The following is a 115,343-nucleotide window of genomic DNA, read 5'->3' as shown; positions in this document are numbered from 1 at the left end:
ATGCCGGGTAAAAACTTTGCCCGCAGCACGCCGAACTCCTGGGCACCGATGTCTTACGATCCGGCGATGAACACCGTGTTTATCCCGATGGGCAGCTCCTCGGTGGACCTGTGGGGCGCGGACCGTACCCCGCTCGATCATAAATACGGCGCGTCGGTGCTGGCGCTGGATGCGACGACCGGTAAAGAGAAGTGGGTCTATCAGACCGTGCATAACGATCTGTGGGACTTTGACCTGCCGATGCAGCCAAGCCTGGTGGACTTCCCGATGGAAGATGGCACCAGTAAACCGGCGGTCGTGATCGGCGGCAAAACCGGGATGATCTTTGTGCTCGACCGGATGACCGGTAAGCCGCTGACCAAAGTGGAAGAGCAGGAAATTCCGCTGGGTAATATCCCGAACGAGCAGTACACCCGCACCCAGCCGCGTTCCGTCGGGATGCCGCAGATTGGCAACCAGACCCTGACCGAATCGGACATGTGGGGCGCGACGCCGTTCGACCAGCTGATGTGCCGCATTAGCTTTAAATCCATGCGCTACGACGGCCTGTTTACCGTACCGGGTACCGATCTCTCCCTGAGCTTCCCTGGCTCTCTGGGCGGTCTGAACTGGGGCGGTATGTCCGTTGACCCGAACAATCGCTATCTGTTCGTCAACGATATGCGTCTGGGCCTGTGGGTGCAGATGATCCCGGCTGATACCAAAAAAGCGGAGGCCAGCAACGGCGGCGAAGCGGTCAACACCGGTATGGGCGCGGTACCGCTGAAAGGCACGCCGTATGCGGTGAACAAAAACCGCTTTATGTCGCCGCTGGGCATTCCGTGCCAGGCGCCGCCGTTCGGCAGCCTGTCCGCCATCGATATGAAAACCCGTCAGATTGTCTGGCAGGTACCGGTCGGTACCGTGCAGGACACCGGTCCGTTCGGGATCAAGATGCGTGCACAGATGCCGGTCGGTATGCCGACGCTGGGCGGCACGCTGGCGACCCAGGGTGGCCTGGTGTTTATCGCCGGTACGCAGGACTACTACCTGCGTGCGTTTGACTCCGCAACCGGGAAAGAGGTGTGGAAAGCACGTCTGCCGGTGGGCAGTCAGGGCGGTCCAATCAGCTATGTGTCACCGAAAACCGGCAAGCAGTACATCCTGATCTCCGCCGGTGGCGGCCGTCAGTCGCCGGATCGCGGTGATTACGTGATTGCGTATGCGCTGCCGGAAGGCAAATAACTAAAAAGGCCGACGAAAGTCGGCCTTAACGAACAAGAGAGCCGCGGCCAGAAGGTCGCGGCTTTTTTTTAGCCGCGTAAATGGGCGGCGTGGAATCGCAGGTGGTCTTCGATAAAGGTGGCGATAAAGTAGTAGCTGTGATCGTAGCCAGGCTGGATACGCAGCGTCATCGGCCAGGCTTTCTGCCGCGCCGCTTCTGCCAGACGGGCTGGCTGGAGCTGATCGGCGAGGAACTGATCGTTATCACCCTGATCGATAAGCGTCGGGATCGCATCCTTCACGTCGCTTGCCATCATTAATGCGCAGCTGTCCCAGGCCAGCCAGTCGGCCTTATTCTCCCCGAGATAGTGGCTGAACGCTTTCTGTCCCCAGGGCACTTCCGCCGGGTTAACGATGGGTGCAAAGGCTGAGACGCTGGTGTAGCGGCCCGGATTTTTCAGCGCCAGAGTCAGCGCGCCGTGGCCGCCCATCGAGTGGCCCGTGATGGCGCAGCGATCGCTGACGTTAAAGCGCTCACGAATCAGCGCCGGCAGTTCGTCGGTCAGGTAGTCGTACATCCGGTAGTGCGCGGCCCAGGGTTCACGGGTGGCATTCAGATAGAAGCCTGCGCCTTTGCCCAGATCGTAGCCGTCATCATCGGCAACGTTATCGCCGCGCGGGCTGGTATCCGGCATTACCAGCACAATCCCCAGCTCGGCGGCAATACGCTGTGCCCCGGCTTTGGTAGTGAAGTTCTCGTCGTTGCAGGTCAGTCCCGACAGCCAGTAAAGCACCGGTGGCGGGGCGGTATCGTGCGTCGGCGGCAAAAAGATGCTGAAGGTCATGGTGCAGTTCAGCGCGGTGGAGTCGTGCCGCCAGCGTTGCTGCCAGCCTTCGAAACAGCGGTGCTCTTCGAGCATTTCCATGCAGGGCTCCTTTAACAGAATGTTGCGCAGTGCGCGTAATGAATGACCCATAATACAGGGATTTCATGGTCCTGTGAGCAACTTTCACTTCCCGATTACCCTCGCCTGGTCCATCATGTACGTAACTTTACATTAACATTTGGGATGGCTATGGCGCTGCGGGTTGCTCTGAGCGGCTTTATTGTACTGGTCGTAGCGATGGGGATTGGCCGCTTCGCCTTTACGCCACAGGTTCCTCTGATGATCCGCGACGGGGAGCTGACGCTGACCAGCGCCGGGCTGGTGGCGGCGGTCAATTATCTTGGCTATCTGCTGGGCGCCTGGGATGCGATGCGCGCTTCACGACACGTTGAAATCCGCCTTTATACGGGGATTGTTGGCGCGGTTGTGCTGACTTTACTTTCATCCCTGGCGGATAACGCCTGGCTACACGGTGGCTTAAGGCTGGTGCTCGGTGCAATGAGCGGCTGGGCGATGGTATTAACCGCGGCCTGGATCAACGAGCGGTTGGCGCATGCCGGACGCCCGGGGCTGAATGCGGCGGTGTTTGCCGGGCCGGGGGCGGGCATCGCACTCAGCGGCCTGCTGGCGGTGGCGATTCAGGCCAAAGGGTTAAGCGCTTCGGCGGGCTGGCAGCTTTACGGCGTGCTGGCGCTGGTCCTGGTGATATTGATTGCCCGCTATCTTCCGCGTCCCGGCGATTTGCATCGCAGCGGAGAAAAACCGCAACCCCTCGCGATGACGTCAGATATTCGTCGCCTGGTACTGAGTTATTCCCTGGCCGGGTTTGGCTATATATTGCCTGCCACCTTCCTGTCGCAGATGGCGGCAGCGCGTTTTCCCGGTAGCCTGTTCGCCCAGTTTGTCTGGCCGGTTTTCGGCGGCGCGGCGGTGGTGGGGATTGCTCTGAGTATTGCGCTGCGTCACCTCGGGCATAGCCATCAGCGGCTGGCTATCGTGCTCTGGTTACAGGGGCTTGGCGTGCTGGCAGCCTGGCTGTGGCCGGGCATGAGCGGGCTGGTTATCGGCGCGCTGCTGGTGGGCGGCGGCTTCCTCTGTGCGGTTCAGCTTTCTCTGCTGTATGGCCGTGAACTGGCTCCGCAGCACGCCCGCTATATGGCCGGGCTGATCACCACCGGCTACGCCATTGGGCAACTGATCGGCCCGATGACCTCGGCGCTGTCGAGCGCGCTGACCGGGAAGCTGGAACCTGCGCTAAGTCTGGCGGCGATCGCGCTGTTTGCGGCGGGCGCGCTGGTCTGGCGTCGTCACGATCAAAGGCTGTAGCAATTGCAATAATTATGCGGGTGCGCACTGGATTATGTGCGCCACCTCACGCACAATAAGTGAAACTTTGCCCCATGAAGGACAAAGATAGTCCCGCCTGCAGGAGAACTCGACATGTCATCACTCAGTAAAGAAGCCGCTCTGGTTCATGAAGCGCTGGTTGCCCGCGGCCTGGAAACGCCGCTGCGCCCGCCGGTTGATCTGGATAATGAAACCCGCAAACGCCTGATCGCCGGGCATATGACCGAAATTATGCAGCTTCTTAATCTCGATCTGAGCGACGACAGCCTGACGGAAACCCCGCACCGCATCGCCAAAATGTACGTCGATGAGATCTTCTCCGGGCTGGATTATGCCAATTTCCCGAAAATCACGGTGATTGAGAATAAAATGAAGGTCGATGAAATGGTGACGGTGCGCGACATTACGCTGACCAGCACCTGCGAACATCATTTCGTCACCATCGACGGTAAAGCGACCGTGGCCTATATCCCGAAAGAGTCGGTGATCGGCCTGTCCAAAATCAACCGCATCGTCCAGTTCTTCGCCCAGCGTCCGCAGGTGCAGGAGCGACTGACTCAGCAGATCCTCACCGCGCTGCAGACGCTGCTGGGTACCAACAACGTGGCCGTTTCTATCGATGCGGTGCACTACTGCGTCAAGGCGCGCGGTATTCGTGACGCGACCAGCGCCACCACCACCACTTCGCTGGGCGGACTGTTTAAATCCAGCCAGAATACGCGCCAGGAGTTCCTCCGCGCCGTTCGTCACCTCGGCTAAGGCGGTACAGGGATGGAGAGAAACGTCACCCTCGATTTTGTTCGGGGCGTCGCTATTCTTGGCATCCTGCTGCTCAATATCGTCGCTTTCGGTCAGCCGAAAGCGGCCTATCTGAATCCCGCCTGGTACGGGGAAATCACCTCCCGCGATGCCTGGACCTGGGCTACGCTCGATCTCTTCGCCCAGGCGAAATTCCTCACCCTGTTTGCCCTGCTGTTTGGGGCCGGGTTACAGATGCTGCTCTCAAGGGGTAAGCGTTGGATCCAGACCCGCTTAACGCTGCTGGCACTCGTTGGTTTTCTCCACTGCCTGCTGTTCTGGGAAGGGGATATCCTGCTGGCCTACGCGCTGGTAGGGCTGGTCTGCTGGCGAATGGTGCGCGATGCGGGCAGCGTTAAAACGCAGCTGACGACCGGCGTCGTGCTTTATCTTATCGGTGTGGGCGTTTTGCTTCTGCTGGGGATTATCTCCGGCGATTCGGTGAATCGTGCCTGGGTGCCGGATCTCTCTGCGCTGCAGTATGAGCATTTCTGGCGCACCCGGGGCGGGGGAGAAGCCATCAGCAACCGGCTCGACATGCTCTCCAGCAACCTGCTGGCGATTGGCGCTCAGTATGGCTGGCAGCTGGCGGGAATGATGCTGATCGGCGCGGCTCTGATGCGCAGCGGCTGGCTGAAAGGGCAATTCAGCCTGGCGCATTATCGCCGCACCGGCCTGGTACTGGTGGCGCTGGGGATGCTTATCAACCTGATGGGCATTGTCGCCCAGTGGCAGTCTGGCTGGTCTTATCGCTGGAGCGCGTTTCTTCTACAGGCCCCGCGTGAGCTGAGTGCGCCGCTGCAAAGTATCGGCTATGCCGCCTTAATCTGGGGCTTCTGGCCGCAGATCGCTCGCCTGCGATGGCTGGCGGGCCCGGTGGCCTGCGTCGGCCGCATGGCGCTCAGCAACTACCTGCTGCAGACGGTCATCTGCACCACGCTTTTCTGGAAGCTCGGTCTGTTTATGCACTATAACCGCCTCCAGCTTCTGGCCTTTGTGCCGCCGGTCTGGCTGGCAAATCTGCTCTTCTCCGTGTTCTGGCTGCGCTATTTCCGCCAGGGGCCGGTGGAATGGCTGTGGCGCAGACTGACGTTACACTTCGCCGGAACACCCATCTCCAGTACATCCAGATAACGATCTGGATCACAATCGTTAACAAAACGGATGTAACCGTTTCCATTGCTGTGACCTCTCTCACGTAGTGCCGTCCTGCTCGCTGCCAGAATACTCTCCTTGCTGAACACAGGAGGTGGTCGTGCGTTGCTGCAATCAACAACAGGGCGGTACCTATGCTAACCATTCGTGACGTCGCCCGGCTGGCGGGCGTCTCCGTCGCCACCGTTTCCCGGGTGCTGAACAACAGCACTCAGGTCAGTCCCGATACCCGCGATAGCGTCATGAAAGCCGTGGCGCAGCTGGGCTATCGCCCCAATGCCAATGCCCAGGCGCTGGCAACTCAGGTCAGTGACACCATTGGCGTGGTGGTGATGGATGTCTCCGATGCCTTCTTTGGCGCGCTGGTCAAAGCCGTGGATATGGTGGCCCAGCAGCATCAAAAAAATGTGCTGATTGGCAACAGCTATCACGAGGCGGAAAAAGAGCGAAATGCCATTGAAGTGCTGATCCGTCAGCGCTGTAACGCCCTGATTGTGCACTCAAAAGCCCTGAGCGATGAAGAGCTGGCGGCCTTTATGGAGCAGGTTCCCGGCATGGTGTTAATTAACCGCACCGTGCCCGGCTATCTGCACCGCTGCGTCGGGCTGGACAATATTAGCGGTGCGGTGATGGCGACCCGGATGCTGCTCAATAACGGCCATCAGCGTATTGGCTATCTGGCCTCCAGCCACCGTATCGAAGATAACGATCTACGCTATGAGGGTTGGCAGCGTGCGCTGCAGGAGCGCGGCATTGTCCCGCTCGACAGCTGGCTGGCCTCCGGTTCGCCGGATATGCAGGGCGGAGAGGCGGCGATGGTTGAGCTGCTGGGCCGCAATCCCGGTCTGACCGCCGTTTTTGCCTATAACGACAGCATGGCCGCCGGTGCTCTGACGGCGCTGAAAGATAACGGCGTTGCGGTGCCGCAGCAGTTTTCCCTGATTGGTTTTGATGATATTCCCATTGCCCGCTATACGGATCCGCAGCTGACGACCGTCCGTTATCCGGTGGCGTCGATGGCAAAACTGGCGACCGAGCTGGCGTTACAGGGGGCCGCAGGCAAGCTGGATATCAGCGCTACCCACTGCTTTATGCCGACTCTGGTGCGGCGTCATTCAGTAACCCCGAAACAAAATGTGGCGACGATCACTAACGCGTGATGTGCGGCGATGTAACCGTTTCCAATCTGTGAGTAAATTCACAGTATCTTAACAATGCGCTGGCTATGATGGCGGCGTTGGATGGGCTGAAACACAATGTAACGGAGACCCGTCAGACTACAAGCAGCATTCCTGGAGCGTTACCGACTACGGAAGATTGGTTTTTATAAAGTAAACTTCGGCGATCAGTAACGTTTTCTTAACCTGCTGTCCTGCCGAGCGTTTTTCACCAGTACTACCCTGCATAATAAAACTGGAGATACCATGAATAAGAAGGTGTTGACCCTGTCTGCTTTGATGGCCAGCATGTTTTTTGGCGCGACTGCACAGGCTGCGGATACCCGCGTTGGCGTAACCATTTATAAATACGACGATAACTTTATGTCGCTCGTGCGCAAAGCTATCGAAAAAGACAGCAAAGCGGCGCCAGATGTTCAGCTGCTGATGAACGACTCCCAGAACGACCAGTCCAAACAGAATGACCAGATCGACGTGCTGCTGGCGAAAGGCGTTAAATCGCTGGCCATCAACCTCGTTGACCCGGCGGCGGCAGGAACGGTTATCGAGAAAGCGCGTGGCCAGAATGTGCCTATCGTGTTCTTCAACAAAGAACCTTCCCGTAAAGCGCTTGATAGCTATGACAAAGCCTACTACGTGGGTACCGACTCCAAAGAATCCGGCATTATTCAGGGCGATCTGATCGCTAAGCACTGGGCGGCGAACCAGGGCTGGGATCTGAACAAAGACGGTAAAATCCAGTTCGTGCTGCTGAAAGGCGAGCCGGGTCACCCGGATGCTGAAGCCCGTACCAGCTACGTGATCAAAGAGCTGAACGAAAAAGGCATCCAGACCGAACAGCTGCAGCTGGATACCGCCATGTGGGATACCGCAATGGCGAAAGACAAAATGGACGCCTGGCTCTCCGGTCCTAACGCTAACAAAATCGAAGTGGTTATTGCCAACAACGATGGCATGGCGATGGGTGCGGTCGAAGCGCTGAAAGCACACAACAAATCCAGCATTCCGGTCTTCGGCGTTGACGCCCTGCCTGAAGCGCTGGCGCTGGTGAAATCCGGTGCAATGGCCGGTACCGTGCTGAACGATGCTAACAACCAGGCGAAAGCCACCTTCGATCTGGCGAAAAACCTCGCCGAAGGTAAAGGCGCGACCGACGGCACCAACTGGAAACTCGAAAACAAAGTGGTTCGCGTTCCATACGTTGGCGTTGATAAAGAAAACCTCGCCGAGTTTGTTGGCAAATAAGTGCACTAACTTATTTTGGGCGTACAAAAGTACGCCCACTTATTATCGTAATTAAAAGACTTAGCAGCCAGGTATAACTATGGTCAGCAATAATAGCGAGTCGTCCGGCGAATTCTTGCTGGAAATGAGTAGCGTCAATAAGTCATTTCCCGGCGTTAAGGCACTCGATAATGTGAATTTAAAAGTGCGTCCTCACTCTATCCATGCGTTGATGGGGGAGAACGGTGCCGGTAAATCAACATTATTGAAATGTCTTTTTGGGATCTACCAGAAAGATTCCGGCAGCATTATTTTTCAGGGAAAAGAGATTGATTTCCATTCGGCGAAAGAAGCCCTTGAGAATGGGATTTCAATGGTGCACCAGGAGCTAAACCTGGTCCTGCAGCGGTCGGTGATGGACAACATGTGGCTCGGGCGTTATCCGACCAAAGGCATGTTTGTCGATCAGGACAAAATGTACCGCGACACCAAAGCCATTTTTGACGAGCTGGATATTGATATCGACCCGCGTGCGCGCGTCGGTACGCTGTCCGTCTCGCAAATGCAGATGATTGAAATTGCCAAGGCGTTTTCCTACGACGCCAAAATCGTCATTATGGATGAGCCGACCTCATCCCTGACGGAAAAAGAGGTCAATCACCTGTTCAAGATTATCCGCAAGCTGAAAGAGCGCGGCTGCGGCATCGTCTATATCTCCCACAAAATGGAAGAGATCTTCCAGCTGTGCGATGAAATTACCATTCTGCGCGACGGCCAGTGGATTGCGACCCAGCCGCTGGAAGGGCTGGATATGGATAAGATCATCGCCATGATGGTGGGGCGCTCCCTCAACCAGCGCTTCCCGGACCGTGAGAATAAACCCGGCGAAACGATCCTTGAGGTGCGTAACCTGACCTCCCTGCGTCAGCCGTCGATCCGCGATGTCTCCTTCGATCTGCACAAGGGCGAGATTCTGGGGATTGCGGGTCTTGTCGGGGCAAAACGAACCGATATCGTTGAAACCCTGTTTGGTATTCGCGAGAAATCCGGCGGGACGATTACGCTGCACGGTAAGACCATTAATAACGCCAGCGCCAACGAAGCCATTAACCGCGGCTTTGCGCTGGTGACGGAAGAGCGGCGCTCAACCGGGATTTATGCCTACCTGGATATCGGGTTTAACTCGTTAATTTCCAATATTCAGAATTACAAAAACAAGATTGGCCTGCTGGATAACAGCCGGATGAAGAGCGATACCCAGTGGGTTATCGACGCCATGCGGGTAAAAACGCCGGGTCATCACACCCAGATCGGCTCCCTGTCGGGCGGTAATCAGCAGAAGGTTATTATCGGCCGCTGGCTGCTGACCCAGCCGGAAATTCTGATGCTGGATGAACCCACTCGTGGGATTGACGTTGGGGCGAAATTCGAAATTTATCAATTGATTGCCGAGCTGGCGAAGAAAGGCAAAGGGATCATTATTATCTCTTCCGAAATGCCTGAGCTGTTAGGCATTACCGACCGCATTCTGGTGATGAGCAACGGGCTCGTTTCCGGAATTGTTGATACCAAAACAACAACGCAAAACGAAATTTTACGTCTTGCGTCTTTGCACCTTTAAGATCAGGGGCTCCTCATGAGTGCATTAAATAAGAAAAGTTTTCTTACTTACCTGAAAGACGGCGGAATTTACGTTGTTCTTTTAGTTTTGCTGGCCATTATCATTTTCCAGGACCCTACGTTCTTAAGCCTGCTGAACCTGAGTAACATTCTGACCCAGTCCTCGGTACGTATTATTATCGCACTGGGCGTGGCGGGGCTTATCGTCACCCAGGGCACCGACCTTTCTGCCGGTCGTCAGGTGGGGCTGGCGGCGGTTATTGCCGCAACGCTGCTGCAGTCCGTTGAGAACGCCAATAAGGTGTTCCCGGAATTGGCCACCATGCCGATCTTTGTGGTGGTACTGATTGTCTGCGCTATCGGTGCCATCATCGGTCTGATCAACGGCATTATCATTGCTTACCTGAACGTGACGCCGTTTATCACCACCCTGGGTACGATGATTATCGTTTACGGTATCAACTCCCTGTACTACGACTTTGTGGGCGCTTCGCCGGTTTCCGGCTTCGACAGCGGCTTCTCGACCTTTGCCCAGGGCTTTGTGGCGCTCGGCAGCTTCCGACTCTCGTATATTACCTTCTATGCCCTGATCGCCGTGGCCTTCGTCTGGGTGCTGTGGAACAAAACCCGCTTCGGTAAAAACATCTTCGCTATCGGCGGTAACCCGGAAGCGGCGAAAGTCTCCGGCGTTAATGTGGCCCTGAATCTGCTGATGATTTACGCCCTGTCCGGCGTGTTCTATGCCTTCGGTGGCCTGCTGGAAGCCGGTCGTATCGGCTCGGCAACCAACAACCTCGGCTTTATGTACGAACTGGATGCGATTGCGGCCTGCGTGGTGGGCGGCGTCTCCTTCAGCGGCGGGGTGGGTACCGTCTTCGGCGTGGTGACCGGTGTCATTATCTTTACGGTTATCAACTACGGTCTGACCTACATCGGCGTGAACCCTTACTGGCAGTACATCATTAAGGGCGGCATTATTATCTTCGCCGTGGCGCTGGACTCCCTGAAATACGCGCGTAAGAAATAACGTATTACCGGAAATAAAAAACCCGCTGCAAAGGCGGGTTTTTTTATGTCTGGCTATCCGAAGAGGTAATACAGCAGCGAGGGCAGGGTAATGATCGCTGCGATATAGCCGATGATATGCAGCCAGTAGCTGACGGGGTTTTTGTCCCGGTAGGCATACACCGGCACGCTGGACCCTTTGACCAGGGTATCGACTGCGCCGGTGCGCAGGCCCTGCCAGGTTATCCAGATCATAAACAGCGTGCAGGCCGATAGCGCGACCTGCAGGACCATGGCCTCAATATCCATCTCTATTTCTTCTGCAGTTTCAGGAGCTGCTCAGGCGTGACGGCCGGGTAGTTCTGCGCATCTTCCGGGATCTCATGCACGGCGGGGATCGGCACAAGCGGACCCAGGAAGCGCGGCTCCCGCTTAAAGAGGTAGAGGTCGATCAGCGCCCCGAAGCGGGCACCGAATTCACGTACGCGTACGCTGAACATATCTTTCGGGGAAGGCACCGCGTAACACTGGGCCTGAATCCCCATATGCAGGGCAATAAACAGGGCGCGCTCGCAGTGGAAACGCTGGGTGATAATAAGGAAGTCGTTAGTGTCGAAAACCTTGCGGGTGCGCACGATAGAATCCAGGGTACGGAACCCGGCGTAGTCCAGGACGATATCCGCCGGGCTTACGCCTGCGGCAATCAGATCCCTGCGCATGGTCATCGGCTCGTTATAACTTTGCTGTGCGTTATCGCCGCTCAGCAGCAGATAATTCACCTTACCGCTGTTATAGGCATTAATCGCGCCCTGAATACGGTAGCGGTAGTACTGATTAATCACGCCGCTGCGATAGTATTTTGCCGTGCCCAGCACCACGCCGACCTGGCGATAGGGCAGGTCCTGCAGTTCTTCATAGATATAGGGTGCGGTTTTCCAGCTAATCCATCGGTCAAGACCAAGCACCGTCAACAGCAGCAGGCCGATAAGGACTAACAGACTGTTTAACAGGCGTTTTAACATGAGCGTATTCTATCCCTGGTAATATTTAGCTCGGGCTACTTTACCCGTCTGGCTAGCGGCAGTGCAAGAAACACGCGCCTGTTTGCAGGGTTTTTCATCAATGCGGGCCGTCCGGCCCGCATTCGGGCGATCAGGCCAGCAGAACCCGATCGATGTGCGGACAGCCGAGGGCCTTCAGCGTGGCAGCGGTGGCATCCCACTGGACCAGAGAGGCATTCGGCAATTCAGCGAGAATAGCGCGCTGAATATCGGCATAGTCATAACCACTCAGGCTCAGCAGATTCAGGGCACCCTGCAGTGGCGGCAGCGTCGGGTTAAAGGCGGCGTTTTCCGCATAGCTGCCGGTGAAAATCGTGCCGTCACGGCACTCAATCGCCACGCCGGATGGCGCATGGCTGTAAGGACTGTGGCTGATATTGGCGGCCTTAACGGCGGCCTGGGCCAGCGCGTCGCCATCGGCGCTCAGGCCGTGATCCCGGTCGTCCATCAGCAGGGTTTCAATCTGCAAATCCTTCGGCCCGAAGGCGTCGGGCAGATAGTCGCCCAGCGTATGCGTGTCGCGGCCCGGAAGATGAATGCGCAGCTCCAGCCCGCTATTCAGCTCGTTCATAAACTGACGGCAGTGGCCGCAGGGCGTGTAGTTAACGGTGATTGCCGCGAGCGCTTTCTCGCCGCGCAGCCAGGCGTGGCTGATGGCGCTCTGCTCCGCATGCACGGTTTGCTGCATGGTGGTACCGGCAAACTCCATATTGGCACCGAAGTACCAGTTTCCGCTGACGCCGCGGGCGATGGCCCCGACGTTAAAATTCGACAGGCCGGCGCGTGCGCAGGCGGCAGCTAACGGCAGCAGGGCGAAAGAGAGGGCGTCATCATCCAGCCCCGTAGCGCTTTTCAGCGCGGTAACCTGCTCTGCGCTGAGCTGCGCGGAGAACTGCTCGTCGGCCAGAATCGGGGCGAGCGCTGATTGCACATTTTCCGCTAGCTGTGAAAACGCGGAGTGAAAACGTGATTGCATGGCGTTGCCTCATTGCAATGTAATGGAAGCGTAGTTTACGGACCTGTTAATACTTTATATGTGATTCCGATCACGCTGTACATGCAACAAATGAAACGCAGGTTAAAAATGCGTGATGTCTCGCAAATTTTAGCCCAGAACCGCCAGAATCACCGGGAATAAAAAGGGGGCAACCAGCGAGGTGATAATCCCGCAGATCACCAGCGCCAGCGAGCTGAACGCGCCTTCCTGATAGTCCAGCTCGGCACAGCGAGCCGTGCCGAGGGCGTGCGAGGCCGTGCCCATCGCCAGGCCGCGGGCCGCTTTGGTGCGGATACGCATCAGATTCAGCAGCGTGTGACCGAATACCGCCCCGAGGATGCCGACAAAAATCACGCACACGGCGCTAATCGCCGGGATGCCGCCAATACTGCCGCCAACGGCCATCGCGATAGGCGTGGTGACGGATTTAGGCAATACCGAGGCGGCGATTTCCGGCGTTGCGCCCATCAGCAGAGCCACAGAGGTACCGGTCACCATCGCGACAATACTGCCGATAAAGCAGATGGTGATGATCGACTTCCAGCGGGCGCGGATTTGATGCAGCTGCTCATAAAGTGGATAGGCGAGGGCCACGACGGCGGGCTGCAGCAGGTCATTCAGCACCTTACTGCCCTGAAAATAGTGATCGTAGGGAATACCGGTCAGCAGCAGGAACGGAATAATCACCACCATCGCCACCAGAAGCGGGTTGAGCAACGGCATCTTAAAGCGTGCAGCGAGTTTACGCGCCGCGAAGAAAACGGCCAGCGTGAGCGGCAGTGACCACCAGATATACGCCATCATTTCTGCGCCCCTTTTTTCCCGATGACCTTACGCTCCCCGTGCACCAGATGCGAGCTCCAGCTCACGACCAGGAAGACAATAAGGGTGCTGGTCGCACAGGAGATCACCACCGGACCAAACTGCGCCTGCAGCAGGGTAAAATACTGCATCACGCCCACGCCAATCGGCACAAACAGCAGCGCCATATAGCGGATAAGGACATAGCAGCCGGGGTTCACCCAGCGTGCGGGCAGGATCTGCAGCGCCAGCAGAACAAAGAGGATCAGCATGCCGATAATGCTGCCGGGGATCGTGATAGGCAGCAGCGATGCGACAAAAATCCCCGCGTACAGACAGGCATAAATCAGTACGAAAGCACGCAGATACTGCCAGAGGGTATTCAGTATTTTACTCATGGTGATGGTCCTTGACGAAACGCATTCATCATACAATTAAAGCTAAATATGTGCTACTGATCACATCATGAATTCTGAGCATACCAAACATTCCCGCAGGGAACGTCAGGCATTTCGCCAGAATTGCGGGCAAACTCGATAAGAAACAGTGTAGTAACTCCGCCGTTGCAAGGGGCTTTCAACCCCACACAAAGGACGCTACCATAGCGCCTCTTTTTTTGACGGGTAACGATATGCGTGTCTTACTGGCGCCGATGGAAGGCGTGCTCGATTCGCTGGTGCGCGAGCTACTGACCGGGGTAAATGATTACGATCTCTGCATCACCGAATTTTTGCGGGTGGTCGATCAGCTGCTGCCGGTAAAGTCCTTCCTGCGACTCTGCCCGGAACTCCAACATCAAAGCCGCACGCCGTCCGGTACCCTGGTGCGCATTCAGCTCCTGGGCCAGCATCCTGAGTGGCTGGCGGAAAACGCCGCCCGCGCGGTTGAGCTGGGCTCATACGGCGTTGACCTGAACTGCGGCTGTCCGTCAAAGCTGGTGAACGGCAGCGGCGGCGGGGCGACGCTGCTAAAAGATCCCGAGCTGATTTATCGCGGCGCAAAAGCGATGCGCGCTGCGGTGCCCGCCCATTTGCCGGTGACGGTAAAAATACGCCTCGGCTGGGACAGCGATGCGCGACGCTTTGAAATTGCCGATGCGGTGCAGCAGGCGGGGGCGACCGAGCTTGCGGTACATGGTCGTACTAAAGAAGACGGCTACAAAGCGGAACGAATTAACTGGCAGGCGATTAGCGAAATTCGTCAGCGGCTGACTATTCCGGTGATTGCTAACGGTGAAATCTGGGACTGGCAGAGCGCTCAGGATTGCATGGCGACCAGCGGCTGTGATGCGGTAATGATCGGCCGTGGGGCGCTGAACGTGCCCAACCTGAGCCGGGTCGTGAAGTACAATGAAGCGCCGATGCCCTGGCCGGAGGTGGTTAAACTCCTGCAAAAATACAGCCAGCTGGAAAAGCAGGGCGATACCGGCCTCTATCACGTGGCGCGGATCAAGCAGTGGCTGGGCTATTTGCGTAAAGAGTACGACGAAGCCGATGGGCTATTTACGCTGGTTCGCACCCTGAAAACCTCGGCGCAGATTGCGGATGTGATTTCTCGCTGTTAAAGGTTCAGGCAAAATAACCGGCAGATTAAGTATGAAATTCGCGATGTATATTCTTTTTGTCGCGATCCCTGTCACGTTTTATCATGCTTCGTATTGTCTGTTATAGCAGAATACGTAAAGTGAACCCCGGATTGTCACTGCATTACGCAGGCGAAACCTGAGCACTTCCGCCATTATTGGCTGAGAAGCGTTCAGGTTTTTTTTTGCCTGTCATCCAGGGAGGATAAAATGAGAATCTGAACGCGAAAAGGATATCACTATTTTATCTCTGCGGTTTAATGACCGCCGGAAGATTATTTTATGCAAAAACGATCGGGTTAATAATCTATTAACCTGCGGCGGCATATACCCTTTTACTCAATCATCATGGCTGCAACTTATGCAATTTAAAAAAAGAAATAACGTTCTGTGGGGCGCGCTGCTGTTGGCGCTGGCACCTGCGGCAATGGCGGAAACGTCCGCATGGAACGGCACCGCACTGGGTTTTGAAGCCCCTCAGCGGGGGCTGCTGGGCGATATGCTGGGTATTCGCCCGATTATTGAAGATCACGGCTTTCATTATAACCTCGGTTATCTGAATCAGATAGGTTATAACGCGGGAGGCGGCTACGACCACGATCGGCATATTGCCATGATCGACCAGTTTGCCCTGACGTTTAACCAGGATCTGGAGCGCTGGACCGGTATTCCCGATGCCCGAATTGAGGGGAATATTGTGAATCGTAATCATAACGATAGCCTCACCACAAAGCGCCTCCAGGATCCCCGGGTGAGTTTTAACGATATTTCCCAGGAGAGCTGGGGCGGTCAGTCCATTACGCGTCTTGGCTGGCTAACCTTTGCCCGCAGCTTTGACGACCGCCGGTTAACCTGGCGTATCGGGATGATGAATAAGGTTCAGACCTTCGACCAAATTATTCCCTGCGATTTTCAGCTGCTGAGCCAGTGCGGCGGGAAATCGGCGAATTCACTGACCTGGAATAACTGGAACGTGCACAGCTGGGGAACCACGCTGGCGTATAAACTCACGCCGGAAGTGACCCTCAAAGGCGGCGTGATGGAGCAAAACCCGCAGGCGTCCAGCCGCAGTCACGCCTGGAGCTGGTCAACCAAAGGCAGCCGCGGAATACTGCTGCCGGTCGAAATTGAAGCTCGCCAGCACATCAACGGCCTGCCCGGCGCGTATAACCTCGGGGTGCTGTATACCAACGCGAACCAAGCCGACCTGTATAAGGGGAAATCCGGTGGCACCGGGGCCAGCGATCCTGACGGCTACGCGGAGCACAGCAACACCTGGTTCCTCTATGCCGGTATGAACCAGCAGATCACCCGCCATAGTGACGACCCTCTGCGTGGGATGAGCGTGTCGCTGAGCGCCAGCCGCGCCGACGCGCGCAGCAACACGATGCAGACCGTTGCCGCCGCTTCCCTACGTTATCGCGGCCTGTTTGATGCCCGTCCGGAAGACTGGATCGGTATGGGGGTGACCTGGGTTGATATGAGCAATGATTACGCCCGTAACCAGCGCGCGCTCAACCAGCTCAGCGGCGTGACGGCGTATAGCGACCCGAGTTATCGCCCGGTTCCCGGCCACTCGGTGAATGCCGAACTCTATTATCGCCTGCGTCCGGCCTCCTGGCTTGAAGTGCAGCCCGCAGTGCAGTACTGGCACCGTCCGGGCGGTCTTGCCGAAACACAGGATGCCTGGGTGATGGCGCTTAAAACCGTTGTGACATTCTGATCCGATCGGTATCACGTTTTTTCGCCCTTCCCGTTGAGGCGGGAACGGAAACCTGCCAGAGTGCTGCGATTACTATGGATTGTCACTGCGTTATGCAGGCAAAACCTGATTCTCTGGCTTCTGTCAGGCATCAGGTTTTTTTGTTTCCGGGGTCAGGATGAAAATCGCCAAGATACTCAATAACAATGTGGTGGTTGTGCTCGACGAGGGGCTGCGGGAACAGGTGGTAATGGGCCGCGGCCTGGGCTTTCAGAAGCAGCCCGGCGATGCGCTGGACGAGAGCAAAATTGATAAAGTCTTCGCCCTGCAGAGCGACGAGCTGGTGGCGCGCTTAAGCGAGCTGCTGAACCAGATCCCGCTGGAGGTGATGACCACCTGCGACAGGATTATCGATCTGGCGCGCCAGCGTCTCGGCAAGCTGCAGGACAGCCTCTATATCACCCTTACGGATCACTGCCATTTTGCGATTGAGCGGCAGAAGCGCGGCGTGGCGATCCGTAACGTGCTGCTGTGGGAAACTCGCCGTCTCTATCCGAAAGAGTTTCAAATCGGACAGGAGGCGCTGGAGACCATCGACAAGCGTCTGGGCGTGCGGCTGGCGGAGGACGAAGCCGGGTTTATTGCCCTGCATCTGGTTACCGCGCAGCTGAACAGCGAAATGCCGGAGGTGATGCATATCACCCGGGTGATGCAGGAGATCCTGCAGATCGTCAAATACCAGTACCAGCTGGACTACGACGAAGAGTCGTTGAGCTACCAGCGCTTTGTGACCCACCTGAAGTTTTTCGCCCGCCGGATGCTGAGCCGTGACCTGGTGCCCGACGATGACGAAACGTTGCATACCGCCGTGAAGGAGAACTACGCCAGCGCCTGGCGCTGCGCGGAGAAGATAAGCCTTCATCTGCAGCAGCACTACCAGCGTGCGCTGTCGACGGAAGAGATTATGTTCCTGGCCATTCATATCGAGCGGGTCAGAAAAGAGAGCGGGCAGCGGGCAGGTTAATTCCGACCGCAGCACAATAAAAAAAAGGATTGTCACTGCACTATGCAGGCAAAACCTGAGCGGGGCCAGAAATGGCCACGCCCGGGTTTTTTTTTACTCAGTCACCGCTGCCGGAGCAGCGGGTATAAGGATCAGAAAGATGCAATATCAGGAGCTTGCGCAGGAGATTCTTGCGCGCGTTGGGGGCCGAGACAACATTGCCAGCCTTGTTCACTGCGCCACCCGACTGCGTTTTAAACTGAAAAATAACGCCCTCGCCGATGCAGAAGGCCTGAAGGCGAACCCGGGCATCATTATGGTGGTGGAGAGCGGCGGCCAGTTTCAGGTGGTGGTCGGCAACCAGGTCCCGGAAGTGTACCAGGCCGTGCGTGCGGAGGCGGGGTTGAGCGATGACGCGCCCGTCGCCGCAGCGGCGGACGGCGAGAAGTCCTCCGTGCTTGGGCGACTGATCGACGTCGTTTCGGCTATCTTTACGCCGTTCCTCGGCGTGATGGCGGCCTCGGGGATCCTCAAAGGACTGCTGTCGCTTGCCGTGGTGTGCGGCTGGCTGACGACCACGGACGGCACGTACCAGCTCTGGTTTGCCGCCAGCGATGCGCTGTTCTACTTCTTCCCGCTGGTGCTGGGTTATACCGCCGGTAAAAAGTTTGGCGGTAATCCGTTTATCACGATGGCAATCGGCGGGGCGCTGACCCATCCACTGATGACCCAGGCCTTCGAATCCGGTGCTACGGAGTATTTTCTCGGTATTCCGATCACCTTTATTAACTATAGCTCCTCGGTTATCCCGATCATCTTCTCAGCCTGGGTGAGCTGCCGGATCGAAAACCTGAGCAATCGGCTACTGCCGTCGGCGGTGAAGAACTTCTTTTCACCGCTCTTCTGCCTGGCGATTGTCGTTCCGCTGACCTTCCTGCTGATTGGCCCGGCGGCGACCTGGCTTAGCCAGATGCTGGCGCACGGCTATCAGTTTATCTATACGGTGGCTCCGTGGCTGGCCGGCGGCGTGATGGGTGCCATCTGGCAGGTCTGCGTGATCTTCGGCCTGCACTGGGGACTGGTGCCGCTGATGATGAACAACATGGCCGTGCTGGGTAGCGATACCCTGACGCCGCTGCTGCTCCCGGCGGTAATGGGCCAGGTCGGGGCCGCGCTGGGCGTCTTCCTGCGCACCCGTGACGCCAAAATGAAAACCCTGGCCGGTTCTGCGGTCACGGCGGGTATCTTTGGTATTACCGAACCGGCAGTGTATGGCGTGACCTTACCGTTCCGTCGTCCCTTTATTTTTGGCTGCGTGGCCGGGGCGATTGGCGGGGCGATCGTTGGCCTCAGCAATACCCATGTCTACTCTTTCGGGCTTGTCAGCGTCTTTACTCTGGCACAAACCATCCCGCTCGGCGGGCTGGATACCACCGTCTGGGGCGCAATTATCGGCACCGTAACGGCGAGCGTCCTGGCCTGCATCATGACCATAGTCGCCGGGATGCCGCGTAGCGCCAGCGCTCCGCAGGCCGTTCCGGCCATCGTGGGTGAGGACGATATCCTGTCGCCCATGAGCGGTACGGTTCTGGCGCTGGATCAGGTGCCGGATACCACCTTCGCCAGCGGCCTGCTGGGCAGCGGCGTGGCCATCATCCCGGCAATCGGTGAAGTTCGTGCCCCCTTTGCCGGCGAGGTTGCCTCGCTGTTTGCCACGAAACATGCCATTGGCCTACTGAGCGACAGCGGTATTGAGCTGTTGATCCACGTCGGTGTCGATACGGTCAAGCTCAACGGCGCGCACTTTACGAGTTACGTCCAGCCCGGGGACAAAGTCCAGCCCGGCGATCTGCTGCTGGTGTTTGACCGCCAGGCCATCCTTGATGCCGGTTACAGCCTGGCCACGCCGGTTATTGTCAGCAATAGCGATACTTACAGTGCGGTGGAGACCATTGCGCCCACCGCAGTTACTTCCGGCCAGCCGCTGCTGGCGATTGGCCGCTAAACGTAAAGGAGTCAGATATGAAACAGTTTCCGGAAACATTTCTGTGGGGCGGGGCGGTAGCCGCAAACCAGGTTGAGGGTGCCTGGCAGGAAGATGGCAAAGGCGTCTCCACCTCCGATGTTCAGCCCAACGGAGTGTTTGGCGAGGTGGTCGAGCGCGTACCGGGCGACAGCGGGATTAAAGATATCGCCATCGACTTCTACCACCGTTATCCAGAGGACGTGGCGCTGTTTGCCGAAATGGGCTTTAGCTGCCTGCGTGTCTCCATTGCCTGGACCCGTATTTTCCCCAACGGCGACGAGACGCAGCCTAACGAAGCGGGGCTGGCCTGGTACGATAAGCTGTTCGACGAGCTGGCTGCGCATAATATTCAGCCCGTCGTGACGCTCTCCCACTATGAAATGCCCTGGGGCCTGGTCAAAGAGTACGGCGGCTGGGGCGATCGGCGGGTTATCGACTGCTTCGTGCGCTACGCCCGCACGGTCTTTACCCGCTACCAGGCGAAGGTGAAGCTGTGGCTAACCTTCAATGAGATCAATATGTCCCTGCATGCGCCGATGACCGGCGTGGGGTTACCGGCAGACAGCAGCAAGGCGGCGATCTACCAGGCCATCCACCACCAACTGGTCGCCAGCGCGCAGGCGGTCAGCGCCTGCCGGGAGATTATCCCCGACGCTCGCATCGGCAATATGCTGCTCGGCGGCCTGATGTATCCGCTCAGCTGCAAGCCGGACGACGTCTTCGAAACTCTGCAGCAAAACCGCAGCTGGCTCTTCTTCGGTGACGTCCAGTGTCGCGGGGCGTATCCGGGCTATATGCTGCGCTACTTCCGCGATAACGGCATTACGCTTGACATCACCGATGCCGATCGCGAGGCGCTGAAGTCCACCGTCGACTTTATCTCGTTCAGCTACTATATGACCGGCTGCGTCACCGCCGACGAAGAGCTGAACCAGAAGGCACGCGGCAATATTCTGAGCATGGTGCCGAACCCGCACCTGCCGAGCTCGGAGTGGGGCTGGCAGATTGACCCGCTGGGGCTGCGTACCCTGCTGAATATTCTGTGGGACAGATACCAGAAACCGCTGTTTATCGTGGAAAATGGCCTCGGTGCGAAGGACAAGCTGGAGGCGGACGGCACCGTTCAGGATGATTACCGTATCAGCTATCTGAACGATCACCTGGTGCAGGTACGTGAAGCCATTGAGGACGGCGTGTCGGTGATGGGCTATACCAGCTGGGGGCCGATTGACCTGGTCAGCGCCTCGAAGGCGGAACTCTCCAAGCGCTACGGCTATATCTACGTTGACCGTGACGACAGCGGCAACGGCACCCTTGAGCGCCGTCGTAAGCAGAGTTTTTACTGGTATCGCGACGTGATTGCCAGCCGGGGAGAAAGCCTGAAGGCTTAGTTCACCAGGTGCTGAATAAAGTCCTTCAGCCACATGACTGCCGGGTCGCTGCTGTGGCGCTGGTGCCAGAGCAGCGCCACTTCGAAAGGCTCCACGTCCAGCGGAAGGGGGCTGGATTCCAGTCCCCACAGGCGCTGCCAGTCTGCTGCCAGACCCGCCGGAACGGTCGAGAGCGCGGGCAGGGTGCTGAGCAGTCCGGCAATGGCGGCAAAATGCGGCGTGGTATAGCACAGGCTGCGCTGGTGCCCGGCTTTGGCCAGCAGGGTATCGAGATGGCTGCTGGTGGCTTCGCGATAGCTGACCATCAGATGTCGCTGGGCGGCGAAAGTTTCCACATCGAGCGGGGCGGTAAGCTTCAGCTGCTGAGGGTGCCAGAGCGTCGTTAACGGCATGGTGGTCAGCACCTCACGCTCCAGCCAGCGCGGCCCCGCCGTGGCCACGCTAACGGCCAGGTCCATCTCGCCGTCTTCCAGGCGACGGGCATCGCTAAAGGGATCGCTGGCGATAGTGTTCAGACGTAGCCCCGGAGCCGCGTCGGCAAGCGCCGGTATCAGCTTCGGCATCAGCCACATTTCTACCCAGTCGGTCATGCCAAGCGTCAGCGTCGCGCTGGCCTGCCGTGGGTCGAATTCCGCCTGCTGAAACAGGGTGGTCTGCAGCTGCTCCAGCAGCGGGAGCAGTTCGCGATGCAGCTCTTCCGCCCGGGCGGTCGGCTGCATTTTATGGCCGCTGCGAATAAACAGCGGATCGTCAAAAATGGTCCGCAGTCGGGACAGCACGCCACTGACCGCAGGCTGACCCAGATGCAGCTTATCGGCGGCCAGAGAGACGCTCTGCTCGCGGAACAGTACCGTAAAGGCGATCAGCAAATTGAGATCGATTTTGCGGAAATCATTTTCTTTGATAGTCATTATTTCTCCAATCAATTGGAGCGATAGTATCGGCGACGGGATACTGATGCAACCCCCCTAAACTGGAGAGCATTATGAAAATCCCATTCCTGACTCTGGCACTACTTTCGTTCAGCGCCGGTGCGATGAGCGCGCAACTTCCCACTACCCAGCCGCAGGCACCGGGCTACTACCGGATGGCCCTCGGCGACTGGCAGGTGACCGCCGTGTCCGATGGCACCGTGACGGTGCCTTTCGATACGCTGCTGACCGGCATCACACCGGACGTGTTACGCCAGCGAATGGCCGACGCCAGCCTCCCCGTTAAAGCGGAAACCTCGATTAACACCTTTGTGATCAATACCGGCAGCCAGCTGATCCTGGTGGATACCGGGGCGGGAGCCCTGCTCGGTGAGGCCGGTGGTCATCTGCCGGATAACCTGCGCGCGGCGGGGATAGACCCACAGGATATCGATCTGGTCCTGCTGACCCATATTCACGGGGATCACTCCGGCGGCGTTCAGCATAACGCCAGCCCGGTATTCCCCCGCGCCGAGGTCCGGGTGGATCAGAAAGATGTCGATTTCTGGCTTAACCCGGCGAACGATAAACAGGTAGAAGAGAGCCAGCGCCCTACCTTTGCCGAGTCTGAACGCTCCCTGCGCCCGGTGATCGCGGCGGGAAAACTGAAAACCTTCCACGCGCCGACACAGATTATCCCGGGCATCGAAGCGATCCCGGCACCGGGCCATACGCCGGGCAGCGTGGTGTATCGCGTGACCCATGGTGGCAAGACCCTGATGCTGTGGGGCGACATTATTCATGCTGAACCGGTCCAGATGCAGCAGCCGAAGGTGGCGATCCATTTTGATGTTAATCAGCAGCAGGCCATTGCGACGCGGGAAAAAGTCCTTGCACAGGTGGCGAAAGAAGGGGACTGGGTGGCGGCAGCGCATATCGCCTTCCCGGGGATCGGCAAGGTGATGAAAAATGGGGAAGGCTACCGCTGGGTGCCGCTGAACTACAGCGCCAGCGGCAACTAATCCTCGCGGTGCCGCCGCTTTAGCCACCAGCGCAGGGCAAGCACGACCACAACGGCCAGCGCCAGCCAGATAAGATGCTTAAGGTGGTGGTCGAGGTGATGAAGGAGAGGACCGATCACCTCGCCGCCCAGATAGCCGAGGCTGGTAAAAATCAGCGCCCACAGCAGCGCGCCGAGGATATTCAGCGGCAGAAATACCGCAGGCGGCAGACGACTGGCGCCGATCAGCACCGGCCCGAGCAGACGGAAGCCGTACATAAAGCGGGAGCCAATAACAAACAGCCACGGACGGCGCTGAATAAGCTTTGAGGCGCGGCGAATTTTACTCCGATGGCGGCCAAAGCGGCGAAGCAACCGGTAGCCGAAACGGCGGCCAAGAAAGTACAGGAGCTGATCGCCGATAATCCCGCCAAGCGCAACGGCCAGCACCACCAGCGGGAACTTCAGCAGTCCCTGATGCGCCGCCACGCCGCCTAACAGGGTGATGGTTTCCCCCTCTGCAAGGCTGCCAATCAGCAGCGCAAGATAACCATATTGTGCAATCAGCGAATTCATATCCACAGCAAACACCTCCTTCCCTGAGCGATCATACACCCTAAACTGCAACGCTGCGGCAACACCCATTATTATTTGGCTCTGTACAAAAAATAATCCGCAGGGTGAATTATACTTGAGAGACCACAACGGGAAGCCACGACGAGGGGGCTTTATGAACCATGTCTGGGGACTTTTTTCTCATCCCGACCGGGAACTGCATATCATCCGGGGTGAAAACGAAAGCGTTTCGCATCACTACACTCATCACGTACTGCTGATGGCGGCGATCCCGGTGATCTGCGCCTTTATCGGTACCACGCAGTTTGGCTGGAGTTTTGGCGAAGGAGGTAGCGTACCGATATCCATCGGGACCGGATTAGCGCTGGCCGTTGTTTTTTATGCCCTGATGCTGGCCGGCGTGGCGGTAATGGGGCGGGTGATCTGGTGGATGGCGCGTAGCTATCCAAATCGCCCATCCCTGGCGCGCTGCATGGTCTTTGCAGGCTACGTCGCCACGCCGCTGTTTCTTAGCGGGCTGGTTGCGCTCTGGCCGCTGGTCTGGCTCTGCGCGCTGGTCGGGACGGTCGCGCTGTTTTACACCGGCTATCTGCTCTATCTCGGGGTGCCAACCTTCCTCAATATCAACAAAGAAGAGGGGCTGAGTTTCTCCAGCTCAACCCTGGCCATCGGCGTGCTGGTGCTGGAAGTTCTGCTGGCGCTGACCGTAATACTCTGGGGCTACGGCTACCGTCTGTTCTGATAATGTGCGGCGCGGGTTGAAAAACCGGCGCCGCAGCATTCGTTCACGATTCTTCTCTGGCGACGGACAGTTGCCCCCGCTATGATGCCTTGCCAGCTTCGTTATTGATGAACTAAACGAAAGCGGTGTGCGTCATCACGTGCATGAATAATTACCTGACTACTCACCATGCTGAAATTTCGAGTTTCCCTGATTAGCCTGGCGTTGCTGATGGCGACGCCTTTTGCCGCACCGCTGGCGGTTGCCAAAACGGCCCCCGTTGCAGCCGCTGCCACGCAGCCGGAGATCGCCTCCGGCAGCGCGATGATTGTTGACCTGAAAACCAATAAAGTCATCTATTCCAGCCACCCCAATCTGGTACGGCCTATCGCCTCCATCACCAAAGTGATGACGGCGATGGTGGTGCTCGATGCCGGTCTGCCGCTGGATGAAATGCTGACGGTGGATATCAGCCAGACTCCGGAGATGAAAGGAATCTACTCCCGCGTCCGTCTGAACAGCCAGATCAGCCGTGAGAATATGCTGCTGCTGGCGCTGATGTCCTCGGAGAACCGCGCTGCGGCGAGCCTGGCGCACCATTATCCGGGCGGCTACCAGGCGTTTATCCGGGCGATGAACGCCAAGGCGAAGGCGCTGGGCATGAAAAATACCCGCTTTGTCGAGCCGACCGGCCTGTCGATTCATAACGTCTCGACCGCGGAAGATCTCACCCGACTGCTGATTGCCAGCCAGCAATATCCGCTGCTGGGCAAACTCAGCACCACCCGGGAAGAGATGGCGACCTTCTCCAGCCCGGCCTATACGCTGCCGTTCCGCAATACGAACCATCTGGTATACCGGGAAAACTGGGATATTCAGCTGACCAAAACCGGCTTTACCAACGCCGCAGGCCACTGTCTGGTGATGCGCACCGTGATCAATCATCGCCCGGTGGCGCTGGTGGTGATGGATGCCTTTGGCAAGGCGACCCACTTCGCGGATGCCAGCCGTCTGCGGACCTGGATTGAAACCGGTAAAGTGATGCCGGTTCCGGCCTCCGCGCTGAGCTATAAAAAGCAGAAGGCGGCGCAGATGGCCGAAAGCCAGACCGCGCAGAACGATTAAATAAATCAGGCCACGTCAGTGGCCTGTTTCTTTTCGTGTTTCAACAGCTATTCCGGTAACGTCCAGTCCCCGTCGCCCAGGGCGCGCTGCATAATCAGCGTATCCCGCCAGTCTCCCATCTTATAGCCCACGCTGCGCAGCTGACCAGCGACTTCAAAGCCGTGTTTTTTATGCACGTTCAGCGATCCTTTGTTGTTGTTCCCGTCGCCGATAATCGCCAGCATTTGTCGCCAGGGGCCGCCTTCGCAGCGGGCGATCACGGCGCTCAGCAGGCTGCTGCCGATACCGTGACCGGCCATACTGCTGTCTACATAAATGGACTCTTCAACGGTGAAACGGTAGGCCGGGCGAGGGCGGTAGGGCGTGGCATAGCAGTAGCCCGCCACCACGCCGCGATAAAGCGCCACCAGCCAGGGCAGGCCCAGGTCGGTGACTTTCTTCATGCGCTGGCGCATCTCATCCACCGACGGCGGGACTTCTTCAAAAGAGGCGCGACCGTTCAGCACGTGCCAGGCATACAGGGACGCGATGGCGTGAACATCCTCGGGCAGCGCGTCGCGGATCTCAACGTCAGCGCTACAGATAACTTCAACAGCAGACACGATGTGCAGACTCCTCGTAACAAAGGCCGGGACCGCTTGTCTCCGGCCGGATAACGCTACTCTATTACGAAGTGCGGGCACAATACAGCGTCCTTATGATGCCGGTGGCGTCTCCTCGCCCCAGTTCTTCAGCTTGCTGGTCTTGCCGATGCCCGGGTTCATGCTGTTGGTAGGATCGTTCTGGCGATAGAACTGCTGCAGGCTGTCGGCAGCCTCGTACAGATGGCCGACGTTATGCTCGGCCGGATACTGCGCGCCGCGCTCGCGCAGCAGGGCCAGCATCTCGTCTTTCAGCCGGTGCGAATCGATGCCTTTTTTGACGATGTAATCCTGATGGAAAACATGACACATAAAGTGGCCGTAGTAGAGCTTATGCACCAGCTGGGCGTCGATATCCGGCGGCAGCTCTTCGAACCACTCCGTATCGTTACGGCGCAGGGCGATGTCCAGGGCCAGAATATCTTCGACCTCGTCCGCATGCACCGCCTGATAGCGAATCGCCGCACCCGCCGCCGCGAAGCGATGCAGAAACGCCTTGCTGCCCTCGGTCGCGGTGCAGGCGAAGAAGTCACCCTCGGCATCGGCAAAGAACTCGCGCAGCCAGGTCTGGGCCTCTTCAATTCCGTCACCGGCCATTTTCAGCAGCAGATGGTGCTGGTATTTATCGCGCCACAGCTTCATACGCGGCGGCAGATGGCCGGGAAACAGGTGGCCAAGCTTCTGCATCGCCCGGTCGGTAAAGTGCGGTTTAAACAGGGAGACTTTTTCCAGCGCGGCGTCGGTGCGGCCCTTCAGGCTAAAGAAGAACGGCATCTTGTCGGTGCCGAGCTTATCGATCATCAGGAAGGTGTCTTTGCCGTAGCGCTCGGCGATATCGTAAATATCCCGGTGCATATACTCGCCCGCCACCGGCAGGCTGGTGAAGTTGGCCAGAATATGGCGGCGGATCTCCGTCAGCACCTCCGGCTTGTTGGTGCCGATATAGAACACCTGCTGGCGTTTTTCCGCCACAAAGGTATCGAGGCGCACGGCAAAGACCGCCAGTTTGCCCGCGCAGCCGGAGGATTCAAACAGACGATCCGGATCGGCGTTATAGCGGGCGGGCGTATCGGCGTCCACGTCGCGCACCCGGCTGACGTAGTCGTGATCGTGGGCGTGGCGGCCATCGTGACGGACGTCGGCGTCGGTCAGGCGCTCGTCGTCCAGCTTGCTGAGGATCTGCTCCGGCGTCTGGCCCAGGTCGATCCCCAGATGATTCACCAGCTGCAATTTGCCCTGTTCATCGATGCGGGCAAACAGGGACATCTCCGTGTAGGCCGGGCCGCGCTGCACCAGCGCGCCGCCGGAGTTATTACAGATCCCGCCGATCACCGAGGCCCCGATACAGGAGGAGCCGATCACTGAGTGGGGCTCGCGGCCCAGCGGCTTCAGCGCTTTTTCCAGCGAGTAGAGCGTGGTGCCGGGGAAGGCCAGTACCTGCTCGCCTTTATCCAGCAGCTGCAGCTTATCGAGCCGCAGCGTGCTGATAATGACGATATCGCGGTCATAGTCGTTGCCGTTTGGCGTCGAGCCTTCGGTCAGACCGGTATTAGCGGCCTGCATCAGGATAATTTTATCGGCGCTGACGCAGGCGGCCAGCACCCGCCACAGCTCCAGCAGCGAGCCGGGGAACACCACGGCGATGGCATCGCCCTGGCCGGAGCGGAACCCCTTGCGGTAGCGGGCGGTTTTCGCCGGGTCGGTCAGCAGATGGGCGTGGCCCACCAGCCGTTTAAACTCGTTAATTAGCGCACTGTTGTCGTTTATGGTGGTTCTGGACATCGTCCACTCCTTGTGGCGAGGCAAATTATCGCCCTTAAGCATAGCGCGATTGCCGCCGCGTGCTCCGTGAAAGCGCCAGAAAAATCAGAGAATAACCTAAGCAATCTGCTGCAATGACGGTTACCCTTATGGCACACTGCGTTTTTTCCATGGACCGGCCGCGTCCTCTGCGGCAGAGAAAAGAGAGTAACGACATGAAATGGCTTTGTTCTGTAGGTGTCGCAGTCAGTCTGGCATTACACCCCGCTCTGGCAGAGGAGCTGTCTGGTAATCATCCCCTGACGCCGGAAGCGCGGGACGCCTTCGTCAGCGACCTGCTGACCAAAATGACCGTCGATGAAAAAATCGGCCAGCTGCGCTTAATCAGCGTCGGGCCGGATAACCCGAAAGAAGCCATTCGCGACATGATTAAAGAGAGCCAGGTTGGCGCTATCTTTAACACCGTGACGCGCAAGGATATCCGCGCCATGCAGGATCAGGCGATGGAGCTCAGCCGCCTGAAAATTCCTCTCTTCTTTGCCTATGACGTGCTGCACGGCCAGCGCACCGTTTTCCCGATAAGCCTGGGCCTCGCCTCCAGCTTTAATTTAGACGCGGTGAAGACCGTCGGTCGGGTATCCGCGTATGAAGCGGCGGATGACGGCCTGAATATGACCTGGGCTCCGATGGTTGACGTCTCTCGCGATCCGCGCTGGGGCCGCGCCTCGGAAGGTTTCGGGGAAGATACGTATCTGACCGCCACGATGGGCAGAACTATGGTTGAAGCGATGCAGGGTAAAAGCCCGGCGGACCGCTACTCGGTGATGACCAGCGTGAAGCACTTCGCCGCCTACGGCGCGGTAGAGGGCGGGAAAGAGTACAACAGCGTTGATATGAGCTCTCAGCGCCTGTTTAACGACTATATGCCACCGTACAAAGCCGCGCTGGACGCGGGCAGCGGCGGGGTGATGGTCGCCCTGAATTCCCTCAACGGTACGCCGGCGTCTTCCGACTCCTGGCTGCTAAAAGACCTGCTCCGCGACGAGTGGGGCTTTAAGGGGATCACCATCTCCGATCACGGCGCCATCAAAGAGTTGATCAAACACGGCACCGCCGCCGATCCGGAAGATGCGGTGCGCGTCGCGCTGAAGTCCGGCATCAATATGAGTATGAGCGACGAGTACTACAGCAAATATCTGCCGGGGCTGGTGAAATCCGGCAAGGTAACGATGGCGGAGCTGGACGATGCGGCGCGTCACGTACTGAACGTGAAATACGATATGGGTCTGTTTAACGATCCGTACAGCCACCTGGGCCCGAAAGGCTCTGACCCGGTAGATACCAACGCCGAAAGCCGTCTGCACCGCAAAGAGGCACGTGAAGTGGCCCGCGAAAGCCTGGTGCTGCTGAAAAACCGTCTGGACACCCTGCCGCTGAAAAAATCCGGCACCGTGGCCGTGGCCGGGCCGCTGGCGGACAGCAAGCGTGACTCCATGGGCAGCTGGTCCGCAGCCGGCGTGGCCGACCAGTCGGTTACCGTCCTGACGGGCATTCGTAACGCGCTGGCCGGAAAAGGCGAAGTGGTTTACGCCAAAGGCTCAAACATCACCAATGACAAAGGGATCGTCGACTTCCTGAACCTCTATGAAGAGGCGGTTAAGGTGGACACACGCACGCCGCAGGCGATGATTGACGAAGCGGTGGCGGCAGCGAAAAAATCTGACGTGGTGGTTGCCGTGGTGGGTGAAGCCCAGGGGATGGCGCATGAGGCCTCCAGCCGCACCGATATCACCATCCCGCAGAGCCAGCGCGATCTGATTACCGCCCTGAAAGCCACCGGCAAGCCGCTGGTACTGGTGCTGATGAACGGCCGTCCGCTGGCGCTGGTGAAAGAAGATCAGCAGGCGGATGCCATTCTGGAAACCTGGTTCGCCGGGACGGAGGGCGGTAACGCGATTGCCGACGTGCTCTTTGGCGATTACAACCCGTCCGGCAAGCTGCCGATGTCCTTCCCGCGCTCCGTCGGACAGATCCCGGTGTACTACAGCCACCTGAACACCGGCCGTCCGTACAATGCGGATAAACCGAATAAGTACACCTCCCGCTACTTCGATGAAGCGAACGGCCCGCTCTATCCGTTCGGTTACGGCCTGAGCTACACCACCTTTAGCGTTTCCGACGTGAAGCTCTCCGCGCCGACCATGACCCGCAGCGGCAAAGTGACCGCCAGCGTTGAGGTCACCAACACCGGTAAGCGCGAAGGGGCAACGGCGATCCAGATGTATCTGCAGGATGTCACCGCCTCCATGAGCCGCCCGGTTAAACAGCTGCGCGGTTTTGAGAAAGTGTCGCTGAAGCCGGGTGAAACGCAGACGGTCAGCTTCCCGATTGACGTTGAGGCGCTGAAATTCTGGAACCAGCGGATGAAATACGACGCTGAGCCGGGCAAATTTAACGTCTTTATCGGCGTAGACTCCGCCCGCGTAAAACAGGGTGAGTTTGAACTGCGTTAAGCCTTAATCTCCTGCCGCTTCGGCGGCAGGAATTCTCCCGTCTTTCCCCGCCTGCCGTTTTTTCGACTACGCTTTCCTCTTAAGCCGCTGATACTGGCGACAAAATAATGAGGACGCAGTGATGCCATTTACCAAACGAATTCTGGGTTTAACCGCGCTGCTGGCGGCTTTTAGCCTGCCACTTCATGCGGCGGAGCCGATCAAGGTTGGGTCCAAAATCGACACCGAAGGCGCGCTGCTCGGCAATATCATTCTCCAGGTGCTGGAGAATCACGGCGTGAAAACCGTCAATAAAGTCCAGCTGGGTACCACGCCAGTCGTGCGCGGGGCCATTACCTCCGGCGAGCTGGATATCTACCCAGAATACACCGGCAACGGGGCGTTCTTCTTTAAAGAGGAGAACGACCCGGCGTGGAAGAACGCGCAGCAGGGCTATGAGAAAGTGAAAAAGCTCGATGCCGAAAAGAACCAGCTGGTCTGGCTGACGCCGGCCCCGGCCAATAACACCTGGACCATCGCCGTGCGTCAGGATCTGGCGCAGAAAAACAAACTGACCTCGCTGGACGATCTGGGCCGCTATCTGAAAGAGGGCGGGGAATTTAAGCTTGCCGCCTCGGCGGAGTTTATCGAACGGACCGATGCGCTCCCGGCGTTTGAAAAAGCCTACGGCTTTAAGCTCGAACAGGATCAGCTTCTCTCCCTGGCCGGGGGCGATACGGCGGTCACCATCAAAGCGGCGGCGCAGCAAACTTCCGGCGTGAATGCGGCGATGGCCTACGGCACCGACGGCCCTGTAGCGGCCCTGGGCCTGCAAACCCTGAGCGATCCGAAAGGCGTTCAGCCAATTTATGCCCCGACGCCGGTGGTGCGTGAAGCTGTACTGAAAGCGTATCCGGAGCTGGATAGCTGGCTGAAGCCGGTCTTCGCCAGCCTCGATGAGAAAACCCTGCAAAAACTGAACGCCAGCATCGCCGTTGACGGCCTGGACGCGAAGAAAGTCGCGGCGGACTACCTGAAAGAGAAAGGGCTGGTGAAATAACCCCGACAATGGACCTGTCCCTGCGCTGTCATAATCGCGTGCTGTTGCTGCTGGTGGCCCTGGGGCTGCTGGCGGCTTTTCTGCCGTTTATCAATTTCGCGCCTAATCGTCTGGTCTCCGGCGAGGGCCGCGCCCTGTGGCAGCTCTTTCCGGCTGTCTGGCTGCTGGCGCCTTTTCTGCTGCTGGCCCTCTGTTTTGTGCCGGGACGTGGTGCCCAGGTCGCGACGCTGTTGTTGGCCGAAGCCCTGGTATGCCTGCTGATCTGGAGTGCGGGTCGGGCGGCGACGGATCTTGCCGTCGAGGGCAGCACGGTGGCGCGTACCTCACCGGGCAGCGGCCTGTGGCTCTGGCTGGGGCTGGCCTTGCTGGCCTGCAGCGACGCGATCCGCCGTTTTGCTGTTCATCCGCTCTGGCGCTGGCTGCTGCATATGCAAATCGCCTGTCTGCCGCTGTATCTGCTGCTCAGCGGGGCGCTGGACAATCTCTCTCTGCTACGGGAATACGCCAACCGCCAGGATGTGTTTAATGATGCCCTGGTCCAGCATCTGACGCTGCTGTTCGGTACGCTGCTGCCCGCCCTGGCGATCGGTTTTGCCATCGGCCTGTGGTGCTATCGCCATCCCGCCAGACAGGGACCGGTCTTTGCCGTGCTGAATATTATCCAGACCGTTCCCTCCGTGGCTCTGTTCGGGCTGCTGATTGCCCCGCTGGCCGGGCTGGTGCAGCAGTTTCCGTGGCTTGCACAGTTGGGGATTGCCGGAACTGGCATGACGCCTGCCTTCATCGCCCTGATCCTCTATGCGCTACTGCCGCTGGTGCGCGGCGTGGTTGCCGGGCTTAATTTCGTCTCGCCCGACGTGCTGGAGAGCGCCAGCGCGATGGGTATGAGCACGCGCCAGCGCTTCTGGCAGGTCCGCGTCCCGCTGGCGCTGCCGGTACTGCTGCGCAGCCTGCGGGTGGTGGCGGTGCAGACGGTGGGGATGGCGGTGATTGCCGCGCTGATTGGCGCAGGCGGATTTGGCGCGCTGGTCTTCCAGGGGCTGCTGAGCAGCGCCCTCGATCTGGTTCTGTTAGGGGTGATCCCGGTGATTGCGCTGGCGGTAATGGTCGATGCGTTGTTTGGGTTAGGGATCGCGCTGCTTGAGGTAAAACAGCCATGATTGAATTTAAAAACGTCAGCAAAACCTTTGACGGCGTGCGGGCGGTCAGCGACCTGGATTTGCATTTTAAAACCGGGGCCTTTTCGGTGCTGGTGGGCACGTCCGGTTCCGGGAAATCGACCACCCTGAAGATGATTAACCGGCTGGTGGAGCACGATGAGGGTACCATTACCTTTGCCGGGGAAGATATCCACCAGCAGCCTTTGCTGGCCCTGCGGCGTCGGATGGGTTACGCCATCCAGTCCATCGGCCTGTTTCCGCACTGGTCGGTGGCGCGCAATATTGCCACCGTCCCGGAGCTGCAAAAGTGGTCCCGGGCGAAACGTGAGGCGAGGGTGGATGAGCTGATGACCCTGCTGGGGCTGGATCTCGCCCTGCGGGATCGTTATCCCCACCAGCTTTCCGGCGGGCAGCAGCAGCGTGTCGGCGTGGCTCGCGCGCTGGCCGCCGACCCGGAGGTGCTGTTAATGGATGAACCCTTTGGCGCGCTGGATCCGGTCACGCGCGGGGCGCTCCAGCAGGAGATGGTGCGTATTCATAAGCTGCTTGGGCGCACGATCGTGCTGGTCACTCACGATGTCGATGAGGCGCTGCGGCTGGCGGATCATCTGGTGCTGATGGACGGCGGCAAGGTTGTCCAGCAGGGGACGCCGCTGGAGATCCTGACCCGGCCGCGCAACGACTTTGTTCGCGAGTTCTTTGGTCGCAGCGAGCTGGGCGTGCGTTTGCTCTCTCTGCAGCAGGTCAGCGACTATCTGCGGCACGACCAGAAAGTTCCCGGTGAACCGCTGCGGGCGGAGATGACATTGCGCGAGGCGCTGTCGGCCTTTGTCACCCACCGCTGTGAGGTTCTGCCGGTGGTGGATGCCGGAGGGAATTACTGCGGAACCCTGCATTTTCAGGATCTGCTGCACGTGGAGGCCGACGGTGAGCCTGCTGCGTGATCCGCTTCTCTGGCTGATGGCGCTGTTTATCGGCCTGCTGTACGGGATGCCGCACAGCGCGGCACTGTTCGGTCCGCTCTTTCCGCAGCTGCCGCGCCCGGTCTATCTTCAGGAGAGTTTTGCGGCGCTGGCCGCCGCCCATTTCTGGCTGGTGGCGGTGTCAGGCGTAATTGCGATTGTCATCGGTGTCGGCACCGGTGTGGCGGTGACGCGCCCGGCGGGCCGCGAGTTTCAGCCGCTGGCGGAGACCATTGCCGCCGTCGGGCAGACCTTTCCGCCGGTGGCGGTACTGGCGATTGCGGTCCCGGTCATGGGCTTTGGCGCGACGCCCGCGATTATCGCTCTGGTTCTCTACGGTGTGTTGCCGATCCTGCAGGGGACACTCGCCGGGCTCGCCGCCGTTCCGGCAAGTGCCAGCAGCGTGGCACAGGGCATGGGGATGAGTGGCTGGCAAAGGCTGTGGAAGATTGAACTGCCGCTGGCGGCACCGGTGATCCTGGCGGGCGTGCGGACATCGGTGATTATCAATATCGGCACGGCAACCATCGCCTCAACGGTGGGGGCAAAAACGCTGGGCACGCCGATTATTATCGGTCTGAGCGGTTTTAACACCGCCTATGTACTGCAGGGGGCCATTCTGGTGGCGCTGGCGGCGATTATCGTCGACCGCGTCTTTGAACGGCTGGTGCGCAGACTTAACCGGCATGCACGATAAACGAATATCCCGCCAGCATAACGCCGCCGATACCGCCGAGGGACAGCAGAGCAAAGAGCGTAATAATACCAATTTTCGTGATGTTCATCGGATGCACCTTTTCCCGGAATGATTGTTAACGCCGTTATTATACGGTGAAGCAAAGGTGTTAATGAACCTTTAATTCCCGATGCCCGCCCGCAGAGGCCAGAACCGCACGGTCTGGCCTTTTTTTGGCCGATTGATTGCCTGATGAACGGTTACTATTGCTTCAGAGAGTGATCCGACTCACGAATTTCTATTTTTTTGCGGTGCGTAAGACAAACTCAGGCGAGAGCAGAGTATGTTACGCGGTTTCTTGTGCGATGTGGCTGGCGGGTATGTACGATTTTAATCTGGTGTTACTGCTTTTACAGCAGATGTGCGTGTTCCTGGTCATCGCCTGGCTGATGAGTAAAACGCGCCTGTTTATCCCGCTGATGCAGGTGACCGTCCGACCGCCGCACAAATTCCTCTGCTTCGTCGTTTTCTCTATTTTCTGCGTGCTGGGCACCTGGTTTGGCCTGCATATCGACGGTTCCATTGCCAACACCCGCGCTATCGGGGCGGTGATGGGCGGCCTGCTTGGCGGACCGCTGGTCGGAGGTATGGTCGGCCTGGTCGGCGGCCTGCACCGCTACTCGCTGGGTGGGATGACCGCGCTCAGCTGTATGATCTCCACCATGGTGGAAGGGCTGCTCGGCGGCCTGGTCCACAGGGTACTGGTCAAGCGAGGACGTCCCGATCTGGTTCTCAACCCGCTCACCGCCGGGGCGGTCACCCTGGTGGCGGAGCTGGTGCAGATGGCGATTATCCTGCTGCTGGCGCGGCCGTACGATGAAGCCCTCCATCTGGTGCACAGCATCGTGGCCCCGATGACGGTCACCAACACCGTCGGCGCGGCGCTGTTTATGCGCATCCTGCTCGATAAGCGGGCGATGTTTGAGAAGTACACCTCGGCCTTTTCCGCCACCGCGCTGAAGGTTGCGGCCCAGACCGAAGGGATCCTGCGCCAGGGCTTTAACGAAGAGAACAGCATGAAGGTGGCCCAGGTTCTTTATAAGGAGCTGGATATCGGCGCCGTTGCCATTACCGACCGTGAGCGACTGCTGGCCTTTACCGGCACGGGCGATGACCACCATCTGCCCGGCAGGCCCATTGCCTCGGGCTGGACCATGCGGGCGATTGAAAGCGGGGAAGTGGTCTATGCCGACGGGAACGAAGTGCCGTACCGCTGCTCGCTGCACGATAACTGCAAGCTTGGTTCGACCCTGGTGATCCCGCTACGCGGTGAGAACCAGCGGGTTATCGGCACCATTAAGCTCTATGAAGCTAAAAACCGCCTGTTCAGCTCCATCAACCGCACCTTAGGGGAGGGGATCGCTCAGCTGCTGTCGGCCCAGATCCTCGCCGGACAGTACGAGCGCCAGAAGGCCCTGCTGACCCAGTCTGAGATCAAACTGCTCCACGCCCAGGTTAACCCGCATTTCCTGTTTAACGCTCTGAATACGCTGATGGCGGTGATTCGTCGCGACAGTGACCAGGCCGGACAGCTGGTGCAGTATCTGTCGACCTTCTTCCGTAAAAACCTCAAACGCCCGTCGGAGATTGTCACTCTTGCCGACGAACTGGAGCACGTTAACGCCTATCTGCAAATCGAGAAGGCCCGCTTCCAGTCCCGCCTGCAGGTGCACCTGCAAGTGCCCGAATCACTGGCCCATCACCATCTTCCGGCCTTCAGCCTGCAGCCGATAGTCGAGAACGCCATTAAGCACGGCACCTCTCAGCATCTTGGCACCGGAGAGATTACGATTAAGGCCAGCCAGCAGGAGCACTACCTGCTGCTGGATATTGAAGATAATGCCGGGCTCTATGCGCCAGAACCTGCCAGCGGCGGCGGACTGGGCATGAGCCTGGTGGATAAACGACTGCGCGCCCGTTTCGGCGACGACTGCGGGATCACCGTCACCTGCGAGCCGGAGTGCTTTACCCGAATAACCCTGCGACTGCCGCTGGAGGAACACGTATGCTAAAAGTGCTGATTGTTGATGACGAGCCGCTGGCACGCGAGAACCTGCGCTATCTGTTACAGGACCAGAGCGATATCGAGATCCTCGGGGAATGTTCTAACGCCGTGGAAGCCATCGGCGAGGTGCACCGCCTGCGCCCCGACGTGCTGTTTCTCGATATCCAGATGCCGCGCATCAGCGGCCTGGAGATGGTCGGGATGCTCGATCCGGCCCATCGTCCCTATATTGTTTTTCTGACGGCTTTTGACGAATACGCGGTTAAAGCGTTCGAAGAGCACGCTTTTGACTATCTGCTTAAGCCCATCGAGGCCGCCCGGCTGGAGAAAACCCTTGCTCGTCTGCGCCAGGAGCGCGTTCAGCAGGATATCTCTCTGCTGGAAGAGAACCAGCAGGCGCTGAAATTTATTCCCTGCACCGGCCACAGCCGGATCTGGCTCCTGCAAATGGAAGACGTGGCCTTTGTCAGCAGCCGCATGAGCGGGGTGTACGTCACCAGCGCCGACGGCAAAGAGGGTTTTACCGAGCTGACTTTGCGTACCCTGGAGAGCCGCACGCCGCTGCTGCGTTGCCATCGCCAGTACCTGGTCAATATGGCCCATCTCCAGGAAATCCGCCTTGAAGACAACGGCCAGGCCGAACTGCTGCTGCGCGACGGGCAGACCGTACCGGTCAGCCGCCGCTACCTGAAATCCCTGAAAGAGGCGCTGGGGCTGTAAAATATCGGGAAAGTGGTAGAATGCGCCCCTCGCATCAATGACGGCCAGAGGCACTATGCTTAACAACGATATTTTACGTAGCCTGCGCTACATCCTGCAGACCAATAATCAGGAGCTGATCCGCCTCCTTAAGCTGGCCGAAGCTGACGCGAGCCCGGAACAGATGGTGGCATGGCTGCATAAAGAGGAAGAAGAGGGCTATCAGCGCTGCCCGGACATTATTCTCTCCTGTATGCTCAATGGCCTGATCTACGACAAACGCGGCAAAGATGACGCCGCGCCGCCGCTGGCCGTCGAACGCCGCGTCAACAATAACGTCGTACTCAAGAAGCTGCGTATCGCCTTCTCCCTGAAAACCGATGATATCCTCGCCATCGTGACAGAACAGCAATTCCGCATCTCGATGCCGGAAATCACCGCCATGATGCGTGCGCCGGAGCATAAAAACTTCCGCGAATGCGGCGACCAGTTTATGCGTTACTTCCTGCGCGGCCTGGCCGCACGACTGCACGCCAAAAAATAATTCGCACTTCACGGAGGATAAAATGGAACGTCTGTTTGTCTACGGTACGCTACAGCCGGGCAAGTCCAATGCCCATATCCTCGACAATATCGGCGGCCAGTGGCTGCCGGGCCACGTCACCGGCACTTACCACAACAGCGGCTGGGGCGCGGCGCAGGGCTTTCCGGGCCTGGTGCTGAGTGCTCAGGGTGAAAAGGTGCCGGGGTTTATTTTTACCTCCGACGCGCTTGCCGAGCACTGGGCCATGCTCGATGAATTCGAGGATGGCTATGACCGCGTTGAGGTCGATGTGGTGACGGACGACGGGATGATCAGGGCGTGGGTGTATCAGCTGCAGCCAGAGTAGGGCGTACTCATGACATACCCGCAGGCATTGCAGAGATTACTTCTTACTGACCCGCTGCGAATGCAGGCGCTGACCGCCGTGCGTGAGCTACAGCTCCCCGACGCCTGGATCGGCGCCGGGTTTGTCCGGGACGCCGTCTGGGACCATCTGCACGGCTACGGCCAGCAGCCCGTTTCAGGCGATGTCGATGTTGTCTGGTTTGACGCACAACGCTGCGATCCGGCTCTGGATAGTCAGCTCCAGCACCAACTCAGCCAACTCTCCCCGGGCTTCGACTGGTCGGTAAAAAACCAGGCCAGAATGCACCTGCGCAACGGTGATGCGCCGTACCTCTCAACAGAAAATGCCCTTAGCTACTGGCCTGAAACGGCGACGGCCGTGGCTGTCAGGCTAACTGATGCTGGCCATATCGAGGTTATTGCTCCGTTTGGCCTGGATGACCTGTTTGAACTCCGTCTGCGGCCCGGGCCGGGGTTTGAGGGGGAGAAGAGGGGGATTTTCAGGGAAAGGGTGGTGGGGAAGCGATGGGGGGAGAGGTATCCGTTGCTGGAGACTGTGCTGGCTGATAAGTAAGGACAGGGGGAGTGTGTTTGATATAGAAGGGCCGCGTTGAGCGAACATGGTAAATCTGATGGCACTTAATTAACTATTGTTGAATGTGGTCTTTATTTGGCAATAAAGTGAGAAACGCAAGCAGACTGCCTGTGAAAGTTACTAATTGCATGCCATCCATGAAACATAAAAAACCCGCTCAGGGCGGGTTTTTTATCACGTTCACTTATCTGCTCAGGCCAGTGCCGTCATCGCTGTCGTAAGCGTCTGCGTCGTTATCGGCAATTAAAGCGCGACTACGTTTGCGGCAGCCGGACCTTTGGCACCATTCTCAATTGAGAACTCAACCTTCTGGCCTTCGTCGAGCGTTTTATAATCGTTGCTCTGAATGGCAGAGAAATGAACAAAAACATCTTTGCTGCCGTCAGCTGGCGTAATGAAGCCGAAACCTTTGTCAGAGTTAAACCATTTTACTAAACCAGTCATTTTATTAGACATAGATACTTCCTTTAATTTTCTTGAGCCACATGGTGTGGCGAACATGGCCTGCTTGCATATGAGGACTTATTGGGCACTTAGGAGGAGGCTCATGCAGAAGAGTATCTGAAGATAACGCTTGAAATGAGGACTGCTTTACTAAAACTGCTTACATAAGGTCTGTATGCCAAACCGGTAACGCATAGTGGACTCATATGAGTTGATAAGCAAGATTAGTTTTGTCAGTAATCTGTGGGGGAAATTTACAATTCAGAGCGGTGAGTAATCTTAAAAGCCCTGACCATTGCAGCCAGGGCTTTTAAGGTACTACAGACTTCAGACTTAACATTAATGGACTTCATAAAGTGATACAGCTATTTATACTGCTTTCAAAATGTACCCGTTCACTACGGATAATATTGGGCACTTATACTAAAAAGCCTCCCTCTATTTATCTCGTTATACACCGCCTGCGCTTCCAAAACCTAAGCGTGGCAACTTAAACAAGCACATCACCCATCGCGACATATACTCTTTAATGCGTTGCCCGTTGCTGATACGGTTACCATCAAAAAAAACGAAACCGTCAGCATCAACTAAAAAACAAGGCCTTACATCGTCGCGCTAACACTACCATTTTGCGAACCAGCACAATCACTACGAGGCCTGAAAGCGAACTACATCCCAAACAACAAACTTCGTGGCCTGTAAAGCAAAATGGCTTAACCCAAAACTTCTTTCTATTCACTAACTTACTAACCACTTTCATTGTGCTGCTGAGTACTAATCTACTTGTTTGAGATTTGAGATCAATACTGTTTTTTAAAACATGTTTTTATCAACAGCTAAAACGGCTGTTAACCCTTTACAACCCACTCAACCCTAAAATTAGTAGATACCCATACACCCTGAACCGCTGTATAGATAATCAGTGTTATTAACTATCAGGTATCAGCACATGAGTCGGGACAGATATAACCTTTCTATAGCCGTCTTCACATTACTTCTTCGGGGGGACGAGGTCTGTATGCTGCGACGAGAGAGCTGGCGGAGGAAACGGGTGTTCAGGCATCTCCCTCTGATATGACACTGGCTCATACCATGCATGTCTGGACTGAAAACCGTTCATGGATAGGGCAGTATTTTATATGTCGACAGTGGAAGGGTACTGCTTTTCTCGCCGAGCCAGAAAAACATGCTGAACTTAGATGGGAAAATATAGCCAGGCTGCCTGAAGATACCATCCCTTATGTCCAGCAGGCGATCGAAGCCATAACTCGCGGCCAGGTTTATTCAGAGCTCGGCTGGGAAAGTATCTGTTGAGCAATGAGACTATTAAGGTTCTTGGTTCAGGGTTGTCCCTGCATATCCCATCTCGCAGAGCCCATAACGTCATAAACATGCTGGTCAGTAAATGCCGGGAATTTGGCTACTTTGGCTGCCTGAGCAAGAGCATCGCAATAATCCTTGTCCCCGCCTTTTATGATGAAGTGCTGGATAACGCCATCAATGTTGAAATCCAGATGCACATTACATCTTTTTCCGTCCCAGGCATGGGGTTCCATCAGTGCGGAATCCAGGGCTTTTTTAATACCCGATGCTTGCTTACCAAAGATATCATTATCAGACGTCTTACCTGACTGATTGTAAGTGCATGAATCAAGTGCCCTGACTTTCTGACATCCTTTGGGAGTAAGAGGCGCACAGCCGGTTACAGTTGCTGCTACGAGGATCAGTACCGATATTTTATTCATATAAAATCCATTTTATGATGATTGCCAACGGGTTGCGGTTATTGTCGATTAGACATTATCTATTTGACAGGTAGTAATCTGTCCAGTGTTAATTGACACATTTGTGATGCAGGAGTATTAACTGCAAGCGTAACTGGTTCAACTCTTTATTATCTGCCTTCACCACATCTACTTCGCTGTTATTATGGGGGGAAGGACTGGCCATCAATTAAAAACTATGACTAATAAAAGGTTCACAGGCATCACAATTAAAGTGGTTTAGAACCAGGAGGGAAGGAAAATGTCTTACGAACGCAAAAATTCTACGGACAGGCTTGCGCGCTATCGTGCTCGCGTGATTGAGCACACGGAGGCGATGATTCGTGCTATCGAAGAAGGCAGGACGAGAGTGATTTCATCCGATGCATCCCAGGAACAATCTGGCAGCGATAGCCGTCGTCATAAAGGGTATAGCGGTGGTCAACAGTAAAGCGTCGTCCAGGACGACGCTTTCACCAGCTACTGCAACTTACTTAGTCTCAGTAAATCCCTGCGCAAACAGCACCGCTTCGGAGTTCTTCATACTCACCCAGTTGCTGTCGTTCATATTAAATGTCGATCCCGGCATCTGGCTCAGTTTCTTAATATCGGCCTTCGCGTAGTCCACTTCCAGGGTCTCAATCGCGTGGTCGTCTTTAAACTCTACCTGCTCCTTGAGTCCTTCAATGTTCTGGTACTGCTTGCTCAGCGGCTCAAGCATCTGCTGGGCGGCTTCTTTATTTGGTGCGCCGATAGCCGAGTAGGGGAGCTTATTGACCGCGGTCTGGCGCAGGACGGTGTCATCTTTGTAGTGATAGGTGAAGCTCATTTCGATGCCGTTTTGCGTCTTGCCAAAGGTTTTGGTTTGCTCTTTTTCACCGCAGCCCACGAGTGTGACTGCCAGCACCAGAGCTACCAGTACTGAAGTAAATTTGCTGAAAATTTTCACAGAGGTTCCTTATTGATTGGTGAGTCCTAAAAGAAAAACACCGGCCGTAGCCGGTGCGTTAAAAGTGTAGCTTATTTTACCTGTTGACCAGGCTGCGCACCGCTGTCCGGGCTGAGCAGGAAGATATCTTTTCCGCCAGGGCCTGCGGCCATGACCATTCCTTCGGAGATGCCGAAGCGCATTTTACGCGGGGCCAGGTTGGCAACCATCATCGTCAGTTTGCCGATCAGCGCCTGCGGGTCCGGGTAAGCGCTGCGGATGCCGGAGAAGACGTTGCGCTTCTCGCCGCCGAGATCCAGGGTGAGGCGCAGCAGCTTGTCGGAGCCGTCAACGAACTCGGCGTTCTCAATCAGCGCAATACGCATATCCACTTTGGCGAAGTCGTCAAAGCTGATGGTTTCCTGAATCGGGTCGTCGGCCAGCGGGCCGCTTACCGGGGCGCTCGCGGCTTTGACTTCCTCTTTCGAGGCGTCAACCAGGGCTTCAACCTGTTTCATCTCGATGCGGTTGTACAGCGCCTTAAAGGTATTCACCTTATGGCTCAGCAGCGGCTGCTGGATGCCGTCCCAGGTCAGTTCCGTATTCAGGAATGCTTCGGTACGTTCGACCAGCTCCGGCAGAACCGGCTTCAGCCAGGTCATCAGGACGCGGAACAGGTTGATCCCCATGGAGCAGATAGCCTGCAGGTCGGCGTCGCGGCCTTCCTGTTTTGCCACCACCCACGGAGCCTGTTCGTCAACGTAGCGGTTAGCCACGTCCGCCAGCGCCATGATTTCACGCACGGCTTTACCGAACTCGCGGCTTTCCCAGGCGTCGCCGATGGTCGCTGCTGCGTCAACGAAGGTCTGGTACAGCGCCGGATCGGCCAGCTCTGCGGCCAGCTGGCCGTCAAAGCGTTTGGCAATAAAGCCCGCGTTACGGGAGGCCAGGTTAACCACTTTGTTCACGATATCGGCGTTGACGCGCTGGATAAAATCTTCCAGGTTGAGGTCGATATCATCGATACGCGAGGAGAGCTTGGCGGCGTAGTAGTAGCGCAGGCTGTCCGCGTCAAAGTGGTTCAGCCAGGTGCTGGCTTTGATAAAGGTGCCGCGGGACTTCGACATCTTCGCACCGTTAACCGTCACATAGCCGTGAACAAACAGGTTGGTCGGTTTACGGAAGCCGCTGCCTTCCAGCATTGCAGGCCAGAACAGGCTGTGGAAGTAGACGATATCCTTGCCGATAAAGTGATACAGCTCGGCGTCGGAGTCTTTTTTCCACCAGTCGTCGAAGTTAAGATCGCCGCGCTTGTCGCACAGGTTCTTAAAGGAACCCATATAGCCGATAGGCGCATCCAGCCAGACGTAGAAGTATTTGCCCGGCGCGTCAGGGATTTCAAAGCCGAAGTAGGGCGCATCGCGGGAGATATCCCACTGCTGCAGGCCGGATTCAAACCACTCCTGCATTTTGTTCGCCACCTGCTCCTGCAGCGCGCCGCTGCGGGTCCACGCCTGCAGCATTTCGCTGAAGGACGGCAGATCGAAGAAGAAGTGCTCAGAATCACGCATTTCCGGCGTTGCGCCAGACACCACGGATTTCGGCTCGATAAGCTCGGTCGGACTGTAGGTCGCGCCGCACACTTCGCAGTTATCGCCGTACTGGTCCGCTGCCTTACATTTCGGGCAGGTGCCTTTCACAAAACGGTCCGGCAGGAACATGCCTTTTTCCGGATCGTACAGCTGAGAAATGGTGCGTTTTTTAATAAAACCATTCTCGTTCAGACGGGTGTAAATCAGCTCCGACAGCGCGCGGTTCTCGTCGCTGTGGGTGGAGTGATAGTTGTCATAGCTGATATTAAAGCCGGCAAAATCGGTCTGATGCTCCTGACTCATTTCAGCAATCATCTGCTCAGGGGTGATCCCAAGCTGCTGAGCTTTCAGCATAATTGGCGTGCCGTGGGCGTCGTCTGCGCAGATGAAGTTAACCTGATGGCCGCGCATTCGCTGGTAACGGACCCAGACATCAGCCTGGATATGCTCCAGCATGTGGCCGAGGTGGATGGAGCCGTTGGCGTACGGCAGCGCGCACGTTACCAGAATTTTCTTCGCGACTTGAGTCATAGTGGGAAATACATCTTCTGTTGTAAAAAGGGGTAATAATATTACCTGAAAGGTAATAATTGCGCCATAACAGCGGGACGCGGAAAGGCATGATTGAGAAATGAATAATTGGTGACACTGAAGTACACTTAGCCGGATCGCAAAATTTAAAACAACAACTCAAGGAGTCGGGATGAACTCGCAATCCCAGGCCGTATCCCCTGAAAAACTGAGAGCAATGGTTGCCGGGACGCTGTCTAATTTTCAGCACCCCACCCTGAAACACAACCTGACGACGCTGAAGGCGCTGCATCATGTCGCCCTGCTGGATAACACCCTTCACATTGAACTGCTGATGCCGTTTGCCTGGCAGAGCGCGTTTGACGAGCTGAAAGATCAGGTCAGCGCCGATCTGCTGCGCATCACCGGCGCGCAGGCGATTGACTGGAAGCTGTCGCATACCATTGCCACCCTGAAACGGGTGAAAAATCAGCCGGGCGTTAACGGCGTGAAGAATATTATTGCCGTCAGCTCCGGCAAAGGAGGCGTCGGTAAATCCTCAACAACGGTAAACCTGGCCCTGGCCCTGGCTGCCGAAGGTGCGAAAGTGGGTATCCTCGATGCGGATATCTATGGCCCGTCGATCCCGGCCATGCTGGGCACGGAAAATCAGCGTCCGACCTCGCCGGACGGCACCCATATGGCACCGATTATGGTCCACGGTCTGGCGACCAACTCCATCGGCTATCTGGTGACCGACGATAACGCGATGGTCTGGCGCGGCCCGATGGCCAGCAAAGCGCTGCTTCAGATGCTGCAGGAATCGCTCTGGCCGGATCTCGACTATCTGGTGCTGGATATGCCGCCGGGTACCGGTGATATTCAGCTGACCCTGGCCCAGAACATTCCGGTTACCGGCGCCGTGGTTGTCACCACGCCGCAGGATATCGCGCTGATTGACGCCAAAAAAGGCATCGTCATGTTCGAGAAAGTGGACGTCCCGGTGCTGGGCATCGTGGAGAATATGAGTATGCACGTGTGCAGCAACTGTGGTCATCAGGAGCCGATCTTCGGTACCGGTGGGGCAGAGAAGCTGGCCACGCAGTACCATACGGCGCTGCTGGGTCAGCTGCCGCTGCATATTACCCTGCGTGAAGATCTCGATAACGGTACGCCGACCGTGATTCAACGTCCGGACAGCGAATTTACCGCGCTCTACCGCCAGCTGGCGGGCCGCGTGGCGGCACAGCTTTACTGGCAGGGGGAAGTAATCCCCTCTGAGATCGCCTTCCGCGCGGTTTAACGCGCTCTGCGCCAGTGCAGTAGCCAGTAGTCGCCGTCGGGCGCGCTGCCCTGGGCTTCAATATACCAGCCGTGACGCTGGTAGAAGCGCAGGGCAGATTCATTCTGCTGCAGACACTTCAGCGCGCCGGTGCGGGTAAAGGTTGAGTGAACCTTCTCCAGTAGCGCGCTGCCCACTCCCTGACCCTGCCAGTCCGGGTCGACAAACAGGCTGTGCAGGAAGTGGTCGTTAGTCAGCACTGACGCAAAGCCCGCCCGTTTACCCTCACACTCCGCCACCCAGATCTGCTCGCCCAGCGTTACCGAATCGAAATCCTCCAGCCGCCAGTTTTCCCCGGAAAGCCAGGTCCAGCTCGCTTTACGGGCGCGCAGAAACAGCGTGCGCAAAAAGGGACGGTCGCTCTCGTCCCAGAGCCGTACCGTCACGGCCGGATGCTTAGTGGTGATAGAAGATCTCTCCGTCATAGGCCTTGATAATTTTGCCGTCGGCATCGCCGATCAGTACATAGTTCTCGCCCATATAGGTCCAGTGGGTGCCTGCGTCGGGCGCGGGCAGATTACGCAGTTTCCACTGCTTAATATTGTATTCGTCGGTGAGATAGAGCGCCGGGACAGTGTCGCCAATGCGGAAGCGCGTAAAGTCGGCGATAAATTCCTGAATCTCATACTCCTGAATGCCGGTTTTCGCGGTGGCTTCCGGGGCCGGTGCCTGGACAGGGGCGGCAAAGGCGGAACCCGCGCAGGCCAGCAGCGCGGCGGCCAGCATCACTTTAGCTTTACTCATAGATACTCCATCCTGTTGTCGGTCTTTATTTGTTTTATCGCCCGTATCCTTGATGAGGCGCTACGGGCTGGCAAGTTCTGCATTGTGAGAAAACGCTGCCATCGGTAAAAGTGTATGTGAGCGTGGCAAAAAGCCTATGGGGAAATGGCTGATTTACGGCTTCATTATAGTAAACAGTTCATCAGGTTAATGGCATGATAGCCCCCTGAACGTGGTATCGGGGAGTAAAAATGCTAAGGCTTGAAGATCTGACCTTGTTTGTCCGTGCGGCGGCGCTGAACAGTTTTAGCGAGGCGGCGCGTGAGGCCGGGCTGCAGCCGGGGCAGGTCAGCTCGGCGATTAAGCGGCTGGAGACGGCGCTGAATATTCGTCTGTTTGCCCGCTCGACCCGCAGCCTGCGTCTTACCCCGGAAGGGGAGGCGTGGCTGCCGTTTGCGCAGCAGATGCTCGATACCCTGCAAAAGGGGCTGGATAAAATCCGCACGCCCGACGATGAAGTGCAGGGCACTCTGCAAATCTCGGTTCCGTCAGATCTGGGGCGTAATCTGCTGCTGTCGGTCTTTCAGGAATTTCGCCGTCGTCATCCGGCTCTGCGCCTGCGGCTGCTGTTTTCCGATCGGCCGGCCGACGTGTTTAAAGATCCGGTCGACGTGGCCTTTCGCTACGGCAGCAATGACGATGCGTCCTTTATCTCTCTTCCGGTCGCGCCGGAGAACCGCCGGGTGCTGGTGGCTTCCCCGCAGTGGATTGCCGACAACGGCGGGCCAAAGACGCCTGAGGATCTGGTCCAGTACAATGCCCTGACCTACGTTCTGCGCGGTCGCCTGTTCGACCGCTGGACGCTCAGCGCTAACGGCGTGGTCCACGATATTAACGTCCGCAGTACCTTTATGAGCGACGACGCGGAGGTGATCCGCCGTCTGGCGATTGCCGGAGAGGGCATCGCCTTTAAATCCTGGCTGGACGTCAGCGAAGATGTCCGGGCCGGTCGATTGAGCGTACTCCTTCCTGAGTATCTTGGCGATAATGTGCCGCTGAATATGATTTGTCCCCACCGGAAACAGCTTTCCACCGCCGTACGTCTTCTGCACGAGGCCGTGAAAGCTCGCTGCGAACCGCTGCTGGTGCCTTTGCTGTCTAATTAATAACCTTTATCTCAATGTGGTTGCCTTTTTATCACGCTGTACCCCATAAATGTTAGCAATAACCACAAAAGGATAATGGTCTAAACAATTCAATAACCTTATAATCCATGTCCCTTTTCTTGTCTTAAGTTTAAGCTGGAGGCTTCATGGAGCTCAGCCGTAGGCAGTTCTTTCGGATCTGCGCGGGCGGTATGGCAGGTACAACTGTTGCATCCCTCGGATTTCTCTCTTCTTTTTCCGCCAATGCGGAAACGCGTCAATACAAACTGTTAAAAGCAAAAGAGACGCGCAATAACTGCACCTACTGCTCTGTGGGCTGTGGCATGCTGATGTATAGCCTGGGCGATGAGGCTAAGAACGTTACCCAAAGTATCTACCACGTAGAGGGCGATCCGGATCATCCGGTTAGCAGGGGTTCGCTTTGTCCTAAAGGGGCAGGCGTGGTCGACTATATCAATGCCGAAACCCGTCTGCGCTTCCCGGAATACCGTGCGCCGGGCAGCGACAAGTGGCAGCGTATTAGCTGGGAAGACGCCTATACCCGCATTGCGCGCCTGATGAAAGATGACCGTGATGCCAACTTTGTTGCCACCAATGCGGACGGCGTGACCGTTAACCGCTGGGCAACAACCAGTATGCTCTGCTCCTCGGCCGCCAGTAATGAAACCGGCGTGATTGATAACAAATTTGCCCGCGGCCTGGGTATGGTGGCGGTCGAAAACCAGGCGCGTCTGTGCCACGGCCCAACCGTATCGGCGCTCGCGCCGAGTTTCGGACGCGGGGCGATGACCAATAACTGGATCGATATCCGCAACGCCGATGTGATCCTGATTATGGGCGGCAACGCGGCGGAAGCGCACCCGGTCGGCTTTAAATGGGTTATCGAAGCCAAGAAAAACAACGACGCGAAGCTGATGGTAGTTGACCCACGCTTTAACCGCTCCGCGTCCGTTGCCGACCACTATGCCCCGATCCGTCCGGGCAGCGACGTGGCCTTCCTCTCCGGTATCGTCAATTACCTGCTGGAGAACGACAAAATCCAGCATCAGTATGTCAGCCACTTTACCAACGCCAGCCTGATCGTCCGCGAAGACTACCACTTCGACGATGGGCTATTCAGCGGCTTTGATGAAGCGACCGGCCAGTACGATCGCAGCAGCTGGGCCTACGAGCTGGATGCAGAAGGGCAGATCAAACGCGACGATACCCTGAGCCATCCGCGCTGCGTCATCAACCTGCTGAAAAAACACGTTAGCCGCTACACCGTCGAGATGGTGGAAACCGTCTGCGGTACGCCAAAAGCGGACTTCCTTGAGGTGGCAAAAACCCTCGCGGAAACGGCGGCAACCAATAAAACCGCCTCTATTCTTTACGCGCTGGGCTGGACGCACCATACCAACGGCGCCCAGATTATCCGTACTGCGGCTATTATCCAGCTGCTGCTGGGCAATATCGGCATGATGGGCGGCGGGATCAACGCCCTGCGCGGCCACTCCAACGTTCAGGGTTATACCGACCTCGGCCTGCTGGATGCGTCCCTGCCGGGCTATCTGCCGCTGCCGGGTGAAAAACAGACCACCCTGAAAGGCTTCCTTGAAGAGATTACGCCGAAATCCGTGATGCCGGGCCAGGTCAACTACTGGCAGAACACGCCGGCGTTTATGGTCAGCCTGCTGAAGGGCTTCTACGGCGATGCCGCGACGCCGGAAAACCAGTTTGGTTACGACTTCCTGCCGAAATGGGATAAGAAATACGACGTTATCAGCCAGGTCAATATGATGGTTGATGGCAAGTTCAACGGTCTGCTGGTTCAGGGCTTTAACGCGCTGGCCTCCTTCCCGAATAAAAACAAAGCGGTTGAGGCCTTCTCGAAGCTGAAATTTATGGTGGTCATGGATCCGCTGGCAACCGAAACGGCGACCTTCTGGCAGAACCACGACGAGATGAACGACGTCGACAGCAGCAAGATCATGACCGAAGTGTTCCGCCTGCCGACCGCCTGCTTCGCGGAAGAAAACGGTTCGGTCGCCAACTCTTCGCGCTGGCTGCAGTGGCACTACTCTGCCGCAACCCCGCCGGGTGAAGCGCTGCACGATACCAAAATTCTGGCGCATATCTTCCTGCGTCTGCGCGAGATGTACCGCACCGAAGGTGGCGCGGCGTCCGATGCGCTGATGGCTATCGACTGGAACTACGACAACCCGCACGATCCGATGCCGGAAGAGCTGGCCCGCGAAAGTAACGGCCGCGCCTGGAAAGACGTTTACGACAAAGACGGCAAGCTGCTGGCGAAAGCCGGTGAACAGCTTAGCTCCTTTGCCCATATGAAAGATGACGGCTCCACCAGCAGCATGTGCTGGATCTACGCCGGTAGCTGGACCGAACAGGGTAACCAGATGGCTAACCGCGATAACGCGGATCCGTCCGGTCTTGGCGCGGTAAACAACTGGTCATGGGCATGGCCAATGAACCGTCGCATTCTTTATAACCGTGCTTCGGCGGATGCACAGGGGAAAGCCTGGGATCCGGCGCGTCCGCTGATCCAGTGGAACGGCAAAAAGTGGCAGGGCAATGACGTCCCGGACTTCCCGGTGACCTCTGCGCCGGAAGAGAACGTCGGGCCGTTTATTATGCTGCCGGACGGCCTTGGTCATCTGTTTGCCCTGAATAAACTGGCTGACGGTCCGTTCCCGGAGCACTACGAGCCGATGGAAAGCCCGATTGGCACCAACCCGCTGCACCCGAACGTGGTGCACAGCCCGGTAGTGCGTCTGTATGAGAGCGATAAAAAGACGCTCGGCACCGCCAAAGATTTCCCGTATGTGGCCACGACCTACTCCATTACGGAGCTGTTCCGTCACTGGACCAAACATGCGCTGCTGAACGCTATCGCTCAGCCGGAACAGTTTGTCGAGCTCGGCGAACAGCTGGCGGAAGAGCGGGGCATTAAGGCGGGTGACTGGGTGAAAGTTTCTTCCCAGCGCGGCTTTATTAAAGCCAAAGCGGTGGTAACCCCGCGTCTGCACACCTTAAACGTGGCGGGCAAAAAGGTATCCACCGTGGGTATCCCGTGCCACTGGGGCTTTGAAGGCGCGGCCCGTAAAGGGTTCCTCGCCAATACGCTGACGCCATCCGTCGGCGACGCTAACTCACAAACGCCTGAGTATAAAGCGTTTTTAGTCAATATTGAGAAGGCGTAAGGAGCGAAGCGATGGCCATGCAATCACAAGATATTATTAAACGTTCGGCGACTAACGGCATCACGCCGCCGCCGCAGGCCCGGAACTACAAAGCCGAGGTTGCCAAGCTAATTGACGTCTCCACCTGTATCGGCTGTAAGGGCTGTCAGGTGGCCTGCGCCGAGTGGAACGATATTCGCGATGAGGTGGGCGAGTGCGTCGGGGTTTACGATAACCCGACCGATCTGAGCGCCAAGTCCTGGACGGTAATGCGCTTTAGCGAAACCAGCCAGAACGGCAAGCTGGAGTGGCTGATCCGCAAAGATGGCTGTATGCACTGCGCGGATCCTGGCTGTCTGAAGGCCTGTCCTTCCGCCGGGGCGATTATTCAGTACGCCAACGGGATCGTCGATTTCCAGTCCGAGCACTGCATCGGCTGCGGCTACTGCATCGCCGGCTGTCCGTTTAACGTGCCGCGTCTGAATCCGGACGATAACCGTGTCTACAAATGCACCCTCTGCGTCGACCGCGTCAGCGTCGGCCAGGAGCCTGCCTGCGTGAAGACCTGTCCGACCGGCGCGATTCACTTTGGTACCAAAGAAGAGATGCGTGCCCTCGGCGAGACGCGCGTGATGCAGCTGAAAAAACGCGGCTACGAGAAGGCCGGTCTGTACGATCCTTCCGGCGTAGGCGGTACTCACGTGATGTACGTTTTGCATCATGCGGATCAGCCCGGGCTGTATCACGGCCTGCCGGAAGATCCGAAAATCGACGTACCGGTCAATCTGTGGAAGGGCGTACTGAAGCCGCTGTCGGCGGCCGGGTTTATCGCCACCTTTGCCGGGCTGATTTATCACTACGTGGGCGTGGGTCCGAACAAGGAAACCCATGACGACGAGGAAGAGGAGAACGAACATGAGCAGTAAGGGCAAAATGATACTGCGCACGAAGTTTATTGACCGTGCCTGTCACTGGACCGTGGTGATCTGCTTTTTCCTGGTCTCACTTTCCGGGATTGCGCTCTTCTTCCCGACGCTGCAGTGGCTGACGGAGACGTTCGGTACGCCGCAGATGGGGCGCATTCTGCACCCGTTCTTCGGGCTGATTATCTTTGCCGCACTGACGTTTATGTTCTTCCGCTTCGTGCGCCATAACATCCCGGAAAAAGAAGATATTCCGTGGGTGAAAGGCATTGTCGAAGTCCTGAAGGGCAACGAACATAAAGTGGCCCGCGTCGGAAAATATAACGCCGGGCAGAAAATGATGTTCTGGTCGATTATGAGCCTGACGCTGGTGCTGTTGGCGACCGGGCTGATTATCTGGCGGCCTTACTTCGCCCACTTCTTCCCGATTGTCGTGGTGCGCTGGAGCCTGCTGATCCACGCCACCGTAGCGATTGTGCTGATCCACGCCATTCTGATTCATATGTATATGGCGTTCTGGGTCAAAGGCTCCATCAAGGGCATGATCGAAGGCAAAGTCAGCGAGCGCTGGGCCAAAAAGCACCACCCGCGCTGGTTTGAAAAGCTGCAACGCGAGAAGAAATAGTCCTGCCAGCATCCCTGCCCGTCCGGGCAGGGATGTTAACTCCCTCACCGTATTAGAAAAGTTTTTCTTCATTGCGCCGTCCGGCGACCATACTCTAAATAAGACGATGCAGCAGATACGCGCGATAATTGATTACGAGGAGTGGCTATGCGGGTCAGTAAAACGATTTCCGGGGCGCTGGCGCTAAACTCGTCCCTGGGACGGAGCCTGGCATTTTTTATCGGCATTTTACTGCTGGCCAGCGTGGTCACCAGCATATGGACCCTGACCCGTTCGTGGGAGCGTACCGTCCATGAGGCGGAGCGCAGCGCCATTAACCTCTCGGTTTCCCAGGCCCGGCAGGCGGAAGATACCTTCCTGCAGGCGGAGCTGGCGATTATGGATATTCGTCGTACGGCCAGTACCATGGATTTGACCCACCTTAAGCAGCCCGCGACCAACCGCTATCTGAAAGAAATCCAGGACAGGCTGCCGCAGCTGCACGGGCTGCTGCTTTATGATGCCCAGGGCAATATGCAGGCGACCTCCTTTAATAAGATGCCGGCCATTACCAATAACAGTGACCGGGAATACTTTATCTACCACCGCCAGAACGGCCATGCCGGGGTGCATATCAGCGACGTGATCCGCAGTCGTTCCACCGGGGAACTCGTGATACCGGTATCGGTGCGTATCAACGATCCCGGCGGCGGGTTTGCCGGTGTGGCGCTGGCGACCATCAAAATCGATTACTTCCGTCATTTCTATAACTACTTTGAAATGGGCGATCGCGATACGCTCTCCCTGTTAAAAACCGACGGCACCGCGCTCTATATTCGTCCTTTCCCGGAAGAGGTAATCAACCGCAACTTCTCCGCCAGCCCGCTGTTTACCCAGGCGTTGATGACCCAGGATCGCGGCTATGCCACCTGGGTTTCCGTGGCCGATAAAGTCGAACGCATTTTCGGTTTTGCCCGCCTTGAGCGCTACCCGCTGGTGGTCGCGGCGGGCTATGACAAATCTGAGCTGTGGGCAAACTGGGTGCGCGACAGCCTGCCGGATATGATCCTTAACGCGATGCTGCTGCTGGGTATTTTGCTGATGGGGGCGATTGTTTTCCGTCAGGTCCGCATGAACGTGCGCAATCAGACGGAACTCACCGTCCTGCGTGATGAGCTGACCAGCATCAACCATACGCTGCAGCTGATGGCGCTGGCTGACGGCCTGACCGGCCTGGCTAACCGGCGTCAGTTTGACCTGTTCCTTGAAAACAGCCTCAGGTCCTCACGTGCCAGCGGCAAGCCGGTGGCGCTGATTATGATCGATGTCGACCACTTCAAGCGCTACAACGACTTTTACGGTCATGTCGCGGGCGATAACTGTCTGCGACAGGTTGGGGCGCTGCTGCACAGGCTGACACTGAATACCGACGCGCTGGCGGCCCGCTACGGCGGAGAGGAGTTTGCTCTTATCCTTCCTGAAGCGGACAAGAATGAGGCCTTTATGTTCGCCCAGAGTGCGGTACAGCTGGTTCGTGATGCGAAAATCCCCCACGTTGAGTCCGGCCTGGAAAAACCGACCCTGACCATCAGCGCGGGCTGTTTTTGCCTGACAAGCGATGGCAGCCGGGATGATGTGATGCAGATTAAAGAGGGCGCTGACCGGGCGCTGTACCTGGCGAAACAGCAGGGGCGCGATCGGGCGGTAAGCGAACAGGCTTAACTCGCTCACCCATTCAGTCAACAGCGCCGGGGCGTAACACAATGCCCCGGCGTTTTTTTGTCTTTTTTATGTTCGTTCTGAATGCAATTTCAGCGGAAAAGAAAAATAGACATAACCTAAATTTACGCCGATTAAAAACCTGTGTTAAAGTACGGACACTACACAGGAAATACGGAGTGTTCTCTCCGTCCGCCAGACATGGAACCCAAAAAATGTTAATTTTTATCGTTAGTATTGCGCTCTTGCTGACGTTCGCTGCTTTCTGTTTTACTAAGCATTACAAGGTGGTAAGCAAAAGAACGTTATTCTCTATGCACAGAAAAGGTGCAATTAAGAAGACATTATGGATATAATTTATTTATTATTCCCCCCGTTAATCAATACGGCTTAATTTAGCCGTATTGGTTATTCTATTTTGTCTGTTGATTTATCCGGGAATATCATTCATTCAAAAAATAGTGTTTCTGGCCTCTATTTTTATAACCGGGAATATAAAGGCGTTATGCCATTAGCTGGCGTATAAAAGCGATATTCTTTGCCTTTTCCAGTGTCACCATCTGCTGATAAATCCCTCCGGCGTTGTCTGTTCCCCTGCAGCAGTCGATAAATTTCGCCTGACGCTCGGCGGCGCTAAAGGGCTCTTTAAGCGTGCCTCTGGCCTGCAGACGCGAATGGCTCAGCGTGCTGCCATCTTTAAGCGTCACCGTCACCCTGTGGGGCAAGTCCGTATTTTCCGCCTCCTGCTCCGGGCTCCATGCCGTCATGCTAATCCGCGCCAGCCTGTGCTTGTTGGCCTGAGCCGCTACGGCGGACGGGGTAAAATCCTCCACGCTCAGTTCGCCTTTTTCCAGCATCACCGCCACGCAGTAAGGCATGGAAAAGCGGGCCTGCATCTCATCCGTAGGCAGCGGATACGCGAGATTGCGCCAGTTGGCGATACCCACCTGACAGTGAACCTGCTCGATATCGTCGTCTCTGAGATCGTACTGCGTCTGAAGATCGGCTATCGCATCCAGAATGCGATGCGTGGAGCCACAGCAGGGGTATTTTTTCGGCATCAGTCCGACGGATTCAATCACGTGCTGAGGATCCTGAAGCCGCGTCGGGCGGGTCAGTGTCCCGGCGTAGAGTTCGGCAAAGCCCTGCGCGCATTCGAGAATATCGAGCCGCCCGTGCAGGCCGGTGCGGGCCAGCAGCGCGGCTTCGACCGCATTGCGCGCCGCCATCCCCGCATGAAAGGGTTTCAGCGGCGTGCCGAACTGGCCTTTCACGCCGCTGGCCAGGCTAACGGCGATGCTCAGGGTCCGGGCGATGGCGGCGGCATCCAGCCCCATCAGAGCCGCAACGCCCGCCGCGCTGCCGATACAGCCAATGGTCGAGGTGCCGTGCCAGCCCGCGGTGTAGTGACCGTAGCCGACGACATCCCCGATAAAGGCCTGGGCCTGCAGGCCGACCAGATAGGCGGCGATCAGCTCTGCACCGCAGCTTTTCTGCGCCAGCGCCACCGGCAGCAGCGCCGGAAGCAGTACCGCCGAGGCGTGGCTCATGCCCGGCGCGAAATTATCGTCATAGTCGATAGCGTGGGCGGCAGTGGCGTTGAGCAGCGCTGACTGCGCCAGCCCGTGCGGTTCGTCACCCAGCATCTGTTGAACGGCACGGGTGGAAAAATCGTCCCGTCCGGCGGCCAGGCAGGCGAGGGTATCGGTAATGGCTTCGCGGGCGAGTTGTCGCGCCTGCGGACTGAACGGCGGTGGCGCAGCACACCACTGTGCCAGGGTTTCAATCAGGGTCATGGTCTGGCTCCTTGGGATCAGGCAACGCTGGCGGCAAGAAATTCGCGGGTGTAGCTTTCATCGGCTTCACCGCGTCGCAGGCGTTCGGCGCTGAGCTCTTCCAGCAATTTGCCGTGATGCATAATGCCCACCCGTTCGCACAGATGGGTGACGACGGCCAGGTCGTGAGTGACCAGTAAATAGGTCAGGTTGCGCTGCTGGCGCATCCGGCTAAGCAGGTTGAGAATTTCCGCCTGCACGGAGACATCCAGCGCCGAGGTCGGTTCATCCAGTAGCAGCACAGAAGGTTCGAGGATCAGCGCCCGGGCAATGGCGACGCGCTGACGCTGACCGCCGGAGAGCTGGTGCGGATAGCGATAGCGAAACGCATCCGATAGCCCGACCGCGTGCAGCACCTCGCTAATCCGCGCCTCGTGCCGGTCCATGCCGTGCAGCTTTAGCGGCTCGCGCAGGCTGGCCCAGACCATTTTGCGTGGATGCAGGGACGCATACGGATCCTGAAATACCATCTGCACCTGACGATAAAAGGGCTTATCGCGCAGGGGCTGCTGTTCGCGGTTATTAAACAGAATATGGCCGCGATAGTCATGATTCAGCCCGGCCAGCGCCCGCAGCAGGGTGGATTTCCCGCAGCCAGATTCGCCAATCAGCCCGTAGCTTTCACCGCGTGCCAGGGTCATATTGACCTGGTCCACCACCTGGCGGCGCTGGTTACCCCGGCCAAAGGCGATGGCTAAATCGACCATTTCAATACTGCGTTCGTTACCTGGGATCGGGTTCATAGCATCTCTCCGTTACGGTAGCAGGGGCCATTCAGCCAGGCCGGATCGCGGGTCGGCACCCGCAGGGTGTCCACCGGTTCGCGCAGCCTTGGCTGGCTGGCGAGCAGCGCCTGGGTGTAGGGGTGACGAGCCTGGTCAAGCTGGTCGGCGCGGAGCTCCTCAACAATACGTCCGGCATACATCACCAGCACCCTGTCGCAGAAGCGGGAAACCAGATTCAGGTCGTGGGTGATAAACAGCAGCCCGGTTTGTCGGCGTGCCAGCTGCTCGTCGAGAATAGCCAGGACCTGACGGCGGACGGTGACGTCCAGCGCTGAAGTGGGTTCATCGGCGATAATCAGGTCCGGTTCCGGGATCAGCATCATGGCAATCATCACCCGCTGACCCATCCCACCGGAGATCTCATGCGGGTAGAGGCGCGCCACTTTCTCAACCTCACGAATATGTACCGAGGCGAGCATCTCGTGCGCCCGCTCGCGGGCTTCGGCCTTGCTGACCCGACGGTGCAGACGCCAGGCTTCCGCCACCTGATCCCCGATACGCATCAGGGGATTGAGGGAGAAACGCGGGTCCTGGAGGATCATCGAAATCCGGTTGCCGCGAATGGCCCGCATCTGCCGTTCGCTGCTGCCCAGTAAGTCGATCTCGCCAAAACGCATTTTAGTGGCGCTGATACGGCCGATTTTCGGCGTCAGCTTGAGCAGGGCGCGGCAGGTCTGCGATTTTCCGGAGCCGGATTCGCCGACAATCGCCACCTTTTCCCGTCCGACCTGAAAACTGACGTCGCGTACCGCCAGGTGATCCTCATGGGCACCTTTAAACAGGATGCTCAGGTTTTCGACCTCTAACAGCGGAGTATTATTCATGGCGGAGATCCATCACGTCGCGCAGGCCATCACCGAGCAGGTTGAAGGCGAGGCTGGTAAACAGAATGGCTAAACCGGGAATGGCCGCAATCCAGCCATTGGTCAGCATAAATTCGCGGCCGGAGGCCAGCATTGCGCCCCATTCCGGACTGGGTGCCTGAGCACCGAGGCCGAGAAAGCCCAGCCCGGCGGCGGTCAGAATAATCGCCGCCATATTGAGGGTGACGCGCACCACCACCGACGGCAGGCACATGGGCATAATATGGCGCAGGATAATGTGCCATGACGACGCACCCTGCAGCCGGACCGCGGCGATATAGTCCATTTTGCGGATCGCCAGGGTTTCTGCCCTGGCCAGACGCGCAATCGGCGGCCAGGCGGAAAGCGAAATGGCAATAATGGCGTTTTCAATCCCCGGACCGAGCGCGGCCACAAAGGCGAGGGCCAGGATCAGGCTCGGGAAGGCGAGGAAAATATCCACCAGCCGCATCAGAACCGTATCCACCCGTCCACCGAGATAGCCCGCGCTGGCTCCGATCAGCATCCCCAGCGGGGTGATGATCAGCGCCGTCAGCCCGGCGATATAGAGGGTGATACGCGCCCCGTACAGCAGGCGGCTGTAAATATCGCGCCCCAGCTCGTCGGTACCCAGCCAGTGCTCCGCACCCGGCGGCTGCAGGCGCTGGGCCAGGTTCTGGGCGTAGATATCCTGATTGGCCAGCCAGGGTGCGAACAGCGCGGCAGCCACGATAACCAGCAGTACCAGCAGGCCAAACAGGGCCGAATGGTTAGCGCAGAAGCGCCGCCACTGGATCCACCCCAGCTGGACGTGTGCCTGCCAGGGCGTTCGCGGGGCCGGATCGCTGAGCCAGGCGCGCAGACTCTGGCGCTGTGGCTGAGATTTGCTTACGGAATCGGTCATGGGTCCTCCTGGCGCGTGCGGGGATCGAACAGACGATAGAGCAGGTCGCAGAGCAGGTTCAGGGCAACGAAGATCGCGCCGGTCAGCAGCGTACAGCCGACCACGGCGTTCATATCGCCCGCCAGCAGCGCGTTAGTCAGATAGCGGCCAAAGCCCGGCCAGGCGAAGACGGTTTCGGTGAGTACCGCGCCTTCCAGCAGCCACGCCCAGGAGAGTGCCACCACCGTCAGTACCGGCACCGCGATATTGCGAAAAGCGTGAACCCAGATGCAGCGCGCCCACGACAGCCCCTTCACCCTGGCGGTAATGATGTACTCCTGCGAAAGCTGCTCGATCATAAAACTGCGGGTCATCCGGCTGATATAGGCCAGCGCGCTCAGGCCGAGAATCGACGCGGGCAAAATGATATGGCTAAAGACGTTTTTAAAGACCGCCCAGTTGCCGCCGATCGCGCTGTCGATGAGCCAGAAACCGGTGCGCGGCTGCAGTTCGAACTCGTAGATAAAGTCGATCCGCCCCGGCCCGCCGATCCAGCCGAGAGTGGCGTAGAACAGTAGCAGCCCCATCAGCCCCAGCCAGAAGTGCGGGGTCGAGTAGCTCAGCAGGCCGACGAAGCGGATCAGATGATCAAACCACGAGTTGCGGTACATGGCGGCAAAGACACCGGCCGGAATACCGAAGCCGACGCCGATGATGGCCGCCACGGTCGCCAGCTCCAGCGTTGCCGGAAAGACGCGGGCGATATCCTGCGCAACCGGCTGGCTGGTGGTCAGAGCGGTGCCGAAATCGAGATGCAGAAGCTGCCAGACATAATCAATAAACTGCCGCCAGAGGGGCTGATCGAGTCCGAGCTGTTGATACATCTTGTCATAGGCGTCCTGGCTGGCGTTATCCCCGATAATCGCCACAACGGGGTCGATAGGCAGCAGGCGACCGATAAAAAAGGTCAGCGCCGCCAGGCCCAGCAGCGTACAGCTGATGGATATCAGCCCGTAACTGAAGCGCCTGAACTGGCGCCACAGCGGGGACGGTTGGGTATCCCCTGGTGCGGGGGCGATCGTCTGAGACATCTGCAACCTCCGTTATTTACCTGCTGCGCCGTACCAGACGCGAAAACCGTTCCAGGTCCAGTTTTTCACCGTCGGGCTGACGCCTGCGCTGTTGTACATCTGGAACATAATCGCCATCGGGCCTTTCTCCATGACGTCCCGCTGCAGCTCGCCGTACATCTCGCTGCGCTTCGCGTCGTCCGGCTCAAGCAGGGCGGCATCTACTTTCTGGTTCATTGCCGGGTCGTAGTAAGCCGCACGCCAGCTGGGATACTGCGTCGCACGGGCCTCTTTGCGGTTGTCCGGGTTAAAGACCAGACGGGAAGCGTTGCCGTAGGCGTCGGGGACCGAGGTCTGCCAGGCCATCATCGCGCTCTGGAACTCGCGTCCGCGGGCCCGGCTAAACAGCTGGGCGTTGGCCATACGTTCAAGGTTGAGTTTGACGCCGATTTTGGCCGCGTTCTGCTGGATGCTCTGGGCGATAGGTGCCGAGTGCGGCAGGGTGCCGAAGATCACCGAGGCGGTAAAACCGTTCGGGTAGCCCGCTTCACTCAGCAGCTGTTTTGCTTTCTCCGTATCCAGTTTGAACGGCTGACCGGCTTTCTCGTCCAGCGCACCGAATGCGCCAATCTGCACAAAGCTGGCGCGGGGTACGCCGAGATACGGCATCACGTTTTTGGCCAGCCCGTCGTAGTCGATCAGGTAGCGCATGGCGAGACGCACTTTCTCATTTTTGAAAATCGGATCTTCGTTATTAAAGCTCCAGAAGAAGAGCTGCGGCTTGAGGACTTTTTCCACCGCAATCTTGCCGCCCTCATCGAGCGCTTTCAGATCGTCCGCCGACAGATCGCGGGCGATATCCACGTCTCCCTGGGTCAACAGCAGCCGCTGGGTGCCGGTCTCCGCCACGTGGCGGATCAGCACCCGTTTCAGCACCGGCGCTTTGCCCCAGTAGCCCGGCGTGGCCTGCAGCATTACGCCTTCCCCGGCGTTCCAGCGGGCGAGCTGATAAGGCCCGACGCAGGCGGTGTGGGTGGTGAGGTACTTATGGCCGAGGTCGCCGTCGACGGCCTCTTTTTCCACCACCTTGCGGTTAATCAGCGATGAGACATTGTTGGCGGCGATGGCCTGCAGTACCAGGTTGGTGGGATAGGGCTTGTCGAGCGTCATCACCAGGGTTTTGTCATCGGGCGCGGTAATACGGCTATCAACATTCTCTTTCGTAAAGCCGTACTCGGTTACCTGCGCGGCGTTGCCGTAGCCGAGCTTAACCACCCGCTGCATGGACCAGGCCAGATCGCCCGCGCTGGCCGGGGTGCCGTCGGCAAACTTCAGGTTATCCTGCAGATGGAAGGTCAGGGTTTTGCGATCCTCTGAGACATCCCAGCTTTTTGCCAGCGCCGGGGCGAGCTGCGTTTCATCCTTCACGTCAAAATCCACCAGGGAATCGCAGGTATTAGCGTAGATTTCGCTGGTCACCACTTCACCAATTTGCGCCGGGTCCCAGGTGCTGATGGCGTCGATATTCCAGGCCATCACCAGCGAGTCGGGCGGCGTGGCGGCCTGTGTCATACTGCAAAACGTGCCGCTCAGGGCAAGTGCGGCGGCAATCGGGGTTAGTTTCATCTTCTTCTCCTGGGCGAGTTACAGATTGTCGGGACGCGGCTGCAGCGGCGGAGTGACCTCTGCGGGGATCGGGCAGTGGTAGGGCTTTTCGCTGACCTGTTCAAAATGGGCCTTTTTCACCTGCGCCAGCAGAACCTTGTCGGTCAGGGCGTCGATGGCGGTGGCGGCCATGACCTTCGCCACGTGGGCCAGCCCTTTATGCGCGGCGGGCATTTTGCCCTGGGCGGTCAGCTGCCAGGAGTGGCCCGGCGTGCCAATCGCCATCGTCGGGATATGGGCCTGAACGGTCGGGATCACCCAGCTCACGTCACCCACGTCGGTGGAGCCGATCATCACCTCGCCGTGGGTATCCAGCGGGATGATGTAATCGCTAAGCGGCAGGGGCTTCGTCGGTTTGATCCCGGTTTTGCGGTAGCAGCTGTCGATCTCCTCTGTGGAGAGGGTGCCCTGGATCTCAGCGGCAAAGGCCAGATCGGCGGCGTCGAACGGAACCGGCCCCAGCGCCTCAAGGTTGCGCTGCATCGCTTCCTCCAGCGGACGGTTGCCGAGCAGGTTGGAGACGGCGCTCATAATGCTGATATCGACTTTGGTGTCGGTCATCATCGCCGCGCCCTGGGCCACGCGCTTAACCCGCTCGTTAAGGTCAAACATGGCGTGGACCTCGCGGGCGCGGATGGCGTAGCGCACCGCCGCTTTGGCCTGCACCACATTGGGGGCGATACCGCCCGAGTCGAGCATCGCATAGTGAATGCGCGAATCCTGCGGCACGTGCTCGCGCAGAAATTGCACCCCGACGCTCATCAGTTCGACGGCATCCAGCGCGCTGCGGCCCAGATGCGGCGAGGCGGCGGCGTGGGAGGAGCGCCCGGTAAAGAAGAAGTCCATCCGGGTATTCGCCAGCGACAGAGGCTTAGCCACTTCGTGGTGGGCGCTCGGATGCCAGGTGATGGCGACGTCCACGCCGTCAAAGGCACCGGCGCGAGCCATAAAGGATTTCGCCGCGCCGCCTTCTTCCGCCGGGCAGCCGTAGTAGCGAACCCGGCCCGGCGTGCCGCTCTCCTCAAGCCAGGCTTTCAGCGCCGTGGCGGCCAGCATCGCGCCGGAGCCGAGCAGATTATGCCCGCAGCCGTGACCGTTACCGTTGCCCGGCAGGGGAGAGTAATGCGCCACGCCGGAGGCCTGGCTCAGGCCGGGCAGGGCATCATACTCGCCGAGGAACGCAATAATCGGCCCGCCTTCGCCTGCTTCGCCCATCACCGCCGTGGGAATACCGGCCACGTTCTCCGTGACGCGAAATCCTTGCTGCTTAAGCATCGCCGTATGCTCTGCGACCGAACGGTATTCGGTATAGCAAATCTCTGGTGCTCCCCAGACGCGGTCGCTCAGATCGCTGAAGGCTTGCTGATGCGTATCCACCCATTTCCAGACTCGCTCTTTGTTGTCCATGGCACTCCCCGGTTTAGTTGGTCAGGATAATGTCGACGCGGCTGCGTCGCCGTACCCTCAGCATGCGGGTAAAAAACGGCGGAAGGCCAATGAGCAATTCACACCGCCTATTCCGTTTTTGCATAGGTTGCCGCCATCAGGCGGCGTGGGCGGTTTCGCACTGCTGAATACGCTGCCAGAGCTGTTCCGCCTCGGGATTGCGCAGCACCGGCTGGCGATAGAGGCGGATCGCCAGTTTGATCTCCCAGTCATCGCTCCCGGCCCGGACCAGCGCGCCGCTGGACAACTCCTCGTGCACCAGGCTGAGCGGTAGCCAGGCCACGCCGCCGCCTGCCAGCACCATCGCCTTGAGGTTGACCGACATGCCGTTTTCATACACCGGCTCCAGGGGCAGGGGATGTTCACTCAGCATCTGGGCCAGGGCATGGGCAAAAAAGGAGTGGCTGCCGTAGCTCAGCCAGGGGATAGGCTTGCCTTTATTATCAATCGGGTAGAGTGGCTGGCCGCTGCTGTCCGGGCGGCAGACCGGGATCGCCCACTCGCGCCCCAGTTGCAGCATCGGGTAGGGATCCAGCTGATGGATCAGCGACACCGCGTCGTGGGCGTAGGTCAGCAAGAAATCCGACTCGCCGCTGTGCAGCGTGGCGATATGCTCCATAAAGCTCGGCTTGGAGTTGCACATGCGGATATACCCCAGCTGCTGGTGCAAATTCAGCCGCTGGATCCAATCGGGGAAAAAGGTCAGCGAGAGCGTATTGAGCATGGCAAAACGCAGCACGGCGGTGCGCGAGTGAAAGCGCTGGTGCAGATCGTTGCGCAGCTGGTTCATTGAGAACACCGTATCGTGGGCGGTGGCGAGAAAGGTTTGCCCCTCCGGCGTCAGGGTGATGGGCCAGGTCTTACGGTCAAACAGCGGCACGCCCAGCCACTCCTCAAGCTGGCGGATGCGGCGGCTCAGGGCGGACTGGGTGATATGCCGCTCGTCGGCGGCGCGGGTAAAGTTCAGACTGCGGGCAACGCTGAGAAAATCCTCGAACCATTTCAATTCCATAGCGAAAACCTTTTGCATGAATGAATGGGAGAAAGTGATACGCAAGAAACGCGCCAGACTCGCAGGCGGCGGAATACGGCGGCGGTAAGAGCAAAATGGTCGGGACGCCCCCAGAAGTGCGCAGAAAATGCACCGCTGAGGTGCAGCTCTATGTGACAGACATCACAATTGAAATTCTGGCCGATGGCTAACCTCGTGAAGCCGTTGACGGAGACCAGGGCAGGTGGTAATTTCATTCAGTCAATTTGAGCTTGTTACCGCGAAGCGGGCAAAACGTAAATACAGACTGAGTGCACTGCACCGGCTGTTTTTTTGTTTTGCCCGTTTTTCATTCCGGAGTTTGAGATGCGTATCCGACAAATTCTCAATAACAATGTAGTCAGCGTCGTTGATGCCTCCGGTAGCGAGTTTATTCTGACCGGGCGGGGACTCGGCTTTAATGCCCGGGTCGGGGATGACGTGGCGCAGGACAAGGTCGAAAAGACCTTTACCCTCGACGATGCCACCCATTCGCGCTTTAAGGTGCTGATTGATGAGATCCCGCTGGAAGTTATTCAGCTCACCGACGATATTGTCAGGCTGGCGGCGTCGACGCTGGGCTATAAGCTGAGCGACGGGCTGTATGTGTCGCTGGCCGATCACCTGCACTACGCCCTGGAGCGGCAGAAGAACAACCAGGAAATTATCAACCCGCTGCAGTGGGAAGTGCGCCATTTTTATCAGAAAGAGTATCTGGTTGCGCACCAGTCGCTGGCGCTGATCGCCTCGCGAACCGGCGTCTTATTGCCGGATTCGGAAGCCTGCAGCATCGCGCTGCATATTGTGAATGCTGGCGGCCACAATACGACCGGGCAGATTGTCGACGTTACCAAACTCATCTTTCAGATCCAGAATATTGTGAAGTACTGGTTCGGTGTGGCAATTGATGAGCAGGGCCACAACTACCAGCGATTTATTACTCACGTAAAATTTTTCGCCCAGCGGGTCGTTAACGGCATGGTACTGGATAACGATGACGAAGAGCTGTTTAGTGAAATTCATAAAAAGCATGAAAAGACGGTTGGCTGCGTCAATGCGATTAGTGAATTTATTATCAAGAATTACCGTCATACGATGAGTAAGTCGGAAAAACTGTATTTGACCGTGCATATTTATAATCTGATGCATCGTCACTAATTTCCATACAGGATTGTTACTGTTTTACCCTAAATAATTCGAGTTGCATCAAGGCGGCAAGAGAGTGAATCCCCGGGAGCTTACATCAGTAAGTGACTGGGGTGAGCGAGTGCAGCCAACGCAGAAGCAGCTTGAAGTATGACGGGTATTAATCAGGCAAACCCCAGAGGAAACATAACGTCGGTTAATACCGGCTATTGTTGACGGGATTTCGATCCCATTCTGGAGTCGTATTTATGGACTATCAAAAAACTGCCCGCGAGATTATTTCGCTGCTCGGCGGTGAAACTAATATTGTTTCGCTCTTTCACTGTATTACCCGTCTGCGTCTGAGCCTGCGCGATCTGGAAAAGGTTGATCGCAAGGCACTACAGGATCTGGATGGCGTGATGGGGATTAATCTCTCCGGCGATCAGTTCCAGATTATTATCGGCAGTAAAGTGTCGCAGGTCTGTCAGGCGATGCAGGCTGAAATTCCGCGCCTGGCAACAACGGCGGAAAAAACCGAGGCCCCACAGGAAAAGAGGCGCAGCCTGGTATCGGCGGCGCTGGAAACCATTTCCGGGATCTTCTCACCGATTATTCCGGCGATTGCCGGGGCCGGTATTTTAAAAGGGCTATTATCCCTTTGCCTTTCATTCGGCTGGGTTGCCAGCACTAATCAGACCTTTCAAATTCTTACCGCTATAAGCGACGGGGTATTCTATTTTATCCCGCTGGTGCTGGCCTTTAGCGCGGGGAATAAATTTGGCGCCAGTCCTTATTTATCGGTGGCGCTGGCCGCCATATTGTTCCATCCGGCGCTGGTGACGTTGCTGAAATCAAACGAGCCGGTTGCCTTCCTCGGCCTGCCCGTGGCACCGGTCTCGTATGCGTCATCGGTGATCCCCATTGTGCTGTCGGTCTGGCTGCTGAGCTACGTTGAGCGCTTCTTCAACCGACTGGTGCCGAACGCGCTTAAAACCATGTTTGTGCCGCTGCTGAGCCTGATTATCGTCGCGCCGATCATGCTGATTGTCATTGGCCCGGCGGGAATTTCCGTGGGTAATGCACTCTCCGGCGGGATTATCTGGCTGGTGGAAAATATGGGGCCGCTGGCGGGGATCATTATTGGCGGCACGCTGTCGCTGATGATTATCACCGGGATGCACTATGTGCTGGTGCCGATCATTATCAACAATATCAGCCGTCTCGGTTACGACCCCTTCAAAATCATTATGTACGTTGCCAACTTTGGCCAGGCCGGGGCCGCCTTTGGCGTCTTCCTGCGCTCGAAAAGCAAAAAGACCAAATCTCTGGCGCTCTCCACCTCCTTTACCGCGCTGATGGGGGTCTCTGAACCGGCGATGTACGGGGTGAATATTCGCTTTAAGCGGCCGTTTGCCGCCGCACTGATTGGCGGCGCGTGCGGGGGCGGTTTTGGCCTGACGCTGGGCGTTAAAACCTATGCCTACGCCTTAAGCGGCCTGCCGGGCCTGCCCGCGCTGGTGGGGCCAACTTTCGGCTGGGCGCTGGTCAGTATGGCGATTGCCTTCGGCGTTGCCACTCTGGTCACGCTGCTGCTGGGCTTTGAAGAAGAGGCGCAGACGCCGCCGGTGAAAGAGAAAGAGGCCGAGCCCGTTGTTGAAGCACCCGTTTCTCTTGCCAGCGAGCAGGTCTGGGCTCCGGTAAAAGGGTCGCTGGCCCCGCTCGGGCAGCTGAGTGACCCGGTATTCGCCGATGAAATCTTTGGTAAGGGTATGGCTATCGTCCCGGAAACCGGCCTGCTGGTCTCGCCGGTAAAGGGCTCCGTCGGCTCGGTCTTTGCCACCAATCACGCCATTACTCTGGAGAGCGAAAGCGGGGCCGAGGTGCTGATCCATATCGGTATCGACACGGTGAAGCTTAACGGACGGCACTTTACCCGCCTTGTTGAGGACGGCCAGACGGTGAATATCGGCGACCCGCTGATCGCCTTTGACCTTGATGCCCTGCGCCAGGAAGCCATCGACCCCAGCGTTATCGTTGTTGTCACCAACAGCGATCGCTACAGCGAGATCCGCGAAACCGCGGCCGAAAGCGTTGAAACACGCGACGCATTTTTAAAACTCACAGCGTTAGCTGTTTAAGGAGAATCATCATGTCAGTGAACAAACATTTTCCAGAAAACTTTCTGTGGGGCGGCGCGACCGCGGCAAACCAGCTGGAAGGCGCCTACGATGCCGATGGCAAAGGGCTTTCCGCATCTGACGTCTTTATCTTTGACAGCGAGGCTCCGAAAGAGCGCTGGCTCGATCAGTGGGCGGGAATGACCCACGCCCAGGTCGCCGAGGCGCAGGATCCGCAGAGCAAAAAGTACTATCCCAAACGCCGCGGGAATGACTTCTATCATCACTATCAGGACGATATCGCCCTGTTTGCGGAAATGGGCTTCAAATGCTTCCGTATGTCGATTGCCTGGACGCGCCTTTTCCCGCGTGGGGATGAAACGCAGCCGAACGAAGCCGGTCTGGCGTTCTACGACCGTGTTTTTGACTGCCTGCGCAGCCACGGTATTGAGCCGATTGTTTCGCTCTCCCACTATGAGATGCCCCTGACGCTGGTTACCGAATACGGCGGCTGGCCGAACCGTAAGATCGTCGATTTCTACGTGCGCTTTGCAACCACCGTGTTCGAGCGCTATCGCAAGAAAGTGAAGTACTGGATGACCTTTAACGAGATCAACTGCGTTAAGCATCACCCGTACGTCAGCGTTGGCGTTATCGAAGAGAATCATCCCAACCTCGAGCAGGCCAAATATCAGGGCGCGCATCATCAGTTTGTTGCCAGCGCCCTGGCGACCAAAGCCTGCCACGCGATTATTCCAGGCTCTCAGGTCGGGTGTATGATCAGCTACCAGATCCTTTATCCGCATACCTGCCATCCGGACGATCTGCAGGCTTGCGAAGAGGCTCAGCGCGTCTCCCTGTTCTTCAGCGACGTGCAGGCCCGTGGCGCCTATCCGGCGTGGACCGACAGGATGTTTGCCGCTAAAGGCGTGGTGCTGGAAAAAGCCGTCGGTGATGATGAGATCCTGCGCCAGCATCCGGTCGATTTCGTCTCGTTCAGCTACTACATGTCGAGCACCGTCAGCGCCCATCCGGAAAAACTGGAAGGCGTGCAGGGCAACCTGATCACCGGCGGTATCCGCAACCCGCATCTGCCCGAGAGCGACTGGGGCTGGCAGATTGACCCGCAGGGCCTGCGTCTGGCGCTGAACCAGCTGTATGACCGTTACCAGAAGCCGGTCTTTATTGCCGAAAACGGTCTGGGCGCGGTGGATAAAGTCGTGCCGGGCGGTGAAATTCAGGATGACTACCGCATCGACTATCTGCGCCTGCATATCGAGCAGATGAAAGAGGCGATTGCCGACGGCGTGGATCTGTTTGGCTACACCTGGTGGGGACCTATCGATATGGTTAGCGCCAGCACCTCACAGATGTCCAAGCGCTACGGTTTTATCCATGTCGATCAGGATGATATGGGTAACGGCACCCTGAAACGCTCGCGTAAAAAGAGCTTCCACTGGTACAAAAAAGTGATTGCCAGCAACGGCGAAGACCTTCTCAGCTAATTCCCTATAAAACAGGCTCGGGCATCCGGGCCTGCTATTTTGAGCAGTAGCCCCGCATCGCCCGTCTGAATATACTAAACCCTCTAATTTATTACGGAATAGAACTGCTATGGAACAGGCTAGCTGGGATGACTTTGCGCTCTATTTTGCGCAGGAAGGGAGTAAACAGGCGAGCGCGAAACGCCGGGCTTTTTTACGCTCGCAGGGTGAAGAGGCCGACGACCTTGATGATGAGATGGATGCTTATCGAATGGCGTTTTTGTCGGCCTACAATATTATGATCGACTGGCGGGAAGGGGTGTTTACCCTGCTTGAGTCGCTTGATGAGCAACTGGATGATTCGCTGTTTTCCGTTGAGTTTGACTATGACAGTGAGATCGAAACGGCCACCGTTACGCTGATGGGAACTTCGCACGTCTTTCAACATGCGGCATTAGGCGAGGATGGCTTTGAGCAGACGATGGCCCAACTTGAACCGCTGCTGTTGCAGATTGGCTACAGCCTGCGTATTCACGTAGAGAGCCTTAGCGATACCCTGACGCTGCTATTGCTGCCCGACACCTTCTGGCAGCGTGCGGATAACCTCTTTGGTCCTGCCGTTGTGAAAGAACACTTTGTTCGCACTGGCCAGACGCCTCTGGAAACGACGACAGCCCCGCGCACAAAAATCCAGTGGTGGGTATTGATCCCGGTGGTGGTCATCGTCGGCGGGATACTCTATTCACAACTCTGATTGGCCTGTGCAAAAGGAGCATTCTATGCAAGATAATCTCTCTCCTCAGAACGACTCAGTCCCGTACGCCCTGATGGCGGAACACTCTGCCCGGCGGCAGACTCTGCAACAAAAATTACTCAAGGGTCTGGAGCCGCACCTTGCCCACGCCGTGGCAGGCACATTACGCAGCAGCGTCGATTTCTATCACGCCGAAAAGGAAACGTACGCCGGGACGGGAAATATGCGCCTGGGTGGAATGGCGGATCTGCCGGAGGATATCCCCTGGCCCACCGTTGCGATTACCGAAGAGGCGTTGCTGGAGTGTGACGATTTATGGGAGGAGGATGAATCGGGACAGGAGACGGCTGTTTTTCCATGGGATGACGCAGCCCAGGTTTATCACTACCCGATGGAGTTTATTGCGCAAATTGATTGCCATGCTCTTAGCGGGTTGCAGGACTATTTGCCGCGCGACGGCATGCTGTTCTTTTTTCTGGACTGCGGCAGTTCGATGCTGGCCTCGCGCGGCAGGGTGATCTATGTGGCAGACAAAACGACTCTGCGCAGCGGAAAGCGCTTCGCCGGGATACGGTTTAATGATATCAGCACCCTGGGCGAGAAACTCTCCTTCAGCCTTGAGGCAAAGGCCAGCGTTACGGCACCCAGTTTTTACGCCCTCGGACAAAATCCGCATCTTGAAGCGGCCCTGGGGCGTCGGCTGGATGAGGCACAAAGGACCGCGCTTGACGATGGCTGCTACGACGACCCGCTTTCGGCGCTCTTTTTCCCTGAATACTATGCCTGGCAACTGAGGGAGATGGATGACACTGATTTCCTGCCGGACTATCAGGGCATTGCCAGAATTAACGGCTGCGGTTTTAGCCAGCATGAACTGCCCGAATTGCAGGCGGCGAGCGCGCTGGGCGGTGATGCTGAGGATTATCTGGTGCTTTTTAAGGTCGATCTTTCTGGGCAGTTTCAGTGGGGATATGAATGGTTAAATATCATTATCCACCGGAACGATCTGGCCGCACTTCGCTTCGACCGTATTTATATGGTGTGTGATTATTGATGACCAGGCGCTTTAAAAACCTCGCTAAACCGCAGAATACCCGGCTGGCAAAACAGTTCTCCTGGGTGCAAAAGGCAACCGAAGACTGTACGCCATCGGAGTGCTGCTGGGTGGGCGTGACGATTTTCCCCCACTGGCTGCATGAGGACCGCTCATACTGGCGCATTAGTGAAGCCACCGATGCGCAAAAGCGCGACTGGGATCGGCGCATCGCCGAGTTTCTGCGCGGGCTGGCCGCGCTCGATACGCCCGTGCACTTCCGCTATCGCGGACGTCCCAGGGGCGTCACCCAGCGCCTGCAGTTTGCCCGCTTTACCGGCAGCGAGCCGGTCGATACGTATCTCCAGCGTCGGTATGACGAGGCTTACAACCCTCAGGTGGTGCTGCCTGAACTCGGTATTAATCTCCGTTTTGGCGATGACTGGACGCTCTATCTGGTTTATCACAGCCAGGACCGCCTGCTGCCCGTTTGCGAACTGGCGGCGCGACTGGCGCTTTACCTGCTGCCGATATTCTCGGTAAGGGAGCTAAATCAGTATGGGGCGCTTGCTGAGGCGCTGAAAGAGAAGGGGCTGGATGCGGTTCTTTATCGGCCTGCGAAGGAGGAAGCCTGATGCGTTATAGTGACTCTTTTGATGAAGATATCCATTTTCTGATTAAAAACATCACGACGATGTAGCAAACCGCTGCAACCAACAGAGAAAAACTGATGTCTGCATAGAACCATAAGTCATCAAAATTTTCCTGACTTGAAAAACCATATAACCACTCAGAGAAATTAGAAGATGTCTCATAACTAATAAATTTTGAGGCATCCGTTAGCGTTGCAGCCAGAGAAAAAAAAGAGATGAACAGAACGGTTCTCCCTGAAAAATGCACTAATCCTTGTTTGATCATCTGTGACTCAGTATCCCCGAAGCTCGTGGTATAGCTTTTGATATCCTAATTAAGGTTCGAGAAATGTGTAGATGAAATCGTTGGAAGTGTTATCCCGGATGCGATATTAATTTGGTGAATATTTGGCGAGTGATTGATAGTCGACATTTGATTACGTGATTCACCGGTTATCCAGGCCTCCCTGCCCGGATAACCGCACCACTCAACGATTAAAACATATCGACACGAACGTCCATTCCCACGGTTCGGCCCTGGTTGACCTGCGCCCAGGCATCGTTGCCGCTGGCGTAGGCATAGGTGCGATAGCGGCGGTCGAGCAGGTTATCAACATACATTGCCACGTTGAGGCGTTCAGTGGCCTGCCAGCCCAGACGGAAGTCCATGGTGGCGTAGGTGCCCTGGCGCAGCGTGTTATCACCGTCGAAGTAGTGCGCGCCGGTCAGGTTAGCGGCGAGACGCGGCGACAGCGGGCCAAAACGGGTGTCGATAGTGCCGCTGATGCCGGTACCCGCGCTATATTGCGGTACAAAGGGGACTTTGTTGTTCTGGTACAGCAGGCTGTCTGAGCTGAATTCCGAACGCACCACGCCGCCGTTAATATCCCATGCCCAGCCCGGCGTAAATTGCCATTTAGCGCTCAGTTCCAGTCCGCTGGCGTTGGCGCTGCCCGCGTTGCTCAGGCTCTGCATGCCTGGCGCACCGGAGTAAAGCTGCATATCCCGGGTGTGGGTGTAAAACAGGGCTCCCTCAAGCGCCAGGGCGTCTTTTTCATAGCGCGAACCGATTTCATAGTTAATCGATTTTTCGGCTTCATAAGGCGTGGCCGGGGTATTGGCCGCCGGAAGCAGGTTAAAGCTGGCCGGTTTATAACCCTGGGCGATGCGGGTGTAGACGCGCCAGTTGTCGGTCAGCAGATAACCGGCAGAGACCTGGCCGAGCACCTGATTATCTTCGTGGGTATTCTCATCGCCAAAGGGCGAACCCAGCTGCTGCCCGTGATAGCGGGTTTTCGACCTGTCGTGAGAGAAACGGACGCCGCCGCCAAGATCGACACGATCGGTGATATGCCAGGTCAGATCGGTGTAGGCCGCGAGGGTTTCCTGGGCGGTGGCGGAGTGGGTCTGCATATAGTTCATCGTCGGCATATCATAGGCCAGATCGATCTTCTGCCGGGTATTCTGCCGGTACAGCCCGAAGACCATATCCAGTTCACGCCCTTTGCCGTAGGTCGCCGCACGCAGCTCCTGGACGTCCTGATTCCAGCGCTCCGGCATATCGGCAACCAGGGTGCCGTTGGGGAAGGTCCGGGCATAGTTCTGCTGCTGCCAGGCGCCGACAAGGCTGAAAATCCAGTTATCCGTGCTGTAGCGGCTGGTTAAAGACTGGCTGTGGGTGCAGCGGCGAAGGCTGGGATCGGGCGCGCCGTCGGCGATGCCCAGGGTCCGGCCCTTAATATTATTAAACGGCAGGTAAGTATCCTGCGAGGCGCGGGTACAGTCCTCGGTCAGCGACACGCTGGCCTCCCAGGGCGCCTCATCCGGCGCCAGTCGCAGGCGAACATTGCCCGCCCGGGTCCGGGTGCTGCCCAGATCGTCATGGCCCGTTGCCGGGTTGATCAGATCCCCACCGTATTTTTGTTGCTGTAGCGTCACGCTGCCGTAGAGCAGGCCATCCTGAATGGGGCCGCTAAGATTGAGTTTGCTCCGATAGCCGTCCCGGCTGCTGATCCCGCCTTCAATATAGCCCCGGGGCGTGCTGTCCGGCTGTCGGGTGATGATATTAACAATCCCACCCTGGGCGCTTCTGCCGTACAGCGTTCCCTGCGGACCTTTCAGCATCTGGACGCGTTCAACATCGGTCAGGGTCTGCCAGGTGTTGGTCGCCAGCTGCGGAACATCGTCCACATACAGCGCCAGAGACGGGTTGTAAAAATCCTGCGCCGAAGAGACGCCGCGCAGTGAAATGATCGGGTACAGCAGGTTGCCGCTGTTCTCCATCTTCAGGCCGGGAAGCACCCGGTTAAGCTGCTGGGTGTTGGTCACGTTGGCATCGGTCAGTTCGACGGCGCTGACCTCCGTTGAGGCCACGTTTTGCGCCGAGGCGGAGAAAGGGGACTGTTTACCGGTGGTGACAACCAGCGTCTCCTCCTGAACCGGAGCGGCTTGTGCCAGCAGACAGGGGGAGAACAGCATCCCGGAAAGGGCGAGCGGATATAAGCGTGCGATGTGCATAGGGCGATCTCTGAAGTGGTCCAAATGCAGTAATGATAATTATTTGCATATTCGCAGCTACCCGGATGCGGATTATTTCCACCCGATTCGGGTAGCCTGGCAGGAGGCGGCTAAAAGCGGCGCTTAAAGGAGGAGGGATTGACCCCGAACTGCTTATAAAAGGCGGCGGTAAAGTGGCTGGCGTTGGTATAGCCCAGATCTATCGCCACCCGCATAACCGGCATGCTGCCCGCCATCAGGCGGCGTCGGGCCTCATGCATGCGTTCAGCCTGAAACAAACCGTAGACGCTGTGATTGAATAACAGACGAAAACCGCGCTTGATTTTTAACACGCTCAGGCCGGTTTCCCGCGACAGAGCGGCGAAGGTCGGGGCCTGGGTTAAATCACTGAGCAGGAGATCTTTCGCCCGCAACAGTTTCTGACGGTCGGCCTGGCTGAGCTGGGCCGCAGGCAGAATGCGCTCCTGATGCGCCTCCAGGACCAGACTGAGAAACACCATACTCTGCCCCTGTAACCACAGGGATGACGGTGCCGTGCCGTCTGTACAGCTACGCGTCAGCGCCTCGCCCAGTATCCGCGCCGTGGAGTGCATTTCTGCGCTACAGGGACGCTGAAGAATGCAGCGCTGACCGCCCATCTTCTGCTGGAGATCGGGGGCCATTTCAGGCACCCAGCGCCTGAGTGCCTCGGGCTGAAATGAGACGGTCAGGCTCTCATATTTTCCCTGATAGGACGACACGGCGCGACAGTCCGGGGTGTGGGTAATACAGTTCTGACCCTGCTGAAGCATTAACTCCGGCGCATTGGCCATTTGCAGGCTCGATTTTCCCTGCAGCGTGCAGGAAAAGTTGATATGCCCCATATCATCATGCAGCTGCAGCGCCACCCGGCGCGAAAAATCACCGCGCCAGAGAATAAGGTCGATCCCCTCCTGTAAGGGGTAACGCAGCAGGCTGCATTCGGCGGTGGTGGTGAGCTGCGGCACGCCGAGGTCGTCCATCAGGTTACGGACGGATACCGTTGTCGTCAGGGCGGGGGTGATGGGCGAGTCGCTCATGATGCTATTTCCAGAAAAGGGTTCCATTCAGCGCTGGGCGGTTGTTCCGTACGGGGTGGAAAACGAACCGAATCGGGTAGATATGGAAATGAGAGTAATTATTATTAACATCTTTAAACAGTAGCGTCGAGACTCTTTTTTGCTGGTCGGCGCAGAGAGAAAGATGGGGCAGGCTGAGGAGCATGGCGCACAATACTAATCCGGCACTGGCGGGGATCGCCGCCTCCGGTCTGTGGCAGGTCACGGGTCCCGTGCGTTTACAGATCGCCGGGGCGATGACGCTCTCGGTACTGGCTGGCTTTTCGGGGATGGCGGCGCTGCTCTGCCTGGCATTAAGTCTCGATGGCCTGCTCGCTTCCCCCGGAACCTGGCCGCTGTGGCCACTGGTGGGAACGATAGCGGCGGCGACCTGCGGGTATCTCCTGCGCCTGATCTCCTTTAATCAGTCCCACTATGCAGCGTTCAGGCTGGAGAAAATTCTGCGCCACGCCCTGGTGGATACCTTAACCCGGGCTGCGCTGGGCGACGTTCAGCAACTGGGCTCGGGCGCGCTGGCGAAGATTATTCAGGATGACGTTAAATCCCTCCATATTTTTGTCGCCGACAGCACTCCGCTGTGTGCCAGAGCGCTGGCGATCCCGCTGCTGACGCTTGTCCTGATGCTATATATCGAGTGGCGACTTGCCCTCTCCGCCGCGCTGGTCCTGATGGTCGGGACCGTCGTGCTGATGCTGGCCCGACGCAACGCCACAGAGATGCACCAGCGCTATAACCAGACGCGGGAGCAGGTCAGCGCGGCGGTGGTTGAGTTTGTGCAGGCCATGCCGGTCGTGCGTAATTTCGATAGCGGCTCAACCTCCTTCGGGCGCTACCAGCGGGCGCTGCTCGCCTGGCGCGAGGTCCTGACCGAGTGGTATCGGCTGGCCGGGTTCCCGGCGCGCTTCTCTTTTGCGGTGCTCAACGCGCTGCCCACGCTGATGGTGATGCTGGGAACGGCGTGGTTCCTGATGCGTGGCGAAGGGCTCGATTTTGCCCATCTGACGGCGGCTCTTCTGCTGGCGGGCGGCATGGCGGAAGCGGTGATGCCGATGATGATGCTCAGCCAACTGGTGAATCAGACCCGAATGAGCCTGCAGCGTATCGACACGGTTCTGCAACTGCCTGCACAGCCCGTGCCGCATGAGGGGCGCGTACCGGCGGATGCGTCGGTGACCTTTGAGCAGGTCTGCTTTAACTATGGTGGACGTGCCGAACATCCCGCGCTTCGGGATATCAGTTTTACCCTTGCCGCCGGTTCGACGGTGGCGCTTGTCGGGCCATCAGGGGCAGGCAAAACGACGATTGCCCGGCTGATCCCGCGTTTTCATGACGTGAGCGGCGGCCGCATTCTGATTGGCGGCGTTGACGTGCGGGAGATGCGCAGCGAGACGTTGATGCAGCAGGTCGCTTTTGTCTTTCAGGAGAACTTTCTCTTTAATGATTCGGTGCTGGAAAATATCCGCCTGGGACAGCCGGGAGCCGATCGCGCTGCGGTCATTGCTGCGGCAAAGGCCGCGCAGGCGCACGACTTTATTGGCGAACTTCCTCTGGGATATGACACACCGGTCGGCGAGCGGGGCACATCCCTGTCCGGCGGCCAGCGCCAGCGTATTGCCATCGCCCGGGCGCTGTTACAGGCGCGGCCCATTCTGGTCCTCGACGAGGCGACCGCCTATGCCGACCCTGAAACGGAGGCATCGCTTATCCAGGCCCTGTCGGTGCTTAAGCAGGGAAGAACGGTGATTATGGTGGTTCACCGGCTGTCGCTGGCACGCGATGCCGACCAGATCCTGGTGTTTGAGCAGGGAAGGCTGGTGGAGAGCGGGCAGCATGCGGAACTGCTTGCCCGGACGGGGTGTTATGCCCGTCTCTGGCAGGAGTATAAGCAGACGCAGGCGTGGCCCTTCACCGCTGACGAGGCGCAACCATGAGCCGCATAAACGCCTTCTTACGCGCTCGCACAGGCTGGCAGCGACTGATGGCCAGCGTCGGGGAGCAGGCCCCGGCCCTCAGGCGCAGCCTTTTCTGTCTGTTGACGGCGGCGGTCGTGCAGGGGCTGGCCCTGAGCTGCCTCTACCCGCTGTTGCAGGCGATGCTCCACGGCGGCAATGTCTTAACCTGGCTGGCGACGTTCAGCGTACTGAGCCTCGTTACCCTGTGCCTTCGCTGGTGCGGCCAGGGATTTGAATATAACGGACAGCTGACGATGGCCACCTGGTCCCTGCGGATGCGGCTGGGCCAGCAGCTTCGGCGCATTCCGCTGGAACAGCTGGCGCGTACCGGTGCCGGAGAGCTGAATGCGCTACTGCTGGGGCGGGTGGATGAAAGCTTTAGCTATCTGATTGCGATAACCAATATCCTGTTTCTGGCGCTGGTCACGCCGCTGGTCACGGTGCTGACCACCCTCCTGCTGATTGACGTGCGGCTGGGGCTGGTGATGCTGCTGCTCTTCCCGCTGCTCTTTGGCCTGTGGTACTGGCGGCGGCCGATGATGCAGCGGAATATGGCCTCCCTTGGCGAGGCTCATCAGCGCCTGTCGGGCCAGGCGGTGGAGTTTGTTCAGGGCCTGGCGGTGCTGCGATCCTGCGGCGTGGATACCGGAACATCCCGGACGCTGCACGCGCAAATTGATGCACTGGCGGAGCACCAGACCCGGACCCATCGACGTAACGCGACCGGCAACCTGGCGATTGCCAGTATTGTCGAGCTGGGTATCCAGCTGGTGTTTATCGCGGGCACAGTCTGGGTGGTGAAGGGAACGCTGGATCCGGCCCTGCTGGCGGCCGCGATGATTCTGATGACGCGTTTTGCCGAGCCGCTGGCCACGTTTGTCAGCTATACCGCCGTACTGGCGCTGATGGGTGCCGCGCTGGAGCGTATTGACGCGCTGTTACGTATCCCGTCGTTGCCGGAACCGGCGCAGGAGAAGCATCCTGACGACGTCGATATTACGTTTAACGGCGTCAGTTTTCACTATCAGCAGAACCCGGATAATGCGTTAAGCGCGGTGTCGTTCCGGCTGCCGTCACGCGGTATGACCGCGCTGGTCGGTTCATCGGGATCGGGGAAAAGTACGCTGACACGGCTGCTGATGCGCCATGCCGATCCTCAGGAGGGGACCATTCTGATTGGCGGGGTGGATATCCGGCAGATGAGTACCGAAGGTCTTAACCGCCTGATCGCGGTGGTCTTTCAGGATGTTTATCTCTTCGACGATACTCTGCTCGAAAATATCCGTATTGCCAGGCCCCAGGCCACGCAGCAGGAGATCGAAACCGCCGCAGCTGACGCCCAGTGCCTGGAGTTTATTCAGCGCCTGCCCGATGGCTGGCAAACGCCGATGGGCGAAATGGGCGCGATGCTCTCCGGCGGCGAACGTCAGCGCGTTTCGATTGCCCGTGCGCTGCTGAAAAATGCGCCGATTGTGATCCTTGATGAACCGACCGCGTCGCTGGACAGCGGCAGCGAGCGGGCTGTGCAGCGCGCCATCGACAATCTGATGAGGGATCGGGTGGTGATCGTCATTGCCCACCGGCTCTCCACTATTGTCGGGGCCGATCGCATTCTGGTTATGGAGGCGGGAAAAGTGGTGGAGCAGGGGACCTATGCTCAGCTCCAGGCAAAAAACGGGCGCTGGCGTGCGCTGTGGCAAGCACAGCAGCAGGCCAGAATAGGGCAGACAGAGGCAAAGCGAGAACCATGAACGATCAACACCTTTTCGCGTCGGTACCGGTACGAATAACCCTGGGGCGCGTTCTCTTTGCGGTTACCGGGATTTATATTACCCAGACGATGATCTCCACCCTCGCTATGCAGTCTGTGCCTGCTCTGGTGCGGGCAGCGGGCGGTTCTCTGGCGCTGATCGGCGCGACAACGCTGTTTATGCTGCCCTGGGCGCTGAAGATTCTCTGGGCGCCCACCATTGAGCGCTGGCGGTTACCTGCCGGATCGCAAAAACGACGCTCCCGACCGCTGATCCTCGGCGGCCAGATGGCGCTGGCCGGGCTGCTCCTGCTGGCGGCGCTGACGGGCTACCTCAACCGGGCGCATCCGTTCCAGTCCGATGAACTGTTCTGGCTCTTCGGTTTATTGATGGCGGCCGGACTGGTTGCGGCCACTCTGGATATTGCCTGCGATGGCTTCTGCGTTGATCAACTGAGCGACGGCGGCTACGGCTGGGGCAACGTGGCGCAGGTGGGCGGCAGCTATCTGGGGATGATGCTCGGTGGCGGGGCCTTTTTACTGCTGGCCGCCCGTTACGGCTGGCCTTTCGCCGCTGCGGGACTGGCGGTGATGATTGTGGTCTTCAGCCTGCCGATGTGGCGCACCGCCGAACCCGCCAGAAGTCAGCCTGTCGCCCATCGTCCCTCTCTGGGTAATGCGCTTTCCCGGCGCTCGACCTGGTTTGGTTTGCTGCTGATCGTGGGGCTGAATGCGGGCGTTCGGGTGGTGATGCCGCTCTCTGCGCCGGTTCTGCTCGATCACGGTCTGGATATGGCTTCGCTGGGCTGGCTGTTGGGCGGAGGAAGTATTGCCGCCGGGCTGGTCGGCACCCTGGGCGGCGGGCTGCTGATCCACTCTCTGGGCCAGTGGCGGGCGCTGTACTGTGCTTTTGTACTGCAGGCTATCATCTTGCTTACCATCGCCCTGTGCCTGTGGCTCCTTCCGGCGGGAAGTGCGCTGCCGGTCCTGATGGGGTTAACCGTCGCCCAGTTTATTGTGACCGCCTGCTCTATGGTCTGCGTCTATGCGGTGCTGATGGGGCTATCTTCCCCGCTGCAGGCGGGCGTTGATTTTACGCTGTTCCAGTGCGCCGATGCCGGTATTGCCATTCTTGGCGGCACCGTCGGCGGCGTGCTTGCCCAGTATTCTGGCTACAGCGGCAGCTTCTTCTGCGCGGCGGGATTAACGGTGATGGCGCTGGTGGGGCTACGCATTGCGCATTCAATCCACAAAGGGAGGGCTTGCAAAGACCGGACTGCCTCCTTATGCTAATCAGCTAGTTGTAAATGACTCGGGGTGCCCTTCTTCGTGAAGGCTGAGAAATACCCGTAATACCTGATCTGGATAATGCCAGCGTATTTTTGTATTAGTAATGGGGAAGCAAGAGGTTATGATCTTTTAACCACAAAAAGGAAGGTAAGTAGGGAAATAATCAACTTTTCATTAGAGTACGTGTTATTTTCGGTAACAGGTTCGGCAAGTGGTTTTAATCTTTTATTGGCAAGCACAGCGAGTTTTTTTCTAAGTTCACTCCGTTCAACAATCAAAAGACTTTCATGGCCATCATAATCAGGTAATAGATTTGTGGATGCAATAATATAATCATCTGGAACTATTATTTTCTTCACCAATGAAAAAGCCCCGTAAATTCAGGGGGCTTTGTTAGTTACTTTGTTTTAAGTTTACTAGGGATTTCTTTCCAAGATTTCAGCCATTCTATGACATTCTTTCGGGAATTACTCATACGCAAGGGGGTAAAGCATCTTTGATAACGCTTGCCTTCGAAATCAACTACCTCTTTACTTTGTGCATTTGGAAATGCTAAATCAAGTTTTAATTCAAGTTTCTCTTTTTCTTTCCGCCATTCAATAGACGCTAACTCTTCCGCTGTTAGTTCTATTAACCCTCTGTCAATGCAACCCCGGCGGCAAGTGTGAACCATTTCACGTCTTTGACTATCAATTCTCATTGCCTTTTTAACATTACCTGAGAAATCAGCGCTAGAACCTGCTTCTAAATAATCTTGGAGTTCCTTTAAATTCTCAAGAGTAAAAAATTCCTCTTTCGAGCTATCATGAATCATTTTCCAACCTCCAAAACAGACCGCTTTTATATAAGTTATCGTATCATTTGGCTGGAACATTGCAACTAAGCCAAAATAAATTCAGGGTGGGAAGATGGATTAACACTCAATTCATCACGTTCATAATGTAATTTAATTTTACACAATTGAAGGGCCGAATACTTTGAAAAATCTTCCCGCACAGGTTGCACCTTATTTACTGGATGGGAGCTAACGCAACCAGTAAGCAACAAAGTCAGTATAGTAATCCCTATAGCTAAAGGTTTCATTCTCCGAATGCCTCCGCATAAGTATAAACTCTTGTCCATTTCTGCGTTTTACCATCAAATATAGATTTACCGTCTAAGGTGTAAAATCTGATTAAAGCACTATTACCTCTCCAACCTGCTTTAACTGCCGTCTCACCAAAATCATAAGGAAGGAAGTCAGCATAATACACAACAACATCACTTACCCCGTCAATCGGCGTATCCAAATGGATAGACTTCTTCTGGTCTGAGAATCGCCCTGTATTATTTCCCATGAATGACGATCCGTAACTGGTCCTATAATGCCTTGCTTCAATAAGGTTAGAGGCCAGTTCCATAATCTTATCATTCTTGATAATACGCCCACCATCCTTATTAACTGTTAGATTTGCCTCGATTAACGTATCCATTTCATTCAGGAAAGTTATTGTATCCTTTCCATATTGATTATCTTTTTCTTCATAATATAAGGTGCTTTGATGCTGAGAATAGATGGAATATGCAACAATACCAGCGCCCAATATGAAAATAACACCAATTATATAAAACACAATCTTACGGAATTTATCACCCGTGAGACGGTAGATAATGATGATAAGAAGAATTGCCACTAAAACCAATACTAAATCAAGCATACTATTTACCTTATTTTATCACATACCACAGGGACATCTTTCGCCAGCTCTTGCAGGTGGGCACAGTGGTAGTATTTGTACCGTTCAGAGAACCATCTAACAGAATGATGATGATACCCGATCTATTTTTCCTTTCCCTGTGTTTTTGGCCACCACTCTTTAGCGTTGTACATCGCTAAACCAAAGTCTAATGCAATAAAGATGGGGAGGAATCTGGCAGACTCGCTTAGGTTTTGCTTGTTAAAACCGGTACTTTCCTACAACCCATCCAGTAAACTCCGCTTCACGTATAGCTCTAAGGAAATTTACCCTAACGAAATGATAGAAGGTTAAAACCACGCTCATTGAGGTTAAAAGTCATGTTTTTAACCCTATCAATCTTGAAGGTCAACCCCAGTTCGGGTAGTCTTAATTTCATGAAATCTCTTGTTTTCCAAATTTTCTAACTAGTTGATTTCAATTTGTAAATGACTCGGGGTGCCCTTCTTCGTGAAGGCTGAGAAATACCCGTAATACCTGATCTGGATAATGCCAGCGTAGGGAAGTCAGACGCCTGGCAGGTCGTCCCTTCTTTATCGCGTGGCAGGAGCGTGATAATGCAACCTGACCTGCACCCTTCTTCAACCGCAGCCCGTGCGCTGCAGCACTTCCATCAGCGTTCACCGCTGGTTCACTGTATGACCAACGACGTCGTGCAAACCTTTACCGCCAATGTTTTGCTGGCGCTGGGTGCGTCGCCCGCGATGGTTATTGACCCCCAGGAAGCCGCCCCTTTTGCCGCCATCGCCGATGCGCTGTTGATTAACGTCGGGACGCTGACGCGCGAGCGGGCCGCATCTATGCGTCTGGCCGTCGCGGCCGCCAGCGCCGCCGGTAAGCCCTGGTCGCTGGATCCGGTCGCGGTGGGCGCGCTGGCCCTGCGGACCGAATTTTGCCGTGAACTGCTGGCCTTAAGGCCTGCGGCAATTCGCGGTAACGCCTCGGAAATTCTGGCTCTGGCCGGGATGAGCGCGGGCGGGCGCGGGGTGGATACCACCGATACGGCGGCAGCAGCACTGCCTGCCGCACAGGCCCTTGCCCGCCAGTGTGGTGCGGTGGTGGCGGTGACCGGAGAGGTGGATTATGTCACCGATGGTCGGCGGACGGTGGCGGTAACGGGCGGTGATCCGCTGATGACCCGCGTGGTCGGGACCGGCTGCGCCCTGAGCGCGGTGGTCGCGGCCAGCTGTGCGCTGCCGGGCGACCGGCTGGATAACGTGGCTTCCGCCTGCCTGTGGATGAAGCGGGCCGGTCAGACAGCAACGCAGAACAGCAAGGGACCGGGCAGCTTTATTCCGGCATTTCTCGACGCGCTCTATGGCCTGGCAGAGGAGATGCAGGGATGAAACGCATTAATGCACTGACCATTGCCGGTACCGATCCCAGCGGCGGGGCGGGGATCCAGGCCGATCTGAAAACCTTCTCGGCCCTTGGGGCCTACGGCTGTTCGGTGGTGACGGCGCTGGTGGCGCAGAATACCCGTGGCGTGCAGTCGGTGTTTCGCGTCACGCCGGAGTTTGTTGCGGCCCAGCTGGACTCGGTGTTTAGCGACGTCCGTATTGATACCACCAAAATCGGCATGCTGGCGGAGACGGATATTGTCGAAGTGGTGGCGGAACGTCTGCGCCATTACCAGGTGCGCAATCTGGTACTGGATACGGTGATGCTGGCCAAAAGCGGCGATCCGCTGCTTTCGCCTGCCGCCGTGGCGACGTTGCGCAGCCATCTGCTGCCGCAGGTGGCGCTGATCACGCCCAATCTGCCGGAGGCAGCGGCGCTGCTGGATGCACCAATGGCCGTTAGCGAAAAGGAAATGCGCGAGCAGGGCCGGGCGCTGCTGGCGCTGGGCTGTGAGGCGGTGCTGATGAAGGGCGGTCATCTGGATGATGCTGAAAGCCCGGACTGGCTGTTTACCGCTGCGGGTGAACGCCGCTTTACCGCTCCGCGCGTAAAGACCAAAAATACCCACGGCACCGGCTGCACGCTCTCGTCTGCGCTGGCCGCGCTGCGACCGCGTCATCGCGACTGGGCCGATACTATCGATGAGGCCAAACGCTGGCTCTCTGCCGCGCTGGCGAAGGCCGATACGCTGGAGGTCGGAGAGGGCATTGGCCCGGTACATCATTTCCATGCATGGTGGTAATATACGGACAGCACACATCAGCTAGGAAAATATCGATGGAAGAGGCGCATCTCCGACTTATTGCCCAGCTCAACGAGCGTATCGCCGCGAAGGATAAGGCGCCCCTGTATCTCAGGTTTGCTGAAACGGTGAAAAATGCCGTGCGCAGCGGGGTGCTGCAGCATGGCAATATTTTGCCCGGCGAGCGTGACCTGAGCCAGCTGACCGGCGTCTCGCGCATTACCGTGCGCAAAGCGATGGAGGCCCTCGAAAATGAGGGCGTGGTGACGCGTGCGCGTGGTTACGGGACGCAAATCGTCAATATTTTCGAATACTCCCTGAAAGAGGCGCGCGGATTTTCTCAGCAGGTGGTGCTGCGCGGCAAAAAGCCAAATACTCTGTGGGTCAATAAGCGGGTGGTGCCCTGCCCGGAAGAGGTGGCGGACCGGCTGGGCGTGCTGCCCGACAGCGATGTTTTTCTGCTCAAGCGTATTCGCTATGTCGATGACGACGCCGTTTCGATTGAGGAATCCTGGGTGCCGACCCCGTTAATCGAGGATGCGGATGCCATCGGCGTTTCGCTGTATGACTATTTCCGTCAGCGCAATATCTTCCCTGAACGCACGCGCTCCCGGGTTAGCGCCATGATGCCTGACGCCGAGTTTCAGGAGCATATTAAGATGGACGAAAAAATACCGGTGCTGGTGATCAAACAAGTCGCGCTCGATCAACAACACCGGCCTATTGAGTACAGCATCAGCTACTGTCGCAGCGACCTATACGTGTTTGTGTGCGAGGAGTAACTCTTCGCGGGTCGGGGCGCAGTCTCCGCCGCGATGGCTGACCACCCAGGCGGCAACGGCATTGCCAAGCAGGACCGCATCCGGCAATGACCAGCCCGCCGCCAGCCCTGCCAGCGTTCCGCCCGCGTGGCTGTCGCCCGCGCCGATACTGTCCAGCACCGTAGCCGGGAAGGGCGCGACCAGACCATGATCGTCCGGCGTAAAGTACCAGGCACCGGCTTTGTCCTGGCGCACCACCAGCGGGGCCTGAAAACGATCCACCCACGCCTGCCCGAAAGCGGTCACTTCGTCGTCGCAGTTTAAGATCTCTGCGGCAAATTCGGTTTCCTGGCGGTTCAGCGACACCAGCGGTTTGCAGGCCATAATCCGTTCCAGTAGCGGAGCCGGAATATCGACGATGCGCGGACCGAAGTCGACGAAGGCGGTGATATCCTCCAGCCCTTCCAGCCAGCTGACCAGCCGCTCGCCGCTGGCGGAAGCCAGCTGATAGCCGGACAGATAGACCAGCGCGCCCGGCGACACGGGGATCCCCGCCAGCCACTCATCACGCCACTGGTTCTCCACGCCGCTAAAGGACATAAAGGTGCGTTCACCGTCCGGCTCCACCAGTGCCAGGCACCAGCCGTTGTCGCCGTCCTCGGCTTCCACCACGCTGGTCAGCCCTTCTTTAGCCATATTCGAGCGGATAATGTCCGACCACATGCCTTTTCCGAGCGGCAGCGCATTACAGGCCTCCACGCCGAGGCGCTTCAGCGCCACGGCGATATTCAGTGCACAGCCGCCGATATTCACCCCCTGCTGATGGAGTTCAATATCGCAGCCGCGCCAGGGCAGGGCGTAGGCATCGGCGATGACATCAATCACCGCCGCGCCGACCACGACCACCGGGCGGGTTGTCTGCAACCCGGCCAGTTTTTCGCTCAAAATTTCCGCGCTCATGCGTTCTCCCGTTGCTGGCGGTATTGTAAAAGCGTAGCGGCATAGTGGACAAAATCCAGCTGATTAACGTCATCCAGCTCACGCTTCAGACCGGCATCGATGGCGTTGATCCCCTGTAGCGCGCCGCAGATGGCGGTAGCCATTGCGCCGATGGTATCGGTGTCGCCGCCGAGGTTGGCGCACAGAACCGCACAGCGGTTAGGATCGCCCTCTGCCAGCTCCACCATTGCAATTGCGCAGGGCACCGACTGAATGGTGCTGGTTCCGGCCCCGATAAGCTGATAAAGCTGCTCGCTGGCCGATTCCACGCCCTGCGCCTCGCGGACGGTTTTCAGCGCCAGCTCGATGCGTGCCGCCATCGACGCGCTGAAGGTGGTCACCCGCTTTAGCTGGGCATGGGCGGCAACGGCGGGCAGGGCATCGACGATGCTCGCCCAGCTTGCCCCGTCGATGGCCCGTGAAATCGCCCAGGCGACGGCAACGGCCCCGGAGATGGCGATATCCGACTTGTGGGTCGGGCTGGAGGCCAGCGCAATCTCATCGATAAAGTGATCGAGATCGTCGGTTGGCAGCAGGCAGCCCAGCGGCGACACGCGCATGGCGGCACCGTTGGTCACGCCGTTGTTCTCCAGCTCGCTAACCGGTTTCCCGGCGCGAATGGCGTTAAGGGCAATCTTTGACGTCGGGCCAAGCACGTTCTTATTAAAAGCGTCGAAACCTTCCGCCCATTTCAGGATATGCCGACCGATAACGTCGGCATCGATCTGCCCGTCGCACTCGATAAGCGCATCGGCCAGACAGAGCGCCATTGAGGTGTCGTCGGTAAACTCTGCGCGACCAAAATAACAGGCGGCATTGTTTTCCGCAGGCCCCGGCAGGAACCTGTCTATCCAGCCGAAGTGAGCTTTCACCCGGCTTCGTGGCCACAGCTCGGATGGCATACCCATCGAATCCCCTAACGCCTGCCCGTAAAGGGCACCGAGAATACGATCCGCTTTCATTTAATTTCCCCTTGTGTCAGCGAAATATCGCGCTCGTTGTCCACCTGTATTGCGGTGATTTCTTTATCTGATTCGCGAAAGAACAACATAAAGAGTACGGCGATAATGGCAATCATCACGCCGCCGAAGGTCCACATACCCGCCCAGTTAAAGGTCAGGCCGTTTACCGGCTCTGGGTACGCATACATTTTTTCCATCATCATTGCGCCGAGGCGATAGCCCAGCAGGCTACCGAAGCCCTGACAGCAAAGGGTGATCAGCCCCTGCGCGGCGGTACGCATATGCACCGGTGCCTTTTTATCAACGTAGATATAGGCGGTGACATAGTAGAAGTCGTAGCTCACGCCGTGCAGCAGAATGCCGAGGAACAGCAGGGCGTAAGTAAAGTACTGCTCCGCACCACCGAAGACGAAAAAGCCGTAGCGCAGGGCGGCGGTGAGTAAGCCCAGTAATAATACCTTTTTAATACCAAAACGCTTAGTGAAAAACGGCAGCGCCAGCATAAAGAAGATTTCGGAGAACTGACCGAGGGTCATCCAGCCGGTGGCGTTTTTCATCCCCACTTCGGTGAGGTAGCCGTTGGCAAAGATGTAGTAGAAGGCCAGCGGCATGGCGAACAGGAACGAACAGAAGAAGAAGACCAGGAAATTGCGGTCGCGCAGCAGGATAATCGCGTCAAGGCCCAGCATTACCTTGAAGTTCAGCTTGCCGGTACTCTTCGGCGGCGTATCCGGCAGGAAGAAGGCGAAAATACCCAGCAACAGCGAACTGCCTGCGGTGATCAGCAGCGGCACGTTGGTCGGCGAAATATCGCTGTAGCCCATCATCTGCGGCAGGAAGCCGCACACCAGCCCGGAGGCGATCCAGCCGATGGTGCCCATCACGCGGATACGCGGGAAGTCGCGCTCCACGTCGCCAACGTTGGAGAAGGCGATACTGTTGGTCAGCGCAATCGTCGGCATATAGGTCAGTGAGTAGGCCAGCAGCAGCGGGAAGAACCCGGCGAAGGTGGTCTGCTGCGCGGCAAAGTACATCAGTATCGCCCCGGCGAACATCAGCAGCGCCAGCACTTTTTGTGCCGAGAAGAAGCGGTCGGTCAGGGAGCCGACCAGGATCGGCGACAGAATGGCGGCGATGGCGGTACAGGCATAGGACCAGCCGATCTCCCCGGCGGTAAAGCCGCTTTTACTCAGCCACAGCCAGAGCGGCACAAACCAGGCCCCCCAGATAAACCATTCAACGAACATCATGAACGACAGCTTTGCTGTAGTTTTCATCTTTTAAATCCTTCATGACAGGTAAGGTACATTTTCAGCATACCAGCAGGTAATACCTTTTAAATACCTTTAAGGTGAAAGTATGAGCGATGTAACATTTTTGTGATCGGTGAATCGAGACAGCAGAAATGACTGAAAAATAGCCTGGTTCTGGAAAATTTGCGCGACCGGTACCAGGCTTATCGTTGCCCGCATCAGCGGGTAAGGACAATCCACTGCCGATAATAGCGGCAACCACGGGAGCATCGCTATGACTGATATTACGCAACTGCTCGGCAAAGACGCCGACGGCTTGCTACAGCACCGCTGTATGACTATTCCTGCCGATAAACTCTACCTGCCAGGCAAAGATTATGTAGACCGGGTGATGATCGATAACAACCGGCCACCGGCGGTATTACGTAATATGCAGACGCTGTACAACACCGGGCGACTGGCGGGCAGCGGCTATCTCTCCATTCTGCCGGTCGATCAGGGCGTTGAGCACTCGGCGGGCGCGTCCTTTGCCGCCAATCCGCTCTACTTCGATCCGAAGAACATTGTTGAGCTGGCGATTGAAGCGGGCTGTAACTGCGTGGCATCGACCTACGGCGTGCTGGCCTCCGTTTCCCGCCGCTATGCCCACCGCATTCCGTTCCTCGTTAAGCTTAACCACAATGAAACTCTGAGCTACCCCACCGAGTATGACCAGACCCTCTACGCCAGCGTGGAGCAGGCCTTTAATCTGGGTGCCGTGGCGGTCGGAGCCACCATCTACTTTGGCTCCCGGGAGTCCCGTCGTCAGATTGAGGAGATCTCCGCCGCCTTTGAGCGGGCGCACGAGCTGGGGATGGTCACCGTGCTCTGGGCCTATCTGCGCAATGAGGATTTCAAAAAAGACGGCGTCGATTACCACGTTTCCGCCGACCTGACCGGCCAGGCGAACCATCTGGCGGCAACCATCGGGGCCGATATTGTGAAGCAGAAGATGGCGGAAAATAACGGCGGCTATAAGGCGGTGAATTTCGGCTATACGGATGACCGGGTCTACAGCAAGCTGACCAGCGAAAACCCCATCGATCTGGTGCGCTACCAGCTGGCAAACTGCTATATGGGTCGGGCAGGGCTGATCAACTCCGGCGGCGCGGCCGGCGGCGAAACCGATCTCAGCGATGCGGTACGCACGGCGGTGATTAACAAGCGTGCGGGTGGGATGGGGCTGATCCTGGGCCGTAAAGCGTTTAAGAAATCGATGTCTGAAGGCGTGAAGCTGATTAACGCCGTGCAGGATGTCTATCTTGATACTAAAGTGACAATCGCCTGATTTTCCCTTCTTCTGGCCCTTCTCTGCGGAGAAGGGCTGGTTAAATTGATGTTTTATTTATAACGAAACATCTTTCCGATCTACCTCACACTTCCCATCTCTTTTGTGAAAAATGTCACGCAATGTCGTGCGTATGCACGAAAATATAGCGACGCTTAGCGAAATTTGTCCGAGGCAGCGGATGAATTTTATGCATACATTTAGTTCTGAAACGGCTTTTCAAAGTCGTACTGCTCCCTCCTGTTGTTGGTCGTTACGGAATTTTCACGTTGGCGCAATGCGCTGACGGCTCAGAATCATTCGTTGTACAAAGGACCTATAATGAAAATTGAATCAGTAAACGTCACCGTCTTCCAGTACCCTACCCGCCGCGTATCGGACAGCGCTGGTCACTCGCATCCGGGACCGGAGAGCCTGGCAAAAATGGCGATGCTCACCATCACCGCCGACGATGGCACCAAAGGCTACTCTTTTGCGCCCCCTGAAGTGGTGCGCCCGCACGTGGTCAATGCCTTCTTCCGCAAAGTGATGGTTGGTCAGGATCCGTTTAATCGCGAACGTATCTGGCAGGATCTGGTCCACTGGCAGCGCGGCAGCGCCCATCAGCTGACCGAACGCGCACTCTCCTTTGTCGAGCAGGCCCTGTGGGATCTGATTGGCCGTAAGCTGCAAATGCCGGTATGGAAACTGCTGGGCGGCTTCCGTGACAAAGTCCCGGCCTACGGCAGCACCATGTGCGGCGATGAGCTGGAAGGGGGTCTCTCTACGCCGGATGAGTACGCGGCCTTCTCTGAAAAACTGGTGGCGCGCGGCTATAAAGCCATCAAGCTGCATACCTGGATGCCACCGGTCTCCTTTGCCCCGAATCCGAAAATGGACGTCAAAGCCTGTGCCGCCGTGCGTGAAGCCGTTGGCCCGGATATCGATCTGATGATCGACGGCTACCACTGGTACAGCCGCACCGAAGCGCTCTATATCGGTAAAGAACTGGAAAAACTCGATTTCGCCTGGTTTGAAGAGCCGATGGAAGAGGAGAGCATGTCCTCCTACGCCTGGCTTGCAGAGAACCTCAGCATTCCGATTATCGGGCCGGAAAGCCTCGGCGGTAAGCACCACAGCCGCGCCGACTGGGTGAAGGCTGGCGCCTGCGACATTCTGCGCGCCGGTTCCAACGGCGTGGGCGGGATCTCCCCGACGCTAAAAGTCGCCAACCTGGCGGAGTCCTTCGGCATGGACTGCGAAGTGCACGGTAACGGCGCGGCCAGCCTGGCGGTGATTGGGGCGATTCGGAACTGTCGCTGGTACGAGCGCGGTCTGCTGCACCCATTCCTCGACTACGACGAGCCTGCGGCTTACCTCAACAGTATCGTCGACCCGATGGACAAGGACGGCTATGTGCATATGCCACAGCGTCCGGGACTCGGGGAAGACATTAATTTTGCGTATATCGAAGCCAATACCGTCAGCCACGACTGACATATAAAAACTCTTACCCTACAGGCTAGATACGATGAAAAAGAACTCCCTTGCCGGAGCGTGCTTACTCGCGCTCTCGCTGGTGATGGGGAGCGGGGCGGCGTACGCAAAAACGCCGCCCGATCAGCTCATCATCGGCATGAACATGAACAACCTGCTGACCCTCGACCCGGCGGCAATGACCGGGAATGAAGTGGTTGGTATTGTGGTGAATCTCTATGATTCGCTGGTCGAGCTGGATCCGAATCAGCTGACCAACGTTAAACCCGCTCTCGCGAAAAGCTGGGATATCAGCCCGGACGGAAAGAGCATTACCTTCCATCTGCGTGACGATGTGAAGTTCCACTCCGGCAACCCGCTCAGCGCGGAAGATGTGGTGTGGTCCATGCGTCGCCTGCTGCACCTCAACCTGGCCCAGGCTTCGGTCTGGAAATCCTACGGCTTCAGTAAGAAGAATGTCGACGATCAGATTAAAGCCCTCGACGATTACACCGTGCAGCTGACCCTGCCGAAAGCCAACGACCCGCAGCTGGTGATCTACTCTCTGGGCGCGCTGGGCAACCTTGGCGTGCTGGACAGCAAAACGGTCAAAACCCACGAACGTAATAACGACTGGGGCAACCACTGGCTGACCACCAATGAAGCCGGTTCCGGTCCCTTTATGCTCGAAACCTGGCAGGCCAAAGACGTGCTGCGCATGAAGCGCAACCCGGACTACTGGCGCGGCGAGGCGAAAATGAGCCGGGTCGTGCTGCGTCACTTCCAGGAGTCACAGACTCTGCGCCTGATGATTGCCAAAGGCGACCTGGACGTCGCTAACAATATGGCGGTATCGGATATCAACGCCCTGCGTAAAGACCCGGATCTGACCGTTGAGGCGGTGCAGAAGGGCACGGTCTACTACGTGGCGATGAGCATGAAGGAGGAGCACTTCTCTAATCCGAAGGTGCGCGAGGCGGTACGCTATCTGATCGACTATCAGGGGATCAACAAAGCCCTGATGCCGGGCTACGGCGTGCTGCATCAGCGGCCGATCAAAGCCGGAATGCCGTCGACGCTGCCGGATCCTGGCTACCGACTGGATATCGCCCACGCCAAAAAACTGCTGGCCGAGGCCGGATATCCCGACGGGTTTGATACCACGCTGAGGGTGCTGGCAGACCAGCCGTTCCTGAATATCGCCATCGCCGTGCAGTCAACGCTGATGCAGGCGGGGATCAACGCCAAAATCATCACCGGTACCGGCAACCAGATTTACGGCGCCATGCGCGAGCGTAAATTCGATATGCTGGTGGGACGCGGCGGCAGCGGTATGGAGCCGCATCCGCACTCCAGCCTTCGCGCCCTGGTTTATAACCCGGACAACAGCGATGAGGCGCGTCTGACCAATTTCCAGGGCTGGCGCACGGCGTTTTACGATAAACAGCTTAATACGATGATCGACAGCGCACTGCTGGAGCGCGATCCGCAGAAGCAGATCGCCGAGTACCAGGCGATCCAGACCCGCTATGACGAGTTGATTCCGGCCCTGATCCCGCTCTCGCAAATGGTGGATTCGGTGGTGGTGCGTAATGAAGTAAAACACTTCCAGTCGCATCCTTCCGCTACTACGTTCCTGCGTGAAGTAGAGAAAGCCCCGGCTGACGCTCAAGGAGGCAAAGGATGAGTATGGCAATTCTTGCGCCCGGCTCTCGCGCCCGGCGGCTCTCTAAACGTCTGACCCAGGTGATAGTGACCCTGTTCGGTCTGCTGCTGCTGACCTTCTTTATCGGTCGCGTCATGCCCATTGACCCGGTGCTGGCCATCGTCGGCCCGGATGCGGACCAGAGCACTTATCAGCAGGTCTACCAGCAGCTCGGCTTTGATCAGTCGCTGGCGACGCAGTTTGGTATTTATTTTACCAACTTGCTGCACGGCGACCTGGGCAATGCCCTGCTAACCGGCAAGCCGGTAATGGACGATATTATTCGCGTCTTCCCGGCGACCCTCGAGCTGGCGACGATGGCGATTATCGTTGGTGCCGGTCTGGGTATTCCGCTGGGTGTGCTGGCGGCCGCGCGACGTAACAGTATCACCGACTATATCGTGCGTATTATCAGCCTGGCCGGTTATTCGACGCCGATCTTCTGGGTCGGGATGATGGGCCTGCTGCTGTTCTACGCCTGGCTTGGCTGGGTGGGCGGTGCAGGGCGTCTGGACCTGGGGCTTGATGGCCTGGTACCGCGCCGTACCGGCCTGATGACCGTCGATGCGCTGCTGGCCGGTAACAGCCAGGTGTTCTGGAACGCGATTAACCATCTGGTGCTGCCCGCGTCGCTGCTCGGCTTCCACTCGCTGGCCTATATCAGCCGTATGACCCGCAGCTTCATGCTGGCCCAGCTCTCTCAGGAGTTCATTATCACCGCCAGGGTGAAAGGGCTGAGCGAGCGTCAGGTCATCTGGAACCACGCGTTTCGCAATATCCTGGTGCAGCTGTTAACGGTGGTGGCGCTGGCCTACGGCTCGCTGCTGGAAGGTGCGGTCCTGATTGAGACCGTCTTTGCCTGGCCCGGCTTCGGCTCCTATCTGACCAGTAGCCTGCTGCTGGGCGATATGAATGCGGTGATGGGCTGCGTGCTGCTGGTGGGGCTGATTTTTGTGATGCTCAACCTGCTCTCCGACATGCTGTATCAATTCTTTGATCCGAGGACCAAATCATGACCGTTTCTCTGGATTCACCGCCGCGTGGCAATGCCGAAGGGCGTCAGCGCCTGCAGCGAACTGCAGGCCGGATAGCCGGTTTTGTCGGGAAAATGGCGCGTAACCCGCTGACCGCCATCGGAGGCAGTATTATTCTGCTGCTGCTGATTGTGGCTATCTTTGCGCCGTGGATTGCGCCCTATAACCCGCTGGTGCAGGACCTCGACAGCGCGCTGCTGCCGCCGAACGCGACGCACTGGTTCGGTACCGACGAGTTTGGCCGGGATATTTTTAGCCGCCTCGTTTACGGTTCACGTATCACCCTGTATATCGTGCTGCTGGTGTCGCTTACCGTTGGACCGATGGGGCTGCTGCTTGGCGTCTGCGCCGGTTACTTCGGCGGCAAAGTCGATATGGTCCTGATGCGCGTGACCGATATCTTTATCTCCTTCCCGAGCCTGGTCCTGGCGCTGGCCTTTGTGGCCGCGCTGGGCCCGGGGCTGGAGCATGTGGTTATCGCCATCACGCTGACCGCCTGGCCGCCGATTGCGCGTCTTGCCAGGGCTGAAACCCTCTCTCTGCGGCAGGCCGATTTTATCTCTGCCGTGCGTCTGCAGGGCGCGTCGTCGGTCCGCGTACTCTGGCGTCATGTGGTGCCGCTCTGTCTGCCGTCGGTGATTATTCGTATCACCATGAATATGGCGGGCATCATTCTGACCGCCGCCGGGCTGGGCTTCCTCGGCCTCGGCGCGCAGCCGCCGGAGCCGGAGTGGGGGGCGATGATTTCCAGCGGTCGCACCTACATGATGGAGTGCTGGTGGGTAGTGACTATTCCGGGGCTGGCGATCCTGATCAACAGCCTGGCGTTCAACTTCTTAGGAGACGGCTTACGTGACATCCTCGATCCTCGCAGCGAATAATTCGCCACTGCTCGACGTGCGTAACCTCCACGTTGACTTTATTAACGGCGGCGCGGTCACCAATGCGGTACGCGGCGTCTCCTTTGAACTGGGGCGTGAGAAGCTGGCTATCGTTGGCGAATCCGGCTCCGGCAAATCGACGGTGGGCAGGGCATTACTGCGCCTGCACCCGGCAAAAGCGCGAATCACCGCCGAGCGCATGCAGTTTGGCGATGTGGATCTGCGCAGCGTCAGCGAAGCGGAGATGCGCGGCATTCGCGGCAAGCGTATCTCGATGATTATGCAGGACCCGAAATACTCCCTGAATCCGGTGGTGTGCGTCGGGGACCAGATCGCCGAGGCCTGGCTCACGCACCATCCGGGGAAAAAAGCCGAGGCGAAAGCCAAAGTGCTGGAGATGCTGGACGTGGTGCGTATCCGCCAGCCGGAGCGCGTCTACGATCTCTATCCGCATGAGATCTCCGGCGGGCAGGGGCAGCGCATTATGATCGCCATGATGCTGATCACCGACCCTGAACTGGTGATCGCCGATGAACCGACGTCGGCCCTGGACGTCTCGGTGCGCCTGCAGGTGCTTGGCCTGCTCGACGATCTGGTTCAGTCTCGCGGGCTGGGGCTGATATTTATCAGCCACGATATTAATCTGGTGCGCAGCTTCTGCGACCGCGTGCTGGTGATGTACGCCGGAAGAGTGGTGGAATCTATTGCCGCCCGCGATCTCGATAACGCGCAGCATCCCTATACCCAGGGCCTGATTAACGCCCTGCCGGATATCCACCATCGCCGCCCGGTGCTGCCCGTCATGCAGCGCCAGAGCAGCTGGCTCGGCGAATAAGGAGTCTTAACCATGAAGACTATGATTGATGTTCGTCATCTGAATCTGGAATTTGGCGAGGGCGAGAAGCGTAATCAGGTGCTGTGCGACGTGAACTTCAGCGTCGCCGCCGGGGAAATTTACGGTCTGGTCGGCGAGTCCGGCTCCGGGAAAACCACGGTGCTCAAATGCCTGGCTGGCCTGTTCACCCACTGGCAGGGCGAGCTGGCTATCGACGGTAAGCCGCTTGAACACAATATCGGCCATGGCCGCTGCCGGATGGTGCAGATGGTGTTCCAGGACCCTTACGGTTCCCTGCACCCGCGTCATACCATCGGCGATATTCTGGAAGAGCCGCTGCAGATCCACGGCATGAACGATCGCGACAGGCGCATCAACACGCTGCTGGACAAGGTGGGCCTGAACCGTGCCTTCCGCGACCGTTATCCGCACCAGCTCTCCGGGGGCCAGCGCCAGCGCGTGGCGATTGCCAGAGCGCTGATTCTGGAGCCGCAGGTGCTGCTGCTGGATGAACCCACCTCGGCGCTGGATGTGTCGGTACAGGCAGAAATTCTCAACCTGCTGGCGGACCTGCAGCAGGAGGCGAAGCTGACCTATCTGATGGTGACCCATGACCTGGGGGTGATCGCACATCTTTGTCAGACGGTCGCGGTGATGCAGTACGGTAAAATCCTTGAAACCCTGACCGTTGATGCGCTGGTTAACGGCGAAGCGCAAACGGACTATACGCGAATGCTGGTCAATGCCAGCCAGCAATATAGTCGTGAAATGGCGAGGGAAGTCGCCGTCTATTAGTCAGAAATATTAATATTTTTATTCAAAGGGTCTATGGCAGAGTGCCATAGACCCTTTTTATTTTCCCTGTGAATCTTAATTTTTTATTAATTCATATTAAGAATGCATATTGCGAATTTGTTAAAAAATAGCGACAGACAGCTCTCTTTTTCTTAATTTTTCTGTGGATTATCGTAATTAAGAAAACAAAGGTATTCTTTTTTGAGAAAATTCTTACACTTGTGTGATTGGTGTGGGGAATGAAAAAACGCAATATATGTATGCCGCAGATGGGACGTTTTGATGGTCACTTTCGACTACGACAACAATCAGGGAATCAGATGAGTCAGAGCTTTATATTAGGCGGAACGACGCTTTTTATACCGGGGCGGAACCTGCTGATTGCGGCAGAGGATGACTCGACGCAGTTAACGTTAAGCAACCCGGCAACCCAGTGTTTACATCTTTTAATTCAGCATCACGGACAGGTCGTTGAGCGGGAGTATTTCTTCCAGCATGTCTGGCTGAATAATGGCGCGCAGGTAACGAACAATAATTTCTACCAGAATATTTCCCTGTTACGGCGAGCATTTAAAGAATTTGGCCTTAACGACGAGCTGATTATTACCGTGCCCAAAGTGGGGATCCGACTCTCTTCGGAACTGGAGATTGAGTCTCGCTTTGACGCCTCTGTCGGTCCGGAACTGCCTGTCAAACGCGTAGTGTCCGCTTTTCCCGAGCCAAAAGAGCGCCCGCGTCGCGTATGGCCCCTTTTCGCGGGCGTCAGTCTGGCTGGACTGCTGGGGATCTTCCTGCTCTGGCGCAGTGAATTTGAGCCACGCCTGCAGGATTTTGTGCCGCTGAGTCAACGTGGTGAATGCCATATTTATGGTAATGCGGACGCCACAGATTACCGCAGCCATCAGCAATTTATTCAGCAGGATCGCCTCGACTGCAAAGGCTATCCCTGGGCCTATATAACGCTGTACCCCAATTTCCAGCGGATGTCGGTGCTGCGCTGCCGCCAGCAGTACAACGCGTGGCGAGATAACCAGTGCATCACCTCTTACTATCTACAGGAGCCGTCGCATGCTGGCACGTAAACAGAGATGGCTACTGGCGGCGCTGGTTACCGCCCTGGTCCTGACGGGGGTAGCCCTGAAATTCTGGCAGAGATGGCAGCATTCCCATTTTGACTGCCGCGGTGACATCGAGGTCTTCGCACCGGACAGTCGGGCGAATATCACGCTGCGCTATATTTTTGACGGCGATAAGGGCGTGACCCTGCTAAGAGGCGTGATGACGCCGGAGAACGGAGAACCGGTGGAGATCAACCATCGCGTCTGGTTTACCTTTACCCGCAACGGCAACGACTTTTTCCTGCATTCGCAGAATATCACCTCTAACGAGAGCGGCGACGTCGTGCCAGCGGGGCTGGCGCCGATACTGCCGACGTTTTATCTGCAGCCCGGGGAGCCGTTCTATCTCGAGATTATGCGTATTGACGCCAATAACCGGCTGCTATTTACCAGCCGGGTGCCGTCAATACTGTGCAAATCCTAGCGTAGCAGCGGGCATCCCGGGGGCAACCGGCAGCGCAGGGCATCGGCCAGAATATCAATCCGGAAATGGCGGCCGCTCAGCGGTTCCCCGTCGAGGTTAAAGGTGATGTCGTGCGGCGCACTGATTTCAAACCACGATGAGGCGTTGTCTATCACATTCGGGCTCTCTTCCGGGCGCGTCAGGGTGGTAAACAGCGCCGGAAGCAGCTCTTCGGCGGTGAAAATACGCAGCTGAAGCAGACCGTCGTTAATCAACGCCTCAGGACACAGCTGCTGCCCGCCACCGGCCTGACGTCCGTTGCCGATGCCGATCACCAGTGCGTCACCCTGCCAGTGAAAATTCTCGCCGCTAATTTCACAGCGGTCAGCCTTGAGGGTATCGGGCCGCATCAGGCCGTGGATCAGGTAGGATACGCCGCCCAGCGCCGCCTTAAGTTTTTCCGGCGTTTCGCTGGTAATGCGGGTGCCAAAGCCGCCGGTGGCCATATTGATAAAGCAGGTTTGCTGATTGACCCGGGCAATATCCACCGGGACCGCGTGGCCGACAATCGCCAGCCGCAGGGCCTTATCCAGCTCGGTCGGGATCCCGGCGCTGGTGGCGAAATCATTGGCGGTGCCCAGCGGCAGCAGCCCCAGAGCGGGAACGTGACCCTCTTTAAGCTCAATCAGCGCCGTCGCCACTTCGTTGATGGTGCCGTCGCCGCCGCCGGCGATCACCGTATCCACCCCGAGATGGCTGGCTTCCTCGACGTAGCGAACCGCGTCGCCTTTCTCCCATGTGACGCGGACGTGCAGCGTCATCCCTTCGTCGCGCAGCGCGCCAATGGCGTCACGTAGTAGTGCATTATCAGCGCCTTTACCATTTAAAATCAGCAGGCTGGAGGGGATCGTCGCCATCTTATATCCTCATTGTAAAGATGCAGATAAGTGTATCTCAGGAACGGGCACGGCGCTTCAGAACAGGATGAATAAGGGCGGGAGAAAAAAATAAGCCTGCGTAAGGGAGATTACGCAGGCTAAGGAGGTGGTTCCTGGTACAGCTGGCATTTATGGGTTATGTTTTTCAGCGGGAGCATCATATCCGTAATCACTCAGCGGGTATGTGATCCGATTCTAAGATTCTTCCTAATCTTAAAAAACAACCTCTTAAACGTCAGGCACCGTGCGGATTGCGCGTCGACTGGCCGTCGAAATTACGCATCAGCAGGGCGTATTCCAGCGCCACTTCCTTCGGTACAGGCAGCCAGACCTTGTGGCCGTCACCGGGGGCAACCGGCATCGCGTCGCCTTTGGCATTGATCATATGCTCAAGCACAAAGTTAACGTTGCCCTGCGGGGTCATCAGCTCCAGGCTGTCGCCGAGGGTGAATTTATTTTTCACCGCTACCTCGGCCAGATCGCCGTTGCGCTCGCCGGTAAACTCCCCGACAAACTGCTGGCGCTCAGAGACGGAATAACCGTGCTCGTAGTTCTGGTAGTCGTCATGGGTATGGCGACGCAGGAAGCCTTCGGTATAGCCGCGGTGCGCCAGGCCTTCCAGGGTCTCCAGCAGAGAGGTATCAAAGGGTTTACCGGCGGCGGCATCGTCGATGGCCTTGCGGTAAACCTGCGCGGTACGAGCACAGTAGTAATAGGACTTGGTCCGGCCTTCGATTTTCAGGGAGTGCACGCCCATCTGGGTCAGACGCTCAACGTGGGCGATAGCCCGCAGATCCTTCGAGTTCATGATGTAGGTGCCGTGCTCGTCTTCGAAGGCGGTCATATATTCGCCCGGACGTTTGGCTTCCTCGATCATAAAGACTTTATCGGTCGGTGCGCCGATACCCAGCGTCGGCTCGATGTTGGTCACCGGAATCGGTTCATGCTGGTGCACGATATTGCCGATGGCGTCTTCTTTCCCTTCCTCGACGTTATATTCCCAGCGGCAGGCGTTGGTGCAGGTACCCTGGTTCGGGTCGCGCTTGTTGATATAGCCGGAAAGCAGGCAGCGGCCGGAGTAGGCCATACACAGCGCGCCGTGAACGAAGATCTCAATCTCCATCTCCGGCACCTGCTGGCGGATTTCGGCAATTTCATCCAGAGACAGTTCGCGGGAGAGGATCACGCGGGTCAGCCCCATCTGATGCCAGAACTTCACGGTCGCCCAGTTGACGGCATTCGCCTGCACGGAGAGGTGTACCGCCATCTCCGGGAAGTGCTCTCGCACCAGCATAATCAGCCCGGGATCGGACATAATCAGCGCATCCGGCCCCATCTCCACCACCGGCCTCAGGTCGCGGATAAAGGTTTTCAGCTTGGCGTTATGCGGGGCGATGTTCACCACCACATAGAATTTCTTACCCAGCTGGTGGGCCTCGTTAATGCCGAGCTGTAAATTCTCGTGGTTAAATTCGTTATTGCGCACGCGCAGGCTGTAGCGCGGCTGGCCCGCGTAAACGGCATCGGCGCCATAGGCGAAAGCGTAACGCATATTTTTCAGCGTTCCCGCCGGGGAGAGAAGTTCCGGTTTAAACATGATGTACTCGTTCTGATGACAGGTCAGATTCGCCTCACCAGGTGGGGCGATGGGGTGATCCCTTACTTTAAGGGCGGGAATTGTAGCGCCAGCGGGCGGGGGAGTAAACCTTCATATAGCAGGGAAATTTTGGGGGGTTGGGGCGAAAGATAAAACTCGTATACTAAGCCGGCAAGAGTGGAATGGAGTCCGGGTGAATGGAACAGGATGTCGATCCGATCGGGAAAAGAACGCCGCTGCGGGGCAGGGCTATCTTACTGGTCTGCACGCTGTATTACGCAGCGCTGGGCGTGTGTGGCGCTCTCTTTGCTCTGGAATTCAGGCGGTTAAAAGTTCCCGAGCCTGCTGATTCTGGCGCCTGGTGTTTAACGCCGGGTTACCACCTCCTCGATATTCAGGCGATAACAGGCCTGGTTGCCATCGCGGGTTTTATCCTCAGCGTCCTGCTGATTCTGATTATTCAAAGACATAAGAAGATCGATCCCCTGCTCATCTCCAATGCGGTTTTTTTCTCCGGCGTGAAAAGAACCGCGGCGCGTCGAACAGGCATTGCCCTGCTGTGCGTGCTCAATTTTTTACTGCTGCTGGCAGTGAACATGGGGATGACTTACTGGGATGAGATCAGGCCCGGGACATCGACTGCCTGCGGTCGGTGGCTTGACGGGATTGCGGAGGCTCACTGGCAGGCGTTGATCCTTGCCTGCATCAGCTATGCCATTGTTATCCCATTGATTGTTCTGCTTCATCAGAAGATCAGATTGCATCGATAGCGCCATCGGGCAGGAGAGCGTAAACCTGCGCGCTATTTCACGCGCAGGTATGTGCCATCGGCGCTGACGTTATGGCCAAAACCGCAGTTGGTGGGATCGTCGGTTTTCAGCTCCAGACTTTGCGCATCCGGGGCGAGCGTCAGGGAAATCGTACACTCATAGATGCCCTCTTCAGCTATACGAATTGCGCCTTTTCCCGCCTTTATTGTGACTTTTTGTGCGAATTCGCCGAGGTTCGGCCCGGAGTACATCCCCATAAGACCAAAGTGATAGCCTTCCCAGCCCGCCAGATAAGTGTGTTTACCCTCGGGTTTCAGGGTGAGGATTTCCCAGAGGCCACGCCCGACATACTGCCAGTATTCGCCCGCGGCGGAGGCGGGTTTCGGTAGCGCCCGAAGTTTGTCCTGGATACGGCTCAGGTTATAGACCGACTTTTTATCCTCGGGCATGATCTGCAGCCACGCCTGCGCCTTACGGTAATCGCCCTGGCGTACCCAGGTCAGCGCAATATTGTTGTACGCCGTGGCCATTAGCGCCTTATTGGGGTTATCTTTCGGCCATTCGCACTGTTCCAGCCACGCGGCCTGCTGTTGAAAGGCTTCCCGCGCTTTAGGGTAATTTTTGGCCTTGTAGAACTGCTCGCCTTGTTTGGCGTAGTCGCTGATTTTGGCGCAGTCGGCGGCAATTTGTGCTTCCGTAAGTTCCGCCTGGGCGGCGAAGGGCAGCGCCATAAGCGCCAGCGTACCCAGTACTGTTTTTTTCACGATCTTGTCCTTGTCTTGCCTTATGCCAGACGACAGGCGTCGGCTTCCCAGCGGTAGCCCACGCCGTAGACGGCGCGGATAAACGACTGCTCCTGATCCAGCGCTTCGAGCTTGCGGCGCAGGTTTTTAATATGGCTGTCGATGGTGCGGTCGGTGACCACCCGATAATCATCATACAGGTGATTGAGCAGCTGTTCGCGGGAAAAGACCTTGCCCGGCTCGCTGGAGAGGGTTTTCAGCAGGCGAAACTCCGCCGGGGTTAAATCGAGCGCTTTTTGCTGCCAGCTGGCCTGGAAGCGGCCTTCATCCACCACCAGCGGGCTGGCGGCGTCGAGTGCCAGCAGATCGCGCTGGGGCTTGCAGCGGCGCAGAATGGTTTTCACTCGCGCCACCACCTCACGCGGGCTATAGGGTTTGCAGATATAGTCATCGGCTCCGATCTCCAGGCCCAGCAGGCGGTCGATCTCTTCGATTTTTGCCGTCACCATCACGATGGGCACCTCGGAGAAACGACGGATCTCTTTACACAGGGTCAGGCCGTCAATGCCCGGCAGCATCAGGTCCAGCAGGATCAGATCCGGCGAGTTCTGTTTTACCCAGGCCAGCACCTGGTCACCCTGGGCGATGAGCGTCGGCGAGTAGCTGGCGGCCTGCAAATAGTCGATCAGCAGCTGACCCAGCTTGGGTTCATCTTCGACAATGAGAATGCGTGGTGCTTTGGTCTCTGACAGGTCAATCATATTTCCCTCGTTAAATCTCGTTCCAGCGGCAGGGCGACGGTGATACTCACGCCGCCTGCGGGCGAATGGGCAACACTCAGGGTGCCGCCGTGTGCGTTAACAATATTCTGGCAGATTGCCAGTCCCAGACCGGAGCCACCGCTAGCGCGGTTACGCGAGGCTTCGGCGCGATAGAAGCGTTCACACAGCAGTTCAAGCTGCTGATCGGTGACGCCCGGCGCGCTGTCGGCGAAGGTCAGACGGATGGTGCCATCCTGCTGCCTGCCGCTAATCAGCAGCTCGCCGCCGCTGTCCGTATAGCGCAGGCTGTTTTCCAGCAGGTTATTAAACAGCTGCATCAGGCGGTTGGCATCACCAAAGATATTCGCCTGCTCCGGCAGCGACGAGAGCCGCAGGTTCAGACCGTGATCGGCAAAGCGCTGGCGGAATGCGCCAGCCGCAACCTCCAGCAGATTCACCAGATCCAGCGGCTCTTTCTGGTACGCCAGCGCGCCCTCGTCGGACATCGAGAGCTGATGCAGGTCATCTACCAGCTTGGTTAATGTCGCCACTTCTGCCTGGAGTGAGTTAACCGACTCCGGGGTAAAACGGCGCACGCCGTCCTGAATGGCTTCCAGTTCGCCGCGCAGCACCGCCAGCGGGGTGCGCAGCTCATGGGAGATATCGGCCATAAAGTCGCGCCGCATCTGGCGGTTTTTCTCCAGGGTGCTTGCCAGCTGGTTAAAGTCCTGGGCCAGCCTGCCCAGCTCATCCTGGCCGGTGGCGTCAACGCGGGTAGCGAAATTACCCGCCGCCAGCTGGTGGGTACCCTCGACCAGCCGCTTAACCGGCGCCAGTAATCCACGGGCCAGCGGGAAGGTCGCCAGCGCCGCCAGAATCGTCGCCAGGCCGACAATCAACCAGCTGGTCCGCTTCTGCTGGCGGTCAAAGTTGATATCCGTATTGCGCGTCAGCCGCTCTATCGGGGAGGCAATCACCCAGCCGACCGCTTTTCCCTCAACCGTAATGGCCCGGCGGGTACCGTCCGACGGAACGGGCGCGCGCGGCCCGACCAGTACCTTTTGATCCTGATCTACCACCCAGAACTGGGTGCGCCAGCCGGGCGGCGGCATGCCGGGACCGTGGTCCGATCCCGCCCCGCGTCCTCGCTCCGGGCGCGGCCCCGGCGGAGGCGGGCGGTCGTCATCGTTTTCATGTTCAAACGAGCGCAGGATTTGGAAAACAAAGCGGTCATTATTACGCAAAAAACGCCAGTTGCCCTGCAGGGTATACTGGTCAGCCAGCGCGTCGCTGAGCATTTTCAGCCGCTGCTCGTTACCGTGCTTAATGTAGTCGATAAATCCGCGTTCAAAGCTGATACGCACCGCCCAGTGCATAGTCACCAGCAACATAATGCAGGTGGCGAAGATGGCGAGGAACAGCTTACCGGTGATCCCGGGACGCCAGAGTTTCATGATGCTTTCCTTTTGCGACGCGCAATAACCGCGTTTTTACTGGTGTCGTCAGGCACACGGGCAAAGAGCAGTGCCGGGAGGGCGATAAGCAGTGCCATGCAGGGCCAGCTGTAGAGGAACACCGTCTGGCTGGCCTCGCTGCCCGCCGTCAAATGCTGCTGGCCGAACATCCCCAGCAGCAGGCCGGCAACGGTCACGCCGATACTCATGGAGAGCTGCATCACCATCGACAGCAGGCTATTGCCGCCGCTGGCGAGATCGTCAGGCAGATCTTTTAGCGTCAGGGTGTTCATGGTGGAGAAGCGCATGGAGTTCACCATCCCCTGTAGGAACAGCACCGGCGGGATCAGGTAATACCAGCCCATCAGCGTCACGGACATAAACAGCAGGGTAACCAGCGCCAGACCAAGGGTTGAGGCGACCAGCACCCGACGATAGCCAAAGCGGTTAACCACCTGAACGACGATACGCTTCATCCCCATACTGCCGAGCACCATCGGGATCATCATTAACCCGGCGTGGAAGGGTGAAAACCCGGCGCCAATCTGCAAGAAGACCGGGGTCATAAACGGCAGCATCCCGCTGCCGACGCGGCCCGCAAAGCTGCCTGCCAGCCCCAGTGAAAACGTCCGGGTACGGAACAAATCAAGATTGAACAGCGCGGCCGCGTTGCCTTTTGCATGCCAGAGATAGCCGAGTAGCGTTACCGCGCCCGCTGCCGCCAGCCCGCCGGCCAGCGCAGGCGAAAAGTCCGCGCTTTTCTGGCCGTCCAGCGCCAGGGTCAGGGCAGCCATCCCAAAGGCCAACAGCAGAAAACCCCAGAGGTCGAAGCGGCGGGTCTGCATCTTATAGTTGGGCATCAGCATCAGGGTGGCGATGCCGCCGATAATGCCGACCGGCAGGTTAATCAGGAAAATCCAGTGCCAGGAGGCGTACTCCACCAGCAGGCCGCCCAGCGCCGGGCCAAGCAGCGGCCCGATCTGCCCGGGCAGCGTAACCATGGTCATCGCCGCCATATAATGCGTGCGCGGGACGATTTTCATCACCGTCAGTCGCCCGACCGGCACCATCATCGCCCCGCCGATACCCTGTAACACCCTCGCCATCACCAGCTCATCGAGATTGCTGGCCCTGGCGCAGAACAGGGAGCCGAGGGTAAAGAGCACGATGGCGGTAAAGAAGATATTGCGCACGCCGACCCGGTCCGCCAGCCAGCCGCTGGCGGGCAGCATCACTGCCACCGTCAGCACATAGGAAACCACCACCATATGCATATGCAGCGGGTTTTCACCGAGGCTTGCCGCCATCGAGGGGAGGGCGGTATTGACGATGGTGGTATCCAGCGACTGCATAAAGAAGCCAAAGGCCACTATCCATAGCTGCCAGCGTACGGCGGACGGAAGATCGGTCATTTAATCGGTTACCGGTGTGCTCTGTTTACGGGAAAAACGCATCCGCAGGCGGTCAAAGAACAGATAGACCACCGGCGTGGTGTACAGGGTCAGCAATTGGCTGACCACCAGGCCGCCAACGATGGTGATCCCCAGCGGCTGTCGCAGTTCGGAGCCGTCACCGCCGGAGATAACCAGCGGCAGCGCACCGAACAGGGCGGCAAGTGTCGTCATCAAAATCGGCCGGAAACGCAGCATGCAGGCCTGGAAAATCGCTTTCTCCGGGGACAAGTTGCCGCTGCGCTGGGCGTCAATAGCAAAGTCGACCATCATAATCGCGTTCTTCTTAACGATACCTATCAGCAGCATAATACCAATCAGGGCGATCAGACTAAACGGTGAACCAAATAGCTGCAGCGCCAGCAGCGCCCCAACGCCTGCCGAGGGCAGCGTTGACAGGATAGTCAGGGGATGAACATAGCTTTCATAGAGCATCCCCAGCACGATATAGACCGTGGCGATGGCCGCCAGAATCAGGATCGCCTGCGAATTCATTGTCTCCTCGAAGACCTGGGCCGTGCCGGCAAAGGCGCCGCGCACGGAGGAAGGCACGCCGACCTGCGTCATCGCCCGGTTGATCGCCTCGCTGGCTTCGGAAAGCGACACTCCGGTGGGCAGGTTAAAGGAGACGGTAGAGGCGGCTGACAGCCCCTGATGGCTTACCGACAGCGGTGCGTTCGCGGGCTGCCAGCGGGCAAACCAGGAGAGCGGGATGGCTTTGCCCTCGCTGTTAATCACGTACATCTTATCGAGGGTGCTGATATCCTGGATCAGCGTCGGGTCGACCTCCATCACCACCTTGTACTGGTTCATCGGCTGATAGATGGTCGAGATTTGTCGCTGGCCGAAGGCGTTATTCAGCAGACTGTTGGCCTGCTGGACGCTGATGCCCAGCCGCGACATGCTGTCGCGATCGTAGACAAGGTTCATTTCCGCACCGTTATCCTGCTGATCCGAGTTCACGTCCGCCAGCTGGGGCAGGGCCGCCAGGGCTTTGCGGATTTTCGGCTCCCACTCGCGCAGGGCGGCGAGGTCGTCCGAGAGCAGGGTGTACTGATAGCTGGCGTTGGACTGGCGTCCGCCGACGCGGATATCCTGCACCGCCATCAGAAACAGACTGGCACCGGGCTCTTTAGCCAGCTTCTGGCGCAGGCGGTCAATCACCTGCTGGGCGGTTTCATGGCGTTCATCGCGTGACTTGAGGGTGATAAACATCATCCCGCTGTTGACCCGCGAACCGCCGGTAAAGCCGGTGACGTTATCCACGGCTTCATCCTCACGGATGATCTTCATAAAGTCCTGCAGCTTGCCGCGCATCGCCTGGAAGGAGATGCTCTGGTCCGCCTGAATGCCGCCCATCAACACCCCGGTATCCTGCTCGGGGAAAAAGGTTTTCGGGATGGCGATATAGAGCCAGACGTTGAGCGCAATCGTGCCGATCAGCACCACGCCCACCAGCCGGGCGTGATTCAGCGCCCACTGCAGGGAACGACCGTAACCGCGCTGTAGAGCCATCAGCAACCGTCCCATCCCCCGTTGACGGGTCTGTTCCCGGGGTTTGCTGCTTTTCAGCAGCCAGCCGCACATCATCGGCGTCAGGGTCAGGGAGACCACCAGCGAAATGCCTATTGCCACCGAGAGCGTGACGGCAAATTCCCTGAGCAGTCGCCCAGGCAGGCCGCCCATTAACAGCAGCGGCAGGAACACCGCCACCAGCGACAGGCTCATGGAGAGCACCGTAAAGCCCACTTCCCGCGAGCCCTGCAACGCCGCCTGCAGGGGTTTCATTCCCGCCTCCAGATGGCGGGCGATGTTCTCCAGTACCACAATGGCGTCATCGACCACAAACCCGGTGGCGATGGTCAGCGCCATCAGAGAGAGGTTATTGAGGCTAAAGCCGCACAGATACATAGCGGCAAAGGTGCCGATCAGCGACACCGGGACCGCTACCGCCGGGATCAGCGTCGCCCGACCGGAGCGCAGGAACAAGAACACCACCAGAATCACCAGCGCCACCGAGATAATCAGGGTCTGCTCGACCTCTTCCAGCGAGGCGCGGATGGTTGGGGAGCGGTCCTGGGCGATTTGCAGGTCGATGGCGGCCGGGATGGTCTGCTGTAGCTCCGGTAGCCGGGCGCGGATACTGTCCACGGTCTGGATAATATTGGCTTCCGGCAGCTTGCGGATCATCAGCAGGATCGCCGGTTTGGCGTTGGTCATCCCGGCGTTGCGAACGTCCTGCACCGAATCGGTGACCTTAGCCACATCGCTGAGCCGCACCGCCGACCCGTTGTTGTAGTGGATAATCAGCGGCTGATATTCGGCGGCGGTTTTTAGCTCGTCGTTGGTCTGCACCTGCCAGCGGCGGTTGCCGTCTTCCAGCGCGCCCTGAGGCTGACGCACGTTGGCGCTGCTGATGGCGCTGCGCACGTCGTCCAGCGAGACACCCTGGTTAAACAGCGCCTGTGGATTCAGCCCGACACGCACCGCGGGCAGGGAGCTGCCGCCCACGTCGACGTCGCCGACGCCGTCAATCTGGGCGATGGTCTGCGCCAGCTGGGTGGAGGCGAAGTCGTACAGCTCGCCCTGGGAGTAAGTATCCGAGGTGAGCGTCAGGATCATAATCGGGGAGTCTGACGGGTTGGCCTTGCGGTAGGTCGGGCGGCCCGGCATTCCACTGGGAAGCAGGCTCTGAGCGGCATTCAGCGCCGCCTGGACATCGCGCGCCGCGCCGTTAATATCGCGGTCAAAATTGAACTGCAAAATAATCCGCGTGCTGCCGAGCGAACTGCTGGAGGTCATTTCGCTGACCCCGGCAATACGCCCGAGCGAGCGCTCCAGCGGCGTGGCGACCGACGACGCCATGGTTTCCGGCGAGGCACCCGGCAGCGAGGCGCTGACCATAATCACCGGGAAATCGACCTGCGGCAGCGGAGCGACCGGCAGCAGCCGAAAGCCCAGCACGCCGCAGAGAACAATCGCCAGCGAAATCAGGATGGTGGCGACCGGTCGGTAAATGAAGAGGGCGAAAAACTTCACTTACGCCTCCTCTTCACGGCGCGGGAACCGGCGTTTAAGCGCCTGCGACATGCTGTCAAACAGCAGGTAGATAACCGGCGTCGTAAACAGAGTCAGGACCTGGCTGACCAGCAGCCCGCCGACCATGCCAATCCCCAGCGGACGCCGCAGCTCCGCGCCGACGCCGGTGCTGAGCATAAGCGGCAGCGCGCCGAGCAGGGCGGCAAGGGTGGTCATCAGAATCGGCCGGAAGCGCAGCAGGCAGGCCTGGAAAATCGCCTCGCGCGGCGGCATACCCTGTTCGCGTTCGGCGGCCAGGGCAAAGTCGATCATCATGATGGCGTTTTTCTTGACGATGCCGATCAGCAAAATAATGCCGATAATGGCGATCACATCCAGCTCGCTCCCGGCAATCATCAGCGCCAGCAGCGCGCCCACGCCCGCCGTCGGCAGCGTCGACAGAATGGTGATCGGGTGGATAAAGCTCTCATAGAGCACACCCAGCACGATATACATCGCCACCACGGCGGCGACGATCAGCCACACGGTGCTGCCCAGCGCGGCCTGGAAGGCCAGGGTACTGCCCTGGAGCTGGGTGGTCATCTCCGTGGGCAGGCTAAGATCCTTCTCGGCCTCGAGAATCGACTGGACCGCATCCCCCAGCGAATAGCCGTCGGCGACGTTAAAGGAGATAGTGGTCACCGGGAACTGGTCGAGATGGTTAATCGACAGTGGCGCAAAGCGCTGTTCGACCTTCGCAATGGCGCTCAGCGGCACAATACCGCCGTCGCTGCTGGTGAGGCGGATGCTATCCAGCCCCGCCAGGCCCGGCGTACCCTGGGTATCGTGCTCCAGCACCACCCGATACTGGTTGGCCTGGGTATAAATCGTGGAAATCAGCCGCTGACCGAAGGCGTTGTAGAGGGCGTTGTCGACGTTGGCCATGGTGATCCCGAGGCGGCTGGCGCTGTCGCGGTCCACGTTAACATACGCCACCAGGCCTTTGTCCTGCCAGTCGCTGCTGACGTCCGCCAGCTGCGGGAGCGTTTCCAGACGGCTTATCAGCGGCGGCACCCAGGTACTCAGGGCGTCCAGGGAGGTGGCCTGCAGAGTGAACTGGTACTGCGTGCGGCTGACCTGGGTATCGATGGTTAAATCCTGGGTCGGCTGCAGGTAGAGGCTAATGCCCGGTATACCGCTGGCCGCCTGCTGCAGGCGGGAAATCACCGTCTGAACCCTGTCGTCCCGCTCATCCAGCGGTTTCAGGTTAATTTGCAGTCGGGCGCTGTTCAGCGCCGGGTTGGTGCCGTCCACGCCGACAAAGGCGGTCAGGCTCTCTACCGCCGGATCCTTAAGGATGATGTCGGAGACCTGGCGCTGGCGTTCAGCCATACTGGCAAAAGAGGCGGACTGCGGAGCCTGCAGCGTGCCCTGAATAATGCCGTTGTCCTGAATCGGGAAAAAGCCTTTCGGGATCAGCACCCACAGCAGCACCGACAGGGCCAGAGTGGCGAAGGCGGTGCTCAGGGTCAGCCAGGGATGATTAAGTACCTTCGTAAGTCCACGGCCATAGCTGGCGATAACCCGCTCAAAAAAGCGCTCGCAGGCCAGCGAGAAGCGGTTCTGCTTGCGCAGGGATTCGTGGCTTAACATGCGGGCGCACATCATCGGTGTGAGAGTGAGTGAGACCACGGCAGAGATCAGGATCGCCGCCGCCAGGGTCACCGCAAACTCCCGGAACAGACGGCCCACGATATCGCCCATAAACAGCAGCGGGATCAGCACCGCAATCAGGGAGAAGGTGAGGGAGATAATGGTAAAGCCTATCTCGCCCGCGCCTTTCAGCGCCGCGGCCAGCGGCTTCTCGCCTTTTTCGATATAGCGGGAGATGTTCTCGATAACCACGATCGCGTCATCGACCACAAAGCCGGTGGCGATAGTCAGGGCCATCAGGGTCAGGTTATTGATCGAGAAATCAAGAAACACCATCACCGCAAAGGTGCCGATAAGCGACAGCGGTACCGCCACGCCGGGAATGATGGTTGCCGGAACATTGCGTAAAAACAGATAGATAATCATCACCACCAGCGCAATCGCCAGCAGCAGTTCAAACTGGGTATCGTTCACCGAGGCGCGGATATTGGTGGTGCGGTCGGAGAGCACCTGGACGTTAACCGATTTCGGCAGGCTTTCCGTCAGCTGCGGCAGCATGGCGCGGATGCTGTCGGCGGTGGCGATAATATTGGCCCCCGGCTGACGCTGGACGTTCATCACAATCGCCTGGGTGTTATTGGCCCAGGCACCCAGCCAGCTGTTTTCCGCACCCTGCTCAATGGTGGCGACATCGCCAAGACGAATGGGCGCGCCGTTCTGGTACGCGATAATCAGCTTCCGGTACTCTTCCGCCGACTGCATCTGATCGTTGGCCGACAGCGTAATCGCCCGGGTCGGGCCGTCGAGGCTGCCTTTGGCTGAGTTGACGTTGGCGCTGGTAATGGCGGTACGGATCGTTTCGCTGGTCAGGCCAAGCGATGCGATAGCCTGCGCATTAAGCTTCACGCGCACGGCGGGGCGTTGGCCGCCGGAAAGGGTGACCAGCCCGACGCCCGACGCCTGGGAGATTTTTTGCGCCACTCGGGTTTCCACCATGTCTTCGACCTGAGTCATCGGCATGGCGCTGGACGTGACGGCGAGGGTCATAATCGGCGGATCGGCCGGGTTCACCTTGCTGTAGACCGGCGGGTTAGGCAGGTCGCTGGGGAGCAGATTGGTCGCCGCATTAATAGCGGCCTGCACTTCCTGTTCCGCCACGTCCAGGGGGAGCGTGAGCTGGAACTGGAGCGTGACCACCGATGCGCCACCTGCGCTCTGAGATGACATCTGTTTCAGGCCGGACATCTGGCCGAACTGGCGCTCCAGCGGAGCGGTGATCGCCGAGGTGACGACGTCCGGGCTGGCGCCGGGATAGAGCGTGATGACCTGGATGGTCGGGTAGTCCACTTCCGGCAGGGCGGAAACCGGCAAAAAGCGGTAGCCAATAATCCCGGCCAGCAGGATCGCCACCATCAGCAGCGTGGTGGCGACAGGGCGCAGGATAAACAGGCGAGACGGGCCGCCGGTGGCGCTGGGGGGTAAAACCTGCATCAGGAGCGCCCCTTGCTGCCGTACTCGCGCGCGGTCGGCGTGGTAGCCGCCGCCGGGGCGGTTTGCGCTGCCACCACTTCCACTTTCGCGCCTTCGGTCAGGCGGTCGATACCGTCGGTCACCACCCGGTCACCGACGGAGAGCCCGGCGTTAATCACCACCCGCAGGCTGTTCTGAATGCCCGGCGTGACCAGATGCTTGCTGACTTTATCCTCGCTGTTCACCACCCAGACAAAGTTGCCTTCGTTGCCCATCTGCAGGGCTGCCGTCGGGATCACCACCGCATTCTGCTGGGTATCGACCAGCATCCGGGCGTTGACGAACTGATTCGGGAAGAGGGTATCGTCCTGGTTATCAAAGCGGGCTTTGAGTTTGATGGTGCCGGTGGTGGCGTCGATCTGGTTATCGAGACTCAGCAGCGCTCCGGTGGTCAGCAGCGTTTTATTGGTGCGATCCCAGGCTTCTACGCTCAGGGCCTTGCCTGCTTTCTGCGCCTGCAAAATGGTGGCGATTTCGCTTTCAGGCAGGGTAAAGACCAGCTCGATAGGGTGGGTCTGGGTCAGCACCACAATACCGGTGGTATCCCCGCTGGATATCTGATTGCCGATATCGACCTGCTTCAGGCCGACACGGCCGTCAATCGGCGCGGTGATACGGCTCCAGTCCAGCTGTAGCTGGGCGCTGGCGACGCTGGCTTCGTCCGCTTTCAGCGTACCGGCGCTCTCTTCAACCAGCGCCTGCTGGGCATCCAGCTCCTGACGCGAGACCAGATTGGTCTTTACCAGCTGCTGATAGCGGGCCAGATCGCGACGGGCGTTGGCGAGAGTGGCCTTATCTTTTGCCAGCTGGCCCTGGGCCTGGGCGAGGGCGACCTTAAACTGGCTGGGATCGACTTCCGCCAGCAGATCGCCCGCTTTTACCTGCTGACCTTCCTGGAAATGCAGCGCCAGCAGCTGACCGTCAACCCGGCTGCGTACCGTTACCGTATTGGCGGCGGTCACGGTGCCCAGTCCCGTCAGATAGCGCGGAACGGCCTCTTCGGTGGCGGTTGCCGCCTGAACCGGCGCCAGCGGCATACTACGCATCCCGCGTCGGCCACCGGTTTCCTGGCGGGATTTACCCGATGCGGTGGGTGAGGCGGAGGCCGGTTCACTGCGGCTGCTGTGCCAGAACCAGGCGGCGCCGAGGGCGACCACAACCGCGATGGCGATAAGCGCCCGGCGCTGTTTTTTGCTGCCTTTCATCGTCTTTGCTATCTCATCCTGAAACGTTTCACGAAATGATACTAGTTTAGTAACCCGGCGGGCCAAAAAAATGGAGGAAATGTGGAACACTGTCTGGATTCGTCTGCATTTAAGGGGCGACGGTAAGAGCGGGGAGTATAAGGAAAAATTGGCGGGACAAGGCCCGCCAGTCGGTTAACGGAACAGTACCTGCGCCCAGCGGGCCAGACCGGCGGTGACCGAGCCGAAGTCATCGCCACCGGCGACCGGGACCCCCGGAAGCAACGCCGAAAGAGCCTGTTTGATCAGCGGTGAACGGGCGCTACCGCCGGTCAGGTAGATAACCTCCGGGCGGGTATCGCTATCGGCAATGGCCAGCTGGACCTGCTCAAGAATACGCGACAGGGGCTGGTTCAGCGCCTCTTCCAGCCCGTCACGGGTGATAGAGGCGCTCAGCGTATCGCGGATAAACGGCAGCGCGGCGTCAAAGCGGGCATTGTCAGAGAGGGCTATTTTGCTCTCTTCGGCGCTGCGTACCAGCCGGTAGCTTAGTTTCTGCCGCCACACCTTTTGTAACAAAGAGACGCTGTCCGGCTCACGGGCGTCGCGGATAAGCGTATCCAGCAGACGACCGGTGGCGGTGCTGTAAAAATCACTCTGGGCCGGAACGTCGTTGATCGCCACTGCATTCCACCAGGGCAGGATCGGCAGCGCCGTGCCCTTGAGGGTTTGTCCGCCCATACCCAGCAGGGGCATCAGGCTCTTAAAGGCGAGAGCAATATCGAGATCGTTGCCGCCGACGCGGCAACCGCTGTGGCCCAGCAGGCTGCTGTCACGGTCGCGTCTGGCCTGCCACTCCGGGCCCATCAATAGCAGAGAGCAGTCGGTGGTCCCGCCGCCGATATCTACCACCAGCACGCGGGTTTCCTTGCTGAGCGTGGCTTCAAAATCCAGTCCTGCCGCAACGGGTTCGTACTGGAAGACGACTTCCTCAAAACCGGCGCGTTTTGCCGCCCGTTCCAGAATCCCCTGGGCCTGGGCGTTCGCCTCTTCCCCGCCGAGTCCCTGGAAGTTAATGGGACGGCCAATTACCGCCTGACGGATACTGTCGCTAAGCTGGCTTTCCGCCTGCTGGCGAATATGCAGCATCATGGCGCAGACCAGATCTTCAAAGAGCGCGACCTGCTGCGGCTTGAGGCCGCTGGCCCCGAGGAAGGATTTAGGCGATTTAACGAACCACACTTCCTGCGGGTCGGTAATATACTGCTGTAGCGCGCTCAGACCGAACTGCACGCTGTTCGCCTGCACCTCAATATCTTCATCGCGGTTGAAGTTGATGGCCCTGCGCAGCAGCGCTTGGGCTTCGCTGCCCGTCGCCGGTACCTCGTGATGGCGATAGAGCCACTCACTGACCGCTTCGCGCGTCGGCGCACACAGCATTGACGGCAGCAGAGAACTGCCGTTTTCCAGCGTCAGCAGCCTGGGGGCGCCATCCTGCATGACCGCCACTGAACAGTTGGCGGTACCGTAATCAAAACCAATAAACACGTTAAAATCCCCATGCCGGTGAAGAAGGTGGGCGACTTTAGCCGAATCCGGGCCTGGCAACAACCAGAGAATATAAAAGCAAGGCGGATTGGTGTCTCAGCGATTATGCTGTGGGCGAGTGTACAGAGGAGAATGCATGGAAAACCTGCGCTGGCAGCCGCCCTATGACTGGGCGTGGATGTTTGGTTTTCTCGGTGACCGTGCGGTGGCTGGGATTGAAACCCTGAATGAGGGGCGCTACACCCGCAGTTTTTCGCTGGAGGGACATAGTGGCCTGCTGACCGTTATCCCCGATGAAACAACGCAGTTGTTGCGGGTTGAGCTGTCCGCCGGGCTGCTGCCGGTGGCTGACGCCTGCCTGCAGCGTATCGCGCAGCTGTTCGACCTGGACTGCAACCCGCAAATCGTTGCCGATGCGCTGGGGCCGCTGGCTACAGCACGTCCAGGACTGCGGCTGCCGGGCTGTCTGGATCCCTTTGAGCAGGGCATTCGGGCGATTCTGGGTCAGCTGGTGAGCGTGGCAATGGCGGCAAAGCTGACGGCGAAAGTGGCGGCGCAGTTTGGCGACCCGCTGGCGGATGCGCCGGGCTATCTCTGCTTTCCGCGTCCGGAACAGTTAGCCAGCGTCGATCCGCTGGCGTTAAAAGCGCTGGGGATGCCGCTGCGGCGGGCGGAGGCGATTATCTACTTTGCCCGGGCGGCGTTGAGCGGGGAGCTGCCATTACGCCCGCCGGAGGATATTGCTCAGGGGATGCGGACGCTGCAAACTTTTCCGGGCATTGGCCGCTGGACGGCGAACTACTACGCCCTGCGTGGCTGGCAGGCAAAAGATGTATTTCTACCGGATGACTACCTGATTAAACAGCGTTTCCCGGGCATGACGCCCGCGCAGATCGGCCGCTATGCCGGGCGCTGGCAGCCCTGGCGTTCGTACGCGCTGCTGCATATCTGGTACAGCGACGGCTGGCAGCCGGAACCGCTTTAGTTAATCGCGAAGTAGCTGGTATTAAGCAGCAAATCCAGCGGCTGGCTCTGGGAGATGGTGTCGCCATAGACCATATCGATGCCGATCCCGGAGAGGGTATCCATCATCAGCGGGACGTTGGTGGGGCCGGCGATGGTTTTGATCTCCAGTCGCTTAGCGTGGCCCTGAATAATGCTGACCATCATTTCATCCATCAGATTGCCGTGCACGTTGGCGATCAGATCCTGATCCAGCATGACGTAATCGATCATGTCCGCCGTGAGGTGGTTAAACAGTTCCAGCTCGTGGCCTACGTGGCTGAGAATAATTTTGCATCCTGCCTGTCGCAGTTTGTGCAGGCCGTCGACGGCGGCGGTCTCCTGCTGGCTGAGAACATCGGCGCGGATCACCAGGTGCAGCAGACGACCCACCATCGGGCTTTTCTCCAGCAGATCGACGATCTCCTCAATCAGGGAGGCGCTAACCAGTCCGGCACCGGAGAGGGGCAGGGCAACGCTGAGCCCTTTGCTGGCAACGATGGAGGCGTAGTTGCGGAAAAACTCCTGCATGACGCGGTGATCGAGGGCATGCAGCAGCTCCGGCTCGGCCAGCCCGGAGCGGAAGGCTTGCTCTTCCATCACTTCGCCTTCGCTGGTCCACAGGCGCAGGGAAATGAGCCAGAAATGACAGCTTTCGGGCACGCGGGGAGAGGCGACGCCGCGGGCGACCATCAGCATATGATTGTCTTTGATCATATGCCACTGCTCTTCCAGCGACATCATGCCACGCGGATACTGCATGCGGTCCTGCTGCGGTTCGTAGACCGTCACCACGCCGCGACCGTTGCTTTTGGAGGCATAGCAGGCGATATCCGCCTGGGACATCACTTCCGACGCCTGGCTATTATTTTCATCAATCAGCGTAATGCCCGCGCTGGCGCCGATGCGGTGCAGGCGGCCTTCCCACATAAAGTGATAATCATTGATGGCGTGGATTAATCGCCCGGAAAGGTAGCGGGCACTTTCCTGATTGCAGTCCGGCAGCAGCAGGCCAAACTCATCCCCGCCGAGACGCGCCAGCACGTCGCTGTTGCGCAGCATACTCAGCATCAGGGCGGCCAGCTCACGCAGCAGGGCGTCGCCGGCGGCATGGCCTGCGGTATCGTTAACGGCCTTGAAGCGGTCGAGATCGATAAAGACCAGCGCGTGTCGCTGGCGGGTTTCATGCACGGTTTGCAGCAGACGCTTAAGGTGGTTTTCAAAGCTAACACGGTTGGCGAGATGCGTCAGCGCATCGTGGGAGGCGCTGTAGCTGAGCTGGCGCATCATTTTGCGCGACTCGGTGACATCCTGGATAACCAGCACCGAGCCAATATTCTGCCCGTCAAGGGTGCTCAGTGGCGTAATGCTGTAGTGGATATCGTAGCTGCCGCCGCTGCGGCAGTGGAGGACCACATCCTGGTCGATGGCCGGACGCAGGGCGTCACTGCCGTGCAGATTTTCCATCAGCGGCCCGTGTTCGCCGTGGGTGAGACGCAGCACCGTCAGCAGCGGATGGCCCGTGGCCTGCTGCTGGCTCCAGCCGCTCATGATTTCCGCGACCGGATTCATAAAGGTAATGCGCATATCCACGTCGGTACAGAGCACCGCTTCGCCGATAGAGTCGAGGGTAATATGCAGCCGCTCTTTTTCCTGGTAGAGCTGTTCGTTAAGGGTTTTGACCTCGGTCATATCCATATTGATGCCGAGAAGGCGCTCCACCTCACCGTTTTTGTTGAGCACCCGGTCGGCCAGGGAGCGGATATGGCGG

At 57.8% G+C, this 115,343-nt stretch carries 102 protein-coding genes and 1 riboswitch (2 of these 103 cut by a window edge); of the genes, 57 read left to right on the top strand and 45 right to left on the bottom strand.

Annotation, left to right across the window (positions count from 1 at the left end; all coding sequences use genetic code 11):
* Positions 1-1,224 carry the 3' portion of a glucose/quinate/shikimate family membrane-bound PQQ-dependent dehydrogenase gene (locus tag EDF81_RS06525; protein ID WP_123347274.1) on the top strand. 1,212 nt of this gene lie to the left of the window's left edge, so 1,224 of the gene's 2,436 nt are visible here — the last part of the coding sequence; its start codon lies beyond the left edge, outside the window; the stop codon is at positions 1,222-1,224.
* 68 nt (positions 1,225-1,292) lie between these two features.
* Here EDF81_RS06525 and fghA read toward each other — a convergent pair whose 3' ends face one another.
* A complete protein-coding gene (fghA, locus tag EDF81_RS06520) occupies positions 1,293-2,129 on the bottom strand; it encodes an S-formylglutathione hydrolase (protein WP_123347273.1) in 837 nt (278 codons plus the stop codon).
* A 150-nt stretch (positions 2,130-2,279) separates the two neighbouring features.
* On the opposite strand from fghA, the gene EDF81_RS06515 reads away from it, so the two are divergent.
* From EDF81_RS06515 to mglC, 7 genes are all read left to right on the top strand, one after another.
* Positions 2,280-3,416: a YbfB/YjiJ family MFS transporter gene (locus tag EDF81_RS06515; RefSeq protein ID WP_123347272.1), complete on the top strand. Its 1,137-nt coding sequence runs from the start codon at positions 2,280-2,282 to the stop codon at positions 3,414-3,416.
* Between the two features lie 114 nt (positions 3,417-3,530).
* Positions 3,531-4,196 carry a GTP cyclohydrolase I FolE gene (gene folE / locus EDF81_RS06510; RefSeq protein ID WP_123347271.1) on the top strand — a complete coding sequence of 222 codons (666 nt, stop codon included), beginning with the start codon at positions 3,531-3,533 and terminating at the stop codon, positions 4,194-4,196.
* A 12-nt stretch (positions 4,197-4,208) separates the two neighbouring features.
* Positions 4,209-5,369 (top strand): DUF418 domain-containing protein YeiB, encoded by a 1,161-nt coding sequence (gene yeiB, locus EDF81_RS06505; RefSeq protein ID WP_123347270.1) that lies wholly within the window; start codon positions 4,209-4,211, stop codon positions 5,367-5,369.
* Positions 5,370-5,524: 155 nt separating this feature from the next.
* Positions 5,525-6,550, top strand: a complete 1,026-nt coding sequence (gene galS / locus EDF81_RS06500) for an HTH-type transcriptional regulator GalS (RefSeq protein ID WP_123347269.1) — start codon at positions 5,525-5,527, stop codon at positions 6,548-6,550.
* 264 nt (positions 6,551-6,814) lie between these two features.
* Positions 6,815-7,813 carry a galactose/glucose ABC transporter substrate-binding protein MglB gene (mglB, locus tag EDF81_RS06495; RefSeq protein ID WP_123347268.1) on the top strand — a complete coding sequence of 333 codons (999 nt, stop codon included), beginning with the start codon at positions 6,815-6,817 and terminating at the stop codon, positions 7,811-7,813.
* Between the two features lie 79 nt (positions 7,814-7,892).
* Positions 7,893-9,413 (top strand): galactose/methyl galactoside ABC transporter ATP-binding protein MglA, encoded by a 1,521-nt coding sequence (gene mglA / locus EDF81_RS06490; protein ID WP_123347267.1) that lies wholly within the window; start codon positions 7,893-7,895, stop codon positions 9,411-9,413.
* 15 nt (positions 9,414-9,428) lie between these two features.
* Positions 9,429-10,439: a galactose/methyl galactoside ABC transporter permease MglC gene (gene mglC, locus EDF81_RS06485; protein WP_123347266.1), complete on the top strand. Its 1,011-nt coding sequence runs from the start codon at positions 9,429-9,431 to the stop codon at positions 10,437-10,439.
* Between the two features lie 53 nt (positions 10,440-10,492).
* Here the strand turns inward: mglC and EDF81_RS06480 are convergent, their stop codons facing one another.
* The 5 genes from EDF81_RS06480 to EDF81_RS06460 all read right to left on the bottom strand — a co-directional run bounded on the left by EDF81_RS06480 (position 10,493) and on the right by EDF81_RS06460 (position 13,674).
* Positions 10,493-10,726 carry a DUF2542 family protein gene (locus tag EDF81_RS06480; protein WP_123347265.1) on the bottom strand — a complete coding sequence of 78 codons (234 nt, stop codon included), beginning with the start codon at positions 10,724-10,726 and terminating at the stop codon, positions 10,493-10,495.
* 2 nt (positions 10,727-10,728) lie between these two features.
* On the bottom strand, positions 10,729-11,439 hold the full coding sequence (gene sanA, locus EDF81_RS06475) for an outer membrane permeability protein SanA (protein WP_123347264.1): 711 nt from the start codon (positions 11,437-11,439) through the stop codon (positions 10,729-10,731).
* A gap of 130 nt (positions 11,440-11,569) precedes the next feature.
* Positions 11,570-12,454: a cytidine deaminase gene (gene cdd, locus EDF81_RS06470; protein ID WP_123347263.1), complete on the bottom strand. Its 885-nt coding sequence runs from the start codon at positions 12,452-12,454 to the stop codon at positions 11,570-11,572.
* A gap of 129 nt (positions 12,455-12,583) precedes the next feature.
* Positions 12,584-13,279 (bottom strand): CidB/LrgB family autolysis modulator, encoded by a 696-nt coding sequence (locus EDF81_RS06465; protein ID WP_123347262.1) that lies wholly within the window; start codon positions 13,277-13,279, stop codon positions 12,584-12,586.
* Positions 13,276-13,674: a CidA/LrgA family protein gene (locus tag EDF81_RS06460; protein ID WP_123347261.1), complete on the bottom strand. Its 399-nt coding sequence runs from the start codon at positions 13,672-13,674 to the stop codon at positions 13,276-13,278. Before EDF81_RS06460 ends, EDF81_RS06465 begins: the two co-directional genes overlap by 4 nt.
* 233 nt (positions 13,675-13,907) lie before the next feature.
* Between EDF81_RS06460 and dusC the strand changes: the two genes are divergently transcribed.
* The 5 genes from dusC to EDF81_RS06435 all read left to right on the top strand — a co-directional run bounded on the left by dusC (position 13,908) and on the right by EDF81_RS06435 (position 20,980).
* Positions 13,908-14,840, top strand: a complete 933-nt coding sequence (dusC, locus tag EDF81_RS06455; protein ID WP_123347260.1) for a tRNA dihydrouridine(16) synthase DusC — start codon at positions 13,908-13,910, stop codon at positions 14,838-14,840.
* Between the two features lie 379 nt (positions 14,841-15,219).
* On the top strand, positions 15,220-16,581 hold the full coding sequence (locus tag EDF81_RS06450; RefSeq protein WP_123347259.1) for a carbohydrate porin: 1,362 nt from the start codon (positions 15,220-15,222) through the stop codon (positions 16,579-16,581).
* A 157-nt stretch (positions 16,582-16,738) separates the two neighbouring features.
* Positions 16,739-17,584 carry a transcriptional antiterminator BglG gene (gene bglG / locus EDF81_RS06445; RefSeq protein ID WP_123347258.1) on the top strand — a complete coding sequence of 282 codons (846 nt, stop codon included), beginning with the start codon at positions 16,739-16,741 and terminating at the stop codon, positions 17,582-17,584.
* Positions 17,585-17,723: 139 nt separating this feature from the next.
* A complete protein-coding gene (bglF, locus tag EDF81_RS06440; protein ID WP_123347257.1) occupies positions 17,724-19,568 on the top strand; it encodes a PTS beta-glucoside transporter subunit IIABC in 1,845 nt (614 codons plus the stop codon).
* Positions 19,569-19,585: 17 nt separating this feature from the next.
* Positions 19,586-20,980 carry a glycoside hydrolase family 1 protein gene (locus EDF81_RS06435; RefSeq protein WP_123347256.1) on the top strand — a complete coding sequence of 465 codons (1,395 nt, stop codon included), beginning with the start codon at positions 19,586-19,588 and terminating at the stop codon, positions 20,978-20,980.
* Here EDF81_RS06435 and EDF81_RS06430 read toward each other — a convergent pair.
* Positions 20,977-21,891 carry a LysR family transcriptional regulator gene (locus EDF81_RS06430; RefSeq protein ID WP_123347255.1) on the bottom strand — a complete coding sequence of 305 codons (915 nt, stop codon included), beginning with the start codon at positions 21,889-21,891 and terminating at the stop codon, positions 20,977-20,979. The two genes, EDF81_RS06435 and EDF81_RS06430, sit on opposite strands and share 4 nt — an antisense overlap.
* Positions 21,892-21,965: 74 nt before the next feature.
* Between EDF81_RS06430 and EDF81_RS06425 the strand changes: the two genes are divergently transcribed.
* Positions 21,966-22,913, top strand: a complete 948-nt coding sequence (locus EDF81_RS06425) for an MBL fold metallo-hydrolase (protein ID WP_123347254.1) — start codon at positions 21,966-21,968, stop codon at positions 22,911-22,913.
* Here the strand turns inward: EDF81_RS06425 and EDF81_RS06420 are convergent.
* Complete coding sequence (locus EDF81_RS06420; RefSeq protein ID WP_123347694.1) at positions 22,910-23,473, bottom strand: DedA family protein; 564 nt, start codon at positions 23,471-23,473, stop codon at positions 22,910-22,912. The genes EDF81_RS06425 and EDF81_RS06420 overlap by 4 nt on opposite strands.
* Before the next feature lie 148 nt (positions 23,474-23,621).
* On the opposite strand from EDF81_RS06420, the gene EDF81_RS06415 reads away from it, so the two are divergent.
* Together EDF81_RS06415 and pbpG are read left to right on the top strand one after the other, a co-directional pair.
* Entirely contained in the window at positions 23,622-24,209 is a 588-nt protein-coding gene (locus EDF81_RS06415) for a Yip1 family protein (protein ID WP_123347253.1), read from the top strand.
* A gap of 168 nt (positions 24,210-24,377) precedes the next feature.
* Positions 24,378-25,313, top strand: a complete 936-nt coding sequence (gene pbpG / locus EDF81_RS06410) for a D-alanyl-D-alanine endopeptidase (protein ID WP_123347252.1) — start codon at positions 24,378-24,380, stop codon at positions 25,311-25,313.
* A 47-nt stretch (positions 25,314-25,360) separates the two neighbouring features.
* On the opposite strand, the gene EDF81_RS06405 is transcribed toward pbpG, so the two are convergent.
* Together EDF81_RS06405 and dld are read right to left on the bottom strand one after the other, a co-directional pair.
* Positions 25,361-25,915, bottom strand: coding sequence for a GNAT family N-acetyltransferase (locus EDF81_RS06405; protein ID WP_123347251.1), 555 nt, complete (start codon positions 25,913-25,915; stop codon positions 25,361-25,363).
* Positions 25,916-26,008: 93 nt separating this feature from the next.
* Positions 26,009-27,736 carry a D-lactate dehydrogenase gene (gene dld / locus EDF81_RS06400; protein ID WP_123347250.1) on the bottom strand — a complete coding sequence of 576 codons (1,728 nt, stop codon included), beginning with the start codon at positions 27,734-27,736 and terminating at the stop codon, positions 26,009-26,011.
* Between the two features lie 194 nt (positions 27,737-27,930).
* On the opposite strand from dld, the gene bglX reads away from it, so the two are divergent.
* The 5 genes from bglX to EDF81_RS06375 all read left to right on the top strand — a co-directional run bounded on the left by bglX (position 27,931) and on the right by EDF81_RS06375 (position 34,086).
* Entirely contained in the window at positions 27,931-30,228 is a 2,298-nt protein-coding gene (gene bglX / locus EDF81_RS06395; protein ID WP_123347693.1) for a beta-glucosidase BglX, read from the top strand.
* Positions 30,229-30,349: 121 nt separating this feature from the next.
* Complete coding sequence (locus tag EDF81_RS06390) at positions 30,350-31,267, top strand: ABC transporter substrate-binding protein (protein ID WP_123347249.1); 918 nt, start codon at positions 30,350-30,352, stop codon at positions 31,265-31,267.
* Positions 31,268-31,275: 8 nt separating this feature from the next.
* Positions 31,276-32,427, top strand: a complete 1,152-nt coding sequence (locus EDF81_RS06385) for an ABC transporter permease (RefSeq protein ID WP_123347248.1) — start codon at positions 31,276-31,278, stop codon at positions 32,425-32,427.
* A complete protein-coding gene (locus EDF81_RS06380) occupies positions 32,424-33,371 on the top strand; it encodes an ABC transporter ATP-binding protein (protein ID WP_123347247.1) in 948 nt (315 codons plus the stop codon). The genes EDF81_RS06385 and EDF81_RS06380 overlap by 4 nt, the downstream gene beginning before the upstream one ends.
* A complete protein-coding gene (locus EDF81_RS06375) occupies positions 33,355-34,086 on the top strand; it encodes an ABC transporter permease (protein ID WP_123347246.1) in 732 nt (243 codons plus the stop codon). Before EDF81_RS06380 ends, EDF81_RS06375 begins: the two co-directional genes overlap by 17 nt.
* Here EDF81_RS06375 and EDF81_RS06370 read toward each other — a convergent pair.
* A complete protein-coding gene (locus EDF81_RS06370) occupies positions 34,067-34,174 on the bottom strand; it encodes a protein YohO (RefSeq protein ID WP_123347245.1) in 108 nt (35 codons plus the stop codon). The two genes, EDF81_RS06375 and EDF81_RS06370, sit on opposite strands and share 20 nt — an antisense overlap.
* A 271-nt stretch (positions 34,175-34,445) precedes the next feature.
* Here EDF81_RS06370 and EDF81_RS06365 point away from each other — a divergent pair, with 271 nt between their 5' ends.
* Genes EDF81_RS06365 through EDF81_RS06345 form a run of 5 tightly spaced genes read left to right on the top strand, consistent with a single transcriptional unit; the run spans position 34,446 to position 38,292 of the window.
* The gene (locus EDF81_RS06365) at positions 34,446-36,137 is read left to right on the top strand and encodes a sensor histidine kinase (protein ID WP_123347692.1); all 1,692 of its coding nucleotides are present in this window, start codon (positions 34,446-34,448) and stop codon (positions 36,135-36,137) included.
* Positions 36,131-36,850, top strand: coding sequence for a two-component system response regulator BtsR (btsR, locus tag EDF81_RS06360; protein ID WP_123347244.1), 720 nt, complete (start codon positions 36,131-36,133; stop codon positions 36,848-36,850). The genes EDF81_RS06365 and btsR overlap by 7 nt, the downstream gene beginning before the upstream one ends.
* Before the next feature lie 55 nt (positions 36,851-36,905).
* Positions 36,906-37,373: a DUF1456 family protein gene (locus tag EDF81_RS06355; RefSeq protein ID WP_123347243.1), complete on the top strand. Its 468-nt coding sequence runs from the start codon at positions 36,906-36,908 to the stop codon at positions 37,371-37,373.
* Positions 37,374-37,395: 22 nt separating this feature from the next.
* Entirely contained in the window at positions 37,396-37,719 is a 324-nt protein-coding gene (locus EDF81_RS06350) for a gamma-glutamylcyclotransferase (RefSeq protein WP_123347242.1), read from the top strand.
* Positions 37,720-37,728: 9 nt separating this feature from the next.
* Positions 37,729-38,292 (top strand): nucleotidyltransferase family protein, encoded by a 564-nt coding sequence (locus EDF81_RS06345; protein ID WP_123347241.1) that lies wholly within the window; start codon positions 37,729-37,731, stop codon positions 38,290-38,292.
* Positions 38,293-38,556: 264 nt separating this feature from the next.
* Here EDF81_RS06345 and cspG read toward each other — a convergent pair whose 3' ends face one another.
* Positions 38,557-38,769: a cold shock protein CspG gene (cspG, locus tag EDF81_RS06340; protein WP_096747602.1), complete on the bottom strand. Its 213-nt coding sequence runs from the start codon at positions 38,767-38,769 to the stop codon at positions 38,557-38,559.
* A gap of 1,062 nt (positions 38,770-39,831) precedes the next feature.
* On the opposite strand from cspG, the gene EDF81_RS06335 reads away from it, so the two are divergent.
* Positions 39,832-40,071 (top strand): hypothetical protein, encoded by a 240-nt coding sequence (locus tag EDF81_RS06335; protein ID WP_260232661.1) that lies wholly within the window; start codon positions 39,832-39,834, stop codon positions 40,069-40,071.
* A gap of 26 nt (positions 40,072-40,097) precedes the next feature.
* Here EDF81_RS06335 and EDF81_RS06330 read toward each other — a convergent pair whose 3' ends face one another.
* Positions 40,098-40,502, bottom strand: a complete 405-nt coding sequence (locus EDF81_RS06330; protein WP_123347240.1) for a cell envelope integrity TolA C-terminal domain-containing protein — start codon at positions 40,500-40,502, stop codon at positions 40,098-40,100.
* A gap of 280 nt (positions 40,503-40,782) precedes the next feature.
* Here EDF81_RS06330 and EDF81_RS06325 point away from each other — a divergent pair, with 280 nt between their 5' ends.
* Entirely contained in the window at positions 40,783-40,971 is a 189-nt protein-coding gene (locus EDF81_RS06325; RefSeq protein ID WP_123347239.1) for a hypothetical protein, read from the top strand.
* Between the two features lie 39 nt (positions 40,972-41,010).
* On the opposite strand, the gene EDF81_RS06320 is transcribed toward EDF81_RS06325, so the two are convergent.
* Together EDF81_RS06320 and metG are read right to left on the bottom strand one after the other, a co-directional pair.
* The gene (locus EDF81_RS06320) at positions 41,011-41,469 is read right to left on the bottom strand and encodes a YehR family lipoprotein (protein WP_221180808.1); all 459 of its coding nucleotides are present in this window, start codon (positions 41,467-41,469) and stop codon (positions 41,011-41,013) included.
* A 71-nt stretch (positions 41,470-41,540) separates the two neighbouring features.
* Positions 41,541-43,613, bottom strand: coding sequence for a methionine--tRNA ligase (metG, locus tag EDF81_RS06315; protein WP_260232687.1), 2,073 nt, complete (start codon positions 43,611-43,613; stop codon positions 41,541-41,543).
* A gap of 130 nt (positions 43,614-43,743) precedes the next feature.
* Here metG and apbC point away from each other — a divergent pair, with 130 nt between their 5' ends.
* Positions 43,744-44,853, top strand: a complete 1,110-nt coding sequence (gene apbC, locus EDF81_RS06310; protein WP_123347237.1) for an iron-sulfur cluster carrier protein ApbC — start codon at positions 43,744-43,746, stop codon at positions 44,851-44,853.
* On the opposite strand, the gene EDF81_RS06305 is transcribed toward apbC, so the two are convergent.
* Together EDF81_RS06305 and EDF81_RS06300 are read right to left on the bottom strand one after the other, a co-directional pair.
* Positions 44,850-45,317 (bottom strand): GNAT family N-acetyltransferase, encoded by a 468-nt coding sequence (locus EDF81_RS06305; protein WP_260232660.1) that lies wholly within the window; start codon positions 45,315-45,317, stop codon positions 44,850-44,852. The two genes, apbC and EDF81_RS06305, sit on opposite strands and share 4 nt — an antisense overlap.
* Positions 45,289-45,636, bottom strand: coding sequence for an RcnB family protein (locus EDF81_RS06300; RefSeq protein ID WP_123347235.1), 348 nt, complete (start codon positions 45,634-45,636; stop codon positions 45,289-45,291). Before EDF81_RS06300 ends, EDF81_RS06305 begins: the two co-directional genes overlap by 29 nt.
* A gap of 230 nt (positions 45,637-45,866) precedes the next feature.
* Here EDF81_RS06300 and EDF81_RS06295 point away from each other — a divergent pair, with 230 nt between their 5' ends.
* The 5 genes from EDF81_RS06295 (at position 45,867) to EDF81_RS06275 (ending at position 53,209) form a co-directional block, all read left to right on the top strand.
* Positions 45,867-46,781, top strand: a complete 915-nt coding sequence (locus EDF81_RS06295; protein ID WP_123347234.1) for a LysR family transcriptional regulator — start codon at positions 45,867-45,869, stop codon at positions 46,779-46,781.
* Between the two features lie 146 nt (positions 46,782-46,927).
* A complete protein-coding gene (fdnG, locus tag EDF81_RS06290) occupies positions 46,928-49,981 on the top strand; it encodes a formate dehydrogenase-N subunit alpha (protein WP_123347233.1) in 3,054 nt (1,017 codons plus the stop codon).
* Between the two features lie 11 nt (positions 49,982-49,992).
* A complete protein-coding gene (fdxH, locus tag EDF81_RS06285; RefSeq protein WP_123347232.1) occupies positions 49,993-50,886 on the top strand; it encodes a formate dehydrogenase subunit beta in 894 nt (297 codons plus the stop codon).
* Positions 50,876-51,508 carry a formate dehydrogenase-N subunit gamma gene (gene fdnI, locus EDF81_RS06280; protein ID WP_123347231.1) on the top strand — a complete coding sequence of 211 codons (633 nt, stop codon included), beginning with the start codon at positions 50,876-50,878 and terminating at the stop codon, positions 51,506-51,508. The genes fdxH and fdnI overlap by 11 nt, the downstream gene beginning before the upstream one ends.
* A 147-nt stretch (positions 51,509-51,655) precedes the next feature.
* A complete protein-coding gene (locus EDF81_RS06275) occupies positions 51,656-53,209 on the top strand; it encodes a sensor domain-containing diguanylate cyclase (protein WP_123347230.1) in 1,554 nt (517 codons plus the stop codon).
* A 500-nt stretch (positions 53,210-53,709) separates the two neighbouring features.
* Here EDF81_RS06275 and EDF81_RS06270 read toward each other — a convergent pair whose 3' ends face one another.
* From EDF81_RS06270 to EDF81_RS06235, 8 genes are all read right to left on the bottom strand, one after another.
* Positions 53,710-55,002 (bottom strand): MmgE/PrpD family protein, encoded by a 1,293-nt coding sequence (locus EDF81_RS06270; RefSeq protein ID WP_123347229.1) that lies wholly within the window; start codon positions 55,000-55,002, stop codon positions 53,710-53,712.
* A 17-nt stretch (positions 55,003-55,019) separates the two neighbouring features.
* On the bottom strand, positions 55,020-55,784 hold the full coding sequence (locus tag EDF81_RS06265; RefSeq protein ID WP_123347228.1) for an ABC transporter ATP-binding protein: 765 nt from the start codon (positions 55,782-55,784) through the stop codon (positions 55,020-55,022).
* Positions 55,781-56,650: an ABC transporter ATP-binding protein gene (locus tag EDF81_RS06260; RefSeq protein WP_123347227.1), complete on the bottom strand. Its 870-nt coding sequence runs from the start codon at positions 56,648-56,650 to the stop codon at positions 55,781-55,783. The genes EDF81_RS06265 and EDF81_RS06260 overlap by 4 nt, the downstream gene beginning before the upstream one ends.
* On the bottom strand, positions 56,643-57,572 hold the full coding sequence (locus EDF81_RS06255; RefSeq protein ID WP_123347226.1) for an ABC transporter permease: 930 nt from the start codon (positions 57,570-57,572) through the stop codon (positions 56,643-56,645). Before EDF81_RS06255 ends, EDF81_RS06260 begins: the two co-directional genes overlap by 8 nt.
* Positions 57,569-58,642, bottom strand: a complete 1,074-nt coding sequence (locus EDF81_RS06250; protein WP_123347225.1) for an ABC transporter permease — start codon at positions 58,640-58,642, stop codon at positions 57,569-57,571. The genes EDF81_RS06255 and EDF81_RS06250 overlap by 4 nt, the downstream gene beginning before the upstream one ends.
* 12 nt (positions 58,643-58,654) lie before the next feature.
* Positions 58,655-60,247: an ABC transporter substrate-binding protein gene (locus EDF81_RS06245; protein WP_123347224.1), complete on the bottom strand. Its 1,593-nt coding sequence runs from the start codon at positions 60,245-60,247 to the stop codon at positions 58,655-58,657.
* Positions 60,248-60,265: 18 nt separating this feature from the next.
* On the bottom strand, positions 60,266-61,693 hold the full coding sequence (locus tag EDF81_RS06240) for an amidohydrolase (protein ID WP_123347223.1): 1,428 nt from the start codon (positions 61,691-61,693) through the stop codon (positions 60,266-60,268).
* A gap of 136 nt (positions 61,694-61,829) precedes the next feature.
* Positions 61,830-62,744, bottom strand: coding sequence for a LysR family transcriptional regulator (locus tag EDF81_RS06235; RefSeq protein ID WP_123347222.1), 915 nt, complete (start codon positions 62,742-62,744; stop codon positions 61,830-61,832).
* A 345-nt stretch (positions 62,745-63,089) separates the two neighbouring features.
* Here EDF81_RS06235 and licT point away from each other — a divergent pair, with 345 nt between their 5' ends.
* The 6 genes from licT to EDF81_RS06205 all read left to right on the top strand — a co-directional run bounded on the left by licT (position 63,090) and on the right by EDF81_RS06205 (position 69,913).
* Positions 63,090-63,920 (top strand): BglG family transcription antiterminator LicT, encoded by an 831-nt coding sequence (gene licT / locus EDF81_RS06230; RefSeq protein ID WP_123347221.1) that lies wholly within the window; start codon positions 63,090-63,092, stop codon positions 63,918-63,920.
* Positions 63,921-64,156: 236 nt separating this feature from the next.
* Positions 64,157-66,028: a beta-glucoside-specific PTS transporter subunit IIABC gene (locus EDF81_RS06225; protein ID WP_123347220.1), complete on the top strand. Its 1,872-nt coding sequence runs from the start codon at positions 64,157-64,159 to the stop codon at positions 66,026-66,028.
* 11 nt (positions 66,029-66,039) lie between these two features.
* The gene (locus EDF81_RS06220; protein ID WP_123347219.1) at positions 66,040-67,512 is read left to right on the top strand and encodes a glycoside hydrolase family 1 protein; all 1,473 of its coding nucleotides are present in this window, start codon (positions 66,040-66,042) and stop codon (positions 67,510-67,512) included.
* 109 nt (positions 67,513-67,621) lie between these two features.
* Complete coding sequence (locus EDF81_RS06215; RefSeq protein ID WP_123347218.1) at positions 67,622-68,245, top strand: hypothetical protein; 624 nt, start codon at positions 67,622-67,624, stop codon at positions 68,243-68,245.
* A 25-nt stretch (positions 68,246-68,270) separates the two neighbouring features.
* Complete coding sequence (locus tag EDF81_RS06210; protein ID WP_123347217.1) at positions 68,271-69,299, top strand: DUF1963 domain-containing protein; 1,029 nt, start codon at positions 68,271-68,273, stop codon at positions 69,297-69,299.
* Positions 69,299-69,913: a hypothetical protein gene (locus tag EDF81_RS06205; RefSeq protein ID WP_123347216.1), complete on the top strand. Its 615-nt coding sequence runs from the start codon at positions 69,299-69,301 to the stop codon at positions 69,911-69,913. The genes EDF81_RS06210 and EDF81_RS06205 overlap by 1 nt, the downstream gene beginning before the upstream one ends.
* A 4-nt stretch (positions 69,914-69,917) precedes the next feature.
* Here EDF81_RS06205 and EDF81_RS23895 read toward each other — a convergent pair whose 3' ends face one another.
* The 3 genes from EDF81_RS23895 to EDF81_RS06195 form a co-directional block, all read right to left on the bottom strand.
* On the bottom strand, positions 69,918-70,196 hold the full coding sequence (locus tag EDF81_RS23895) for a hypothetical protein (protein WP_148049912.1): 279 nt from the start codon (positions 70,194-70,196) through the stop codon (positions 69,918-69,920).
* Positions 70,197-70,405: 209 nt separating this feature from the next.
* A complete protein-coding gene (locus tag EDF81_RS06200; protein ID WP_123347215.1) occupies positions 70,406-72,427 on the bottom strand; it encodes a TonB-dependent siderophore receptor in 2,022 nt (673 codons plus the stop codon).
* A 110-nt stretch (positions 72,428-72,537) separates the two neighbouring features.
* A complete protein-coding gene (locus EDF81_RS06195; protein ID WP_123347214.1) occupies positions 72,538-73,485 on the bottom strand; it encodes an AraC family transcriptional regulator in 948 nt (315 codons plus the stop codon).
* Between the two features lie 173 nt (positions 73,486-73,658).
* Here EDF81_RS06195 and EDF81_RS06190 point away from each other — a divergent pair, with 173 nt between their 5' ends.
* Genes EDF81_RS06190 through EDF81_RS06180 form a run of 3 tightly spaced genes read left to right on the top strand, consistent with a single transcriptional unit; the run spans position 73,659 to position 78,519 of the window.
* A complete protein-coding gene (locus EDF81_RS06190) occupies positions 73,659-75,455 on the top strand; it encodes an ABC transporter ATP-binding protein (protein ID WP_404851475.1) in 1,797 nt (598 codons plus the stop codon).
* Positions 75,452-77,227 (top strand): ABC transporter ATP-binding protein, encoded by a 1,776-nt coding sequence (locus tag EDF81_RS06185; RefSeq protein WP_123347212.1) that lies wholly within the window; start codon positions 75,452-75,454, stop codon positions 77,225-77,227. Before EDF81_RS06190 ends, EDF81_RS06185 begins: the two co-directional genes overlap by 4 nt.
* The gene (locus EDF81_RS06180; RefSeq protein WP_123347211.1) at positions 77,224-78,519 is read left to right on the top strand and encodes an MFS transporter; all 1,296 of its coding nucleotides are present in this window, start codon (positions 77,224-77,226) and stop codon (positions 78,517-78,519) included. Before EDF81_RS06185 ends, EDF81_RS06180 begins: the two co-directional genes overlap by 4 nt.
* 116 nt (positions 78,520-78,635) lie before the next feature.
* On the opposite strand, the gene EDF81_RS23890 is transcribed toward EDF81_RS06180, so the two are convergent.
* The 3 genes from EDF81_RS23890 to EDF81_RS06170 all read right to left on the bottom strand — a co-directional run bounded on the left by EDF81_RS23890 (position 78,636) and on the right by EDF81_RS06170 (position 80,213).
* A complete protein-coding gene (locus tag EDF81_RS23890; protein ID WP_148049911.1) occupies positions 78,636-78,875 on the bottom strand; it encodes a hypothetical protein in 240 nt (79 codons plus the stop codon).
* Between the two features lie 38 nt (positions 78,876-78,913).
* Positions 78,914-79,330, bottom strand: coding sequence for a hypothetical protein (locus EDF81_RS06175; RefSeq protein WP_123347210.1), 417 nt, complete (start codon positions 79,328-79,330; stop codon positions 78,914-78,916).
* 265 nt (positions 79,331-79,595) lie between these two features.
* Positions 79,596-80,213, bottom strand: coding sequence for a hypothetical protein (locus EDF81_RS06170; RefSeq protein ID WP_123347209.1), 618 nt, complete (start codon positions 80,211-80,213; stop codon positions 79,596-79,598).
* 463 nt (positions 80,214-80,676) lie between these two features.
* Positions 80,677-80,773, top strand: a riboswitch (TPP riboswitch).
* Positions 80,774-80,809: 36 nt separating this feature from the next.
* On the opposite strand from EDF81_RS06170, the gene thiM reads away from it, so the two are divergent.
* Genes thiM through EDF81_RS06155 form a run of 3 tightly spaced genes read left to right on the top strand, consistent with a single transcriptional unit; the run spans position 80,810 to position 83,177 of the window.
* Positions 80,810-81,598, top strand: a complete 789-nt coding sequence (gene thiM, locus EDF81_RS06165; protein WP_123347208.1) for a hydroxyethylthiazole kinase — start codon at positions 80,810-80,812, stop codon at positions 81,596-81,598.
* Positions 81,595-82,395 carry a bifunctional hydroxymethylpyrimidine kinase/phosphomethylpyrimidine kinase gene (thiD, locus tag EDF81_RS06160; protein WP_123347207.1) on the top strand — a complete coding sequence of 267 codons (801 nt, stop codon included), beginning with the start codon at positions 81,595-81,597 and terminating at the stop codon, positions 82,393-82,395. The genes thiM and thiD overlap by 4 nt, the downstream gene beginning before the upstream one ends.
* 35 nt (positions 82,396-82,430) lie before the next feature.
* A complete protein-coding gene (locus tag EDF81_RS06155) occupies positions 82,431-83,177 on the top strand; it encodes a GntR family transcriptional regulator (protein ID WP_123347206.1) in 747 nt (248 codons plus the stop codon).
* Here the strand turns inward: EDF81_RS06155 and EDF81_RS06150 are convergent.
* The 3 genes from EDF81_RS06150 to EDF81_RS06140 are packed head-to-tail and all read right to left on the bottom strand — an operon-like array spanning position 83,151 to position 86,394.
* Entirely contained in the window at positions 83,151-84,116 is a 966-nt protein-coding gene (locus tag EDF81_RS06150) for a PfkB family carbohydrate kinase (protein WP_123347205.1), read from the bottom strand. The genes EDF81_RS06155 and EDF81_RS06150 overlap by 27 nt on opposite strands.
* Complete coding sequence (locus EDF81_RS06145; protein ID WP_123347204.1) at positions 84,113-85,117, bottom strand: ADP-ribosylglycohydrolase family protein; 1,005 nt, start codon at positions 85,115-85,117, stop codon at positions 84,113-84,115. The genes EDF81_RS06150 and EDF81_RS06145 overlap by 4 nt, the downstream gene beginning before the upstream one ends.
* Positions 85,114-86,394 (bottom strand): nucleoside permease, encoded by a 1,281-nt coding sequence (locus EDF81_RS06140; protein WP_123347203.1) that lies wholly within the window; start codon positions 86,392-86,394, stop codon positions 85,114-85,116. The genes EDF81_RS06145 and EDF81_RS06140 overlap by 4 nt, the downstream gene beginning before the upstream one ends.
* Before the next feature lie 250 nt (positions 86,395-86,644).
* Here EDF81_RS06140 and fbaB point away from each other — a divergent pair, with 250 nt between their 5' ends.
* From fbaB to EDF81_RS06095, 9 genes are all read left to right on the top strand, one after another.
* On the top strand, positions 86,645-87,697 hold the full coding sequence (gene fbaB / locus EDF81_RS06135) for a class I fructose-bisphosphate aldolase (protein WP_123347202.1): 1,053 nt from the start codon (positions 86,645-86,647) through the stop codon (positions 87,695-87,697).
* Between the two features lie 321 nt (positions 87,698-88,018).
* Entirely contained in the window at positions 88,019-89,173 is a 1,155-nt protein-coding gene (locus EDF81_RS06130) for a mandelate racemase family protein (RefSeq protein WP_123347201.1), read from the top strand.
* Between the two features lie 34 nt (positions 89,174-89,207).
* Positions 89,208-90,839, top strand: coding sequence for an ABC transporter substrate-binding protein (locus tag EDF81_RS06125; protein WP_123347200.1), 1,632 nt, complete (start codon positions 89,208-89,210; stop codon positions 90,837-90,839).
* Positions 90,836-91,873 (top strand): ABC transporter permease, encoded by a 1,038-nt coding sequence (locus tag EDF81_RS06120; protein WP_123347199.1) that lies wholly within the window; start codon positions 90,836-90,838, stop codon positions 91,871-91,873. The genes EDF81_RS06125 and EDF81_RS06120 overlap by 4 nt, the downstream gene beginning before the upstream one ends.
* On the top strand, positions 91,870-92,772 hold the full coding sequence (locus EDF81_RS06115) for an ABC transporter permease (RefSeq protein ID WP_123347198.1): 903 nt from the start codon (positions 91,870-91,872) through the stop codon (positions 92,770-92,772). Before EDF81_RS06120 ends, EDF81_RS06115 begins: the two co-directional genes overlap by 4 nt.
* Entirely contained in the window at positions 92,744-93,607 is an 864-nt protein-coding gene (locus EDF81_RS06110; RefSeq protein ID WP_123347197.1) for an ABC transporter ATP-binding protein, read from the top strand. The genes EDF81_RS06115 and EDF81_RS06110 overlap by 29 nt, the downstream gene beginning before the upstream one ends.
* Before the next feature lie 21 nt (positions 93,608-93,628).
* On the top strand, positions 93,629-94,402 hold the full coding sequence (locus EDF81_RS06105; protein ID WP_123347690.1) for an ABC transporter ATP-binding protein: 774 nt from the start codon (positions 93,629-93,631) through the stop codon (positions 94,400-94,402).
* Between the two features lie 320 nt (positions 94,403-94,722).
* Entirely contained in the window at positions 94,723-95,484 is a 762-nt protein-coding gene (locus EDF81_RS06100; RefSeq protein WP_123347196.1) for a winged helix-turn-helix domain-containing protein, read from the top strand.
* Entirely contained in the window at positions 95,471-95,944 is a 474-nt protein-coding gene (locus EDF81_RS06095) for a hypothetical protein (protein ID WP_123347195.1), read from the top strand. Before EDF81_RS06100 ends, EDF81_RS06095 begins: the two co-directional genes overlap by 14 nt.
* Here the strand turns inward: EDF81_RS06095 and yegS are convergent.
* Positions 95,941-96,840, bottom strand: coding sequence for a lipid kinase YegS (gene yegS / locus EDF81_RS06090; protein WP_123347194.1), 900 nt, complete (start codon positions 96,838-96,840; stop codon positions 95,941-95,943). The two genes, EDF81_RS06095 and yegS, sit on opposite strands and share 4 nt — an antisense overlap.
* Before the next feature lie 256 nt (positions 96,841-97,096).
* Positions 97,097-98,458 (bottom strand): tRNA 5-hydroxyuridine modification protein YegQ, encoded by a 1,362-nt coding sequence (yegQ, locus tag EDF81_RS06085; protein ID WP_123347193.1) that lies wholly within the window; start codon positions 98,456-98,458, stop codon positions 97,097-97,099.
* A 197-nt stretch (positions 98,459-98,655) separates the two neighbouring features.
* Here yegQ and EDF81_RS06080 point away from each other — a divergent pair, with 197 nt between their 5' ends.
* A complete protein-coding gene (locus EDF81_RS06080) occupies positions 98,656-99,228 on the top strand; it encodes a hypothetical protein (RefSeq protein WP_123347192.1) in 573 nt (190 codons plus the stop codon).
* A 32-nt stretch (positions 99,229-99,260) separates the two neighbouring features.
* Here the strand turns inward: EDF81_RS06080 and EDF81_RS06075 are convergent, their stop codons facing one another.
* The 8 genes from EDF81_RS06075 to yegD all read right to left on the bottom strand — a co-directional run bounded on the left by EDF81_RS06075 (position 99,261) and on the right by yegD (position 112,570).
* The gene (locus EDF81_RS06075; RefSeq protein WP_123347689.1) at positions 99,261-99,959 is read right to left on the bottom strand and encodes a tetratricopeptide repeat protein; all 699 of its coding nucleotides are present in this window, start codon (positions 99,957-99,959) and stop codon (positions 99,261-99,263) included.
* Positions 99,960-100,012: 53 nt separating this feature from the next.
* Positions 100,013-100,732, bottom strand: coding sequence for a two-component system response regulator BaeR (gene baeR, locus EDF81_RS06070; RefSeq protein ID WP_123347191.1), 720 nt, complete (start codon positions 100,730-100,732; stop codon positions 100,013-100,015).
* A complete protein-coding gene (baeS, locus tag EDF81_RS06065; RefSeq protein ID WP_123347190.1) occupies positions 100,729-102,186 on the bottom strand; it encodes a two-component system sensor histidine kinase BaeS in 1,458 nt (485 codons plus the stop codon). Before baeS ends, baeR begins: the two co-directional genes overlap by 4 nt.
* Positions 102,183-103,598: a multidrug transporter subunit MdtD gene (gene mdtD, locus EDF81_RS06060; RefSeq protein ID WP_123347189.1), complete on the bottom strand. Its 1,416-nt coding sequence runs from the start codon at positions 103,596-103,598 to the stop codon at positions 102,183-102,185. Before mdtD ends, baeS begins: the two co-directional genes overlap by 4 nt.
* A complete protein-coding gene (gene mdtC / locus EDF81_RS06055) occupies positions 103,599-106,676 on the bottom strand; it encodes a multidrug efflux RND transporter permease subunit MdtC (RefSeq protein ID WP_123347188.1) in 3,078 nt (1,025 codons plus the stop codon). It lies immediately after the preceding gene.
* A complete protein-coding gene (locus tag EDF81_RS06050) occupies positions 106,677-109,799 on the bottom strand; it encodes an MdtB/MuxB family multidrug efflux RND transporter permease subunit (protein ID WP_123347187.1) in 3,123 nt (1,040 codons plus the stop codon).
* Complete coding sequence (locus EDF81_RS06045; RefSeq protein WP_123347186.1) at positions 109,799-111,043, bottom strand: MdtA/MuxA family multidrug efflux RND transporter periplasmic adaptor subunit; 1,245 nt, start codon at positions 111,041-111,043, stop codon at positions 109,799-109,801. The genes EDF81_RS06050 and EDF81_RS06045 overlap by 1 nt, the downstream gene beginning before the upstream one ends.
* A gap of 174 nt (positions 111,044-111,217) precedes the next feature.
* Entirely contained in the window at positions 111,218-112,570 is a 1,353-nt protein-coding gene (gene yegD, locus EDF81_RS06040) for a molecular chaperone (RefSeq protein WP_123347185.1), read from the bottom strand.
* A gap of 136 nt (positions 112,571-112,706) precedes the next feature.
* Here yegD and alkA point away from each other — a divergent pair, with 136 nt between their 5' ends.
* Complete coding sequence (gene alkA, locus EDF81_RS06035; protein WP_123347184.1) at positions 112,707-113,555, top strand: DNA-3-methyladenine glycosylase 2; 849 nt, start codon at positions 112,707-112,709, stop codon at positions 113,553-113,555.
* Here alkA and EDF81_RS06030 read toward each other — a convergent pair.
* Positions 113,552-115,343, bottom strand: partial view of a diguanylate cyclase gene (locus tag EDF81_RS06030; RefSeq protein WP_123347183.1) — the 3' portion only. It continues 1,538 nt past the right edge of the window; only the last 1,792 of its 3,330 coding nucleotides appear in the window; the start codon falls outside the window, past its right edge — the gene reads right to left on this strand; it ends in the stop codon at positions 113,552-113,554. The genes alkA and EDF81_RS06030 overlap by 4 nt on opposite strands.

The sequence above is a fragment of the Enterobacter sp. BIGb0383 genome, from assembly GCF_003751845.1.
Lineage (GTDB): Bacteria > Pseudomonadota > Gammaproteobacteria > Enterobacterales > Enterobacteriaceae > BIGb0383.
This window is presented reverse-complemented; position numbering and strand designations above follow the sequence as displayed.

What these genes read in the sequence shown, in the direction of transcription:
- fghA (WP_123347273.1), bottom strand. Translation starts at nt 2,129, where the DNA reads ATGGAAATGCTCGAAGAGCACCGCTGTTTCGAAGGCTGGCAGCAACGC.
- EDF81_RS06515 (WP_123347272.1), top strand. Translation starts at nt 2,280, where the DNA reads ATGGCGCTGCGGGTTGCTCTGAGCGGCTTTATTGTACTGGTCGTAGCG.
- folE (WP_123347271.1), top strand. Translation starts at nt 3,531, where the DNA reads ATGTCATCACTCAGTAAAGAAGCCGCTCTGGTTCATGAAGCGCTGGTT.
- yeiB (WP_123347270.1), top strand. Translation starts at nt 4,209, where the DNA reads ATGGAGAGAAACGTCACCCTCGATTTTGTTCGGGGCGTCGCTATTCTT.
- galS (WP_123347269.1), top strand. Translation starts at nt 5,525, where the DNA reads ATGCTAACCATTCGTGACGTCGCCCGGCTGGCGGGCGTCTCCGTCGCC.
- mglB (WP_123347268.1), top strand. Translation starts at nt 6,815, where the DNA reads ATGAATAAGAAGGTGTTGACCCTGTCTGCTTTGATGGCCAGCATGTTT.
- mglA (WP_123347267.1), top strand. Translation starts at nt 7,893, where the DNA reads ATGGTCAGCAATAATAGCGAGTCGTCCGGCGAATTCTTGCTGGAAATG.
- mglC (WP_123347266.1), top strand. Translation starts at nt 9,429, where the DNA reads ATGAGTGCATTAAATAAGAAAAGTTTTCTTACTTACCTGAAAGACGGC.
- EDF81_RS06480 (WP_123347265.1), bottom strand. Translation starts at nt 10,726, where the DNA reads ATGGATATTGAGGCCATGGTCCTGCAGGTCGCGCTATCGGCCTGCACG.
- sanA (WP_123347264.1), bottom strand. Translation starts at nt 11,439, where the DNA reads ATGTTAAAACGCCTGTTAAACAGTCTGTTAGTCCTTATCGGCCTGCTG.
- cdd (WP_123347263.1), bottom strand. Translation starts at nt 12,454, where the DNA reads ATGCAATCACGTTTTCACTCCGCGTTTTCACAGCTAGCGGAAAATGTG.
- EDF81_RS06465 (WP_123347262.1), bottom strand. Translation starts at nt 13,279, where the DNA reads ATGATGGCGTATATCTGGTGGTCACTGCCGCTCACGCTGGCCGTTTTC.
- EDF81_RS06460 (WP_123347261.1), bottom strand. Translation starts at nt 13,674, where the DNA reads ATGAGTAAAATACTGAATACCCTCTGGCAGTATCTGCGTGCTTTCGTA.
- dusC (WP_123347260.1), top strand. Translation starts at nt 13,908, where the DNA reads ATGCGTGTCTTACTGGCGCCGATGGAAGGCGTGCTCGATTCGCTGGTG.
- EDF81_RS06450 (WP_123347259.1), top strand. Translation starts at nt 15,220, where the DNA reads ATGCAATTTAAAAAAAGAAATAACGTTCTGTGGGGCGCGCTGCTGTTG.
- bglG (WP_123347258.1), top strand. Translation starts at nt 16,739, where the DNA reads ATGAAAATCGCCAAGATACTCAATAACAATGTGGTGGTTGTGCTCGAC.
- bglF (WP_123347257.1), top strand. Translation starts at nt 17,724, where the DNA reads ATGCAATATCAGGAGCTTGCGCAGGAGATTCTTGCGCGCGTTGGGGGC.
- EDF81_RS06435 (WP_123347256.1), top strand. Translation starts at nt 19,586, where the DNA reads ATGAAACAGTTTCCGGAAACATTTCTGTGGGGCGGGGCGGTAGCCGCA.
- EDF81_RS06430 (WP_123347255.1), bottom strand. Translation starts at nt 21,891, where the DNA reads ATGACTATCAAAGAAAATGATTTCCGCAAAATCGATCTCAATTTGCTG.
- EDF81_RS06425 (WP_123347254.1), top strand. Translation starts at nt 21,966, where the DNA reads ATGAAAATCCCATTCCTGACTCTGGCACTACTTTCGTTCAGCGCCGGT.
- EDF81_RS06415 (WP_123347253.1), top strand. Translation starts at nt 23,622, where the DNA reads ATGAACCATGTCTGGGGACTTTTTTCTCATCCCGACCGGGAACTGCAT.
- pbpG (WP_123347252.1), top strand. Translation starts at nt 24,378, where the DNA reads ATGCTGAAATTTCGAGTTTCCCTGATTAGCCTGGCGTTGCTGATGGCG.
- dld (WP_123347250.1), bottom strand. Translation starts at nt 27,736, where the DNA reads ATGTCCAGAACCACCATAAACGACAACAGTGCGCTAATTAACGAGTTT.
- bglX (WP_123347693.1), top strand. Translation starts at nt 27,931, where the DNA reads ATGAAATGGCTTTGTTCTGTAGGTGTCGCAGTCAGTCTGGCATTACAC.
- EDF81_RS06390 (WP_123347249.1), top strand. Translation starts at nt 30,350, where the DNA reads ATGCCATTTACCAAACGAATTCTGGGTTTAACCGCGCTGCTGGCGGCT.
- EDF81_RS06385 (WP_123347248.1), top strand. Translation starts at nt 31,276, where the DNA reads ATGGACCTGTCCCTGCGCTGTCATAATCGCGTGCTGTTGCTGCTGGTG.
- EDF81_RS06380 (WP_123347247.1), top strand. Translation starts at nt 32,424, where the DNA reads ATGATTGAATTTAAAAACGTCAGCAAAACCTTTGACGGCGTGCGGGCG.
- EDF81_RS06370 (WP_123347245.1), bottom strand. Translation starts at nt 34,174, where the DNA reads ATGAACATCACGAAAATTGGTATTATTACGCTCTTTGCTCTGCTGTCC.
- EDF81_RS06365 (WP_123347692.1), top strand. Translation starts at nt 34,446, where the DNA reads ATGTACGATTTTAATCTGGTGTTACTGCTTTTACAGCAGATGTGCGTG.
- btsR (WP_123347244.1), top strand. Translation starts at nt 36,131, where the DNA reads ATGCTAAAAGTGCTGATTGTTGATGACGAGCCGCTGGCACGCGAGAAC.
- EDF81_RS06355 (WP_123347243.1), top strand. Translation starts at nt 36,906, where the DNA reads ATGCTTAACAACGATATTTTACGTAGCCTGCGCTACATCCTGCAGACC.
- EDF81_RS06350 (WP_123347242.1), top strand. Translation starts at nt 37,396, where the DNA reads ATGGAACGTCTGTTTGTCTACGGTACGCTACAGCCGGGCAAGTCCAAT.
- EDF81_RS06345 (WP_123347241.1), top strand. Translation starts at nt 37,729, where the DNA reads ATGACATACCCGCAGGCATTGCAGAGATTACTTCTTACTGACCCGCTG.
- cspG (WP_096747602.1), bottom strand. Translation starts at nt 38,769, where the DNA reads ATGTCTAATAAAATGACTGGTTTAGTAAAATGGTTTAACTCTGACAAA.
- EDF81_RS06335 (WP_260232661.1), top strand. Translation starts at nt 39,832, where the DNA reads ATGACACTGGCTCATACCATGCATGTCTGGACTGAAAACCGTTCATGG.
- EDF81_RS06330 (WP_123347240.1), bottom strand. Translation starts at nt 40,502, where the DNA reads ATGAATAAAATATCGGTACTGATCCTCGTAGCAGCAACTGTAACCGGC.
- EDF81_RS06325 (WP_123347239.1), top strand. Translation starts at nt 40,783, where the DNA reads ATGTCTTACGAACGCAAAAATTCTACGGACAGGCTTGCGCGCTATCGT.
- apbC (WP_123347237.1), top strand. Translation starts at nt 43,744, where the DNA reads ATGAACTCGCAATCCCAGGCCGTATCCCCTGAAAAACTGAGAGCAATG.
- EDF81_RS06305 (WP_260232660.1), bottom strand. Translation starts at nt 45,317, where the DNA reads ATGACGGAGAGATCTTCTATCACCACTAAGCATCCGGCCGTGACGGTA.
- EDF81_RS06300 (WP_123347235.1), bottom strand. Translation starts at nt 45,636, where the DNA reads ATGAGTAAAGCTAAAGTGATGCTGGCCGCCGCGCTGCTGGCCTGCGCG.
- EDF81_RS06295 (WP_123347234.1), top strand. Translation starts at nt 45,867, where the DNA reads ATGCTAAGGCTTGAAGATCTGACCTTGTTTGTCCGTGCGGCGGCGCTG.
- fdnG (WP_123347233.1), top strand. Translation starts at nt 46,928, where the DNA reads ATGGAGCTCAGCCGTAGGCAGTTCTTTCGGATCTGCGCGGGCGGTATG.
- fdxH (WP_123347232.1), top strand. Translation starts at nt 49,993, where the DNA reads ATGGCCATGCAATCACAAGATATTATTAAACGTTCGGCGACTAACGGC.
- fdnI (WP_123347231.1), top strand. Translation starts at nt 50,876, where the DNA reads ATGAGCAGTAAGGGCAAAATGATACTGCGCACGAAGTTTATTGACCGT.
- EDF81_RS06275 (WP_123347230.1), top strand. Translation starts at nt 51,656, where the DNA reads ATGCGGGTCAGTAAAACGATTTCCGGGGCGCTGGCGCTAAACTCGTCC.
- EDF81_RS06270 (WP_123347229.1), bottom strand. Translation starts at nt 55,002, where the DNA reads ATGACCCTGATTGAAACCCTGGCACAGTGGTGTGCTGCGCCACCGCCG.
- EDF81_RS06265 (WP_123347228.1), bottom strand. Translation starts at nt 55,784, where the DNA reads ATGAACCCGATCCCAGGTAACGAACGCAGTATTGAAATGGTCGATTTA.
- EDF81_RS06260 (WP_123347227.1), bottom strand. Translation starts at nt 56,650, where the DNA reads ATGAATAATACTCCGCTGTTAGAGGTCGAAAACCTGAGCATCCTGTTT.
- EDF81_RS06255 (WP_123347226.1), bottom strand. Translation starts at nt 57,572, where the DNA reads ATGACCGATTCCGTAAGCAAATCTCAGCCACAGCGCCAGAGTCTGCGC.
- EDF81_RS06250 (WP_123347225.1), bottom strand. Translation starts at nt 58,642, where the DNA reads ATGTCTCAGACGATCGCCCCCGCACCAGGGGATACCCAACCGTCCCCG.
- EDF81_RS06245 (WP_123347224.1), bottom strand. Translation starts at nt 60,247, where the DNA reads ATGAAACTAACCCCGATTGCCGCCGCACTTGCCCTGAGCGGCACGTTT.
- EDF81_RS06240 (WP_123347223.1), bottom strand. Translation starts at nt 61,693, where the DNA reads ATGGACAACAAAGAGCGAGTCTGGAAATGGGTGGATACGCATCAGCAA.
- EDF81_RS06235 (WP_123347222.1), bottom strand. Translation starts at nt 62,744, where the DNA reads ATGGAATTGAAATGGTTCGAGGATTTTCTCAGCGTTGCCCGCAGTCTG.
- licT (WP_123347221.1), top strand. Translation starts at nt 63,090, where the DNA reads ATGCGTATCCGACAAATTCTCAATAACAATGTAGTCAGCGTCGTTGAT.
- EDF81_RS06225 (WP_123347220.1), top strand. Translation starts at nt 64,157, where the DNA reads ATGGACTATCAAAAAACTGCCCGCGAGATTATTTCGCTGCTCGGCGGT.
- EDF81_RS06220 (WP_123347219.1), top strand. Translation starts at nt 66,040, where the DNA reads ATGTCAGTGAACAAACATTTTCCAGAAAACTTTCTGTGGGGCGGCGCG.
- EDF81_RS06215 (WP_123347218.1), top strand. Translation starts at nt 67,622, where the DNA reads ATGGAACAGGCTAGCTGGGATGACTTTGCGCTCTATTTTGCGCAGGAA.
- EDF81_RS06210 (WP_123347217.1), top strand. Translation starts at nt 68,271, where the DNA reads ATGCAAGATAATCTCTCTCCTCAGAACGACTCAGTCCCGTACGCCCTG.
- EDF81_RS06205 (WP_123347216.1), top strand. Translation starts at nt 69,299, where the DNA reads ATGACCAGGCGCTTTAAAAACCTCGCTAAACCGCAGAATACCCGGCTG.
- EDF81_RS23895 (WP_148049912.1), bottom strand. Translation starts at nt 70,196, where the DNA reads ATGATCAAACAAGGATTAGTGCATTTTTCAGGGAGAACCGTTCTGTTC.
- EDF81_RS06200 (WP_123347215.1), bottom strand. Translation starts at nt 72,427, where the DNA reads ATGCACATCGCACGCTTATATCCGCTCGCCCTTTCCGGGATGCTGTTC.
- EDF81_RS06195 (WP_123347214.1), bottom strand. Translation starts at nt 73,485, where the DNA reads ATGAGCGACTCGCCCATCACCCCCGCCCTGACGACAACGGTATCCGTC.
- EDF81_RS06185 (WP_123347212.1), top strand. Translation starts at nt 75,452, where the DNA reads ATGAGCCGCATAAACGCCTTCTTACGCGCTCGCACAGGCTGGCAGCGA.
- EDF81_RS06180 (WP_123347211.1), top strand. Translation starts at nt 77,224, where the DNA reads ATGAACGATCAACACCTTTTCGCGTCGGTACCGGTACGAATAACCCTG.
- EDF81_RS06175 (WP_123347210.1), bottom strand. Translation starts at nt 79,330, where the DNA reads ATGATTCATGATAGCTCGAAAGAGGAATTTTTTACTCTTGAGAATTTA.
- EDF81_RS06170 (WP_123347209.1), bottom strand. Translation starts at nt 80,213, where the DNA reads ATGCTTGATTTAGTATTGGTTTTAGTGGCAATTCTTCTTATCATCATT.
- thiM (WP_123347208.1), top strand. Translation starts at nt 80,810, where the DNA reads ATGCAACCTGACCTGCACCCTTCTTCAACCGCAGCCCGTGCGCTGCAG.
- thiD (WP_123347207.1), top strand. Translation starts at nt 81,595, where the DNA reads ATGAAACGCATTAATGCACTGACCATTGCCGGTACCGATCCCAGCGGC.
- EDF81_RS06155 (WP_123347206.1), top strand. Translation starts at nt 82,431, where the DNA reads ATGGAAGAGGCGCATCTCCGACTTATTGCCCAGCTCAACGAGCGTATC.
- EDF81_RS06150 (WP_123347205.1), bottom strand. Translation starts at nt 84,116, where the DNA reads ATGAGCGCGGAAATTTTGAGCGAAAAACTGGCCGGGTTGCAGACAACC.
- EDF81_RS06145 (WP_123347204.1), bottom strand. Translation starts at nt 85,117, where the DNA reads ATGAAAGCGGATCGTATTCTCGGTGCCCTTTACGGGCAGGCGTTAGGG.
- EDF81_RS06140 (WP_123347203.1), bottom strand. Translation starts at nt 86,394, where the DNA reads ATGAAAACTACAGCAAAGCTGTCGTTCATGATGTTCGTTGAATGGTTT.
- fbaB (WP_123347202.1), top strand. Translation starts at nt 86,645, where the DNA reads ATGACTGATATTACGCAACTGCTCGGCAAAGACGCCGACGGCTTGCTA.
- EDF81_RS06130 (WP_123347201.1), top strand. Translation starts at nt 88,019, where the DNA reads ATGAAAATTGAATCAGTAAACGTCACCGTCTTCCAGTACCCTACCCGC.
- EDF81_RS06125 (WP_123347200.1), top strand. Translation starts at nt 89,208, where the DNA reads ATGAAAAAGAACTCCCTTGCCGGAGCGTGCTTACTCGCGCTCTCGCTG.
- EDF81_RS06120 (WP_123347199.1), top strand. Translation starts at nt 90,836, where the DNA reads ATGAGTATGGCAATTCTTGCGCCCGGCTCTCGCGCCCGGCGGCTCTCT.
- EDF81_RS06115 (WP_123347198.1), top strand. Translation starts at nt 91,870, where the DNA reads ATGACCGTTTCTCTGGATTCACCGCCGCGTGGCAATGCCGAAGGGCGT.
- EDF81_RS06105 (WP_123347690.1), top strand. Translation starts at nt 93,629, where the DNA reads ATGATTGATGTTCGTCATCTGAATCTGGAATTTGGCGAGGGCGAGAAG.
- EDF81_RS06100 (WP_123347196.1), top strand. Translation starts at nt 94,723, where the DNA reads ATGAGTCAGAGCTTTATATTAGGCGGAACGACGCTTTTTATACCGGGG.
- EDF81_RS06095 (WP_123347195.1), top strand. Translation starts at nt 95,471, where the DNA reads ATGCTGGCACGTAAACAGAGATGGCTACTGGCGGCGCTGGTTACCGCC.
- yegS (WP_123347194.1), bottom strand. Translation starts at nt 96,840, where the DNA reads ATGGCGACGATCCCCTCCAGCCTGCTGATTTTAAATGGTAAAGGCGCT.
- yegQ (WP_123347193.1), bottom strand. Translation starts at nt 98,458, where the DNA reads ATGTTTAAACCGGAACTTCTCTCCCCGGCGGGAACGCTGAAAAATATG.
- EDF81_RS06080 (WP_123347192.1), top strand. Translation starts at nt 98,656, where the DNA reads ATGGAACAGGATGTCGATCCGATCGGGAAAAGAACGCCGCTGCGGGGC.
- EDF81_RS06075 (WP_123347689.1), bottom strand. Translation starts at nt 99,959, where the DNA reads ATGGCGCTGCCCTTCGCCGCCCAGGCGGAACTTACGGAAGCACAAATT.
- baeR (WP_123347191.1), bottom strand. Translation starts at nt 100,732, where the DNA reads ATGATTGACCTGTCAGAGACCAAAGCACCACGCATTCTCATTGTCGAA.
- baeS (WP_123347190.1), bottom strand. Translation starts at nt 102,186, where the DNA reads ATGAAACTCTGGCGTCCCGGGATCACCGGTAAGCTGTTCCTCGCCATC.
- mdtD (WP_123347189.1), bottom strand. Translation starts at nt 103,598, where the DNA reads ATGACCGATCTTCCGTCCGCCGTACGCTGGCAGCTATGGATAGTGGCC.
- EDF81_RS06050 (WP_123347187.1), bottom strand. Translation starts at nt 109,799, where the DNA reads ATGCAGGTTTTACCCCCCAGCGCCACCGGCGGCCCGTCTCGCCTGTTT.
- EDF81_RS06045 (WP_123347186.1), bottom strand. Translation starts at nt 111,043, where the DNA reads ATGAAAGGCAGCAAAAAACAGCGCCGGGCGCTTATCGCCATCGCGGTT.
- alkA (WP_123347184.1), top strand. Translation starts at nt 112,707, where the DNA reads ATGGAAAACCTGCGCTGGCAGCCGCCCTATGACTGGGCGTGGATGTTT.